Here is a 115,343-nt window from a genome sequence, read left to right as displayed (position 1 = left end):
ACACAGCTTGGCCGCGGCATGGTTGCGACGGTGGACAAAGACCGGCCGAGACAGATCGGTGACACTTGTCTTCTGAGTGTGGACGGAAAACCGGCGGTGGAGCTTTACGAGCGGTATCTCGGCGTAAAAAATACGCCGGATTTCCTGCTGAATATCAATGAATTTCCGCTGGTGCTGGAGCGCGGTGACACCACGATTGTCCGCGTACCGTTCTACAACGGGCCGGAGGGAGAACTTTATTTCTTCGGCGATATCTACGACGGGGAGATTCTCCGGCTCGGCTACGGAAGCAGTTCGGCGCTCCTTCATGAGGCTGACCGCGGAAGCAAAGCCGTCGATGAATTCTGTCCGGAAGCGCTGCTTCTTTACCGCTGCGCGAGCCGCGCGGGACTTCTCGGCGTCCGGGAATCGGAGGAGATCAAATGTTATCTCCGGGCGAACATCCGGCTGATGTCGGGCACCAGTTCGGGGGAGATCTACGCCTGGCACGGCGTGTGCGGCGTGTTCAGCGGTGCGGTGGTGGCAGTGGCGATGCGGGAAGGCGACCGGAAAGACCACGATTCCGAGGCAATGTTCCAGATGCTTTCTTTTAAAGAGGCGGAGGCCGGACTGACCCTGGCGGATCGTCTCACGAACTATCTGACCACCACCACTTCCGAACTGAATGAGATGGCGCGTCACGCGCAGGCGGCGAGCGAGGCGAAGACGGCATTTTTGTCCAATATGTCTCATGAGATCCGCACGCCGATCAATGCGATCCTTGGAATGGATGAACTGATCCTTCGCGAGGAGAATCTGCCTCCGAAGGTCCGGGAGTATGCGAATAATATTCAGGAGGCGGGCAATACGCTTCTTTCCCTGGTCAATGACGTTCTGGATTTCTCGAAGATCGAGGCCGGAAAGATGGAGATCATCGAGGAAGAGTATGATTTCCGCACGCTGATGGACGATCTGGACGGTCTGATCCGGCACCGGATTGAGTCAAAGGGACTGAAGTTTTACAGCCAGATCGATCCCAGAATCCCACAGAACCTGATCGGTGACGTGATGCGAACCAAACAGGTTCTGATCAACCTTCTGACCAACTCGCAGAAATATACCTCGGTCGGAACGGTTCTCCTTCGCTGTGCCATGAAGGGAGGAAATGGCAAGGAACTCGCATTGAACGAAGCGATTGAGAATCCGACGGATCTGACGCTTCATTTTGCCGTGATCGATTCCGGCATGGGAGTAAAACGGGAAGATCAGGCGAAACTCTTTGAGTCCTTTGAACGCCTGGACCTCAAAAAGAACCGGAGGATTCAGGGAACGGGACTTGGACTCAGCATTGTGAAGCGTATTCTTGAAAAGATGAACAGCAGGCTGGAAGTCAAGAGCGTTTACGGCGTCGGTTCGATCTTTTATTTCGATCTTCCGGTCAGGGGATACGGAAAACCCATCGGATCGTATGCGATGAATGTGAATAAGAAACGGAAAGAGAGACATTATCAGGAAAGCTTCCATGCGACGGATGCGTCGATCCTTGTGGTGGATGATGCGATGATGAATCTGATGGTCATTAGCGATCTTCTGAAAAAGACGGGACTTCACATCGACACGGCGTCGGGCGGCGAAGAGTGTCTTCTCTGGATGAAGCGGAAGACCTATGATCTGGTGCTGCTGGATTACCGGATGCCGGATATGGACGGAATCGAGACACTTCAGCATATCCGGAAGATGGAACCGGAATACTGCCGTTCCGTGCCGGTGATCTGCCTGACGGCCAATGCCATCGAAGGAGCGAGGGAACAGTATCTGGAGGCCGGGTTTAACGACTACGTGCCGAAGCCGGTGAAGCCGGACCGTCTGGAGGAAGTGGTTCTGCAGTGGCTTCCGAAAGAAAAAGTGGAAGTGGTTCAAAGGGACATCACTGATTCCCTGAATGAGCGGACCAGAGAACTCATTGACAGTGAGAATCAGAAAATGTTTCCGCCGGTTCCGACATGGACGTTCCGTGTGGATGAGATCGATGTTATGAGCGGAATCCGGTTCTGCGGTTCGCCGGAAGGATTTTTCACTTCTCTGGAAATTCTGCTGAAGGAACTGGAAAGACTCAGAGAGAAATTTGAACTCATGATCTATCACCGGGAAGCGGATGATTTTTCAATGCAGATGCATAAGTTAAAGAGCACTGCCAGTCTGGCGGGGGCGGATCACCTGAGCCGTCTGGCGGCTCTTCTGGAGGCCTACCATGACACCGGAGATCTGAAAAGCATGTGGGAGCAGGCGCCGGCTGTTCTCGAAATGATCGATGCACTGCAGAAAGATTCCTACGATGCAAAGGTCGAGATGGGATTCATCCAGCCGGAGAATGTTCCGGATCCGCTGATCAGGGAGGAACAGGCGGATCCGGGCAATACGCCGGAGGAGGAAGGTGCCGCTCAGGCAGAGGCCGAAGCGGAGCTTCGTGAAATTACCGCTGCACTGAAGACCGCCATTGAGATCTATGATTATGACACCGCACTGAAAAACGGAGAACTGCTTGCGGAGATCGTGAGAAATCCGGAACTCAAGGAACTGTCGAAGCGGTTTATGGATGCGCTGGATGAATTTGACTGGGAACAGATGGGCCGTCTTATCCGTGCAATGGAAGAAGTGTACAACAGTCTGGAAAGGGCAGGTGACTGATGGAACAAAAAAAGAAGATAGTGATTGTAGATGACGATCTGGCCTACCTGAAAATGATGAGAGGAAGCCTTGCCCAGGATTATTCGGTTATTCCGACAACCAATGGAGCCCAGGCTTTGAATATCATCAAGGTAGCCCGACCGGATCTGGTCCTTCTGGATTATATGATGCCCGGAATGGACGGCGCCGATGTCCTTGCGAAACTCCGGTCCAACCCGAGAACCGCAGCCATCCCGGTGATGTTTCTGACCGGCAAGAACGATTCGGAGAGTGTGCACAAGGTTCTGGGAGAGAAGCCGGAAGGATATATTCTGAAATCCATGTCGATTCTGAAGATCGCACAGGTCATTGAGGATTATTTTAAGATGAAGGACCGGCAGGAAGAGATGGATCAGCTGTGACAACGGTCCCATACAGACAGATGATTGAATGAAAGAACAAACATAATCCATAAAACAGAAAAACTTCGGGGTTCTCCTCCTGTCAGAGGCGGCCCCGAAGGTTTTGTTGTATTGTCGTTTTGTTCTGTTCTTTTTTTTGGTCTGCGGGAGGTACTGTCTCGCCGGAGCCGTTCTGTTCTCGCCTGACGCGTTACTCCGCTTCGTCCACGGAAACCAGAGTGATCTCGAAATTCAGCTCTTTTCCGGCCATCTCGTGGTTGGCGTCAAAGGTGATGTCGGTTTCGGTCTTCTCGGTGACGACAACCGGGAATGCCTGACCGTAGATGTTTCTCAGGTGAATGTGGTCGCCCACGTTCAGGGTCTCGGATCCCGGGAGTTCCTCGATCTTTACGTGAATGATCGCTTCCTCATTTCTCTCGCCGTATGCCTCCTCCGGCATCAGGTGGATCGTTCTGGTCTCGCCGACCTCCATGTCGACTACGGCCTTATCGAAGCCGGCGATCATCATGCCGGTGCCGCTGACAAACTCGATGGGCTCGCCGCGGTCATAGGAAGAATCGAACTTCGTTCCGTCATTGAAGGTGCCGGTGTAGTGTGCACGGACAGTCTTTCCGGCATTTTTGCCTTCCAGAATCACCGGGCGCGGGCCGTGGCAGCCACCGCCGCATCCGCCGCAGCCATGACCGCAGCCTTCTTCCACCTCACCGTGACCGCAGCAGCCGCCATCTTCGCCTTCGGAATCGTGATGACCGCAGCAGCCGCCATCTTCGCCGCCGTGATCGTGATGACCGCAGTGGTGATCTTCGCCGTCGTGGTCGTGGTGGCCGCAGTGGTGGCCCTCCTCGTGTCCGTGTTCATGATCGTGATGATCGCAGTTGATGCCTGCGGATTTCAGATCGCCTTCCAGGAATGCGGCTACAGCGGTATCGGCAGCACCGGTGACACCGGAAATCACCTTGATGCCGGCCGATTCGAGGGCTGCACTCATGCCTCCGCCGAGTCCGCCGCAGAGAACGGTATCGACGTCATGCTCTGCGAGAAGTCCGGCGAGTGCTTCGTGGCCGGTGCTTCCGCACTCTAAAATGGATTCCGATACAACCTGACCGTTCTCCACGTCATAAATCTTGAATTCTCTGGTTTTCCCGAAATGCTGGAATACCTGACCGTTTTCGTAGTTGACTGCGATTTTCATAGAATCCTCCAACTGATATATCTGTTCTGTATGGTGTCTGTTTTTATTTGTGTTTCATGCCGGGCCGGCATTTTTGCCGACAAAGCTTTTTCATTATATCATCGGAGGCCGGAAAACGCTATGAGAAGAAGAGCGGACATTTGACCGGGTTTTCAGAGAAATTTACGGAAATCCGGAGCGAGAGTACGGGAACACTGTTCGGCGAAGGACGGATTCTTCATGAAACTTTGGAATACGGAAATAATCCGCTGCGGCATGAAAAATTGAGACTATAATGGACGGATTATATGATATATTTCATGTTTTATATACAATTTGATAAATTGATACCCAAATCCACTTCCCGGGACCGGATCATTGAGCAGAATGCCAAAGTTAAAAATAAGGGGTTTACATCGTGAAAATGAAGACTATAATGTGCACTGTGTTCGAGAGAACATCAAAATAAATCAAAAAAAGCCAGAATCCGTCAAAGTTGGAATAGTAATCCATGACGAAAACGACTGAATAAACGGAGGTAAGAGAACATGAAGTCTTTCATCAGTGCGATGGTAAGCTGTGCAATTGTTCTTGCGTGCATGTTTGCATAATCGGAAAGTAAGTTGTACCCTACACATACGATAAAAGAGCCGCGTCCGTCCGGGATTGTTTCGGGACGGATGCGGTTCTTTTATTTTTCATAGGAAATTCTTCTGCATATTTGCCTCCGTATCATGGTAAGATGATAAGAACGATCACCATACGCAGTCAGACGGAGGCGCGATTATGATAGAGAAAGAGTACTTTGATGCGATGGAGCGGCAGCTGATCGAGTGGAGAAGGGATTTTCACCGCCATCCCGAATTGTCAGACTGTGAGATAAGGACAAAGAAAACGGTGGAGCGGATTCTTGATGAACTTGGAATCGAGCACCGGACCTGTGCGGACACCGGAATTACGGCCCTCATCCGCGGAACCGGGAAATTATCCGGGGAGAGCACCGGCGAAGCGGGCGGAAAGCGGATCACGGTCGGAATTCGCGCGGATATGGATGCGCTTCCGATCGAAGAACCGAAGGACCGGCCCTATTCTTCGGAGAATCCGGGAGTCATGCATGCCTGCGGGCACGATGCGCACACGACGATTCTGCTCGCGGTTGCAAAGACCGTGGCGGAACACCGTGAGGAGTTTCCGGGAGATGTAAAGCTGTTTTTTCAGCCGGCGGAGGAGACAACCGGCGGAGCGGACCGGATGATTTCCGAGGGATGTCTTGAAGAACCTCATGTGGATTATATGCTCGGTCTTCACGTGGAACCGGCTTATCCGGCGGGACAGGTCGGCATCCGTTATGGTGCCATGTACGCGGCGGAAGATATGTTTGATCTCGATGTGAACGGGAAGAGCTGTCACGGCGCGCATCCCGAACAGGGAACCGACGCGGTATACGTCTCCGCAAAGATTGTGGATGCGGTTCAGAGTATCGTGTCCAGGGGGACAGCGGCGGCAGAGGCGGCGGTTCTCTCGATCGGAACCATTTCCGGAGGGAGAGTCCGCAATCAGATCGCCGATCACGTTCATATGGAAGGAACGATCCGTACCTTTTCCGATGAGGTCCGTGTCCGCACCCGGGAGCGGCTCAAAGAGGTGGCGGAGAAAACGGCGGAAGTCTACGGCGCGGAGGCGAAGGTCACCCTCTATGAGTCTTACCGGAGCCTGATCAACGATGACGCGGTGACGGCACTCTGCGAGGAAAATGCGAAAAAAATGCTCGGAGAAGAACAGGTAATCCGGGAGACGCTGCCGGATATGAGCTGTGAGGACTTTGCGTATTTTGCGGCAGCGAGACCGGCGTGCTTTCTGCATCTCGGCTGCCGGTGTGAGCGGCCGGACACGGTTCCGCTTCTCCATAACCCGAAATTTGATATTGACGAGAAATGTCTCCGGATCGGAGCGGAACTGCAGATCCGGAATATTCTGGCATTGATGGAATCAGGAAAACAACATGAGTAAAAATAGACAAAGAAAAAACAATACGGATCTGCTTCACGGTCCGCTTCTGGGACCGATGCTCCGGTTCACATTTCCGCTTGCGGCGAGCAGTATGCTGCAGCAGCTCTTTAATGCGGCCGATACCGCAGTCGTCGGACGGTTCTGCGGAAGTGAGGCGATGGCGGCGGTCGGGAGCAACTCGTCTGTCATCAGTCTGATCATCGCCCTTTTTCTCGGCATCTCGGTCGGAGCGAATGTTGTGATCGGACGGCTGATCGGCGGAGGACATAAAAACCGGATCTCCGATGCGGTGCATACGGTGATTACTGTGGCATTTTTCAGTGGAATTCTTCTCTTTTTCGGCGGATTTTTCTCTGCGAGATCGATTCTTGAACTGGTCGGATCACCGGAGGATGTCATTGATCTGGCGGAACTCTATCTGCGGATTTACTTTGTCGGAATGCCGTTTATTATGCTTTATAATTTCGGAGCCGCGATTCTGCGGAGCATGGGAGACAGCCGGCGGCCGTTCCTGTCTCTCGTTGCGGCCGGCGTGATCAATGTGGTGTTGAATGTTATTCTTGTGGTCGGCTTCGGCCTGTCGGTTGCCGGTGTGGCCATCGCGACCGTCATCTCGAATCTGGTCAGCGCGGCGATGATCGTCTGGTTCCTGATGCGGGAGGAGGAACCCTTCCGCCTGCATCCGCAGCGCTTTATGATCGAGAAAAATCATCTGGCGCAGATGATGGCAGTCGGCGTGCCGGCCGGAATTCAGGGTATCGTCTTTTCTCTTTCCAATACCGTGATCCAGTCGGCGGTCAACGGTCTCGGTTCTGTGGCAATGGCGGGAACAGCAGCGGCGGTAACATTTGACTATATCTGCTTTTATACCGTCAATGCGTTTAACCAGACAACGATGACCTATACCAGTCAGAACTTCGCGGCAAGGGATTTCGAACGGTGCAAAAAGATCTACCGCATCGCGCTGTGGGGCGGAATTCTCTCCTGTATGGCGATGAACATCTTCTTTACCGTCGGGAGAAAGTTCTGGATCGGCCTCTTTACCAGTGATCCGGCAGTTATGGAACTTGCGTATTCCAGACTGTTCCACGTGCTCATTTTCCAGTGGATGGTTGCGACGTATGAGATTGCCTCCTCCACGATGCGAGGAATGAATGTCTCCGTTCTTCCGGCCGTGCTGACAATCTTCGGAACCTGCGCGCTCCGCGTGGTCTGGGTTCATGCGGTCTTTCCGTATTTCGGAAGTTACGAGGCGCTGATGAGTGTCTATCCGGTCTCATGGATTGTGACCGGAACGATCGTGACCGCGGCATACTTCATCGTGCGGAACCGGCAGTTCCGGGAGCAGCCGGTACATGAGGATCTGTAAGGAAAGACCGTTAAGGGAAGCGCGGGGAACGTCAGTCCCGTGCAAAATCTGTAAGGAAAGAACGTTAAGGAAAGCGCGGGGAACGCCAGTCCCGTGCAAAATCGGCCGGAATGTGATAAGATAACGAGATGACATGCGCTTCGGGAGTTCCGGGCGTTTTGCGGCAGCCGCCGGGGCTTCGTGCAGGCACGGGTCCTGGCGGATTTGCCGCGCAAAAAAGAAAAAGGATAACAGAATCACCGGAGAACACGGTGGGGAAAGGTGAATGACATGGGAAGAATCATTATTCAGGAAGAGACGGAGAAGTTCCCGATCTCGCTGATCGGAAAAGAGGCCGGCGTCTGTTGGGGAGGCAATACCAGGGATCAGGCCAAAAACTATAAGAGAGGTCTCGGCTGCATTAAGGACGGACATGGAAGAACCATGGAATATCCGCAGATTTATATGATTCTGGACGGCTATTCCGCGAGAGTCATCCGCGAGCTGTACACGCATATCGCCGGAGGACCGACCCGTCTTCAGGCGTCCACCCGCTATATTGATTACGAGTCCGGTTTTGACTATATCACACCGCCGTCGATCTCGAAGGATCCGGAGACGGAGAAGGTATACCGTGACGCGATGGCCGGCATTCTGGAGAATCTGCAGAAGCTGGAGGCGATGGGGGTTCCGAGAGAGGACAATGCGCTGCTTCTTCCTCTTGGCATGACCACGAAGGTCGTTCTTCGCACGAATCTTCGCAACCTTGCCGACATGTCCCATCAGAGACTCTGCACGAGAGCTTACTGGGAGTACCGTGAGATGATGAAGGATATCATCGACGCGCTGGTTGCCTATGGTGAAAATGAGGGCGAAAACGAGTGGAAGAAGGCTTCCGAGCTCCTGTTCATGCCAAAGTGCGATGTGACCGGCTTCTGCACCGAGTCCAAGTGCTGCGGAAGAAGACCGAAGAAGGAAGACTGATGGGGCGAAAAAAGGAAAATGCGCTAGGCGCGGAAGCAGGGGGCGAGTTTCAGCATGACTGGCGCCGGATGCTTCCGCGGCTTCGCTATCACAACCTTTCTCATGAGATGCTGGTGAAAGCCGCGAAGGCGACAAAGCTGGCGGCTGCAGAGGCGGCGGCTTCCGACGACTGCGGTCCGGCAGCGGCTCCGGAAACGGACGACTGCGCCCGCCCGTGGGCATTTGACTGTACTGCAGGCATGGGAGAGGATTCGCTGATTCTGGCGGCGGCAGGATTCCGTGTGACCTTCTGTGAGTATAATCCCGTGGTGGCGGAACACCTTCGCGAGTGTCTGAAGAATGCTCTCGAAGACGACGAAAATCCGCAGCTGAGGGCAATCGCATCCCGGATGGAACTGATGGAGGGAGACAGCGTGGAGATCATGAAACGCCTCTTTTCGGAGGAAAATGCGCCGCGGCCCGATCTGATTCTGCTGGATCCCATGTTCCCGGAGCGGAAGAAAAGTTCGCTGGTGAAGAAGAAACTTCAGCTGATTCAGCAGCTGGAAAAGCCATGCGCAGATGAAGAGACGCTCCTTAAGACCGCGATGGCGGCCGGAGCCGGGCGGATCATCGTGAAGCGGCCGGTGAAAGGCCCGTATCTTGCGGGCGTGAAGCCGAGCTATTCGCTCTCCGGAAAAGTGATCCGGTATGACTGCATTGTGAAGACGGATGCCGTCAGATGAGCGGCCGGCGATGTATCGGAAAAACAGAATAAGCCGGGATCAGTGATGACGCGGAAACGCAGAGAAAAACAGCAGGCTTGGATGGCGAGGAATTGCGGAATGAACGGCGGCCGGCGATGATACGACATGAGGCCGGACAGACGGCATGAGATCAGACAGACGGGCAGCGTCAGAAAGGGGGAGAACATGCTTCTGGAGATTCGGGACGGAACGGTTTCCCTCGGCGGAATTCCCGTTCTGTCACATTTTTCCTTCGGCATCAAAGGAACGGAGAAAATAGCGGTCGTCGGGCGTAACGGAGCCGGGAAGACGACACTTCTGCGGCTGATCGCGGGAGAAATTCTTCCGGATCGGGATGACAGGAATCCGGGAGCGGGAATCCGGAAATCCCGCGCTTTTACAGTCGGTATGCTGGGACAGACGGCGGTGACCGATCCGGAGAAGACGATCCGGGATGCGGTTATGGATGATGTTATGGCCGGTAAGCCGGCGGAGTTTCGATACTCGGAAGAGCGGTACGCTTATGAGCAGCGCTATGACCGGATGTTTACCGGATTCGGATTCCGGAAGGAAGACAAGCAAAAGAAGATGGGAGATTTCTCGGGCGGAGAACAGACGAAGATCAGTCTGATCCGCCTTCTTCTGGCGGAACCGGACATCCTGATTCTGGATGAGCCGACCAACCATCTGGATCTCGCCTCGGTGGAATGGCTCGAGGAGTGCGTCCGCAGCTATCCGAAAGCTGTGGTGGCGGTGAGCCATGACCGTTATTTCATTGACCGGACGGCGGATGTGATCTGGGAGGTCGAATATGGCAAGACAACGCGATATTCCGGCAATTACACCGAATACCGCGCGCAGAAGGCGGCTGCTTATGATAAACAGCTCAAGGCATATGAGAGGCAGCAGGATGAAATCCGGCGCCTGAATGAACTGATCGAAAAATTCCGCCATAAACCGAATAAGGCGGCATTTGCCCGGTCAAGAAAAAAGATCCTGGAACGGATGCCGGAGGCGAAAAAGCCGGTAAAAGACACGGCCGTGATTCGGACGGAGGAGATCGTGCCGGCCCGGACGGGAAGCAAGTGGGTCTTCGAGTGCGAACATCTGAAATTCGGATATGACCGGGCACTCGCGGAGATCTCGTTTCGGATCCGCCGCGGCATGAAGATCGGAATTCTCGGCCCGAACGGAAGCGGAAAGTCGACATTTCTCAAAACGGTGACGGGAAGAATTCCCGCGCTGGGCGGACAGAAGAGGACCGGAGTCAATGTGGATGCGGCCTATTTTGATCAGATGTCGGCGGCGTGGGACAACGGGGAGAAAGAGCGGACGGTGATCGACTGGTATCACGACCGCTTTCCGCAGAAGACGATGAAGGACCTGCGGGACACGCTTGCCGGGTGGCTTTTTGACGGCGGGGATATGGGAAAGAAGATCCGGGATCTGTCCGGCGGTGAGCGGGCAAGACTGGTTCTTGCCGCGCTTCTCGAAGAAAAACCGAACTTTCTTGTTCTCGATGAGCCGACCAACAATATGGATATCCCGGCGAAGGAGACGCTGGAGTCCATTTTGCGGTGTTATCGCGGAACCATCCTCTTTGTGAGTCATGACCGGTATTTTCTGTCGAAGGTGGCGGATGCCCTCCTCATCTTTGAACCGGGAAACGAGGTCATGTTCTATCCGTTCGGCTACGCGCATTACATGGAAAAGAAACGGACGGCGGATAAAGACGCGGCGGCACTCCGGACAGCAGAAGAGCAGCGCATGATTGAGGAACTGAAGGCGGTTCCGAAGGGGGAACGTCCGCGGTTAAGGGAAATGTCCACGGCTGAAGCGCAGAAGGACTGGCAGTTTATGCTGAACCGCCGGGAGTGGACCGACGCGGTGGATATGCTGGATAACGCCCTGAAATATGTGGACAATGCCCTGCATGATGTGGATACGCCGATCACGCCGGAAGTGTATCTGGAGGCGGGCGGACTGTGGGACCGGATCCGCGGGGAAGCGGAGACGGCAGTCCGGGAGGCGGAAAGACACGTGACCAAGGCGGCAGTGGAATGGTATGAACTCTGGCTGGACACGCTTCCGGACGAGGAGGCGGAACACGGAGAGACGGAAGGCGGAGAGAATACGCAGGAGAAAGAAGACAGGACGCAGCAGGAAGCCGATGTCCCAATGGGCGAAATGCGTTCGGCCCGGCAGGAGGAAGCGGCAGCCTCCGGGGAAAAAACAGGTGCCGCGGAGAAAGAAACGGAGAGAAAGGAGGAACAGCAGGATGATGGTAAATGAGCGGTTTCTGCGATATGTGGGAATCTGGACCAGCAGTGAGCGAAACACGAACGAGATCCCTTCAGCGATGCGGGAGTTCGATCTTGCAAATGTTCTCTCCTTTGAGATGGAGGAAATCGGCCTGACCGGCGTCGATGTCAATAATTACGGCATTGTGTACGGAAAGCTTCCGGCCACTCCGGGCCATGAGGGGAACACCCCGATCGGTCTTCTGGCGCATATGGATACCTTTCCGGGGTGCAGCGGCAAGGATGTCCGCCCGCAGATCATCGAAAAATATGACGGGAAAGATGTAAAGCTCGGAAACAGCGGTCTTGTGCTCTCCTGCAGTGAATATCCGCATTTAAAAGAACTTGCGGGGCAGACGCTGATCACAACGGACGGAACCACGCTTCTCGGCGCGGATGACAAGGCGGGAATCGCGGAGATCATGACGGCGCTGGAGCGCATCCAGCGGGAAAAGATTCCGCACGGTCCGGTCAGTGTGGCATTTCTTCCGGATGAGGAGATCGGCGGAGGAACGGATTATTTTGATATCAAAAAATTCGGCGCGCGGTACGCCTACACGGTCGATGGATGGAATCCGGGCGAGATTACGTATGAGAACTTTAATGCGGCGACGATCCGGATTGATATCCGCGGCCGCGAGACCCATACCGGAAGAGGAAAAGGCTGTCTTCTGAACGCCCAGCTCGTCGCAATCGAGATCAACAGCCGGCTTCCGGCCAATGAGATTCCGGCGATGACCGAGGGGAGAGAAGGCTTTTATCATCTTCGGACATCGTCCGGTACCGTGGCGGAGGCCCATCTGGAATATGCGGTCCGTGATCATGATGATCAGCGCTATCGGGAGAGGATCGGCGTTCTCACCGATATCTGCGCGGAGATGAATGAAAAATACGGAGAGAACACGGTATCCTGGGAACTCTCCGAGGAATACCGGAACATGAAGAGCTGTATCGAGCCGTGCCGGCATCTGGTGGATCACGCCGTGGAGGCGACACGGGCGGCCGGACTTACGCCGATCATCGCGCCGGCCAGAGGCGGAACCGACGGCGCGCGCCTGAGTTTTCTGGGGCTGCCGTGCCCGAACCTTGGCATCGGTGGCTATGCCTATCACGGGCCAATGGAGCATATCACCGCAGAGGCAATGGATCAGGTGACCCGGATCCTGATCGGTATCATCAAGAGCTATGCGGATGAAACGGTATGAGTGGATGAAAACGTATGAGCGGATAAAACAGCAGACGGAATAGCCGTTTACGCCTGTGTTTTGGCCATCGTGAGAAATTCCCTCATCGCGCGCGGAATATAGCGGTTCTTCTTATAATAAAAGGAGACCTCCCGGCGGGTGAGATCCGGATCCAGTTTATAGTAGATGATTCGACCGTCCGAGGGGGCATAGCGGACCAGCGTATCGCTGATAAAAGTGGCACAGAGACCTTCACCGGCGACATTGTAGGCGGTCAGCTGCTGATCGAGCGTCAGCGCGATGTGCGGGACAAAGCCGGCATTGCGGCAGAGATCCAGCGCAAGGGCATGGAAGTCATTGTCCTGCGGGAGCAGAATGAACGGGCAGTCGCTGAACCGCTCCAGCGGTACCGACGGGAACTGCTTCAGCAGATAGCGACCGCTGATGATGTTGTCCGGACTCTGCTGCCAGCGCATGAGCTCACGGTTGATCGTCCAGTCGGCGGGAACGGCAAGGATGACGTGCTCGTCGTGAAACGGTGAGGATTCAAACTGCGGGGAAGCGATATCGCGCATACCGAGGATCAGGTCAATGTCGCCGGAAGTCAGCTGGTCCTGCAGAGCGGAGATGGTTCCCTCGACAATGTACAGCTCCACCGCCGGATGGCGGACCTTAAAGGCGGAAAGGAGCGACGGCAGCAGGTAGGAGATGTACATCGCATTGCTGCCGACGGTGATTTCGCCGGTTTTCATATTCTGTTCATCGGCGAGGAAATGGCTGAATTCCTCCTCGGCGGACATGATCTTTTCGCAGGTGTCAATGTAGCGCTTTCCGATGTCCGTCAGCTGGATCGGAGACGTGGAACGGTCGAACAGAGGCGAACCGATCCGTTCCTCGATGCGGTGGACACTGTTGCTGAGCGCCGGCTGCGAGATATAGAGGTTTTTCGCAGCGGCGGAAAAGCTGCCTGTCTTATAGATTTCATAGATATATTGTTTCCCTCGGAACATGGGTATCCCTTTCTGTTATGGAAGTGATGATTTATCACGGATAGTATAACACAAATCGAATAGTTATTCTATTTTAGTGATAGGACGTATCACAACATTGGAAATTTATGATGAACATGTCGAATGTTACAATTAAATCAAGATAAACGCGATGCTTTTCGGCACAACGTTCGAACAGGCTTTGTGGGTTCGGATGCTGCTCGTGGGATACCGGGTTTCCGGCATGCGGGAGTTCCGGCTCACCGTACGGCTGTATCACGGAATCGGAAAGTATCACGGTGACGCGTCCGGTATGGTACGGATGACTAAATAATAGGGGGAAACTTACATGACAAGCGCACTTATGCAGACTCTTCTCAAGAGTCTCGGAGCACTCGGATTTCTGCTCCTGATCGGAACCCTGCTGAGAGCAAAGGTTCCGGCGTTCCGCAAGATGCTTATTCCGGCATCGGTTCTCGGAGGATTCATCGGCCTGTTCCTCGGCCCGGAGCTTCTCGGAAGCCACGCAATCCTTCCGTTCCCGGAGGAGTGGAGAACGACATGGTCTCTCATGCCGAGTACTCTCATTGTTCCGATTTTCGCAGCGATCCCGCTGGGAAACTTTAAGAAAAAGAAAGAGAAAAAGGCAGCTTCCGAGGGTATTCATCATGCCTCCAGAATTGCAATGGTTACCGGTGTTCATGCATCTCAGATGGGATCTCAGATTGCAATCGGTGTAGCGGCAGCGGTTCTTCTCGGAAAGATTTTCCCGGATATGGGTCTTTATGAGAACTTCGGATTCGAGATGAGCCAGGGCTTCAACGGCGGACACGGTACTGCCGGTGCAGTCGGAAACGTTCTTCTTGAGGCCGGCGTAGAGAGATGGGAACTCGTTCAGGGTGTTGCGACAACCTTCGCAACCATCGGTCTTCTCGGCGGTATCCTGATGGGTATCTTCCACATCAACCGCGCACAGGCAAAGGGAAGAACTGTCCTGCTGAAGCAGGCAAGCTCTCTTCCGGATTCCACATCCAGCGGAATTCAGAAAGATATCACCAAGCAGGTATCAGTAGGACGTGAGACTACATCCAATTCCAACATTGAGTGTCTGTCCGTGCACATTGGCCTGATCTTCCTTGCATCCGCAGCGGCTTATCTGATCCGCGGTGCGGCTGTAAGCAACAACATTCCGGGCTTCAAGGAGATTCCGGTATGGCCGTATGCGCTGATCGTGATGCACTTCATCAACTTCCTTCTTCAGAAGTTCCATCTCGAGTGGCTGATCGACAGCAAGGTTAAATCTCACCTGAGCGGAATGCTCTCTGATTTCGCCATTGTAGCGGCGATCGCTTCCATGCCGGTCAAGGCTGTGGCAGCTTACATTGTCCCGATGGTACTTGTCAGCCTTGTCGGCTTCGTACTGGTTTATTTCATGACGATCCGCGCATTCCGTTTTCTGCTTCCGGATTCCTGCCCGTTTGAGCGTGGAATCTATGTATGGGGTATGGGTACCGGCGTTATGATGACCGGTATGGCTCTCCTTAAGATCTGCGATCCGGACTATGAGCTTCCGGTTCTTGAGGATTACTCGGTAGCAAATATCGTGATTTCCATGACCGACCTTGTCGCACTGCCGATCATGTACAACATTCTCTGCTACGGCACCAGCCAGCAGATGATTGTATACGGTCTGGTTTACACTGCATTCTTCATTGTTATGGCTCTTGTCGGAAAGGTCCTTTATATGCACTCCTCCGACGAAGAAAGCAAGAATTCCCGGATCGCGTCATCCGAGGTTGTGGCAGACTGATCCGATTCTGTTAACCTCTCGCGGAGTTTCTTTCTGACGGAAATTCCGCGAAATGCCGAAACCCGTTATGGGTGTTTCGGCTCGTTTCAAGTCCTTTGCCGCTGCAACAACAGATGATTGCAGCGGCATTTTTGTTGTGAGAACATGAGGCACATCGTGCCGAATGTTCATTGGCGAGAGCGGGCAGGAGAAAGACTCGCTGCCCGATTAAGGAGATCAGCGGTAATGTGTACACTGACAGAACGTTTTTTACGATATGTATCTTATGAGACTACTTCGGATGAGGATTCCGCAGCGAGTCCGTCCACGGCGGGACAGCTTGTCCTTGCAAGGGCGCTGGCTGATGAGATGCGGGAACTCGGATTGGAAGATGTGGCGGTATCGGAGTTCGGCATCGTGACCGGCACTCTGCCGGCTGTGGGAGAGGGAACCGAAACAGCACCGACACTCGGACTGATTGCGCATATGGACACGTCGCCGGCGGCGAGCGGAAGAGAGATTCATCCGAGAATCCTGAAATATGAAGGCGGCGACATTGATCTGACGGCGGACGGAAGCGTAAAGCTGACACCGGAGAATTCCCCGCAGCTCATGAACCAGATCGGGCATCAGCTGATCGTGACGGACGGAACCACCCTTCTCGGCGCTGACGATAAGGCCGGAATTGCGGAGATCATGAGTGTCTGCGAGTATTTCCTCGCGCATCCGGAAGTTCGTCACGGAAAAATCCGCGTTGCCTTTACTCCGGATGAGGAGATCGGTCACGGCGTGGACCATTTCGATGTGGAAGGTTTCGGAGCGGATATCGCTTACACGGTGGACGGCGGAAAACTCGGCGAGATCGAGTATGAAAACTTCAACGCGGCGACCGCGGTGGTGACCGTTCACGGGCTGAGCGTTCATACCGGAAGTGCGAAGAACCGGATGATCAACGCGATCCGTGTTGCCGTGGAGTATTCCGATATGCTTCCGGCCGCGGAGATTCCGGAACACACGGAGCTTCGCGAAGGTTTCTTCCATATTCGAAAGATCGAGGGCGGCGTGGAAAAATGTACCATGACCTTCAATATCCGCGATCACGGAAAAGAGGAATTTGCCGCGAGAAAAGCCTTTATGGAGCGGATTGCAGCCTATCTCAACCAGAAGTACGGCGACGGAACCGTGGAGCTGAAGATCACCGATACCTCGGGCAATATGCGCGAGATCGTCGAGCAGCACATGGAGCTGATCGATTACGCGATGGAAGCGTTCCGGAAGAACGGTATTGAGCCGGAGACCCCGCCGATCCGCGGCGGCACGGACGGCGCGAGACTGAGCTTCATGGGACTGCCGTGCCCGAATCTGTCGACCGGCGGTTACAATTACCACGGAAGACTGGAGTACGCATCACTGGATGAAATGAAGAAGATGGTGGATGTACTGCGGGATCTCGCAGTTTCCTTTGTCTGATCGTTTCTGCATTTTGAATAACCCTTTTACCCTTTGAACGGAGTCTGTCGATCCCCGCCCCATCCTCGGATCGGCAGACTCCTTGTTTTTCTTATTCTGTAAATTTTGCCAACAATTTTTTAGAATTTAACGTTTTTTCGGTAAAATGTGAGTATTGCGCAAGCGGCCGGCAGAATGCTATTCTCTAACCGAAATTGTTATTGCCGGATGAAGGATCATGTCCCGCAGGTTATGACACAGCGCGGAGCAGCAGACGGGAGAACGCTTTGTCCGGGTGGGGAAAAATGAATAGGAGAAAGACATGAACAAGAGGTTCACAGATCCGTACACCTTTGAGGGACGTATTCCGCTGAAACAGGCGATTCCGCTCGGGCTTCAGCACGTCATGGCGATGTTTGTCGGCAACCTTACGCCGCTGATCATCGTAATGGGTGTCTGTGGTATGGTTGGCAATGATTTCGAGGCACTCCGCATTTCGCTGCTGCAGAATGCCATGATCATGGCAGGTGTGGTTACGTTGATTCAGTTGTATGCCATCGGACCGGTCGGAGGAAAAGTGCCGGTTGTCATGGGAACCAGCTCCGGCTTCCTGGGCATCATGAAGTCCATTTCCACCATGATGGGCGGCGGAGTGATCGGTTATGGCGCGATCCTCGGGGTCTCTGTTCTCGGCGGTCTGATGGAAGCTGTGCTCGGCTTCTTCCTGAAACCGCTTCGTCATTTCTTTCCGCCGGTTGTCACCGGATCGGTGGTGATGGCAATCGGCCTTTCGCTGATCGGAGTCGGAATGGGATACTACGGAGGCGGAACCTCCAGCCCGGATTTCGGTTCTTCCATCAACCTGCTTCTCGGAACCTTTGTTCTGATCGTGATCATCGTCGCAAAGCACTTTGGCAGTCGGTTTGTGAGTTCAGCCAGTGTTCTGATCGGCATTATCGCCGGATATGCGCTGGCATCTGTCTTCAGCATTGTTCTTCCGACAACGGGTGTGGATGCCAATGGTGCGGAGTATACCTACTCCTGGGTTGTACAGTGGAACAAGGTGGCATCGGCAGGATGGATCGCGGTTCCGAAGGTGCTTCCGGTACAGCCGGTATTTGATATAAGAGCCATTGTTCCGATGATGATCATGTATGTCGTTACGGCGGTGGAGACCATCGGAGATATCTCAGCAGTACAGATCGGCGGCTTTGGACGGGAGGCGAGTGATAAGGAACTTTCCGGCGGCGTGATCTGTGACGGTATCGGTTCCTCTCTGGCAGCAGTCTTCGGCGTTCTTCCAAACACATCCTTCAGCCAGAATGTCGGACTGGTTTCCATGACCAAGGTGGTAAACCGGTATGCAATCTCCGCCGGTGCGGTATTCCTGATTCTCTGCGGATTCTGCCCGAAACTGGGCGCAGTGGTCAACATCATGCCTCAGTCGGTTCTCGGCGGCGCGGCCATCATGATGTTTGCTTCGATCATCGTCGGAGGCATCAGTCTGATTACCAACCATGGAGTGGACAGCCGCATTACGACGATTGTTGCGGTATCGGTCGGCCTGGGATACGGAATCGGTACCAACAGTGCCATTCTTGCAGGACTTCATCCGTATCTGAATCTGGTTTTCGGAGAGTCAGGCATCGTTCCGACCGCAGTGATCGCGATTCTTTTGAATATTGTTCTTCCGAAGGAAAAGAAGGCAGAATAACTGCTGAAAAGACAAAGCGATAAAAGACAAAGCGATAAAAGACAAAAGCGATAAAAGATAAAAGACAAAAACGAAAAGACAAAACGATAAAAGATAAATCGATAAGTGATATCGATCATAGATAGAAAACGCCCGGTGTCCCTGCCGGAGAGAATTCTCCGGAAGGCGGCATGTCCGGGCGTTTTTTATGCCGCTGAACGCTCGAAACTCACGAAGCGTGTTTCGGCTTGATATTTCTAAAAACCGAGCATCAGCCGGTCGCCGAAGAAATCTGCCCGGAGTCTCTCGCCGTAGATTTCGCGCAGATATCCGGTGAATGTTCTCCGGAAGTCTTCATTTCCCTCATCTTTTCGCAGATCGCCGATGATCTGCCCTTCCTTCATGAAGAGGAAATGTCCGGCGTATTCGTAGGCGAGCTGCGGGTCGTGGATCGAAAAGATGACGCCGGTGCTGCTCTTTCGGACATATCCGGAAAGACGCTGCATGAATTCATGCTGACGCCGGAGGTCCAGAGAGGCGACCGGCTCATCCATGAGGGAATAGCGCGCATTCTGCAGGATCGCGCGGGCAAGGTAAGCCATGCGGTTTTCGCCGCCGCTCATGCGGGAAAGATTTCGGCCGATGAGGTGCGGAACGCCCAGTTCGCGGAGAAGGGAGCGGGCGTGCTCCAGGACTTCTCTGTCCGGCCTTGAAAATGCGCCGAGGTAGGCGGAGGCACCCATGGCGACAAATTCTTCGGTTGAGAAGGAAAAGCCTCCGTCGGTTCGCTGCGGAACATAGGAGAGAAGCCGGGCACGCTCGCGCCCGGAGACGGTTCCGGACGAGCGGGAACGGTTTCCGGAGAACAAAAGCTGTCCGTCGGCAGAGACGGAGCCGGAGGACGGCGTGAGAAGTCCGAGAACCGATTTGATGAGCGTGGTTTTTCCGGAGCCGTTCAGGCCGATGAGTGCGGTGATCTCTCCGGGAGCCGCATCAAAAGAAATGGAATTCAGAATCGGCCCGGACGGATATTGAAAAGACAGATCACGAATCTGCAGCATGGTATACTCCTTTGGTTTAATGGTTTGCGGTCCGGCGGACGGAGATCAGAAACGCCGCGAGGCAGACTGCTCCGAAGGCGGTGGTCAGGATGCTGATCGGAAGTTCCGAGGAGGTCAGGTTCCGCGCGCAGGTGTCGGCGGCGAGCGTAAGGATCGCACCGAGAAGCGCGGTTTCCGCAAGATTGTGTTCAAAATCGGAGCCGAAGAGGGCGCGTGCAAGGTGCGGGACGATCAGACCGACCCAGGATACGATGCCGCTGATGCAGATCGATGCGGTCACAAGAAGGGTTGAGCACAGAATGCAGATCCGTTTTGTGGACCGAACCGGAATGCCGAGTGTCTGGGCCTCTTCCGGGCCGAGCGTCAGAACCTTGATGCGATACCGCAGAAGAAAAAGAACCGTCAGGCAGGTCAGGATAACCGGCGCACAGATCCGGAAATCGTTCCATCCGGCGAGGGAGTAGCTTCCCATCAGCCAGTAATCGATGGCGGCGAGTTCCGAGGTCGGATCTGCGAGGTATTTGAGTGCCATGATGGCGGAATTCGTAAGCGCGCTCAGGATTATGCCGGAGATGACCAGATTGAAATACCGGTTTCCGCCGATCGCGGAAGACAGAAGGACCGAACATAACACCACGGTCAGGCCGCCGGTGAATGAAAAAAGCTGTTTTTCCGCGATGCCGCCGGTTCCGAAGAGGATGGCGCAGATGGCGCCGGCCGAGGCACCGCCGCTCACGCCGAGAAGATCCGGCGATGCCAGCGGATTCCGGAAGAGTTCCTGATAGAGGAAACCGGCGGAGGCAAGCGCTGCTCCGCAGATGCCGGCCGTGAGATTGCGCGGAACACGGACTTCACGGAAGATGACGCCGTCCATGGGACTTTGCGGTGTCCCGCGGAGTACGAGAAGAATCTGTTCGGCAGTGAGCCGGTACTGTCCGGTCGTGCAGGACCAGAAAAATAACGCCGTGAGAAGCAGGAGGAGCAGAAGAAGATTCCGGCTCCGGTCCCGGCGACGGGGGAAATCGTACATGGCGCATTTCTTCCTTTCTGAATGTCATGAAGTGGTGCAATGATCCGCATCCGCTTTGGAGAAAACCGAGGGATACCGGTCATAACCGGTTCGGGATCTCCGCGGCGAATGCGGATCATACAGTTGAATGGAACATGTTGAGTTGTTACAGCTGATCTCTTGTCACGTCGATGTCAAACCAGGTCTTATAGAATTCCTGGGCTTTCTTTACATAATCGTCTTCGGAAAGGAGCTCCGGGTGAAGAACGGAGGTCATCCAGTAGATGCCGAGGATCGAAGACGGCTGCGGGTAATCCCAGGCCTCGATCCGGGACGGAACGGTGAAGAGCCGGTCTTCTTTTACCGCGCTGACTTCCGCAAGGGCTGTGTTGTTCCGGATATCGTCCGTGGTGAATTCGGAATAGCTGACATTGAAGATGTATTCTGGATTATAGGAGAGGAGCTGCTCTGCGGTGATGTCCACCCACTTCGTGTCCGGAAGATCCTTTGTGACCGGTATGCCGCCGGCGATCTCGATCATTTCATCCTGATACATTCCGCCTGCCGCCGCGCGGAGAACGGAATCGCTGCCGCACAGATAAACGGACGGGCGCTCTTTTGTGCCGGATACAAGGCTGCGGATCTCCTCAACGGAACGGTCATAGTAGGATACGAGTTCGTCTGCCTTTTCCTGTTTGCCGGTGATGTCGCCAAGAAGACGGATCATACCGTTGAAATCATCATAGGTCTCCGGATTCACCACCACGGTCGGGATGCCGAGAGATGTGAGTTTTTCTGCGGCGTCCTTCTGCTTTTTCGGAAGGATGACAACGTCCGGGGAAAGAGATGCGATCTTTTCGACATTGATCTCTTTTCCGGAACCGACGCCCGGCAGATTCAGAAGCTCCGGAGCAGCCAGCTGATAGAGGCCGCGGGTGTCCGCTTTGGTCTCAATGCCGACCAGAGAATCTTTTTCGCCCAGTGGGATGAGGGAAGCGGTCACCAGATAATAGCAGGAAACAATCTTCTCTGCGGGTTTGTCCAGGGTGACTTCACGGCCGGTCTGGTCTGTCACGGTGACTGCGCCGTCGCCGTTTACGGCCGCCTGCGCGGAGGACTGGGAAATGCTTTCGATGCCGGCAGATTCCCTACTTTCCGCTGTCTCAGCGGCAGAAACCGAACTGCCGGCCGCAGCGGACGCGCCGCAGCCTGCGACGGAGGAAACCGCGATGGAAGCGGCGATGGTGAGAAGAATGGTTTGTTTTTTCATTTGAGTCTATCCTTTCTGCATCGTTATACCGATAAAAGTATAACGCTTTTGCTTTCTTTGTAAAGGATTTTCAGTTAAAATGGGCGGAGATAACGGCGAGGCGGAACGTCGGACGGAGGTGAGTGCGTTGCATCCAAAGATTCAGGTTCAGATCTGTGAAGAAAACGGTGAGAAAATCTTCGGCCCGGGACCGGCGGAACTTCTGCGGCGCGTCCGGGATACCGGAAGCCTTCATGCCGCGTCCAAAAGCATGAATATGGCCTACTCGAAGGCGATGAGGATTATGCGAACGGCAGAGCGGAATCTTGGTTTTTCGCTTCTCTCCGGAAAGGCCGGAGGGAAAGCCGGAGGGGGAAGCGTTCTCACAAAAGAGGGCGCGGCCTTCCTTGAAAAATACGAGATATGGGAGCGGCAGGTCCGCAGCTGCGGAATGCAGTATTACCGGGATATCTTCGGGGAGAACGCGGAGGAATACGATCCGGCGGAAAATGGCTTCAAGGGGACGGAACAGAAACAAGAGACTTCGGGAGAAAACGGAGATCTTTCCGCTGTCTCCATCGTGGTCATGGCGTCCGGATACGGCCGCAGATTCGGATCCAATAAGCTCCTTGCGGATCTCGGCGGGGTGACGATGGCGGAACGCACGCTCGATGCGGTGCCCGTTCCAATGCGGAAAAACACGGTGGTTGTGACGCGTTATCCGGAGATTGCGGAGATGGCCCGGATGAGGGATATGCGGACTGTGATGAATCCGTTTCCGGATCAGAGCGATACCGTCCGCCTCGGGACGAAGGACTGTATGGAACAGTCCGCGGGAAAATGCCGTGGGATTCTCTTTCTTCCCTGCGATCAGCCCTATATCCGCCCTGCCACGCTCGAACGGCTGGCGATGGAGTTTCTGCGGCATCCGGACGATCTGACCCGGCTCGGAAAAGACGGAACCGTCGGAAGTCCGATGATTTTCCCGGAAAGCACCTTTCCGGCGCTTCTTGCGGTCACCGGGGACACCGGCGGACGGGAAGCGGCAAGAGAAAGCGGACTGCCGGTTCATGTGGTGGAGGCGCAGTTTCGCGAAGAATTAAACGATATCGACAGACCGGAGGATATAGATGTTTCGAATCAGTGAATATAAGAAAGTACAGTCCCTGCAGGAAGCATGGGAACTGAATCAGAAAAAGAGCACCCGGACGGCGGGCGGCATGACATGGCTTCGGCTCCGACACAATCCGGCGGGTACATTTGTCGATCTGTCGGGGCTGGGACTTGACCGGATCGAAGAGACGGAAGATGAGATCCGGATCGGTTGCATGGTGACGCTCCGGGAGCTGGAGAACAGTGAGGTCATGGACCGGTACACGGAGGGCGCGGCGAAGGCGGCAGTCTGTCATATCATCGGTGTACAGTTCCGGAATATGGCCACCGTCGGCGGAAGCATTTTCGGCCGGTTCGGGTTTTCCGATGTGCTGACATTGTTCCTTGCTTTCGACACCAGTGTTGAGATGTATCGAGGCAGTGGGAAAACCGAGCTCGTTCCGCTGACGGAGTTTGCCGCCGCAAAACCGGATCGCGATATTCTCACGCGGATTATTATCCGGAAGGAAAAACTCCATGCGGCCTATGAGTCGGTGCGCACGAACGCGTCGACGGATTTTCCGGCGCTGACCGCGGCGGGGGCCCTTCTGGAAGACGGATCCATCCGCCTGGTGATCGGCGCAAAGCCGCAGAGAGCGGAGCGCGTTCCGGCCGCGGAGAGCTGGAAGGCGGAGCGTCCTTTTGCGGAGCGGAGCGAAGAGACGCCGCTTCTTACGGAGGAGACGATCCGTGCTTTTGCGGAGGAGGCAAGAAAGACGGTAAAAACCGGAAGCAATATGAGGGGAAGCAGCCGCTACCGGAGCGCTCTGGTCGGTGTGGAGACCGCCCGGATTCTCCGAACGCTTGCCGGAGCAAAGAAAACCGTAAATACGGAGGGAAATGTCCGCGAAGGCGCCGCGGGATGCGCTGAGAGATCCGGCACGGGAGAGAGCGACCACGCTCAGAACAGGAACCTGCGGAAAGAAGAGAAAGGGGTACACGCATGATCGTCAGTATGTTTTTAAACGGGAAAAAGGTCGTATCCGAGATCGATCCCGGCATGACACTCCTTGATTTTGTCCGGATGCATGACTGTTATAGCGTAAAATGCGGCTGTGAGACGACATCCTGCGGCCTCTGCACCGTCTTTCTGGATGATGTGCCGGTCCTTTCCTGTTCGGTGCTTGCCGCGAGAGCGGACGGACGAACGGTCACCACGCTGGAGGGACTTCAGGAGGAGGCCGCGGAATTCGGAGGCTTTCTTGCGGATCAGGGAGCGGAACAGTGCGGATTCTGCAATCCGGGCATGGTGATGAACACCATCGCGATGCTTCGGGAGAATCCGGATCCGACCGAGGATGAGATCAAGGAATACCTTTCCGGGAATCTGTGCCGCTGTACCGGATATGAGAGTCAGCTGAGAGCGGTGAAGAACTACCTTGACTGGAAATACAGCCGCGGTCTCTATGAGGGACACGGAAAAGAAGAGGCGACAGGCGGGACGGAGTGCTCGGAAAAGGAGGTTCGGTGATGGCGGAACAGAAGAAATCAAAGGGTATCTTTGCGGATGGAGCCGTCTACGACAACGGAATTCTGAAGAGAGCGCAGTCCCGCGAGGAATGGGAAAAAAGCCGCCGGCAGATGGAGCAGGACGCGGAAGATGCGCAGAAAAAACGCGATGAACTGAAGATCGTCAATCATGCGTTCCGGAAAAAGGACGCGATGCAGCTTGTGACCGGAAAGCCGGTCTACGTGGATGATATCACGCCGAAGGACTGCCTTGCGGTAAAGATACTCCGCTCCCCGCATGCGAACGCGATTGTGGAAGAGATTCAGACCGAAGCGGCGATGAAAGTGCCGGGAATGGTCCGGATCTTCACCTGGAAGGATGTGGATCAGAACGCAAAGCGGTATACACAGGCCGGACAGACCTATCCGGAGTTCAGTCCGTATGACCGCCTTCTGATCGACCGTCATGTCCGGTTTGCGGGCGACGTGGTGGCAGTTCTCGCCGGAGAGACTCTCGAGGCGGTGGAGAAAGCCATGCGTCTGGTGAAGGTGAAATATCAGGTGCTTCCTGCGGTTCTGGACTACCGCAAGGCGAAAGACAACCCGGTTCTGGTTCATCCGGAAGAGAACTGGGAGGCTCTTGTGGCGGCCGCCAATGCGGACAACCGGAGAAATCTCTGTGCCCATGACGAGTGCGGAAAGGGTGATGTGGAGAAGGTGCTGGCCGACTGTGACGTCGTGATCGACCGCATTTACCATACACCGGCGAGTCAGCAGGCGATGATGGAGACTTTCCGCACCTACTGTGATATCGATGAATACGGAAGACTGAATATCATCAGCTCCACGCAGATTGTGTTCCATGTCCGCCGTATCGTCTCCAATGCGCTTCACATTCCGAAGTCGAAGATCCATGTGCGGAAGCCGAGGATCGGCGGCGGTTTCGGCGCAAAGCAGTCTGCGATAAGTGAAGTGTATCCGGCGATGGTCACATGGATGCTGAAGCGGCCGTCAAAACTGATCTTTACAAGGGAAGAGAGCCAGATCGCGTCCTCCCCGCGCCATGAGATGGAACTTCACGTCCGCCTTGGGGCAAACAGGGACGGACGGATCCGCGCGATAGACCTCTACACACTCAGCAACACCGGAGCCTACGGAGAGCACGGACCGACGACGGTCGGACTGTCCGGACACAAGACCATCCCGCTCTACGGGAAGGCGGAGGCTTTCCGGTTTGTCAATGACGTGGTTTACACCAATGTCATGTCAGCCGGTGCATACCGCGGCTATGGCGCGACACAGGGCTGTTTTGCCGTGGAATCCGCGGTGAATGAGCTGGCGGACCGCCTCGGCATTGATCCGTTTGAACTCCGGGTCAAGAATATCATTCATCAGGGCGATGTGATGCCGGCGTATTACGGCGAGACGGCGACGAGCTGCGCGCTGGACCGCTGCATCGAACATGTCCGCAGAATCAGCGGATGGGATGTAAAACCGCACAGGGAGGTACTTCCGGACGGAAAAATACGCTCCATGGGCTGTGCCATCACCATGCAGGGATCCGGAATTTCCGGCGTCGATGTCGGAAGCGCGTCACTGAAGCTGAATGATGACGGCTTCTATATTCTTCGCATCGCCGCCGCGGATATGGGAACCGGCTGCGATACGACTCTAGCCCAGGTTGCGGCGGAGGTGCTGGAATGCCCGCTGGACAATGTCGTGACCAGCGGCGCGGATACGGATACATCCCCGTATGATTCCGGCTCTTATGCGTCCAGTACGGCCTATGTCACCGGAAAAGCGGTGGAGAAATGCGCGCTTGAACTTCGGGGCCGCATCATCCGGATGGGGGCGGAAATGCTCGGAGCATCCGCGGAAGACTGTGATTTTGACGGATCCTGTGTCCGCTGCGGCGGACGGTCCGTGTCGATGACCGACATCGCAACCCGGTCCATGTGCAACAACACCAATGCGGTGGAGGTGACCGTGAGCAATACCTCTCCGACCTCCCCGCCGCCGTTTATGGCCAGTGTGGCGGAACTGATCACCGATCCGGAGACCGGAGAAGTCAGGACGGAGAATTTCTACGGCGTGGTTGACTGCGGAACACCGCTCAACCCGGCACTTGCGAGAGTGCAGACCGAGGGCGGCGTCCTTCAGGGCATCGGCATGGCGCTCACCGAGCGCGTCGATTATAACCGCCGCGGCCGCATGATGCAGGACAGTCTGATGCAGTACCGCATCCCGACGAGAAACGACATCGGACACCTGAATATCGAGTTTGAGAGCAGTTATGAGGGATCCGGCCCATTCGGCGCGAAGTCGATCGGCGAGGTTGTCATCAACACGCCGGGACCGTCGATCGCCGAGGCGGTTTATCAGGCAACGGGAAGACGGATTTTCTCGCTGCCGGTCACGCCGGAAAAGGTTCTGTTCGGAGAAGACTATACCGTGGATCAGCGGGGGATCGGGAAGTAACCCGGAATAATCGGAAAACATACGAAAAACATCTAAAATAAAGAGTGAAAAATGCCGCAGAGGCCGAAAAATCGGTTCTCTGCGGCATTTTTCACACAAAAATAATTATTATTATATAATAGAATGCCGATATTATGATGAAAGCCCTGTAACGAACGACAGGGGATAGGTTGTGATATCTCCCGGACGATGCGGACAGAAAGAATTGCCGTTGGACTGCACGTTCGGATCGGCGCGGAGGTTATTTATGAGAGATCGGGATTTTGGGATCAGAGCGCGGCTGAAGCGGGGAGCCGGAATCATGCTGACCGCGGTGCTGTTGTTCTGCACCGCCGGGTGTATGGCGGGAGAAAGCAGTTATGCGGCGAAATCGGCGGAAGACAAGAATCCCATAAAGATCACATTGTGGACTTACTACGGAGGGCAGCAGCTGGAGTGCTTTTTGTCGCTGGTGCAGGAATTCAATGATACGGTCGGAAGGGAGAAGGGAATCCATGTCGAGCCCACCAGTCAGGGATCACTGGAAGATCTGGAGAGCGCGGTATGGGCTGCTGTGGATAAGAGAGTCGGTTCGGCCGAGGTACCGGATCTTTTTCCGGTTTATCCGGACACGGCAAAAGAACTGGATGCCCGGGGAATTCTGAAGGATATGGCGCCGTTTCTGAGCGAAGCGGAGAAAAAAGAATACGTTGACCGCTATATGGAAGATGGCGTGCTGTCGGCGAAGAATGAATTGAAGATATTTCCGATTGCCAAGGCAACGGAGCTTCTGATTCTGAACCGGACAGACTGGGACCGGTTTGCCGAAGAGACCGGAGCGGATATAGAGAAACTGTCCACGATCGAGGGTGTGACGGAACTTGCAGAAGAATACTACGAATGGACCGATCGGAAAACGGCTACTCCGGATGACGGAAAAGCACTTTTCGGAAGAGACTCTCTTGCGAATTACTGTATGGTCGGCGCGGCTCAGCTCGGAACGGGAATTCTCACTCCGGATGAAGAAGGGCGCGCGGAGATCCATTTTGACCGGAAAGTGATGCGAAAACTCTGGGACAATTATTATGTTCCGTTCATCAACGGGTATTTTACCGCATCGGGGCGGTTCCGGAGTGATGATATGAAGATGGGAACCATCCTTGCGTTTGTGGGATCCAGTGCCAGTGTGACATTTGCGTCCGGGACGGTGACCCGGTCCGACAATACTAGTTATCCGGTCCGTCTGGAGATACGGAAGGCGCCGGTTTTTGCGGAAGGAGAGCAGTATTATGTAGAACAGGGCGCCGGTATGGCCGTTTCGGTGTCAAACGAAGAGAAGGAAAAAGCGGCAGTGGAATTCCTCAAATGGTTCACGAAGACGGAAAATAATCTCCGCTTTTCCCTGGCTACCAGTTATCTCCCGGTAAAGATTGCGGCCAACAATCCGGAACTTCTGAGCGGAAGCGGGGCATCGGACATTATCCGCAGTGCACTCAAAACGGCGATGACAACTGTGAACGAAAATAAAATGTACAGTACCGCGCCGATGAAAAACAGCGCAAAACTCCGGACTTATCTGGCAACGTCTCTTATAGAACAGTCGGAGATGGACCGGGAATCGGTAGAGATCCTGGTAAAACAGGGAATGCGCCGCAAAGAAGCGGCAGCGCAATATGATACGGACAAAAACTTTGACCGGTGGTATGAGAAGACAAAAAAAGAATTGGAAGAAATGCGATGATGAAGAATAATTCAAACCATGATATGCCGATCTTCCGGAGAATTCTGATTCCTCTGATGGCAATGCTTCTCATCGAGGCAGCAATTCTGTATGCAGCAGCCGCGATCTCCGGCGTAAACCGGCGGTTTGCCCAATATGCCGGCGATGTGGTTGAGGGGCGGCTGCGGGCCAGGAAGAATTACATCGAATCCATGATGCAGAATAACTGGATGAACATTTCCCTTGAGGTCGAGGAGATCAACCGTCGTATGCGTGTGAAGCTTATACGCGGCGAACTGACGCTGGAGGAACTGAACCATCCGGGAGAGCGGGTCAATATGTTTCTCGAGGAAGCGGCCGAAAAGCTGATCGGCATCATGCGCGCAAGCCGTGTGACGGGTGCTTACATCATCCTGAATACGGACGATCTGGATGAAATGGAGAAACAGGGAACTCTTCTGGACAAACAGGGAGTTTATATCCGTGATCTGGATCCGCTTTCGACGCCGACGGAACATAATACCGATCTTCTTCTGGAACGGGCACCGGCGGCGGTCATCCGGAGTACCGGCATTTCAACCGACATCAGCTGGAGTCCGTGCTTCCAGTATCATACGGACGAACAGGATCTGTATCCCTTTTTCTATATGCCCTATCAGACCGCATTCCGGAATAAGGGTCTTTACGACTGGCGGGATCTCGGTTTCTGGGGAAGTGTGACGTCACTTTCGGGGGAAGACCGGACCTTTATCACGTACTCGGTTCCGCTGATTCTGCGGGATGGAACCGTCTACGGCGTGATGGGTGTGGACCTCACGCTGGACTATATCCGCACGCTGCTTCCGGAGAACGAACTGACCGATGATGCGGAAGCCTGCTATTTTCTCGGACTGGCGCCAAACTGGGAGGAAAAACCGGAATCATTTGCCGCATTTTTCGGATCCGGCAATTTTACCTGGGCGGCGAGCGACAGAGGAATCGGGGAGGCGATCCGCAAATCTCTGACCAATCAGCGGGAGACGCTGCCGGCCGAAGCATTTCTTCACCCGGACAGTGCCGAATATTTCTGCCGCGCATTTTCGCTCAATCTCTACAGCTCCAACGTTCCGTATCCGAATGTGAACTGGGTTCTGGGCGCGGTTGTCCCGAACGACAGTATCGAGAAATATCCGAATCTGGTCCGGATGGTATTTATGATCTCTGCCGGAGCGATGATTCTGTTCGGTATCGCGGCGAGTGTGTTCATCTCGTATCATATTCAGAAGCCAATCGCACGTCTTCACGGAAAAATCCGCACAGCGGATCCCGGAAGTCAGATCTGTCTTCCGAAGACCGGAATCCGTGAAATCGATGTTCTTTCCAATGAGGTTGAGCGGCTGAGCGAGGATGTGATCGCATCCGGCCGGCGTTTTTCCAGGATCATTCAGATGTCCTCGGAGAAGCTGGGAGGATTTCAGATCGACGATGAGCAGAAGACGCTGTATGTCACCGAAGGCTTTTTTGATATCTTCGGACTGAAGACTCCGGAGAATCTCCAGTCGCTGAGCGTCATGGAATTCCGGGCGATTTTAAGCGGACTATCCGAATATATCGTGGAGCAGGAAAGCGGCATCAACGGCGAGATCTATGAGATCACGCGCGATGGAAAGAAATGTTTCATCCGCTTACGCGAATCCAGGGAAAACAATATGCATTACGGTTTTGCGAAAGATGTCACACAGTCCCTTATGCGGAACCGGATGATCATCTTTGAACGCGACCACGATGCGCTCACGAGTCTTTTGAACCGCCGTTCGTTCCGCAGACAGATCACGGAACTTCTTGAGGCGGGAGAACGGAAGTTTGGCGTCGGCGCTCTCCTGATGATGGATCTGGACAATCTGAAGAGTGTCAATGATACCTATGGCCATCAGTTCGGCGATGCCTATATCCGCACGGCGGCCAAGACGATTATGGCGTGCTCTTCCGCCAAGGCGCTTTCCGCCCGGATTTCCGGCGACGAGTTCAACGTATTCTATTACGGCGAGAGCCGGGAGGAGATTGAGACGCAGATCAGCCGCCTGAAGGATGCATTTTCCAGAGCGGTGATCGAGGTCGGAGACGGACAGCGCAGACAGGTCCGGATTTCCGCCGGAATCGCGTGGTACCCGGAAGACGCATCAAACTATGAGATGTTGATGCGCTATGCCGATTCCGCCCTCTATATTGCGAAGCGAAACCGGAAGGGCGAGTTCGTCACTTTCGATATCGAAAACTATCAGGAAGAAGATGACGTCCGCAGAAAGAAGGACGGACTGATCAAACTTCTGGAAGACAGGGAATTCCATTTTGTGTTCCAGCCGATTTACCGGGTATCTACCGGTACGATCTATGCGTATGAAGCGCTGATGCGGCCGGATCAGCCGGCATTTTCCTCTCCGGCAGAGGTGATCGAGACGGCGCGGATGGAGTCCAGAATGAATCAGATCGAGAATGTGATGGTTCCGGAATCCATCGAGGCGTTCTTCCGGCTGGCGGACAAAGGCGGCTGCAGTCCGGATGTCCGGCTGTTCTACAATTCGATTGCGGATCAGACGATCACCAGGGAAATGGTGCAGTATCTCAGCACGAATTATCACGATAAGCTTCACCGTCTGGTCATGGAGATCACCGAGGAGAAGGCTGTCTCCCAGGAAAAATGGGATCAGAAGATTCTGGCGCTCCGGGAAATGGGCATGGAAGTTGCACTGGACGATTACGGGTCGGGATACAACAGCGAGAAGGCGCTGCTGATGATTTCGCCGAAGTACATCAAGGTCGACATCGCCATCATCAAGGACAATCAGAACAACCCGGACAAAAAGGCGATCATGGAATATATCGTGAACTATGCGCATGAGAGAGGCAAGATGATCATTGCCGAGGGCGTGGAGACCCGAGAGGAAGCGGAGACCTGTATCCGTCTCGGTGCGGATCTGATTCAGGGATTTTACCTTGCCCGTCCGTCGGAGACACTGTGTGATGCCGATCCCGCCGCGAGAGAAGAGATCCGGAAAATGACCGCGCAGCATCAAGACTGAAACAGACATAATGACAGTTTTTTCAGGAAACAGAAGAAAAACAGCCGGTTTTTCCCGGAGAAGTAATCCGGAAGATACAGTGGAAACCCGGAAGAAACGCTGAAAAGCAAAGGAATGAAACCGAAAATATCGACAGAAAGCAAAAGATGACATCCGGAATATTCCGGACAGAAGCAGGCAGGGAGGCAGAGTGATGCGGGACATGAGAGACGAGAAAATCAGTGTCGCAGAGGCTGCTTCTCTGCTTTTTGTCACGCCCGCAACGGTGCGGAACTGGATTCGCAACGGAAGACTGTCCTCGGACGGCAGCACGGTTTCCCGTGCGGAAATCGAAAAAACGGCCGGAGCCATCCGGAACGGGAGTCTGGACAAACTGACCGCGCGGAGAAACAAGCGCGCGGTGCGCGGCAATGATCTGTATGAGGATTATATAGAAGATGACGGGACGAACCGGGCAGTCTGCGGGAGAATTCTGGAAGCGTTCCGGACGGATGGGGCGCAAACACGGCGTATTCCGTCCATTCTCCGGGAACAGTATACGCTTCTCAGGAGGCAGCAGACCGATCGCGGGGACCGGCAGGTCATTCTCCGGGACGGAGGTCCTTCCTTTGTGCCTTATCAGGATTATCTCGGGTTTGTCTATCTCTCCCTGATGGCAAATTCAGACCGGAAAATGTCGGGATTATACTACACTCCGCAGAAGACGGTTGCGCAGATGATGGATGAGATGGAGCGGGTCACTCCAAAGATCCGGGAGAAAAGGATGATCGATCCCTGCTGCGGTACCGGCAATTTTCTGCTCGAGGCTCTGCGGAGGGGAATTCCTTTTGAGAATCTGTACGGTATGGATATCGATGCGGATGCGGTGGAAATCGCAAGAATGAATCTCCGGCTGAACGGCGTCCGGGATGAACGGATTCTTGCGGAACACATCCGGTGCGGCGATTATCTTCGCGATGCGGTGCCGGGGACATTTGACCTGATCGTCGGGAATCCGCCGTGGGGATATGTGTACTCGGAAGCAGAAAAGAAGGCGTTTTTAGACCAGTATGAGTGTGCCACCCGTCACGGAACAGAGTCCTACGATCTCTTTCTGGAGCGGTCGATCGGGTTTGCAGGGCCGGATACCCGGATCGGTTTTGTTCTTCCCGAAGCGATCCTGAATGTGGGCCGGCACCGGACCATCCGTGAGATGCTGCGGCGAAAGACCGGTCTTCGGTTTATATGTTATATCGGAAATGCGTTTCGGGGTGTTTCCTGCCCGGTGATTCTCCTCGGGGCGGAACGACGGGAATACGAAGAGAACGGAGACTGCGGGAAAGACAGTCTCAGCTGCCGTATCACCTGCGGCGATAAGACGCGGATTCTCCGTCAGTCGCGCGATCTGGCGGAATTCTACTGGAATTTTGATGTGACGGACGAAGAAGAACGGGTGCTGCGGAAGATCCGGCCGGAATCGGGAAGGGTTTATCTGAAAGGCAATGCGGATTTTGCTCTCGGGATCGTGACCGGGTCAAACCGCGAGTTTCTGTCGGAGGAATGCGCCCCGGGAAGCGAAATGGTGCTTCGCGGCAGCGATATTGAACGATATACGTATCGTGACAGCGGAGTCTATCTCCGGTATGACAGGGCACGGCTCCAGCAGGCTGCCCGGGAGGAATTCTACCGGGCAGAGGAAAAACTGATCTACCGGTTCATCGGAACGACGCCGGCCTTTGCCTATGACGATCGCGGGCTGCTCACGCTGAACAGTGCAAATATCCTGATTCCGAGACTGAAAGGCTATTCGATCCGCTACATTCTGGCGGTGATGAATTCTGCGGTTGTCTCGTTCTGGTGCCGGAAAAAATACCGGTCGGTGAAGCTTCTCCGTTCTCATATTGAGCAGATTCCGATTCCGGAAGCGGGTGAGGAAGAACAGAAGGAGATTGTGAAACTGGTCGATGAAATTCTCCGTACAAAAAAAGAGGATACGAGCGGTATCCTCTCCCTGATTGAGCAAAAGATCGGGCGGCTGTACGGCCTCACCGATTCGGAACTGGAGCTGTGCCGCCGGTAACCGGCGCTGCATCAGGCAATCCGGTGCCGGGACGCGGCACTGTGCTCCTCCGCGTCGTCCGCGGTGAACTGCCGCACATAGCCGAGTGCATTCTGCACATTCGGGATGCTGATCAGAATGACGGTGAACAGTGCCTCCAGCCCGAGGTATGCGCCGTTATAGGCGAGTGAGTACAGAACCGCACTGCGGAAACCGTAGTCGGAGGCATAGGTGCCGAAAAAGATCCATCCCGAGAGGAAGGAAAAGAAATAGCGTCCGAGAACCGCGGCGAGGTATCCCTTCAGCAGTCCGTGCGCGGAATGACAGAAGAGACCTGAAAGTCCCAGAGCGCCGAACGCAAGGAGATAGTCGCAGATCATCTGCGGAACGCTGATGATATAAGGATTGATCAGCATCTGGAGAAGACCGTATGCGACTGCGGTCATGATCCCCGGGCGGAGTCCGTTCCAGTATCCGACCAGAGAGATAAACAGCATGCTGAACAGGGTGACGGATCCGCCCATCGGCATGTGAATGAGTTCAATCATGGAAGTGACGACGCCGAGCGCAATCGCAAGAGAAGAGACGGAAAGCTGTCTTGTGCTCAGCTTCTGCCGGTGGCCGAAAAGACCGCATCCGAGAATCAGAAGCGCAAGGATTGCGAGAACGATCGCAGTAAAACCGGCGGCAGTCGGAGTGTAGGTGATGCCGCCCCACTCATCAACGGAAGAATTGACCAAAATTGACATAAAAAAACCTCCCATACACATCATGATGCCGGGAGTTCATCTGCTTCCTTACGCCGGTATTGTCCGGTTCAAGTAATAAGGGTAATGTCGAAACATTTCTCAGCCCGAAGGCACCCCCAGCAATTATTAAACTGACACTAAGGTAGAACTTTTCGAAAAGTTTGTCAAGACCGGAAGATGTCACCTTGCGATACCTGTTTGTTGACTTTGTTGTGCAAAAGGATTGAAAAAACGGTGTTCCGGCCGGTTGTTTTGTGATATGATTTTATCCGTCTGCGACGATTCGGGGGCGTATGCTTTTGTCTCCGCGGACATCGGGCGCAGCCGGGAGAAATTCATGACGTGATGAGTTTGTGGTTCCGGCCGCGTGATACCATACGGCACAGATGATTACGAGGAAGAAAAGAAATGAACAGAGATGAATTGAAGCCGATGCTCCTCACGACGTTAAAGGGGTATACGGCACAGAAATTTGCGGCGGATGCGGTGGCCGGACTGATTGTCGCCATCATTGCACTGCCGCTTTCGATTGCCCTGGCACTGGCTTCCGGTGTCGGTCCGGAGCAGGGTATCTATACGGCGATTGTGGCAGGATTCCTGATCTCCCTGCTGGGCGGAAGTCAGGTTCAGATCGCGGGACCGACGGCGGCATTTGCCACAATCGTAGCCGGTATCGTGATGAAGAACGGAATGGACGGACTGGTTCTGGCAACCGTGATTGCCGGAATTCTCCTGATTCTGATGGGAGTGTTCCGCTTCGGCAGTCTGATCCGCTATATCCCGTATACCATTACGATGGGATTCACGGCCGGAATCGCGGTGACGATCATCATCGGCCAGCTGAAAGATTTTCTCGGAATCACGTATCCGAAGGGAACGGTAGCGATTGAGACCGTGCAGAAGCTGACGGCGCTTGCACGGAATTCCGGGACAATGAATCCGACGGCGCTTGCAGTCGGCATCGTCAGTCTCCTGATTCTGATTGTGTGGCCGAAAGTTTCCGAGAAGATCCCGGGGTCTCTGATCGCGGTCATCGCTGCGAGCGCGGCGGTGAAATGCCTTGCCCTTCCGGTCAATACAATCGGAGATCTCTATTCCATCAGCAACGCGCTTCCGGCGTTCCATATTCCGGAGGTCACCTTTGAGGGAATCCATGCGGCGGCCGGAAACGGATTTACGATTGCCATTCTGGCTGCGATCGAGTCCCTGCTGTCCTGTGTCGTTGCGGACGGAATGGTTGGCGGAAAACACCGCTCCAATATGGAACTCGTGGCGCAGGGCGTCGGCAACATCGGCTCTGCACTGTTTGGAGGAATTCCGGCTACCGGCGCGATTGCCCGGACTGCGGCAAACATCAAAAACGGAGGCCGTTCTCCGATCGCCGGCATGATACATGCGGTCATTCTGGTTCTGGTACTGGTATTTCTGATGCCGTATGCAGCTCTGATCCCGATGCCGACGATTGCGGCGATTCTGTTTATGGTTGCCTACAACATGAGCGGCTGGCGCATGGTGGTTCTTCTCACAAAGACGGCCCCGAAGAGCGACATTGCCGTTCTTCTGATCACCTTTGCGCTGACGGTGATTTTTGATCTGGTCATTGCCATCGAGATCGGCATGATTCTCGCGTGCATTCTCTTTATGAAGCGGATGAGCGATGAGTCCGGTGTCATGGGATGGAAATACTTTGATCCGGCGGACGGCGATAAGCCGGAGGATGAACAGGCTCTCCGCCACATTCCAAAGGAGATCCGCGTATTTGAAATCTTCGGACCGATGTTTTTCGGAAATGCGGATCAGCTTGCGGCAATCACACCGGAAGCGGATACCAGATGTATTGTCCTCCGGATGCGGGGCGTTCCGGCAATCGATGCGAGCGCACTCAGGTCCCTTTCCCAGTTTGTGGACCGCTGTACGGCCAACGGAACACAGATGGTGTTCTCTCATGTCAATGAACAGCCGTGGCGGGCGATGGAGAAGTTCGGTCTGATCGGACAAGTCGGCGAAGAGAATTTTGCACCGCATATCGGTGAGGCGATCAGAATGGCCGAAGCCAAAATTTCCTGAGCGAAACCGGCCCGGACATTTGCCTGCAACTCTTAATTACGGTATAATAATGATAAAATATAGCATTCATTATTGTGCTGTGAGATAAGGGGTGTGCGGATGAGAAGAAAAAACAATCACAGATTATTTCATTTCGGGGCTGCGCTCCTTCTGGCAGGCATGTTATGCCTTCAGGGCTGCGCGGGCCCGTCTTTTTTATCCGGAGGTTCTTCGGCGGAGTCTTCCGGTGAGGAGAACATTTCCACGGAGACGAAAGACCGGTATCCATCCGAAAGCCTTCTGAAGTTCCGGATCGGCAAAGATGTCATTGATATCGGGGATATGCCGCGGCAGGGCGAGGTCAATAAGAGCATCAAAAACGCATGTGGGAGAGAACTGGCGTATCTGGACCGGGACGGATCCAAGATCAAGCCTTACGGATGGGCATATACGGGATTCAAGATCGGAAAACGGTACGATACGGAGTTCACTCTGTTTAATTTCCTGAACGACACTTCACGCACCGTTTCCGGCGATAAGACCAGACTGACGCTGGCCGCCATCGCATATAAGGATGATGAGAAGTACCGGTTCGGAGATCAGATCACCTATGATTTCCTTCCGCGCAACGCGACCCCGGCCGATGCCGATGCGATCATCGACCGAGTGAAGGCGGAAGGCGGTGTCCTGACCTATTATACGTATGCGTATGACCCGAAGAAGCAAAAGGAGCCAACCTCACGGTATCCGATGGCCACAAAACAGATTGCGGGGACGAAGGGGCTTCTGTCGCTTCAGTTTAAGACCCTCTCCGATCAGGGACAGATGTTCCTGATCAAGTTCACGCTCTACGACAACGATCTTCCGGATGTGGCACTCATCAACATGGACGCGGAAACCGTGGCAAGGACGGGAGAGGCGTGGCCGACTCATACGCTGGAAGAACTTAAAGAGAAAGAGATTCACTGAGTTCTTTTCGCGCTTCATCGAATTTCCGGGCGCGGATCAGATTCGAGACGCGGATCTCGGCTGCGATCCGGCGGCGTTCGGTTTCAAAGACATCGCTGTCAAAATAATTCCGGTACACGGATTTGCGGTAACTGCGGCCGCTCATCTCGCGAATGGTGCCGTTTTCCAGAATGAGTACGCGGTCGGTGCATCCGGTCACAGCGAACAGATCGTGGGAGACCATGAGGACGGTTCCGGTATATTCCCGGATGGCTTTCTCCAGCGCAATCTGAGCGTGGATGTCCAGATGGCTGGTCGGCTCATCCAGAAGAAGGATGTCATGCGGCTCCTCACAGAGGCGGTCCAGCTGCGCAAGGCACCGCTCACCGCCGGACAGAAGGTCCCCGTCCTGCTCGGTGATGACCTGTCGGAAATAGCCGGCTTTGCCCGGTGCTTCCTTCTCGAGCATCGCGTAAATCTCGCGGAGAAGGCTGGATTTTCCGGTTCCGTTGGCACCGACGAGAGCGACCTTTTCACCGTTCCGGATGGAGAAGGAGAGATGGCTTAAAATCTCGCGGTCGTAAGAGAGCGAGAAGTCCTCCAGCTCAATGGCGGGAGCAGAGGCACTCCCGGTGCCGAGGTCCCCGCCGGCAGCGGGTGATATGCCGGATGTGCCGTCCGCCTCAGCGGATGTCAGAAAACGGAATGCGTGGTGATGATCCTCCAGAAAAGGATCCTCGCCGCGCATTTTTTTCAGGCGTTCGAGGTAGGTGGCTCTTGCTTTGACCTGGCGTCCAAGGCGCGGGATTGCCATCGCGGAGGCGAGTTCACCGACGCGTTTTACGATATCCTCCTGTTTTTCGATGAATTCGTCAAAGTCGCGGCAATGCTCAAAGAGACCGATCTTGGTCTCGAGAATCCAGGTGCTGTACTCGGCAAAGGTTCCGGGGAACTCGCGGATTCCCTTGTTTTCAATGTCGAGAATCTTGTCGAAACACTGGCTCAGAAGAAGCCGGCTGTGGGTTACGGCGAGAATGGTCCCGTCGTAGCGGTTGATCATGCGGGTCAGACTGACGAGGTTTTCGAAATCGAGGAAGACATCCGGCTCGTCCATGATCAGGAGCTGCGGTTTCATCAGCATGCTCCGGAGAATGCAGAGGAGCTTGTACTCGCCGCCGCTGATCCGGGTGACCGGAGTGTCCGCGATGTTGTCAAGACCGGCGGAAGAGAGCATTTTCCGGATGGTTGGCTCATAATTATATGCGTCAAGGCTGTCAAGTTCCGACATCAGCGAATCATACTGTGTCTGGAGCTCCGGATCCTCCCCGTCGCAAAGGCGTGCGCAGACCTCATCGAAGCGCGCAAGAAGGGACAGGAAGGGAGCGGCCAGATAATCAAACGAGGTGATCTCTTCGGAGGTGTGCTCGACAAACTGGTGGATGCAGCTGATCCGGCAGCCCGGGTCGATCCGGATGATTCCGTCGTAGGTATAATGGTCGCGGTCGGTGATCAGACGGATCAGGGAACTCTTTCCGCAGCCGTTGCTGCCGATCAGAGCGGCATGATCGCCCGCCTCGATGCTGAAACTGATATCTTCATACAGCTCCTTCTGCGGAAAGCCGAAGGAGACATTCTCAAATTTTATCATGCGGTGATTCCTTTATATTTTCTGATTTTCTGTAAGATGATGAGCCCGGTTCCGCGGGTCCTCAACAGTATATCACAGGTCCTTCATTTCTCATAATGAAAAGCGAAAATATCGCGGAACGGCACGGAAAAGATGAAATCATAAAATGCATCGGAGGGGAAAAATACGATCGTCCCGGGCGGTTGTATTTCCCCGATGTCTCGATTATAATGTTCGCAGACAAAAAGTTAAAAAAGCAGGAAAAACGTATGGGAAAAGATGGACTTGAGCTGCATGAGTATGTTCCGGGAAGCATCAATGTAGCGCCGGAGGTGATGCACTTATCCATGTATGTGCTGACCAATCCGAAGGATTATACCCGGGAATATATGGAACATATGCTTCAGGGCGTTCTGGACGTCTACACGAAGATTGAGACGGAGTCGAGCCAGACGTATCTGAGTCTCGGAATCTTCACGAAGAAGAAGATCCCGCAGGCCGCGCTGGAGGCATGGCGGGGGTTCTCGGAGGAGGACTGCGAGATTTTTCTGAATTTTATCCGGGAGAACTGGGGAAGACGCTATCTTGCTCCCTATGTCAACGATGTGGTGGACTTCTGTAATACCATGAAGATCGAAATCAATTGAACAAAACCATCTGGCGGTAGTTTCCTGACGGATGGTTCACAGAAAAAGGACCATAGAAACAGAAACGGCAGGTGAACCGGGAATCCGATTCATCTGCCGTTTTCGTCAGGATAGAGGAGTCAAAGTCCGTCTGCGGACTCTGTGATGTCCGGGCAGACGGAGGGCGGGGATTACTGCTTTCCGAATACCTTTTCCCGGAGCAGTTTTCCGGTGGGGGTCGAAGCGAGACCGCCGTTCGCAGTCTCCTTCAGATCGCTGGACATGGCGTCACCGACTTCCCGCATGGCGTCGATACACTCATCTACCGGGATTTTCAGGTCGATGCCGGAGAGAACCATATCGGCGGAAGAGCAGGCGATGGCAACGCCGGAAGCATTGCGCTTGATGCACGGAATCTCGACAAGGCCTGCCACCGGATCGCAGACAAGGCCCATCTGGTTGACAATGGCAACGCCGAGGGCATCCGCACACTGCTGCGGAGTGCCGCCCATCAGCTCCACAAGCGCGGCCGCGGCCATACCGGAAGCGCTTCCGCACTCGGCCTGACAGCCGCCCTGTGCGCCGGCGATGCAGGCATTTTTCGCGATTACCATGCCGAAGGCAGCCGCCGTGAAGATGGACATGACGATGTCTCGCTTTTCCGCCTTCTTATCGAGATACATGGGAATCAGGCATCCCGGGAGAATGCCGCAGCTTCCGGCAGTCGGTGTCGCAACGATCCGGCCCATGGCCGCGTTGGTGTTGGATACACAAAGCGCCGTCGCAACCGCGCGGGACATAAAACCGCCCATGATGCTTTTGCCGGTTCCGGCATACTGCGTCATGCTGTATCCTTCTCCGCCGGTGAGACCGGAGGTGGATACGCGTCCCGGCGCCGCCCCCCATTTGGCGGACTCCATCATGACGTCGAAGCTCTTTTCCATGGTGGCATAGACTTCGTCTTCCGTCTTTCCGAGAGTTTTGGCCTGATCGGCAAGGCAGATCTCACTGATCTTTTTGCCGGCGTCATTGGCCAGATTGACAAGTTCCAGAATTGAATCGTAATTTATCATGATTATTTTCCTATATATCAAGTTTGAATTCCGTTTGCCGGGTCCGGTGAACTTCCCTTAAATTGCCGGGATCAGCAGGGCATTGGAAATGTTGTCCATCTTTTTGATGTCGGTGATGAGCTTCTCCGGCGGAACCTGATCCAGCTCAATGGTCATCAGCGCCTCGCCTCCGCGCTCACGGCGGGAAAGGCGGAAGTTTCCGATGTTCAGGTCGCCGTAGCGCCAGTACATCAGATTGGTGACATTGGCGATGACGCCCGGGGTGTCGCGGTGGAGGATCAGAAGGGTCGTGCTCTCACCGGTGAAGTTGACGGAGAGACCGTCAATGTTGTCTACGCGGATGTTGCCGCCGCCGATGCTCGCGCCGGTGACGGAGCCGGATTTGCCGTTGGCGCACTTGTAGGTGATGCGTGCGGTGTTCGGGTGTGCTCCGGAGATGTCGTGCGGGACAAATTCATAGTGAAGTCCGCGTTCGGTTGCGATCTCCATCGCGTCGCGAAGATCCTCATCCCAGCTGTTGAAACCGAGGATTCCGGCAAGGATCGCACGGTCGGTTCCGTGACCGCGGTAGGTGCGGGCAAAGGAACCGGAAAGCTCGATGGTGACATCGGTGACCGGACTGCCGTCCGCGATCTTGTTGACTACGCTGCCGAGACGGCAGGCACCTGCGGTGTGAGAACTGGACGGTCCGATCATGATCGGGCCGATAATGTTGAATACGTTCATGGATATAGCCTCTTAAAAATGCGAGGCATTTCATTTTTAAGAATGAAATGCCTCAGGTAAAAATGGTAGGTTAGGGAAACTCAGGCTTCCTCCGGAAGCGGAGCACCCTTGAGGATAAACTTTTTGTAGATGAGATCAACCACAACGCCGATGGCATTGTCACCGGAGACGTTGCATGCGGTGCCGAAGGAATCCTGTGTGATGTACAGAGCAACCATCAGCGCGCAGATCGGGCCGTTCGGATCGCCGGCTTCCGTACCGAAGATCATGTAAAGGAACGGAAGAGCAGTCATGATGGATCCGCCCGGTGCGCCAGGAGAAGCAACCATTGCCACGCCGAGTGTTGCGATGAACGGGATTACTGTTCCGAGGCTGATCGGAAGATCATTCATCAGACAGACCGCTGTAGCGCAGGCTGTGATGGTGATCATGGAACCGCACATGTGGATGTTTGCACACAGCGGAACAACGAAGTTGCGGATCTGAGAGCATACGCCGTCCGCTTTCGCTCACTGCAGGTTAACCGGAATGGTAGCGGCGGAAGACTGTGTTCCCAGTGCGGTGGTATATCCGGAGATCTGGTTCTTCATCAGGCGGAAAGGGTTCTTGTGGCTGAGTGTTCCTGCGATGATGAACTGAATGAACAGGTATACCGCGTGCATGGCGATGACAACCAGGAATACCTTCCAGAGGATTCCGAGGATGGTAAAGGTTCTGCCGGAGTAGGTCATATCGATGAAGGTTCCGCAGATGTAGAGCGGAAGCAGCGGGATGATAACCGAGTGAAGTACTTCGTCGATGATCGCGGAGAAGTCATGCATACCGTTGTAGAGAGAGGTGCCGACGGTCTTGCCGCGAAGCTTGGAAAGGCAGAGACCGAGAATAAATGCCAGCACAACGGCGGAAAGCGTATCGATCATCGCCGGAAGGCTGATGCTGAAGTAGGTGCCGATGGACTTGTCTGCGGTGGCCTGAATCTGCTCCAGTGCGCCCTCGCTCATAAAATGCGGGAACAGGGTGCTGGAAACGATGTAGGATGCGCTTCCTGCAATCAGTGTGGAGCTGTATGCGAGCAGTACGGTAATCAGAAGAAGCTTGCCCGCGCCGCTGGACAGATCGGCGATACCCATGGTAACGTATGCCAGAATCATCAGCGGGATGACGAACTTCAGGAATGTACTGAACAGTCCGGATAATGTGGTGATAACCTTACATACCTCAAGCGGCATGTACTGGCCGATCAGGATACCGAGAATGATCGCAATGATCAGTTTCGGCACCAGACCGAGTTTTTTCTTTTTGGTTGTGTTTTCCATTTCTAAATTCCCCCCGTGGAATGTTGATCGGCTCCGGCTGCATACGGTGTGTGTTGTGAACGTTTCCGGCCGGAACTCAAGTGCAGAACAAAGCATATACGGAAACATTGGATTTGTAAAATTCATAGTTTTAAATATATCCATTAAGAATTATAATAGTCTGAGAATTCTGAACCAAGTTCAAATGAATGAATCGAAAATGTTAAAAGATAAAGTGAAATTATTTTAAACATGCGGAGGACAAAATGGAGATACGGCAGCTGATCACATTCCGGAAAGTGGCGGAATTACAGAGCTTTTCCAAAGCGGCGGAGTCGATGGGGTATTCCCAGTCGGCCGTCACCGTTCAGATCAAAGCTTTGGAGAAAGAATTTAATGTCAGATTTTTTGACCGATATGGAAAAACTGTCCGAATTACGCCGGCAGGTATACAGTTTCAAAGACGAATTGACCGGATCCTGAATGAGCTGGATTCACTCCACAGCGATCTGGGGGAAGGAAAGCTTCAGACCCATAAACTTCACATCGGAACCCTGAGCTCCCTGTGTTCTTTCATGCTCCCGGAGATGATGAAGCGGTATTACAGCGAGTTTCCGGATTATCACGTCAAGATCACCCGCGGTTCACCGACGGAACTGATCGATATGATGGAACACAATGAGCTGGACATCATTTACATTCTGGATGCCCTTCGTTTCGACACGCACTGGCGCCGTGTCGTCCAGAAAAAAGAGCCGGTGGTGTTCGTCTGCGCGCCGGAGTGCCGGCTGGCGGACCGGGGCGAAGTCGAGATGGAGGAGATTCTGGAAGAACCGCTGATGCTGACGGAGGTCAACGACAATTACCGTTTTGCGCTGGAGCAGTACCTCGCGTTTCACAACCTTTCCATCTCACCGATCCTCGAGGTCGGCGACCCGGAGGTCATTCTCCGGATTCTCAGGGACAACGGCGGCCGCGGTGTCTCCTTCCTTCCATATTATGCCGTCAGAGGAGCGCTGGAGAGGGGGGAACTCCGGGAAGTCTCGGTGCGTGACTTTCAGGTCAACATGCATCATCAGATCATTTATTATAAAGAAAAGTGGGTGACGGACGAAATGCTGGAGTTCATCCGGATTGCCCAGAATTCGCTGATGTGATAAAAGCAAAATGATATTCATTTTCACATTGACATGAAAATGAGAAACGCCTATAATTTGAAAACGGTTTTCAAATTAAAAAAGAGGGATAATTCCGATGAAAGTGAAAGCACAGTATAAGACCCATCACCGGGAGGAACTGCTGAATTATTTCCGCAAGATTCCGGGAAAACATGTGACGGCGGCGGAGATCAGCGATTTCTTCCGCGCGAACGGCTCACCGATGGGAACCGCGACGGTCTACCGGCAGCTGGAAAAACTGGTCTGCGAAGGCGTGATCAGCAAATATATGATCGATTCCCAGAGTCCGGCCTGTTTTGAATACACCGGGGAACCGGATCTGGCAAACAGTTCCGATTACCTTCACTGCAAGTGTGAAAAATGCGGTGCGCTCATGCACATTCAGTGTGATGAGCTGGAGGCACTGGCGGTTCACCTTGCCGAGCATCACCATTTTGCCATCAATCTGACGCGGACGGTTTTTTACGGCGTATGTGAGAAATGCAGTGCGGCGGACGGAAAGCCTGCGGAGAGAGAGAAGGAGGAAACGGAAGCATGAGTCTGATTCAGTGTAACAATGTCAGCTTTGCCTATGAGGGGCAGACTGCCGTTTCCGGCATCACATTTGAAGTAAATCCGGGGGACTATCTCTGCATCGTCGGCGAGAACGGTGCCGGAAAGAGCACTCTGATGAAGGGGCTTCTGCGGCTGAAAAAACCGGCGGGCGGATCCATCGAATTCGGAGACGGACTTCTCGCCAACGAGATCGGATATCTTCCGCAGCAGACGGTTGTACAGAAAGATTTCCCGGCCAGCGTCCGGGAGGTCGTCCAGTCGGGCTGCCTCAATCACCTTGGCTGGAATCCGTTCTACACCGTTGCCCATAAAAAAGAAGCACTGGAAAAAATGGAGCTTCTCGGGATCACGGACCTTGCGGACCGCTGCTACCGTGATCTCTCGGGCGGACAGCAGCAGAGAGTTCTCCTTGCGAGAGCACTCTGTGCGACGAAACGTCTTCTTCTTCTGGATGAGCCGGTGACGGGACTTGATCCGGCGATCACTGTCGATCTGTATCATGTGATCTCCGAACTCCACAAAAAGCACGGAATCACGATCGTGATGGTATCTCATGATGTGGACGGCGCGCTCCGGGAGTCCGATCACATCCTTCATATCGCCGGAACCCAGAAGTATTTCGGGACAACAGAGGAATATAAGAAAACGCCGGCATGCAAGGCGTTTCTCGGAGGTTTGGAGATATGAAAATACTGTTCGATATGATGTCCTATCCGTTTATGGTGCGGGCGCTTCTCGTCGGAGTGCTGGTTTCTCTGTGCTCCGCGCTTCTCGGCACAAGCCTTGTCTTAAAGCGCTACTCCATGATCGGCGACGGACTTTCCCACATCGGGTTTGCCGCGCTGGCTCTTGCCTACGCACTCAAGGCGTCACCGCTTTACGTGGCGATTCCGGTCTGCGTTGCGGCGGCATTTATCCTGCTGCAGATCAAGGACTCCGCCCGGATCAAGGGGGACGCGGCGACGGCGCTGATGACCAGCGGCGCGCTCGCCATCGGTGTTCTTGTGATCTCCATGACGTCCGGGATGAATACGGATGTCTACAATTATATGTTCGGAAGCATTCTCGCGATGAGCACGGAAGACGTCTATGTCTCCATCGGACTCTCCGCGGCGGTGCTGGTGCTGTTCATTCTGTTCTACAACCGGATTTTTGCCGTGACCTTTGATGAGACCTTCGCGCAGGCGACCGGAACCAATTCCAGAATGTTCAATATGATCATCGCCTTTCTGACGGCGGTGACCGTGGTGCTGGGCATGCGCATGATGGGAACGCTTCTCATCTCGAGCCTGATCGTTTTTCCGGCCATGACCGCGATGCGGGTGTGCCGCCGGTTCCAGACGACGGTGATGGTCGCGGCTCTGGTCGCTGTGATCGGTTTTATGGTCGGCCTGACCTTTTCTTATCTGTATGCTGCGCCGACCGGTGCCTGCATTGTGGTGACGGATATCATCCTTTTTGCCGCGTTCGCCATCGTCGAGGCGGTCCGCAAGTGATTTCGGCGGCGCGGTACGGATGTTTTCGGGGAAAATGATGATAAGATGAAGGAGGAATTGACAATGGATATGATATTTCACTGGGATGCATCTGTTCTTTTGTGGCTGCAGGATAATGTCCGCACGGATGCACTGACGCCGTTTATGAATGCGGTCAGCCTTCTCGCAAAGGGCGGTGCGCTCTGGGTTCTTCTGACACTGCTGTTTCTGGGAATGCGAAAGACCAGAGCGCTCGGCGCGGTCTGTTTTGTCTCGCTTCTGTCGAATGTGGTGATCCTGAATCTTCTGCTCAAGAATATCGTTGCCCGACCGCGGCCGTACACGATGATTGAAGGCCTGATTCTGGCAGGACCTGCAGAGTGGGACTGGTCGTTTCCGTCGGGACATACCGGCGCGTCCTTTGCCGTCGCGGTCTGTATGTTGCTTCTGATGAGCAGGAAGATCGGAATTCCGGCGCTGATTCTGGCGATTCTGATCAGTTTCTCCAGACTCTACATCGGCGTGCACTATCCGACGGATGTCATCTGTGGCGCGCTGATCGGAACGTCCTGCGCCCTTTTTTCGGTGAAATATGTATGGCCCCGCGCAGGAAAGAAGTTTCATTATGGCAATGACACAGGAACAGCGGTTTAATCAGATGATGAACGAGCGGATCGAGACACTGATCCCGAAGCTCGCTCTGCCGTCGATCGTTTCAATGCTGATCACCGCAATCTATAACATGGCGGATACGTTTTTCGTATCGCAGATTTCCACCTCGGCCTCGGGCGCGGTGGGAATTATCTTTTCCATGACAGCCGCGATCCAGGCGATGGCCTTCACCATCGGCATGGGATCCGGCAACATGATCTCCAGACTTCTGGGCCAGAAAAAGAAAGAAGATGCCGCGCGGTATGCGGCCGTCGGCTTCTTCACGGAGCTGATCGTCGGCGCCGTGATCGCGGCGCTCGGTCTGACCCACAACCATGCGCTGGTCCGTCTTCTCGGCGCGACGGAGACCATCGCCCCGTATGCGGAGAGCTATGCGCGCTTCATCCTTTACGGAACCCCGTTCTTTATGTGTTCTCTCGGCATGAACAATATGCTCCGGTTTCAGGGCAATTCGTTCTACTCGATGATCGGTATCGGCACAGGCGGTGTCCTGAACATGATTCTGGATCCGATTCTGATCTTCGGCTTCGGAATGGGCATCGCCGGCGCGGCCATCGCCACTGCGTTCAGCCAGTTTGTATCGTTCAGTATTCTGCTCGCGCAGTGCAACCGGATGCCGGCCTGTATCTCCATCCGGGCCCGGAATTTCCGGCCGACGCCGAAAATGTACGGAAATATCTTTTTCATTGGCTTTCCTTCACTGGCAAGGCAGGGAATCATGAGTGTTTCAACCATCATTCTGAACCACACCGCAGCGCCCTTCGGCGATGCGGCGATCGCGGCAATGGCGATTGTGACGAGAATTTCCGTGTTTATGAACTCCGCTGTGATCGGCTTCGGACAGGGATTCCAGCCGGTATGCGGTTTTAATTACGGTGCAAAGCAGTATAAACGGGTGGAGAGAGCGTATTACTTCAGCCTGAAGGTAACCTTCTGCTTTCTGCTGGCAATGGCGGCGATCGTCTTTGTGTTTGCTGAACCGGTGGTAACCGTTTTCCGAAGAGAAGACGCCGAGGTCATCCGCATCGGCACCCTGGCGCTTCGGCTGCAATGTCTGACGATGCCGCTGGCCGCGCAGATCACCATGGCCAATATGTTTTCCCAGACCGTCGGGTACGGCATTCGCGCGACTCTTGTCGCATCCCTGAAATTCGGAATCTGTCTGATTCCGGCCCTGGCGATTCTTCCGCCGTTATTCGGTATTCTCGGAATACAGATGGCGCAGCCGGCAGCAGACATCGCGGCGGCGGTGATCGCCTTCCTGATCACGAGAGGAATTCTGAACGACCTGAAAAAAATGGCCGAACAATAAAAATTACGAGAAATACAGAAAACTTACAATTTTCTGTCAGCCCGCACGGAAATGGCTCAGCCGTGCGGGCTTTATCTTTATACACAAAAAAAGGAGGTTATTTTTAGGTATTTTTTTGTAACAAAAATCCCTCGAGGTGCAATATAATGTGCTCAGTGTTCGGGCACAACACTATATGTTGCGTATTTGACGACAAAAAAACAAAATGTTCCAAATAACGTGATTGGTGGTTCAAAAATGTCTGATTGACGGGGGAGCGAAGATGAGGGAAAGACAGGTTATCAAGAGAAGCGGAAGCAAGGTGGATTTTGACAGCGCAAGAATCACGGCAGCATTGTCAAAAGCGATTTCGGCATCGAGAGACCGCGACTATGCGGTGATGGCGCCGAAGCTCTGTGCGGACATGGAGATGGAACTTGGCGGTAAGTATCCGGAAGGTGTCTATTCCGTCGAGGATATTCAGGATCTTGCGGAGAAGGCGCTGATGTCCCACGGTCTCTATGATGCGGCAAAATCCTTCATCCGCTACCGTGCGGTTCACGAGAATGTGAGAAACATCCGCTCCGCGGAAGACTTCTGCGAGCAGACCATCACCGGATATACGGGAGAGCCGGATGCCGGAGAGTTCCTGACGCCGGGTATGGAAGGCGCGGACACATCCCAGGAGAAGAACTGGCATGTCAAGCAGAACGCATCGGTCTCCTACTCCATCGGTGCGATGATTCTGAACAACTCCGAGCGCATCAGCAAGGCACACTGGCTGACCAAATTCTATGACCGGGATATTGTGGATGCCTATCGCAGCGGCGCGATCCATATCCATGATCTCGGCATGCTGAGCGGCTACTGTGCGGGCTGGGATCTGCGGAAGCTGATCCGCGAGGGACTCGGCGGCGTGGCCGGTAAGATTTCCTCTGCACCGGCAAAACATCTGAACGCACTGTGCATTCAGATGGTGAATTTCCTCGGGATCCTTCAGAATGAGTGGGCCGGCGCTCAGGCATTCAGTTCTTTTGACACCTACCTTGCACCGTTTGTCAAAGCGGATCACCTGAGTTATGACGATGTCAAGCAGTCGATCCAGAGTTTCGTCTACGGCGTAAACATGCCGTCCAGATGGGGCACACAGGCACCGTTCTCCAATATCACGCTGGACTGGAACTGCCCGGCGGATCTGAAGAATGTTCCGGCCATCGTCGGCGGAAAGGATCAGGATTTCACCTACGGCGACTGTCAGGAAGAGATGGCCATGATCAACAAGGCGTTTATCGAGATCATGGTGGAGGGCGACTGCGACGGAAGAGGTTTCGCTTATCCGATCCCGACCTACAGCATCACCTCTGATTTTGACTGGTCGGATACCGAGAACAACCGTCTTCTCTTTGAGATGGCGGCGAAGTACGGCACACCGTATTTTTCCAACTACATCAACAGCGATATGCAGCCGTCGGACGTCCGCAGCATGTGCTGCCGTCTGAGACTGGATCTGCGTGAACTCAGAAAGCAGAACGGCGGAAACTTCGGCGCCGGCGAGAATACCGGATCCATCGGCGTGGTGACGGTCAATATGCCGCGGATCGCCTATCTGGCAAAGGATGAAGAGGATTTCTTCGACCGTCTGGAAAGAATGATGGATATCGCGGCGAGATCGCTGGATATCAAGCGGAAAGTCATCTGCAAATATCTGGATATGGGTCTTTACCCGTACACCAGAAGATATCTGCCGCAGGGATTTAAGAACCATTTCTCCACCATCGGACTGGTCGGCATGAATGAGGCCTGTCTGAATGCGAAATGGATCGGAAAAGACCTTTCCCATCCGGAGTCCTCCGCATGGACCGCGAAGGTTCTCGATTTTATGAGGGAAAAGCTCTCCGATTATCAGGAGAAGTACGGCGATCTGTTCAACCTTGAGGCGACGCCGGCGGAGTCGACCGCATACCGTCTGGCCAGACACGACCGCGAGCTTTACCCGGACATCATCACGGCGGGAAAACCGGGAGAAGTGCCGTATTACACCAACTCCAGCCACCTTCCGGTGGGATTTACCAGCGACGTCTTTGAGGCGCTGGACATTCAGGACAATCTTCAGACCAAGTACACAAGCGGAACGGTATTCCACTGTTTCCTGGGAGAGAAGCTTCCGGATTACCGGGCAGCGATGCGCCTCGTGAAGACGGTGGCGGAAAACTACCGCCTGCCGTATTTCACTCTCAGCCCGGTTTACTCCGTCTGCGAGGCTCACGGATATCTTGCTGGAGAGCAGAAGATCTGTCCGGTCTGCGGAAAGCGAACCGAAGTTTACTCCAGAATCACCGGATACTATCGTCCGGTCAGCAACTGGAACGACGGAAAGATGCAGGAGTATCTGGATCGCAGGGCGTACCGGATTGATTCTGCCTATCACAGAGACAGCGGGGAAGATCTTCAGACAACGGAAAAAAATGTGACGGCCGGGAATGTGACGGATAAGACCGTGACGGAGGAGAATCCGCTGGCGATTCAGTGGACGGAGCCGGGAGAGCGAGACGAGGTTCTCTTCTTTACGACGCCGACCTGCCCGAACTGCAAGATGATCAAGGCAAAGGGGATTCTCTCCGATTACCGCGAGATTGACGCGGCAGCGCCGGAAAACCGGGAATATGTGGACCGGTTTGACATCCGCACGGCGCCGACACTGGTGGTGATCCACGGCGGAAGAGCCGAAAAATACGAGAATGCAAGTCAGATTCTCGGATACGCTCAGGGAAGACGATGATCATCCATGGGCTGAACCGCCTGACGCTTCTGGATTATCCGGAGCATACGGCGTGCACAATGTTTACAGGAGCCTGTAATTTCCGCTGTCCGTTCTGTCAGAACGGCGCTCTGGTGCTTCACCCGGAAGAGGAGCCGGTGATCCCGGAGGAGGAAATCTTCGGCTTTCTGGAAAAGAGAAGGGGCGTTCTGGACGGCGTCTGCGTCACGGGGGGAGAACCGACGCTGCAGAACGGCCTGGAAGAGTTTCTGCGCAGAATCAAGGAGATGGGATTTCTGGTGAAACTCGACACAAACGGGACCAATCCGGATCTTCTGGAGAAACTGACCGACGAACATCTTCTGGATATGGCAGCGATGGATATTAAGACGTCCCGCGCGCATTATGCGAACGCGGCGGGACTTGGCGGGGGAGCGCTGCCTGCGGAACAGCTTCTTCGGAAGGTGGAGCGATCCGCCGATTTTCTCCTGGAGAACCGGATCCCGTACGAATTTCGGACAACCATGGTACGGGGGCTCGTGACGGAAGAGGACATGAGCTCCATCGGCGAATGGCTGGCCGGTGCGGAGCGGTATTACCTGCAGAATTATGAAGATTCCGAGGGAGTTCTCGACCGCAGCATGCAGGGGTACACTCCGGACGAAATGCGGCATATGCTGGAGATTCTCCGGAGGTGGGTTCCGAACGCGAAGCTTCGGGGAGTTTCATAGATGCCCGCCATGGATGTGCCGGTAAGGCAGGTCTTTTGGACGGTAATGCCGGAATCGCCTCACGGAATCCGCACAAAAAAGAATACGGTTTTTACAAACAGGCATCCATCGGTTATAATTATCGGTTGGATGTCTGTTTGTATGATATAGGATATTTCTCCGAAATTCCTATACCGCAAAAGCACTTCCTCTCAGTACCTACGGGTATGGGAACGCCGAAGCCCGCCTGCGGACTTCGATTCGGCGGGGAAGCTGGTGGAAATAAAGAAAGGTTTCGAATATGGAGAATAAGAATTATACCGAGCAGGATCTGGACAAAATGAGCCCGATGGAGATCACCGAGCTGGGTAATCCTGCAAAGCCGGAAGGCGCGGCGGGCGCAAGAATGCTGGCCCGTATGAACGAGAGCCACCGCGAGGTGACGGAATGGGGACTTTCCCATGCGGAATTCAGACCGGAAGACACCATTCTTGATATTGGCTGCGGCGGCGGAAGAACCCTGGAGTCCATGGCAGAGAGGTCGCCTAAGGGGAAACTCTGGGGGGTGGATGTTTCCCCGGTTTCCGTGGAAGAATCCAGAAAACGGAATGAGAAACGGATCGCAGAAGGCAGAATGGAGATCCTGGAGGGATCGGCCGCGAAACTTCCCTTTGCCGATCAGACCTTCGATAAAGTGACCACCGTGGAGAGTTTTTATTTCTGGCCGGATGCGATGGAGGGGCTGAAAGAGGTTCTCCGCGTGCTGAAACCGGACGGCACTTTTCTTCTGATCGCGGACGTCTATGAGACCGGAGATCTTCCGGAGGACGTTCGGGAGAATATCGCTAAATTCCATATGCGCAATCCGACGCCGGCGGACTTCCGGCATATGTTTGTGGACGCCGGTTTCTGGAAAACCGAGATCCATCGCAAAGAGGGAACCACCTGGATCTGCGTGGAGGGCACCAAATACTGATCCGGTGGTGTCTTGCCCATCGTTGGTACACTCCGCGGCATATCGTTCATCCGGCAGCGTTGCCCCTTCCGTGAAATCGTGTGAGGAGGCCGGATTTGTTTCGGATTTGGCGGAGCTGTTTCGGGATTTTAGAAATGACTAATATTTCTTCACAAAATCGCCACATTTGCATCAAAAATGCGTCACATTTTCCGACTAATATTGGCCATATCAAGAGAAAGAGATTGCAGTAAGGTTCATTCACGAATCGAAGGAGGTCATGTTATGATGGAAAACAGAGAGAATCAGGATCGTGAAACATATATTGATACCGAAACCGTGGAGACGAACGAAAGTGAGAGCGCGGCTCCGCAGTTTTCCGGAGGGAAACGCAGCCGGAAGGGACATGCGATGGCAAAAAAGATGACGACGCTTCTTCTGAGCGGTGTTCTTTTCGGCACGGTGGCCGGAGCTACCATGTACAGTGTAAACGTGGCAGCAGGCCGGATGGCGGCAGACAGTCCGATTGCAGCGGAAAGCGCGGAGACCGCGTCTGACGCAAATGCATCCGGAACACAGATTGCGACTGCGGTTCCGCTGTCTTCTTCGTCGGGCGGTTCCGCCACCGTTGCCGATGTGGTTTCGAATGCGATGCCGACGGTTGTCGCCATCAACATCAAGGGAACCGAGACGATTCAGAGTTTCTTCGGAACACAGAAAGCAGAGGTATCCGGCGCGGGCAGCGGCATCATTATCGGAAAAAATGATTCCGAACTGCTGATCGTGACAAACAATCACGTTGTCGCATCGTCCGACTCCATTCAGGTGACATTTACCGACGGTGAGAAAGTGGACGCAGCAGTGAAGGGAACGGATTCCTCCAAAGATCTGGCCGTTGTGGCGGTTCAGCTGAAGGATATCAAGGATTCGACGATGGGAGCAATCAAGATCGCAACTCTGGGAGACTCCGACAAGCTTCAGCTCGGACAGGGAGTGATTGCCATCGGAAATGCTCTCGGCGAGGGCCAGTCGGTGACGACCGGAATCGTCAGCATGCTGAACAAGGAGATCAAGGATGAGGACGGCACAAGCAGAACGCTGATTCAGGTGGATGCTGCCATCAATCCGGGCAATTCCGGCGGTGCGCTTCTGGACATGTCGGGCAATGTGATCGGCATCAATTCCGCAAAATATGCCACGACGGCGGTGGAAGGCATGGGATTTGCCATTCCGATCTCTCAGGTGAAGGAGCTCATCCAGAATCTGTCCGAACAGAAAACCAAGATTGCGGTTGCGGCGGATGAGCAGGGATATCTCGGCATTCAGATGCAGAACATCGACTCGGCCATGAGTCAGGCGTACGGCATCCCGGAAGGCGTCTATGTCTATAAGATTCTCGACGGAACGGCAGCCGCCGGTTCCGAACTCCGGGAGAGAGACGTGATCACCGAGATTAACGGTACCAAAGTTTCCACCGGTGAGGACCTTCATAAGCAGATGTCCTACTATAAAACCGGTGACACCGTAACGCTCACCGTTCAGACGCTGGATGACGGAGCCTATAAGGAGCGGAAGATCGAGGTCAGACTCGGCTCCCGCGAGGATGCAAACAAGATGTGATTCCGGAATTCCGAAGTTCGGAAAGAGGATAGCTTATTCACCACAGAAGAGAAGACATAGCTGCAGTGCTGATCGGGACCGGTCAGCACTGTAATACTTTATAAAGTGAAAGTATTAAACAAGATAATTACCCAAAATGCCGCATTATATGTTATACTCTGACTCGTATATCAAGACACCGGCCGGTTCTTCAATGGGGAAGAAGCTGCGGCCCGGCGCACGAAAGGGGTAATGTATGAAAACAAGTGATTTTGTCATTCTTGCGGCCATCGGTTTTTACCTGATCGGTATGCTGTATATCGGGTTTTATTATTCCCGAAAAAACAATTCATCCGATGATTTCTATCTTGGCGGCAGAAAACTTGGTCCGTTCGTCGTGGCGATGAGTGCGGAGGCAAGTGATATGTCCAGCTGGCTTCTCATGGGACTTCCGGGAGTGGCGTACCTGACCGGAGTGGCGGACGCGTTCTGGACGGCGGTCGGACTGGCGGTCGGCACCTATCTGAACTGGCTGATCATGGCAAGAAGGATCCGCCGTTACAGCCAGAATATCGGCGCGATCACCATTCCGGATTTCCTGTCCAAGCGTTTCCATGACAAGAGCAATGTTTTAAACTGTATTGCGGCGGTTATGATCGTCGTATTCTTTGTTCCGTACACGGCGTCCGGATTTGCCGCCTGCGGAAAGCTGTTCCACAGCCTGTTCGGCATTGACTATATGACGGCAATGCTGATCTCGGCTGTCGTTATCTTCAGTTATACGGTTATGGGCGGCTTTATGGCGGCGTCCACCACAGACCTGATCCAGTCGGTTGTCATGACCATTGCCCTGTTTGTGGTTCTGTTCTATGGAACCCATATGGCAGGCGGCGTGGACGCGGTTATGCAGAATGCACAGGCACTGGAAGGTTATCTGAGTCTTTCCGCAACCCACAATGCAGCGACCGGCACGGCGGAGGCCTACAGTCCGCTGACAGTGGCGTCCAATGCGGCATGGGGTCTCGGCTACTTTGGAATGCCGCATATCCTTCTTCGCTTCATGGCGATCGAGGATGAGAAGAAACTGGTTCTTTCCAGAAGAATCGCTTCCATCTGGGCGGCAATCTCCATGTGTGTCGCCATTGTGATCGGAATCGTCGGATACGGAATGAGCAAAGCCGGCGCGATCGAGCTGTTTACAACCAGCGGACAGTCCGAGACCATCATTGTAAAGGTGGCGGGACTTCTCTCGCTTCACGGCGTGATCCCGGCGGCGATTGCCGGAATCATTCTCGCGGGAATTCTTGCGGCAACCATGTCCACCGCGGACAGCCAGCTTCTGGCGGCATCGTCCAGCGTGAGCCAGAACCTTGTGCAGGACTTCCTGCATGTCCCGCTGACCAACCGGCAGGGGCTTCGCATTGCGAGACTGACGGTGCTGGTGATCGCGGTGATCGCCTGCTTTCTGGCGAGAAACCCGGATTCCAGCGTATTCCAGATCGTATCCTTTGCCTGGGCCGGCTTCGGCGGCTCCTTCGGCGCGGTGATGATGCTTGCCCTGTTCTGGGAGAGAACCAACCGGGAAGGCGCGCTTGCCGGTATGATTTCCGGCGGCATCATGGTATTTATCTGGAAGTTCCTGGTGCGTCCAATGGGCGGAATTCTCGGAATCTATGAACTTCTTCCGGCCTTTGTCGTTTCGATGATCGTGGCGGTTCTGGTATCGCTGATCACACCGGCCCCGGATGCGGAGGTTATCGCCGAATTCCGTGACAGCCTGAGAAGCAGAGCGTCCGAAGAAAAATAATGCATTTCAAAAGCCTCGCGGGATCCCTGCGGGGCTTTTGCTTGCGATGCAGAAAACGATGTGCTAAAATCAGGAACGAACGTTCGAAAATGATGCATCGGAGGAACTATGATCGATTTACTGGATGGATTGAATGAGGCACAGCGCAGTGCAGTGACCGCGACGGAAGGATACGTGCGCGTGATTGCCGGCGCCGGATCCGGAAAGACCAGGGCGCTGTCCCACCGGTTTGCGTATCTGGTGAATGAACTGGGAATTCTCCCGGGCAACATTCTCTGTGTGACATTTACCAATAAATCCGCCAATGAGATGCGACAGCGGATTCACACGCTGACCGGAGACAATGACACGGGATACATCAATACATTCCACGGCTTTTGTGTCTCCATCCTCCAGGAAGACAGCCATGCGGTTTCGTATCCGAAGAATTTCATCGTGCTGGACAATTCCGACATCGATGATATGCTGAAAATCATCTATGAGGAGCGAAAACTCACGCTCCGCAGCATGACCTTCGGCCAGGCAAGAGATATGATCGAGATGCAGAAACTGGTGCAGAAGCCGGAATACTATCTTGACATGATCACGATGTCCCTCGACACGCTGCATCAGAAGTATCTGGAGGCGGAAACCGTTCAGGATATCATTTTTTACGGATATCTCTATCAGGAGAAAAAATGCTTCGGCCTTGACTACAATGATCTGATCAAGTTTTCACTCTATATCTTCCGGGAAAATGAGGAGATCCGGCTGAAATGGCAGAAGCGTCTGGAGTACATCATGATCGATGAGTTTCAGGACATCGACGCGCTGCAGTACGAGCTGATGGAGGTGCTCTGCGGCTATCACAAAAATCTCTTTGTGGTCGGTGATCCGGATCAGACGATCTACACCTGGCGCGGCGCCGATGTGCGGTTTCTTCTCGATTTTGAAAAACATTTCCCGGGGACAGAGACGATCATGATGATGCAGAATTACCGTTCGGTTCCGCAGATCCTGCATGCGGCAAATTCCCTGATCGAAAAGAACCGGGAGCGAATCAAAAAGGATCTGGAACCGGTTCTGCCGGATGGGCAGCCGGTCATCTGTCACATGGCGCAGACGTCGGAGAAAGAGGCGCAGTGGATTGCAATGCAGATGGCAAAGCTGTACGAGGAGGGAACGCCGTACCGTGATATGACGGTCCTTTACCGGGCGCATTACATTACGCGAAATATCGAGGAAGCGCTGATCAAGGCGAAGATTCCGTACACGATCTACTCCGGCGTCCAGTTTTTCGGAAGACTGGAGATCAAAGACGCGCTCTGCTATCTCCGCATGATCGCCTACCGGGACGATCTCTCCTTCCGGCGGATTGTGAATTCCCCGAAACGGAATATCGGAAACCGACGGATGACATTTCTCGAAGAATACACATCGCGTCACGGCGGAACACTCTATGAGGCGATGAAGGCAAACCTTGAGGATCCGGTGTTCCGGGGGACCGGTGCCCGCGGTTTTGTCGGGCTGATCGACCGATTCTCGGCAGAATACGGGGACAGGCCGGTATCGGATGTTCTGTCGGATATTCTGGATAAGAGCGGGTATGAGGCGATGCTCCGGACCGAGGGCAGTCAGGAGCGGCTGGACAACCTCGCGGAACTCAAGCAGTCGGTCTTTGAGTATGAGACGACATGCGGGGAAGAAGTGACGCTGGAACATTACCTGAATCACATCGCGCTTTTTACAAACCAGGACACGGCGCAGACGGGAGACAAGGTGAAACTGATGACCGTTCACACCGCGAAAGGTCTGGAATTTCCGAATGTCTTCCTCTGCGCGATGAACGAGGGCATTTTCCCGTCACGAAAGACGAGAACCTTACAGGCGATGGAAGAAGAGAGGAGACTGGTTTTTGTCGCGCTCACAAGAGCACAGAAGGGGCTTTATCTCACGGAGGCGGCCGGCCGGAATTTTGACGGAACACCGCGGTACCCGTCACGTTTTCTGATGGATATCGATCCGAGGTTTCTCCAGTTCACCGCACCGCCGGATGAAAATCTTCTGAAAGAGATGATGAACTATGTCCGGATGAACGAGCGCTTTATGACCGATGATCCGGACCAGAAACTGGTCGGAATCGGAGACCGGGTGGAACACAGCGTATTCGGCCGCGGTATCGTGAAAGAGGTGGATACCGACCGGCAGGCGTACCGGATCCTCTTTGACGGGATGGAGACGCCCCGGATGATTTCTTATCGTGTAAAACTCAAAGTGATCACAGAGGAGAGCAGGGAGCTGTCCCCCGAAGAGCAGGACAAAATGAGGTAAAGGCAGAGAAAATGAGCAGTACAACAGAAGAAAAAAACTGGAGAAAACAGTGGAAAAAAAGGCTGACAAAGCAGGAGCAGATGTCGGAGGCATTTATCCTGAGTGCGTTTCTGGCGTTCAGCGGGGGATTTCAGGATGCCTATACCTACATCGTTCGTGACGGAGTGTTTGCCAACGCCCAGACCGGAAATATCGTGCTGATGAGCACCCATCTTCTGGCAGGAGAGTGGAGACCGGCGTTCCGGTATCTCATACCGCTGCTGGCATTTGCCGGCGGCGTACTCTGCACGGAGCAGGTTCAGGGCAAATTCAAATTCGCGAAGTCTCTGCACTGGAGACAGGGGATTCTTCTCGGAGAGATGGTGCTGCTGTTGATTGCGGGACTTGTGCCGGAGAGCATGAACATGATCTCCAGTGCGATTGTTTCATTTTCCTGTGCGATGCAGGTGCAGGCATTCCGAAAAGTGGCGGGAAATGCCTATGCAAGCACGATGTGTATCGGAAATCTTCGAAGCGGAACGGCGTCGCTGTCCACTTTTATGCGCATCGGGAAAAGGGAGGATCTGAAGAAGGCACTGTGCTATTACGCGATCATCGCGATTTTCGGAATCGGAGCGGGAATCGGGGGAAATCTCAGCGCTGCTCTTGGAATCCGCTCGGTGTGGGTTTGCTGTGCGGCTCTCTTCGCCGCTTTCCTGCTGATGGAGACCGATCGTGAACGAAAACATGACGCGGGATGAGCATCGCGGACACATAATTCCTCCGTGTGATACGCGCCGCCGAGTGGTAGATGCATTTTGCGGTGATCAGCCGCGGCGCGCAAAGTGACGGTCTTTTTATCCGGAAGATATCCGGAAGAATTATCCATAATACGAGGATGCAAAAAAAGAACAAACCGGAAAAGCTGACAATTAATCACTTCCATAATGCGCGAAACTGGGCGATTAAGAGAAAAATGAGAAAAAGATTGCAAAAGGCGTCATTTTCGTGTAGCATATGTCAGGTGATGAACTGGCGCTTATTTTAAGCGCTGTTTTTGTTTCATAGGAAATTTCTCCGAAATTCCCTATGAAACAAAAACGCTCCGCGAGGATGCGCACGCCGCTGTAAGGAAGCTGTCACCTAACGGTGACCAGCGGCGGCGCGCAAAGTCCGCGGGGCTCCCCCATCCCCTCAGGACTGAGGGGATGGGGGAGCCGAAGTCCGCTTGCGGACTTTGTTCTACTAACAGCAAGCCGGAAATCGCGGTGCTTCCGCGATTGCAGATCGCGTATCCGGTTTGGGATTTATTATGGTAAGTGAGGCAACAGTATATGTGCAATCAGATTATTAGACTGAATCCTGAAGAGGTTGGTTCTTTTGTGGAGGCAGCATCCCGCTGTGATTTTGACATCGATATTTCCAATGTGAGCCGCGCTGAAAAGATCGTAGACGCAAAGTCTTATCTCGGTGTTATGGGACTGAATTTCAGAGAGAATCTGAAGGTTTCTTATAACGGTACCAACGGAAACTTCGAGGAGCTTCTTGAGGCAAAGAGAGCATAAACATTTTTGTTTTCAGGATATCGGCCCGGCAGATGGATCTGCCGGGCCGTATTTTTTGTGCGGCAACGAGCCAAAGCCCGAGTCCGCTGAATGGCAATCATGGTTACTCAATCAATCCTATATTGCGGCATACAAGAGAATGTCATATAATTTTGCTTGACTGTGCCTGTATTTCCGGGCGCAAATAAGGGTGGAAATATCGTTTTCGGTGAGAGAAATCAATGGATAAAGGAAGAGATTCACGAAGATATCGCAAAAAAAGAAATATCCGCGGGATGCAGGAACAGGCAGAGCGCGACGAGAGAAGAACAGGCGCGGAATTTCGGGAGCATCAGCTTCGAAGAAATGAGAAAAATATGCAGCGCCGCAGCGGACGACACCGTCAGACAGCGCTCCGGAAGCGCAGGCGCAGGGAGCGCCGTATACGGGAGATCCGCAGAGCCCTTCTCCTGACGGTGCTTTTGATCCTGTTCGTTGTACTCTCCGTCAACTGGATCAGCGGGATGATCAGCGGAGGCGCGAAAGAGGACACTTCCGCGGCGACGGCCGCGGTCAGCACACAGGCAGAGACGGAGTTAAGCGGTGCCGCGGCGGAAGCCTCCACAGAAGATGAGGAAGTGAATCCGGATGCGGGGGATCCGTCGGATGACGCAAAGGAAAACCCGGCAGAGAGCGTAAGCGGAGAAAACGCTTCGGCACATGCGCTGAATACCACATTTTTCAGCGGCTATAAACCGGTAAAAGACGGCAGCACCAAGGCCATCACGAATCCGGAGGTGGACAGCCACTACGGCATTCTGGTGGACCTTGAGAACGGAAATGTCGTCGCGCAGAGAGCCTCGGATGAGGTGATCAGTCCGGCGTCCATGACGAAGATTCTGACTGTCCTTGTGGCGGCGGAGCAGATAAAAAATCTCGATGATCAGGTCACGATCACACAGGAGATCACCGATTATATCTATCAGAACGACTGCAGTGCGGTCGGATTTGCCGTCGGTGAGACGGTTCCGGTCCGTGATCTTCTGTACGGCACGATTCTGCCGTCCGGCGCGGATGCGGCTCTTGGCCTTGCAAATTATGTTGCGGGCTCTCAGGAGGCATTTGTCGCGCTGATGAATCAGAAAGTGCAGGAACTCGGTCTTTCCGACACGGCGCATTTTGCCAATGTCATCGGAATCTACGACGAGCAGAACCACTGCACGGTTACGGATATGGCGATGATTCTGAAGGCGGCAGTGGAAAATGATCTGGCCCGTGAGGTGCTGAGTGCGCATACCTACACCACGGCGAAGACGGAGCAGCATCCGGAGGGAATCAAGATTTCCAACTGGTTTCTGCGCCGGATCGAGGATAAGGATTCCGGCGGCACGGTACAGTGCGCAAAGACCGGATATGTGGTGCAGAGCGGAAACTGTGCGGCAAGTTATATGGAGTCGGCCTCCGGAAAACACTATATCTGCGTGACCGGAACCGCGCACAGCGCGTGGAGATGCATTTACGATCACGTGGCGATCTATAAGGACTTTACTGCCTGATACAGAGCGTGAAGGAACGGTGGGGATCAGCTGATAAGAACCGGGCAGAATTGCACTGTTTTGTGCAGACCAGAAAATGCGAGAGATTCATGCCGCACAGCGATGCCGGTAAGATGATATATGAGAATCCGCTCCGGACCTTTTGAGAATTTTACAGGGATAGCGGACGATGAGGAAGATCGATGGAAGAGAAACAGAAAAAACAAAGAACATGGAAGAACACCGCGAAAACAGCAAAAACCACAAAGACAGCAAAAAATACAAAGACTGAGAAATCCATAAAGACTACGAACACAGCAAAAGCCACAAAGACCGAGAACGCTATAAAGAACGAGAAAAACATAAAGACCGCGAAAACCACAAAGAATAAGCTCTGCCCTGTCTGTGACAAATGCGGCGGTTGTCAGTATCTGGACATTTCCTATGAGGAACAGCTTGCCAAAAAGCAGAAATATGTGGAGGGACTCTTGAACGGAGTCTGTCCGGTGGAGAGCATCGTCGGTATGCATTATCCGTATCACTACCGCAATAAAGTTCACGCGGTCTTCGGCATTGACCGGAAGAAAAACGTGATTTCCGGCACGTATCAGGAGGGAACACATTATATCGTCCCGGTGGAGGAGTGTCTGATCGAGGACAAGAAGGCGGATGAGATCATCCGCACCATCCGTGGGATGCTGAAATCCTTTAAGATTAAGACCTATGACGAGGACAGCCATTACGGACTTCTTCGCCACGTGCTGGTGCGCCGCGGTTTCACGAGCGATCAGATCATGGTGGTTCTGGTGACCGCATCGCCGGTTTTTCCGTCCAAAAATAATTTTGTGAAGGCGCTTCGCGAAAAACATCCGGAGATCACCACCGTCGTGCAGAATATCAACGAACGTCAGACCAGCATGGTTTTAGGGACAAAAGAGAATGTCCTTTACGGGAAAGGTTATATTGAGGATGAACTCTGCGGTCTTCATTTCCGCATTTCCTCGCGGTCCTTTTATCAGGTTAATTCTCTGCAGACGGAGAAACTCTACGGAGCGGCCATTGAGATGGCGGCCCTTACGGGAAATGAAACCGTCGTGGATGCCTACTGCGGTATCGGAACCATGACACTGATCGCGGCTTCTCATGCGAAAAAGGTGATCGGTGTGGAGCTGAATAAGGATGCCGTGAAGGATGCCATCCGGAACGCAAAGGAAAACAAGATCCGCAATGCGGATTTCTACTGCAATGACGCCGGCGTTTTCCTGCGGGAGATGGCGGAGCAGAAAGAGAAGGTGGATGTCGTTCTGATGGATCCGCCGCGTTCGGGCTCCACGGAAGAGTTTATCCGTTCGGTGGCGGAGATCGGTCCGTCCCGCGTGATCTATGTCTCCTGCGGACCGGATACGCTCGCAAGAGATCTGAAGCTGTTCCAGAGGCTTGGATATAAGGCGGAAAAAGCAAGACCCTATGACATGTTCCCGATGACGCAGCATGTGGAGACTGTGTGCCTCTTGAGCAACACCCGAAGCAAGAAGAAAGAGTCCTATATTACGCTTGATGTGGAGATGGCAGATTACTATCGCATCAAGAACGAAGGGAAGAATTCTACCACCTTTCCGGTATAAATCAGTTCAAAGAATGGGGGAAGTTTGAAAGTAAACTTTCAAACTTTGATTGACAGCTCAATAGACAAGCAAGCTTGTCTGCTTGAGCCTGGAGGACAAAAATATGAAAAGGAAAACTATCATGGCGGTGCCCGCCGCCTGTTTTTTGGGCGTCATGGCTACCTGTCTGCTTGGAATAATCATCGGTTCGTTTTATGACTTCAGGATCAACGAGATGCTTGCCAATAAGACTGAACTCGGCGCATTCTTCGCCACATATGGATCATACTTTTCCTACTGCCTGTACCCTGCGGCAGGATCATGCTTATTTGTGGGCCTCAAGAAAAAGGGGGATCGTTACCGCGCACTGGCATATACTTTGCTTTCTTTGAGCCTGTTTATGGCTGTGTATTATTCCAACAGCTATAACGGCAAAAGCGTCCGCGCACTGTTCGGCTACGTTCCCGGGGAGGCTTCTCCGATGCTGTCAGTCTTAAGCTGGCTTTTCTGGGCGGTACTTTATTTATGGGTCCCGTTTGTGATGATACGCCTGCTCGACGACAGCGACCCCGACAGACTCATTGCCGTCGGAGCGGCGATCCTTATCGCCGGAATAACGGCAGACAATGTGAACGCCTGGCTCAAGCAGCTCGCTTCGCGCCCCCGTTATAAATACCTGATCACTTTGGACGATCCGATTAGCCAGTTCCGCAGCTGGTGGCAGATGGTCCCCAACCTCGCGGGCAGCGATGACAGCTTCAAATCTTGGCCGAGCGGCAACATGACCATCGCCAGCATGATGTTTTCGCTTCCCATGCTTTCTGATGTAGCGAGAGGAAAGAGCAGCAGAAGGAATCACATATGCTTTTTCGTAGCCTGCATCTTCGTGCTGATCTATGCCTATAACCGCATCCACATGACCAATCACTTTTTATCCGATGTATGCTTCGGAACGCTCATCACATATATTATCTATGCCGTCATAAGCGAAGCGTTTTTGTCGGCAGCCAGAGCAAATTGAAATAAATAGGAGATACCAAGATCGATCAGGGGTGCGCGTGGGCGATACGCTTTATTGCAGAAAAAGTATTTGATAATCGAACAACAGGCATGTGGAGACGGTGGTTCTCTTAGGTAAAAATGTTACAAGGTCGAAATCTCATGTAGATCTGGGCTTGGATGTAGAGGATTACTATAGAATCAAGGATTCGGAGAAAAATGATAGATAAATAATGGATAAGATTTGAAAAAACAATTCTATTTAATCACGCCTGCGGGCATTGGGAGAAATCCTGATGTTCGCAGGCTTTTTTAGCACAGAAAAAAACTTGACTGACTAATGAACGTTAGCTATAATAAGGCTAATGCTTATTAGCGGAATGGAGGATACAATGTCTACCAAAGAGAAAATACTGGATGCGGCATTAACGTTATTTGCAGAGAATGGATATGATGGAACAAGCGTGGAGCAGATTGCAAATAATGTCGGGATCAAAGCTCCATCGCTATATAAGCACTATAAGGGCAAAGAGGACATTCTGAATGCGTTGATTGATTCTGCGGAAGAGCGGTATGAGGTAATGTTTGGATCTGAGAAAAACATCGGGAAGGTGCCTGAGAGCCGGGAGGAGTTTATAAAGGTGACTATGGAAAGGATCTCATTCACAATGCGGGATCCCATAATCCGCAAGACGCGGATGCTTCTTGTGCAAGAGCAGTTCAGGAATGAAAGGATTTCCGAGGTTACAACCAGGCATCAGCTGGATGGAATACAGAGGATGTTTGCAAAGATTATCAAGGGAATGATGGATGAGGGGATAGTCGAAAAGGATGATCCGAAGCTGCTTGCAGTAGAACTTACCGCACCGGCTGTTCTGCAGATTGCAAGGTCAGACAGACAGCCGCAGTGTGAGAAAGAATGCATGGAATACATCGAGAAGCATTTGCGGCATTTTTGTAAGGTATACATGAGATAGGAGCAGAGAAAAATTGATCAGGATCGAATTATTATCAGCAGAAAACTTTAAACAGGATTCATTGGACAATTATCCAAGAAAACAGGATGTAAAAAAGTATATCGTAAACACAATGGAGAATATATTCTTGAGGACTGTGTTTATGCTGATGATGGAGAATTGGTGCTGAATGCAAAATACAGACTTTATAGATAAGGGGACGATTTATGAAAGACAAGTATTATGAACAAGCCGTAACCTGTGTAAAAGACACTGTTCTTCCTGCACAGATCAAGTTGTATAAGTCCTGTGGTGGTGATTTTGATATTATCTATGGCGAAGCAATGAATGGAAACGGATATTTTGGAAAAGTCATCGAGGCCGGACATACCTATGAACTTGGATACGAGAAATGCACTTGTCCCAAAGTACAGTCTGGCCAAGTTACTGATCCTGATCAGTGTAATTGCAGCAGACAAAGTATTTTGTATGTTTTAAACTGCTTGGAACCCAATAGCACATTTGAGGTTGAGATCCTGGAAACGATATTACGTGGAGCAGAACATTGTAGGTTTCAAATTACGAAGAATTAAAGAACCAGATTTTGGTTTGTCTTCGATAACAAATTCAAATTTTGTAGAGGATTGAGTTTTTCAGATGGAGAAACTGACGAAGAAGGGAAAAACGGAAGTTATCGTTAGCATAATCCTGGTAAAAAAGAAGGAAGACAAAAATGAAGGATATACCGGAATTAACATTTGAAATGATAAAGCGGATGGAAGATATGTCGTGGTTTACCCACGCACAGATCTTTGACGATCTGATAATAGTGGCACAGAAGGAAACAGCCTGCTACATACTGAATACAGAGGCAGGGCTTGTGGTGATCGACGGTATCTGGCCTGATAAAAAAGTCTATGACGAGATACTCTGCGCCATTGATGAAGCAGGCTGGGGTGGTAAAGGGATCAGTATGTTTTTAATGACACACGGGCATATCGATCATGTCGGATGCGGGAAGTGGCTTAAGGAAAACTCCGGAGCGAAAACCTTTTTATCCGAAGAGGATGACAGATTAAGGCTCTCCACTCCGCATGAAGACGGACAGGATGATAACTGGAAAGAGTTTGAGATCGATGAGTATATTTCTGACGGAGATACGATCGACTGCGGAGACAGGAATATATATGTAATGTCAACTCCGGGACACACAAAAGGATGTTCCAGTTTCATTTTTCCGGTGCATGAGAATGGGGAAAAACATATGGCCTGTCTTTTCGGCGGGGCAACGCCTCCCTGGGGAGATGAAGACGGCAGTGAGTTGCAAAGACAATCTATTAAGAAATTTATAAAGATTTCCGGGGAAAAGAAATGCGATGTCGCCCTGACAAATCACACTGTTTTTGACTGCGGACTTGAAAGGATAGTATACAGCAGGGCGAGAATGTCCTATCTCCCGAATATTTATATTCTCGGGACAGACGGAGTGCAGGATTTTTGCAGGGTCTTCGAAAGAATACTTTCATAGAAGCGGATGGAAAAAGGTCTTGTTATAATCAATTCCTGTTTCCACGGCGGTGCCGTCAACATTGTACAAAGAAAGCTGGCGGCAAGAGAAAAAAACGGCTGACTGAAACCGAATGGTTACGGTCAGTCGTATATTTTATCTTGATGAGCTAATGCACATTAGCTATAATGAGGCTAATATTAATTAGCGGAATGGAGGGAGCCATGTCTACCAAAGAGAAAATATTAGATGTGGCATTAACGTTATTTGCAAAGAATGGATACGATGGAACAAGCGTGGAGCAGATTGCGGGTATTGTCGGGATCAAAGCCCCATCGCTATATAAGCCCTTTATCGCAAGATAATTAGGTTGAATACAGGTTTTTATCAGTGTAAGGAGAAGAACTGTTTTTGTTTTTTGCTATTTTGGGTTCAAGGAATTATCGTTGTGACTATGGGAGAAAACAAATGAAAAAGGGATTATCACTGAAAAGCAAAGTGATAGAAGGTCAGAATATATCCTATCGCATATTTGGCGAGGGAGATATTGATCTGGTTATTGAAATGGGACTTGGTGCAGTTGCCGGTGAGTGGTGGCATATTGCAGAGCAACTGTCAAAACAATTTACCGTTCTTTTGTATGAGCGCGGCAGAAATATTTCCAAGGCTCGCTCGCCTAAAAATATAGCCGAAGAATTACATGCTTTGTTAATAAAATTACCGTGTAAAGGTAAGATCACATTTTTGGCGCATTCACAGGGAGGTCTGTATGCGCAGCAATTTGCCAGAATCTATCCGGATATGGTTTATGGAATAGTGTTTGTCGATCCTTTATCTGCAAATGACAACACATATAAATCAGTATTTTTAACAGCGAAAGAACAGAAAAAGAGCGGCTTTAATAAATCGGAAAACTTTTTGAACATGAAAAAACTGGCTTCCTGCCATTTAGGACCTGTTATAAAATTGATCATGAGAAAAGCCCCTCCATTTTATTACTACGATCAATTTTCGCCGGAAGCAAAGAAATATATTTTAGATGAATTAACAAAGGCAGAGCTACACGATGTGGCTTTAGAGGAATATTGCCTGGCGCATGAGGAAAAAGAAATCTGTCAATTAAAAGAAAAAGGGGATTTTCCAAAGATCCCCATCGTACTCATAACCCATGAAAGTGAATTTGAAATAAAAGAAATCATGGAATTTGGACAAACCACAAAGGAATTTGCAGTTAAAGTTGAAGATTTGTGGCAGTCGTTGATGCAGGAATATCTAACCTTTTCCGATCAGTCAATTCTACTGCGAGCCAATAATAGCGGACATTATATTCACCTGACGAATTTTGAAGTGATTATGCAGGCATTGCAATGGATTTCATAGTATTTTGTGTATTTTGACAAAGGAATTGGGTATCCAAGCATAGAGGAAAGGATGTAGACTGATATGGAATTAAAAGAGTATTGTATTGATATGGAAATAAACCTTGATAAAAATTATCGGATAGTAAATAAGGAAACCTACTACAGGAAGGGTGTGTTCCGCCATTTTACAGAGGACTGCAAGTGCTCGACGTCTATGACGGCGAGGGTTGATGTGACAGAGCTTGTTAAGTACTCGAAGGAGAGTAGCACGAAGTTCTATGTCAATTTCCTATATATCCTTTCCAAGGTATTGAATTCCCGGGATGATTACAAAATGGGGTATCTCTGGCAGACTGAGGAACTGATCTGTTACGATGTGATCCATCCCACGCAGTACATTTTTCATGAGGATACGGAGACCTGCACGCCGGTATATACAATCTATGATCCGGATTATGCCGTATTCTACAAAAATGCTGTCTCTGATATAGAGAAGGCAAAACAAACGAGGGATTATGGCCTTGATATGGATAAGCATCCGAATTGGTTTGATGCTTCCTACATTTCCTGGCTGTCCTATGATTCCCTGAATATAGAATTGCCGGACGGGTTCCTCTACTTCCTGCCGATCATCAATTGGGGAAAATATCGTGAGGAAAACGGGAGACTCTTGATGCCGGTGTCGGTTCGTATGAATCATGCGATAGCGGATGGGTATCTGATTGCGAATGTATTCCGCCTGATTGAAAAAGAGATGGCTGCGTTTTGCAATGGTAAAGTGAAGGATGAACAGATATGAGTAAAGAGACGGTCATGTTCCAAAGAGTTAGGTGATGGCAAATATAATAACAGGATTCAGGGTGCTGATCAGTATTGTGCTACTGTTTTGCCCGGTGTTTTCTCCGGCATTCTGTGTGCTTTATCTGATCGCAGGCTTATCAGATATGATAGACGGAACCTTTGCCCGAAGAATGAATACGGTCAGCGAGTTTGGAGCGAGATTTGATACTGCTGCGGATTTTGTGTTCGCAGCGGTATGCCTGATAAAGTTTCTCCCGGTGATAAGTATGCCGATATGGGTATGTGTATGGATCGTGATAATTGCGCTGATAAAGATTATAAACATCTTATCGGGATATATTGCACAAAGGAAGCTGGTTGCTGTTCATTCAGTGATGAATAAGGTGACAGGGGGATTGCTTTTTATACTGCCTTTGACATTTCCCATAGTCCCGCTAAAGTATTTGGCGATTCCGGTGTGCGCGGTGGCAACTTTTTCGGCAGTTCAGGAAGGACATTATATCAGAACAGTAGAAAAAAGGGCTTGACTCGACCCTAAGGGGATAGCTTAGGGTATCAGATGTGGAAAGGAGATTTGCAAGAATGATAAAAATCGGTGAGTTTTCTAAGCTTTCACATCTGACGATCAAAGCGCTGAGGTTTTACGAAAGAGAAGGCCTTCTGAAACCTGCTTCTGTTGACGAATGGAATAATTACAGGTTTTATGAAACTTCACAGCTTGAAACTGCTGCTAAGATCAAGTCATACAGACAGCTCGGTCTGTCCGTTGAAGAAATTAAAGCAGTTTTTGCCGGTGCAGATGTGAAAGGGATCCTGCAGGAGAAAATCATATCACTGAAGAAAGAAAAGAATCTGATCGAATCTCGTCTTTCCATAATCAATTCAATTATGGAGGATAAAGAAATGAAATATCAGGTAACAGAAAAAGTGATCCCGGAAACCATTGTCTATACTGCGGAAACCGTACTTAAGAGCTATTCGGACATGATGAATTGGATTCCGTCTGTGGGGCAGCAGTGCCTTGAGCTGAACCCGGGAATGAAGTGCGCAGAGCCCCCGTATGAGTTTTGCGAATATCCCGATGGAGAGTATAAAGAAACCGACATCCGTATCAGACATAATGAAGCCGTTAACGCATTTGGAAAAGAAGATGAACATATTAAGTTCAAAACGCTGCCGGAGGCCAAGGTCTTAAGTATCTATCATAAGGGTTCATACGCAAATATCGGCGAAGCATATGCTTTTCTTATGCAATATGCAGAGCAGAACGGATATAAAACAGCGGGTCTTTCCCGTGAATGTTATATTGACGGCATTTGGAATAAAGAATCGGAAGAAGACTGGCTGACGGAGATTCAGCTGCCGATTGGGTGAATATTTGTAATGAAGAAGGCATAAGATTCAAAACCTGTACCCTGGTAAGCCGGGGTACAGGAAAATAATTGGCTTACGCCAATTACACTCCGCTTGGATGCGCACTCGCACGAATGGAAGTTGTTGCTTTCGCAACCGCGCTCGGCGCAGAAAATTCCGCAAGCGGAATTTTATTATATAGAACATGACATACTGTTGTCTTGTTTGGTTTGGTAAGATATGCGAAGAGGGTGATTAAATGAAGATAGACAGACTTATCGGAATATTATCCATACTACTGCAGAAGGAGATGACAACGGCTCCGGAGCTGGCCGATCATTTTGAAGTGTCCAGAAGGACGATAAACAGGGATATCGAAGCTCTTTGTAAAGCGGGTATACCGATTCAGACATCACAGGGAGCCGGAGGAGGCATAAGCATTATGAACGGATACCGGATGGACAGGACGCTTCTGACATCCCGGGATATGCAGATGATCCTTGCGGGACTGCGAAGTTTGGACAGCGTAAGCGGGAGCAGATACTACGGACAGCTGATGGAGAAGATACAGGCAGGTTCTTCTGAATTTGTAAACGGCAGGGATTCTATCCTGATCGATCTGTCGTCATGGTATAGGGATACGCTGCCCCCGAAGATTGGACTCATCCAGGATGCCATTGAACTGCGCAGGAGGATCCGATTCGATTACTATTCACCAAGAGGCGATACGAAAAGGGAGATCGAGCCTTATTATCTGATCTTTAAATGGTCTAGCTGGTATGCATATGGGTTCTGCCTGTTAAGGGAAGACTTCCGGCTGTTCAAGTTGAACAGGATGGACAGTATCGTTCATGGTGAGGTGTTTGACAGAAGATCCGAGATTCCTTTGCCGGAGCTGTCAAATGAAAAGGTCTTTCCTGCAAAAGGAAGAGTTAAGGCGGTTTTCGATCCATCCATGAAGTGGCAGCTCGTTGAAGAATACGGGGTGGGTTCATTTGAAGAGCAACCGGATGGAACGCTTCTCTTTGAACATGAATATTCGGATGATGAAGGGCTGATATCATGGATGCTTTCCTGTAGCGATAAGGTGACTGTGATCGAGCCGGAGTCTGTCAGGGATAAGCTGTATCAGATCGCCAGTGAAATGGCCAAGAAGTATGAAAGGAAGGAAAAGTGATATGGGAAACAAGGCACTCATGGTGATCGACATTCAAAATGACATCACTAAGAACTACAAAAAGATCATTGACAGGATCAATGAGGCTATCGACTGGGCTGTGGCAGAGGATATGCGGATCATCTATATCAAGCATAATAATCTGTCGGCAGGAACCAGAACCTTTAAGCCGGACACAAAAGGGGCTGAGCTGGTTCCCGAAATGAGGGTGGTGTCCGATAATATCTTTGTGAAGACGAAGGCAAATGCGCTTACGAGCGAGGAATTTACAGAGTTCATTGAAAAGAATGGAATTAACGAGTTCTTTATTGCCGGTGCGGATGCCACAGGCTGCGTAAAGTCCACATGCTTCAATATGACAAAGGCAGGATATAGCGTTCACGTGATATCCGATTGTGTTACAAGCTATGATCTGAAAAAGATGGATGAAATGTACGCATACTATGCGAAAAAGGGCTGTGAGGTCAAAGTACTTAAGGATTATATGGAGGGACGCTGATCGTCCGGTGGACGATCGTTTAGCGCGGACCGGACTGAAAAATGGGGAAGGTACCCTTAAAAAGAACTTTATTGATAAAATGAATGATATCTGTTGGTAACTGATGTTTTTCAATCGGGGGTGCGGACAAAAAAGTGGAAGAAAGCATCGGAACTATTGGGAGTAACATTCCGACGGATGGTAAACGGAAATAACGCATTATAATTTCATCGCATAGTTTTTAAAATTTTACATAGATTTTACAAAAACATGTTCATACATTTTACTTGCGTCTTTTATTCTGATATCTGGAAAAATATCTGGTATAGAAGGAAGGAATTTGTATGAACATTTTTAATGTGCTGAATATGATAGGCGGTTTGTCGCTTTTCTTATATGGTATGAGTATTATGGGGAATGGTCTTTCCAAGATGGCAGGAGGCAAATTGGAAACTATTCTGGAAAAGCTTACAACTAAAAAAATATTAGCAGTCTTGCTTGGAGCCGGTGTTACTGCTGTGATTCAATCATCATCCGCCACAACTGTCATGGTGGTTGGCTTTGTAAATTCAGGTATTATGAAGCTGTCACAAGCGGTTGGAATTATTATGGGTGCTAATATTGGTACAACCATAACATCATGGATGCTGTCACTTACAGGAATTGAAGGAAGCACTCTTTGGCTCAAAATGCTGAAACCATCCTCTGTTTCACCGATTCTTGCTGCAATAGGAATCATTCTGGTTATGGCAAGTAAAAGTGAATCAAAGAAAAAGGATATTGGAGGAATACTTCTTGGATTTGCAATTCTTATGTTTGGAATGGAAACGATGAGCGCTGCGGTGTCGGGACTTGCAGATAATGCATCGTTTACAAGTTTGATGACTGCCTTTCGTAATCCTATCCTGGGAATGGCTATTGGAGCTATTCTCACAGCAATTATCCAGAGCTCATCGGCATCGGTAGGAATACTTCAGGCACTTTGTGTAACTGGTGCTGTTCATTATTCCGTGGCGCTGCCAATTATTATGGGGCAGAATATCGGAACCTGCGTGACGAGTATCATTTCTTCTATTGGTGCAAGTAAGAATGCAAGACGTGCAGCAATGGTTCACTTGTATTTCAACCTTATTGGAACCGTTCTTTTTATGGTATTCTTTTATGCAGTGAATTCATTTATAAACTTTGCTTTCCTTGGAAAATCGGCAAATGCAGCAGGGATAGCAGTGATACATAGTTTATTTAATATAGGTGCAACAATCGTATTATTTCCATTTTCCAACCTGCTTGTCCGACTTACGGAAATAACGATACCGGATGGAAAAAATAAAGAGGATGTTCAGGCTGAACTTGTATCGATTGATGAGAGATTCCTCAGAAAACCTGCTTTTGCTATGGAACTTTGCAGAGGTAAAGCCCGTGAGATGGCAGAGCTTACAAAAAAAGCAATGGAATTAGCGATAGAGGTTCTGCTTAAATATGATGAGGAAAAAGCGCAGGAAGTGGTAAGGCTTGAGTCGGTTGCCGATAAATATGAAGATGTACTTGGCTCGTATCTTGTAAAGCTTTCGAGTAAAAATATATCTGCTGCAGACAGCCGGAGTATGTCGATTATATTGCACAGCATTAGTGATTGGGAAAGAATATCGGATCATGCGCTGGATATTGTAAAATCATCAGAAGAACTGAATACAAAGGGATTATCCTTTACCGAACATGCGAGACAGGAAATTGAAACTCTTTGCAGGGCAGTGAATGATATTTGTAATCTGACGGTAGAGAGTTTCTGTAAAGATGATGAGATATCCGCTACCCATGTTGAACCGTTGGAAGAAGTCATTGATACTTTGTCAAAAAAAGTGAAAGAGAATCATATCAAAAGACTTCAAAACGGCAAATGTACGATTGAGATGGGGTTTATTTTAGAAGATATTCTGACAGGGCTGGAACGTGTTTCCGATCATTGTTCCAATATAGCTGTTGAGATGATTACGATATATGACAATGATTACAATACTCATGAGTATTTCAAGAATTTTTCATTGGAGGAAAGAGCCTCCTTTAATGAGGAATATGATGAATTAATAAAAAGATATCCCATGGGGAATATGGTGATATGATGACGGTATAATATTAACAGGAGTGATTTTATGGCTCTGATTTATATCATTGAGGATGATGAAAGTATAAGAGAAATTGAAGAGTTTGCTCTTCAGAATTCCGGTCACAAGGTTTTAGGCTTTTCCTGTGCAAAAGATTTTTATAAGGAGCTGGAAGAGGTAATGCCGGATTTGTGTCTTGTGGATATTATGCTTCCCGATGAAAATGGGAATGAGATCGTAAGAAGACTTAGAAGAAACACGGAGACAAAGATGCTGCCAGTTATAATGGTGACTGCGAAAACAACAGAGCTGGATCTTGTAAAAGGAATTGAAGATGGTGCAGATGACTATATCAGGAAACCATTTTCTGTGATGGAGCTTATTTCAAGAGTAAAGGCATTACTAAGACGGACGCTATCTGAGGAAATAAAAGAATTGCGTTTGGACGAAATCGTTGTGAATAATGAGAAACATGAGGTGTCTATATCGGGAAGCTCATTGGAATTAACATACAAGGAATATGAGCTGTTGTCTTTGTTCATTGCAAATAAAGGAATTGTTTTGACTCGAGATACAATAATGAACCAGGTCTGGGGAACAGATTACGAAGGAGAGTCAAGAACTTTAGATATGCATATCAAAACACTTCGTCAAAAGTTGGGAGATTATGGTACCAGAATAAAAACGATCCGGAATGTGGGTTATGTGATGGAATGAAAAAGAAAATAAATGTACGACTTGTTGGAATCGCTGTTATTGCGGTTTTGGCAACGGTTATTGGTATTACCATATTATATTATAATCTGTTTCAGAGACAAGTCCGGGCGGACTTGTCCGTTAGTGCGAAGCTTTTAAAAGATACGCTTTATTTTGAGTCGGTTAATATTGATACCGATGACATTGACCTGTCAACGGATATTGAAGAGCTTCGCGTTACATGGGTAGCAGAAGATGGAACGGTACTTTATGATAATGACGCTTCGGCAGAATTTTTGACAAATCATAATGACAGACCGGAAATACAGGAAGCGTTTACGGATGGCGTGGGAGAAGCTATTCGAAAATCAGATACTATGAACAAGAATACATTCTATTATGCTATCCGTTTAGATAATGGAACTGTACTGCGAGTAGCAACGGATGCGCAGAGTCTTCTGTCTGTTTTTGTTTCAGTGGCTCCTGTTATAACGTTGATCATTCTGATTATTATAACAGTGTGCGTAGTGATTTCGCATTTGCTTACGAAACAGCTGTTAAAGCCAATTGAGGTAATGGTTTCAAATCTGGAAAATTCTGATTATGAATCTCCATATAAGGAACTGGATCCTCTTTTTGAAATGCTAAGATCCCAGCATACAGATGTGCTTGCGGCTGCGAAGGTCAGACAGGATTTTACCGCAAATGTATCACATGAGTTAAAGACACCGCTTACAGCAATTTCCGGTTATGCAGAACTGTTAGAAGGCGGGATGGTTGGAGAAGAAAAGCGGAATCATTTCTATCAGGAAATTCGTAAAAATGCAGACCGATTGCTTGCACTTATCAATGATATCATTAAACTCTCGGAACTGGATAGGGTAGAACATGGGATGGTGTTCGAGAAAATTGATTTGTATGAGGTGGCTCATGAGTGCGTAAATGAATTATCCGTCAGTGCAAAACTTAAAGATGTTACGATAGCCATTGAGGGTAAAGAAAGTCCTGTACATGGCAATAAAGAATTGATAAAGGAACTGATTGAAAACCTGATTCAAAATGCTGTTCGATATAATAATCCAGGTGGAAAAGTCCTGGTATCCGTTAATATTATAGACAATTCGACCTGCTTGACTGTAAAGGACAACGGAATTGGAATTCCGGCAGTGGATCAACAGAGAGTTTTTGAGAGATTCTATAGGGTTGACAAAAGCAGATCCAAAGCCACCGGTGGAACAGGGCTTGGACTTGCAATTGTAAAGCATATTGTCGAAATTCATGATGCAAAAATTGAATTGGACAGCGTCCCAGGAGTAGGGACGACGATATCAGTTCTGTTTTAATAGATAGACTCATAGCGATATTCCTGGACAAATTCGGCCATCGCGCCGGCATCAATGCTGTGGTCTCTAACCACGTCGAATCAATTTTGAAACTCACTCGAGCCGGGGGGACTGTAGAAATACGATTATCACCGCATTGTCTGTGGAGAGGAGGTTGGGAAGAATGAAAAAATGGATTGCAGTTTTCTTTCTGCTTCTTACTGTTTTCTTAGCGTCATGTGACAACAATGGCGTTGATACGCTGACATATGCAGTTTTCCCATATATGCCGGATACCGGTTATTATCAGGAAATGATTGAACGGCGCTGGGCGGAGATTGAGCCGGACATCAAGTTGGTTCGGGCGGAGTGGAACTGCTATGAAGACGGTGCGCCGGACGGTATAGATGTCATTATGTATGATATTGTTATGCGGGATACGCTGATCGAGAATGGTTGGATTCAGGCGATTGATCGGAATGCAGTTCAGAAAGCCGAAGACATATTTCCTTTTGCGCTCGAAGGCTTGACCGTAGATGGCAGGCTGTATGGCATTCCTGTTCTCTTGTGCGGGAACTTCCTGATTTATGATCTGGACTGTACAGATCTTGCCGATGCGGAGCATCTCACGGATTTTGCGCATGAATCCGGGATTCTTGTGATTAATTCGGAATCTTCTATGAACCGGCCGCAGTATATCCATGAAATCCTGGCAGATACCCGGAGAGAAGCAAATCCGTCAGCAGACAGCGATGCGGATGGCTTGATGTCTCTCATGGATCAGTTGGCCATTGATGCTCACGAACGGGATGATGATACACAGGTCGCATTGGCCTATGATTCCGGAATCGGCAAAGGGTATATCGGTTTCAGTGAGAGTATTCGCCACTTGAGTAACCGCATATCCAGGACCGGAATCAAATCGATCAGCTTCAGCGATCAGGAGGATTTGCCTCGCGTGTATGTTGATGCAGTGGCTGTTAACAGCAAGGTAAAAGGGAAACGGTATGAGAAATGTATGGAACTGATGAATGTTATTGCGGAAGCAGATGTTCTTTCATCGGTATCCGTACAAAACGGAGTTCCACAGTATCTTCTGCTTGCCAGAAAATCAGCCTATGAACCTCTTGTTAAGAGGTTTCCGTTATATGCACAAATAGAAAAACTCGCTTTCAATGAAAATAACCAGGCGATTCTCGGCCCCAGGCCTTAAAATTCCGCTTTGACGATATGTTCCCTGTAACGGGAAAAACAGTAATAATGAATATACTATGTATTTCTGGAGAATAGTGAAGGATTTGCGGTCGAGAATTTCGACCGCAAATTTCGACCGTAAACAGAAATCAAAAGAACCGATCGCTTCTGCATACTTTTTTCAGAAAACCATTATTCTCATATCTTTTCTAAATCAAAGGAAATTTCCAATCCAAAATGATCCCCTTTTTTCAAACCACATACAATCCACATATCTGAGCGCTATAGTTAGCACGTAAACACAAAGAAGGTGCGTGCGATGAATAGGAAAATCCATTTGAATGTCGGCGGTATGTCCTGTATCAATTTTTATTCCTCCTCAAAGTGTGAAAGATAAATTTACGTTTTACGAAAATATCTGTCAACTGGATAGCGGGATACAGGCGCTTTTCTTTGACGGACCGGTGGGGTATATTTATATAAAAAGCTGAATTTCTCCGGAACCGATCTGCGGCCGGAGTTATTTGGGAAATGGACCCGATTTGCTGTATTGATGCTGCTGGATATCGAAAAACTGTTTTGGGCGGACATCCACATGACAGGGACCGGATTTGATTTCCGGTTGGCAGTGTATATTGCGGTGATTCCTGTATCCGGGACCATCGGCAAGGCAATCCGGGGAAAGTATGAAGATAAGGCGGCCCACGGAAAGTAACAAATGACGTTAGAGCAGATGATGGGAATTATTATGATTTGATTCAGTGAACGGTATGATGAAAATGCGGGGTGAAATATGCACGGAGAGAAGAAGTTTCGAGAGATCAGCATTGACGGATGCAGAAAAATCGGAGAGGGGGCGCATGGTGTCGTCTATCAGACTGCTCCGGATATGCTGGTGAAGGTATATCGGGAGGGGGTGCCGCTCGACAGGATCCACAAGGAACAGGCGCTGTCCCGATGGGCCTTTGTGAAAGGTGTTCCGACGGCCATTCCCTTTGACGTCGTGCGGATCGGGGAGCAGTATGGAACCGTGTTCGAGCTTATAAATGCCAGGTCGGCGTCGGAATATATTGCAGGTGCTCCGGAACGTCTGGAATGGTTCATTGAAAAGTCGGTCCGGCTGATGAAGCAGGTGCATGGGATCGAAGTGGAACCGGGAGAACTTCCGGATATGAAACAGCAGACGTATGCCTGGCTGGAAAAGATAAGACCGCAGTTTTCCGCCGCACATTATGAAACGATCCGGCGGATCCTGGATTCGGTTCCGGACCGACATACGCTGCTGCACGCGGATTTCCATTTGAAGAATATTATGATCTGCGGGGACGAGCTCATGCTGATTGACATGGAAACTCTGTGTACCGGCGATCCGGTCTTTGAGCTTGCGACGGTCTATAATTCCTACCGGGAATTCCCGTCCATCGATCCGGCTGCGGCACAGTTTCTGGGGATCGACGTAGAGACCGCGGCGCGGATCTGTGACAGGACGTTTGAATTATATACAGCATCTTCCTCCGTGCAGGAAGTGATGAACACCGCACGCCTTCTGGGCGGCATCCGAATCATCGATTTTATGGGCCGCCACGCCGAGCATCCGGCAAGCAGCCATGTCATCGAATGCTGTCTGCGGGATATGAAGATGCTGCTGGAGCAAATGAAGGGATAAGTAATCGAAGAGGCCTGTCATAAAAGATCAGGAGGAAGACAAAGCGTTCCGGAAATCCGGAACGCTTTCAAAAAATAATAAAAAAAGATAATCAGACTACAGAAAGATATAATGATTTAAGAAGTCTTACCGATAATATAGATAAGTGTGATTTAAAAGAACCGACTGTTTTTGTACATAGGAATAATGGAGACAAGTATGGAGCTTATTTCAAAGGAAGAAATCGATATCTTAGGTGAGATTGCCAATATCAGTATGGGAAATGCGGCCACAGCCCTGAGCATCATGCTGAATCAGCGCGTGGACATTACGACGCCGAGAATCAGCGTGATCAATCGAAGTGAGTCGTTGGATGACTATGAGAAAACCTGTATTTTTGTGCAGATTCACTATGTAAAGGGCCTGAGTGGCAACAATGTCCTGATTCTGAAGGAACATGACGTGCTCAGCATGACTGATATGATGATGGGCGGCGACGGCACGAGTCCGGATCCGGAAGTGAATGAGATGCATTTGAGCGCAGCATCGGAGGCCATGAACCAGATGATGGGAAAGGCGGCCACCTCCATGGCGACCCTGTATGATACCATGGTGGATATCAGCACGCCGGATGTTCACAAGATTGATGTGGAGAGTGTCAAGACGTTTGAGAAAATGTTTGAGTCCAATTCGGAAAAGTTTATCAAGATTTCGTTCCGCATTGAGGTCAGCAATGTCATCGATTCCACGATGGTACAGCTTTATCCGGTTTCCTTTGCGATGGAGATGGTAGAGAAGTTCCGCCAGCGGAAAGCGGCGGGAGCGATCGGGAAAGAGTAAAAAAAAACGGGCGCCTTCGCATTTCTGCGAGGCGTCCGCTGATTTGTTATGTGGGAATTATTCAGATTATTTCCCGGGGGGACAAGAGCGGTTCACGGGAAAGAGATTGATCGGATCATCCCGTTTCAGCGCGACTTGATCCGCCACTAAAAGCTGCAAATGGTTGAAACCCTGAGTTTCCGTTCGTCTGCAAGTTGATGGCAGCTGTTGATGTGTCGCTGTTGTCCATTAGGATTGCCTTGGCGCTGAGGCGACCATTGCGGCGGTGTGAGCTTGAGCGGCCAGTGACGGACCATTTGTTTCAGCCTGTCTCGCGGAATCCTCCGCCACGGCTGTCGCTGCAACTCCTGCTGCCGCTGTTTCTCCGCTTGTAACCGGAATGGTCTTTGCCGCGGTCGCAGATGTGCCAACATAGATCGCAATCAAATTTCCGGTAAAGATGATGCGGAGCGGCTGACCGTCTGTATTAAGGCCGTTCAACATTTCTGCAGAGATGATGAATTCACCTGCCTGGGTTCTGAGGCAGAATTCTGTGCCGCCGGATGCGATGAAGCTTCCAAGATCCTCGGAAGAAAGAACTACGCTGTTATCGCTGCCCACAGAAGCGGAAAGGATTCCTTTATCGATGGCCGTTTCCGTCGGGACAAGTTCTGCCGGAGCCTGTATCTGCGGTTCCGATTCCTGGCCATATCCCGCAGGCGGATTGCCGCCGTCATCGCTGCCATCGCCGTCGGTTTTGACGATCGGTGCCATTTTCAGACTGACCATGACGCCGCCGCCCTTCGGAACGGTGAGGAAGTACTCTCCGTATCTGTCTCTGCGAAGAGAAGTTCTCTGCGCTTCGTCGCTGTATGCAGCGACAACGTAGTATCCGTCCGGAACATTGAGCTTCACGGAGACGGTTTCGCCGGCATGCGCGACATTGTAAGTGGATGTAATGTTATCATGATCGGTGACCGATGTTGTTCGTGTGTCGACGAATTTGACAGAGCCGCCGGTATCGCGATCGAATTTGAGGATATAATCAATGGTTTTTTCAAATGCTTTCGCAGTATCGGAATACTTGAGACCATTCGCCGTTTCTTCCATAGCGATGCTCTTCTTTTTCTTCGTATCGATCTTCCATACGGTCAGGTTCAGGTTTTCTGCCGCTTCTTTTTTGAAAGCAACAGCGGGGCCCTTCGCGTTCAGCGTGCCTTCAATCACGACATTGGTCTTCCCGCTGTTTGCGGAATCCAGGTCAAGGATGCCGGCTCCGGTCGAAACGACATCACCGGCAACCCATACGGTGGCGGTTGTATCCGGTGTTTTGTCAGAAGTGGGCATACCCTCTTCGACAGGAGTGATCTTGATTCCGGCGGAGTCGTCATTACCGAGAGCAAGGATATTCTCATAGATATTGGCCTCCAGTACGGAACTCTCTCCGTTCAGAACGACAATGACACCGGTGGCGGATTTTTTATCGCTGGTGGCAGATACATTTTCCATGATATCGGCATAGGCTTTTCCGTCGCGGGCGCGTAATTCCAGGCCGGTTGCTTCTGATTCCCCGGAGGATGCGCTGACATCATCCAAAGTAAAGACTTCCACTGTGGCGCCATCTTCGGCTGACATACTGACGCCGGTTGCTTTAGAAGTGACGGAATTTGCAGATATTCCGCCATCGATGGAAATCTCGGTGGTTGGGGCTGCTTTTTCGTCGGAGCGGTAGCCGTTCACATAAGCACCGATAACGCTTCCTTCTTTGGAAGAAGCTTCTACGGCACCTCCAATTTCCGCGGTGGTTTTTCCGCCGGAGTTATCGGACCAAAAACCGATGGCGTCTCCGTCGGTGGTTTGGGCGGTTATATTATTTCCGACTTCGAGAGTGGTATTACCCGAAGAATTCTCAGAGTGAAAACCTGTAGCGTATCCCACTGTGGAATTGGCAGTTACATCATTGCTGACGACAAGGTTGGTATTGCCGCCGGAATTCTCAGAAATAATGCCGTTGGCATCGCCGTTACTGGAATCGGCGATTACATCGCCGTCCACATCAATGGTCGTTTTCCCTTTGGAGGTTGAGGTGTCAATGCCTCTGGCATATGCGTCTTCGGTTGTGGATCCGGAGATGATCGATCCGGTCCAAACGGAGACATCTCCTTTTCCATCATTATTCACGGAAACACCTGTCCCGGTGGAAGGTTCATCGTCCGGACTGTTGTTGCTGACTTCGATATCGCCGCCAACGGTTACGGTGATGTCTCCGTCTTGATCTTCCCGCTCATGGTTAACTTCCAGACCGGTGATATCGTCCCCGGCTTCCCCGCTTTCGACAGAGATCCCTCCGTCAACATTTACACTCATGTCTTCATTTCCGCCGTCGTCTGCCGTGACGGAGAGACCGGTTTTGTCTGAGGTTTCGATGTCTTTTTCGAAATACCCGTCCGTATTGACGACCTCACGCGGATTGTCATAACCCGCCATTGCGGGCGACACCGAAGAGATCGTGAGATAAGATGCCGCAAGAATACCGGCAGTGATTCGTTTTTTCATGCGTACCTCCTATTTCTTTTGATGAGAGTCCACTGTTGTGTGGGTTTGTGGCTAAAATATATAATAAGAGTTTTTTTTCTTGGATACAATAGAGATAATAACAAACATTATTAAATAAATATAAAACAATAGAGGTGACATTTTAGACAAGAGAGAGTTTTATGGTATAATTATATTAAATAATAGAAGCTATTTTATTTGCTCTGAGAGATTTTCAACGAAAATTTTATGAGGGGGTCACGGACATGAGACGTTTCATGGACAGGATGGCAGAGATTATATCGCGTTATCGTTACAGAACCGCGTTTACGGATGGCAAGGAGACGCTTACCTATCTGGAACTGGATCAGGAATCTGCAAAGATATACCGGTATCTGAAGGAAAAGGGGATCGGAAAAGAACAGTTTGTCACGATCCTGATGCCGAGAAATATCCATTTTTTCAGCTGTATGCTGGGCGTCTGGAAGGCCGGCGCCGCTTACGTCATGATGGAAGAGGGGTATCCTGCCGAACGGGTGGCGTTTGTTCAGGAAAACTGCCGGTCGGTTATGACGATCGATCAGCCGCTGGTGACCCGGATACTGGCAGACTGCGAGCCGTTATACGGGTATGAAGAGACGGATCTTCATGACGCTGCTTATGCGGTCTATACCTCCGGATCCACCGGGAATCCGAAGGGCGTTCTTCACGAATACGGAAATGTGGATCAGTGCGCCGCCGTAACGCCGGAAAAAGAGTCTTATCCGGAAACGGTGTTTGCCTACAGCGCCGCGCTGAACTTCGTTGCGGCGCAGTTATATCTGATCGATGCCACGCTGAGCGCAAAGACGGTTTTTCTGATCTCCGGTGATCTCCTTCGGGATTACGATTCTCTTCAGAGAACCCTGGAAGATCAGCGGGTGGAGAGCATCTTTTTCCCGCCGTCTTTCCTTCGCCACTACAGCAGACCGGCGCGATTCCTGAAAAAGATCTATACCGGCAGTGCACCGGCCAATGATATTTATTTTCCGGGAGGACCGGAAGTGGAGCACAATTATGCCATGTCTGAGACCGGATTTTTTGTCTTTCAGTATATCCTGGACCGGGCATATGACATTGCTCCTCTCGGAAAACCGACGCTTTCCCTGGGCATGATCCTTCTCCGGGAGGATGACACCCTTGTGGAAGCTGCGGGGGAGCAGGGGGAACTGTGTTTTATCAATGATTATATCCGCGGATACATCGATCTTCCGGAACAGACCGACCGGGCCTTCCGGCCGTCACCGCTGAATCCGGAGATCCGCCTGTTCCACACCGGCGATATGGCATACCGGGATGAGGAGGGAAGATATTATATCGCCGGACGGATCGATGACATGATGAAGATCGACGGCAACCGCATCGAACCGGCCGAGATCGAGACGGCAGTCAAGAAACTGACCGGTCTGGAGGATGTCATGGTCCGGGGATTTCAGGATAAATCCCGCGCTTATGTGGCGGCCTATGTCATCAAAAAAGAGGCGGTGGAAAAGGGACTGTGGGACGGCACCACTCTTGCCATAGACCGCGACGCGCTGGCAAAGCGGTTGCCGTATTACATGATACCGACGTATTTTATTGCCGTGGAGCAGTTTCCGAAAAATGCCAACGGAAAGTTTGTCCGCAAACAGCTTCCTGCCCCGGATATCACAAAATATTTTGCGGAATATGCCCAGCCAGAGACCGGACTTCAGAAGAAACTGTGCGCGGAGTTTGAACAGGTGCTTCAGCTCTCGAGGATCGGTATCCACGATGATTTCTATGCGCTCGGAGGAGATTCCCTTGCGACGCTGACCCTTCTCGGCCGGCTGAACCTCCCGGGGCTGTCCGCGATGGATATCTTTTACGGACGAACGCCGGAGAAGATCGCCAGGGCATACGAATCCGGCGAAGTGCAGCAGAGACCGATTGAGGAACGGGAGAGGGCGGCCCGAAAAAGAGAATATCCGCTTACGCCGTTTCAGCTGAATATGTTTGACTATCAGTTGTGCGCGCCTCAGAGCTGTATGTGGAATATTCCGATGATGTTCACGATTTCGGCGGAGTCAGTGGATGTTTCCCGGTTCCGGGATGCGGTTCGAAAAATGATGGAACATCATCCGATCTTCCGTACCATCGTCTTTTTCGATGAGGATGGAAGGGTGATGCAGCGCTATGAACCGTCGATCCGGCCGGAATCACGGTTTGAAGAGCTTTCCGAAGCGGAGTTCGGAAAACGGAGGACGGAACTGAACCATCCGATCCGTATGATGCACGCTCCGCTGATCGAGACGGCGGTCTTCCTGACGGAGGATCATCTCTATTTCTTCCTGCTGTCGCATCACATCATGATCGACGGAACCGGACTGAACCTCCTTCTGGAGGCTCTCTGGGATTATTATGACGGGGAGAAAGAACCGGCGGTGGACACTTGGTTTGCCTATCTGGATCAGGAACAGAAGAATAAGGATCAGAGTCGGTATCGGCAGGCGGAGCAGTATTTCAAACAGGAGTATGAAGACAGCAAATGGTGCTGCAACTTAAAGGCCGACCACGAATCCAGAGATCTGAACGTTCAGTCCTTTACCATACAGTCTGCACTGACGGAATCAAAACTTCAGAAGATCAAACAGAACACGCAGCTTTCGCCCAATGAACTCTGTGCGGCCATTACGCTTTTGGCGATGTCCGAGACGGAGTCGGAAGAACGTGTCATGCTGCACTGGGTATTCCAGAACCGTCTCACACCGGAGAGCGAATCGGCGGGAGGCCTCACGATACGTCTGCTTCCGGTCGGCGTTTCCGTGTCTCCGGATGAAGACCGGAAAGAAGTGCTTCGCCGGATCTCCGCGCGGATTAGGGAAGGAATCGCCAACAGCGCCAGTGACTGGTGCCTTGCCAATGAGTCTGTTTTCCAGAATGATGCGCTGTTCCTGGTGTATGAGGCGTCCATCATGGATATGGAGTGCATGAAGGCGCATCATGCAGAGGTGGAAATCCTTCCGAATCCCGACGATACAGCGGTTCGCCGAACTGCCATGCAGGTTCTTGCCGCGTCGGACGGTCTGATCTTCCGGTTCCTTTATATCGGCGCGCTGTATGACGAAGCGCACATCGCCTCGTTCCGGAAGGCGCTGGAGAAATGGATAAAATATATGAGTGACTGACTTCAGAAAAATCGGGATCAACGGAAGTCACGGCTGCAGTGGACGAGAAGAACAGTGCTTTTCAGGAGGGAAATTATGACAATCAGGGTTCTTTTGCTGTTGGCCTTCTTTGCGGTAATGCTGATCATCGGATTCGTTTACCGGAGGAATTCCTCAAGCGTCAATGGTTTTATCCTGGGCGGACGAAACGTCGGACCTTGGGTTACGGCGTTTGCCTACGGAACATCTTATTTTTCAGCGGTCATCTTTGTGGGATATGCGGGCCAGTTTGGCTGGAAATACGGGATTGCCGCTTCATGGATCGGGATCGGCAATGCCCTGATCGGTTCGCTCCTTGCCTGGAAGATTCTCGGAAGGCGGACCAGAATCATGTCGCAGCAGCTGGAATCCGCCACCATGCCGCAGTTTTTTGCGGCAAGATTCGGCGGAGAGTCTCTGAAGATCGCATCTGCCCTGATCACCTTTGTTTTTCTGATCCCGTATACCGCTTCGCTGTACAACGGCCTTTCCCGGCTTTTCGGAATGGCTTTCGATATCGATTATTCTGTCTGCGTCATCGCCATGGCGGTGCTCACCGGGATTTACGTCATCGCGGGCGGTTATATGGCAGCCGCGATCAATGATTTTATTCAGGGGATCATTATGATCGTGGGGATTGTCGCCGTCATTGCCTCGGTTTTGAACGGTCAGGGCGGTTTTATGGCAGCGATTGACCGGCTGGCGCAGGTCAGTGATGCGGGAGTGTCGACTTCACCGGGCGTATTTGCTTCCTTTTTCGGGCCGGATCCGCTGAATCTTCTCGGTGTTGTGATTCTCACTTCCCTTGGGACCTGGGGGCTTCCGCAGATGGTTCAGAAATTTTATGCAATCCAATCGGAAAAAGCCATCGAAAAAGGAACGATCGTATCTACCTTTTTCGCGTTTGTGGTGGCGGGGGGATGTTATTTCCTCGGCGGATTTGGACGACTGTTTTCTGACCGGGTCAATGTTGCCGTTGAAGGGTATGACAGCATTGTTCCGGCGATGCTGTCCGGACTTTCCGGGACACTGATCGCCGTGGTGGTTGTGCTTGTTCTCTCCGCGTCCATGTCGACCCTTTCCTCGCTGGTTCTTACCAGCTCCTCCACGCTGACTCTGGATCTTCTGAAGGGTCACGTTATCAAAGATCCGGATGAAAAACAGCAGCTGTTCCTGATGCGGTTTCTGATCGTGGTCTTTGTGGCGATCTCCGTGGTGATCGCGATCATTCAGTATAAGCGGAACGTGTCATTTATTGCACAGCTCATGGGCGTATCCTGGGGGGCTTTGGCCGGCGCGTTTCTTGCGCCGTTCCTGTACGGATTATACTGGAAGGGAACTTCAGCGGCCGGTGTATGGTGCAATTTTATCTTTTCCACCGTGGTCATGATTCTGAATATGGCCATACGTCCGGATTTTCCGCCGCTTCTTCAGTCGCCGATCAATGCGGGAGCTTTCTGTATGCTGGCAGGTTTTGTGATCGTCCCGGCGGTGTCGTTCTTTACGAAGAAGCCGGACCGCAGCCGGATCGATGCCGCATTTGCCTGCTATGACCGGGAAGTTACGGTTCATCAGATCCGATCTCTGTCCGATCTGTAATGCGGGGGACGGGAGAGAGGATGCCTGCATACGCCGATTTCCGAAGGATCACCGAAGAATTAAAAAAGAGTTAAAATGAACAGAAAATAAACTGCCTGACATGTAATCTTCCGGATGAACCGTGGTACAATGAAAAAACAGAGAGAATTGTCTTTGGAACACAGGAAAGAAGGTTTTCGTTATGCGATCGATTCGAACGAAGATTACTACGGTGACGATATGTGCAATCGTGCTGACCATGATCATTGCAACTGTTTTTGGTCTGGCCGCGATCCGGAATATCGGAATGAGCAGTTCGGAACAGATGATGCTTCTTCTCTGTGAGTCCGGACAGAAGAATATCAACTCCTATCTTGAAGACGTGGAACAGGAAGTACAGACAATCTCTGCGTATGTCGAGTCGGATCTGGACGGCCTGGAGGATGAAAAACTGCAGGCACATCTGGACCGCGTCAGCGATTTCTTTCGCAAGGTGCTGTACCGGACCAACGGCATTAAGACGTATTACTACCGGATCGATCCGGCGGTCTCGCCGGTGGTGAAGGGCTTCTGGTATGTGAGAGATGCCGGAAAGGGATTTCAGGAGCATGAAGTGACCGATATCACCAAGTATGATACGGAAGATACCACGAAACTGGTCTGGTTTTCGGTGCCGAAGGCCAACGGAAAACCGGTCTGGCTTCCGAATTATCTCACGGATACTCTGAATGAGCGGGTAATCTCCTACAATAGTCCGGTATTTTACAAAGGCCGCTTTGTGGGAGTGATCGGCATCGAGATGGATTACCGCTTTATAACGGATCAGATCGATCATATCACGCTGTTTGAAAACGGATATGCCTTTATCAATGATTCCGAGGGACATCTGGTGTATCACCCGAGGATGGATGTTTTCGAGATGGAAAACCTGCCGGCGGTTCCGACCGGGCTGGAAGGCGATTACCGGATCATTCATTACAACTATGAGAATGTTGAAAAGATTGCCGTCTCCCTTCCGCTGGTGAACGGAAACCGTCTGAACGTTTCAGCGCCGATGTCGGAGATCGACAGAACCTGGAAGCAGTGGACCAATATGATGGTTGTTGTGTTCGGTTTGCTGGTGCTTGTATTTATCACCATTTTTATGCGATATACCAGGAGAATCACAAAACCGCTGGAGGATCTTACCAAAGTTGCGGAACAGATTGATGCGGGAAATTATGATCAGAAACTGGAGTATACCGGAAAGGATGAGATCGGACAGCTGACGCAGACCATCAACCGGGTCACGGCGAATCTGAAAAAGTATATCTCGGACCTGAATGATCTGGCCTATGCGGATGCATTGACCGTTCTTCATAACAAAGGAGCTTTTGACATCTGGCTCGGAAAACTGCAGGCGCAGGCACATGAGGCTGACGGGACAACAGAATTTGCCGTCTGCATTTTTGACTGCAACAATCTCAAGATAATCAACGATCAGAACGGGCACGACAAGGGAGATATTTACCTGAAGGAAACGGCAAGGGTGATCTGCGAGGTATATCGGCACAGCCCGGTGTTCCGGATCGGAGGAGACGAGTTTGCCGCGGTTCTTGTGGGTGCCGATTACTGTAACAGGGAAGAACTTCTCCGCATTTTTGACAGCCGGTGTCAGGAAACAAGGGAGCGTGAGAACGAGGAGTGGAAGAAGGTCAATGTTGCCCGCGGCATGGCTGTCTATGATGCCGGGGAGGATGAGTCGGTTCACGATGTGGTACGCCGGGCCGACAAGAAGATGTATGAGAATAAGTGGGAGAGTAAAAAAGGGATTCCGCGATGAACGTTTTTCCGCGGATATGGAAACTGCCGATGCTCCGGAGCGTCGGCAGTTTTTTTGTTCCTCAACGGGAAAATGGATCATGAAGTGCTTAAATTCACAGGTAAAATAATGTATAATATTATTTGAATTATACTCCTTTGTGGAATCAAAAAGAATAGTTGTGGAGACAATATATGAAATTATTACATGCGGACATAGTTTACTCGAAGGATCGTGACCACCTGGCGGTTCATCCGGACAGTTATATCGCGGTGGAAGACGGGACTGTGAAAGGAATCTGGCCGGCAATCCCAGAAGAATACCGGGATGTTCCGGTGACTGATTACGGCGATGGCGTGCTGATTCCGGCATTTTCCGATCTTCATGTCCATGCGCCTCAGTATCTGAACCGCGGTCTGGAGATGGATCTTCTGCTGGAGGACTGGCTGAATCAGTGCACTTTTCCGATGGAAGTGAGATTTGCGGATCCGGATTTTGCAAAACTCGTATATGATGCGTTTCTGGACGATATGATTGCGAACGGCACGATGCATGCCTGTGTGTACGGTACGATTCACTCTGAGGCGACAGGCTATCTTCTGGAGAGTATGGACCGCAGAGGAATGAGAGGCTTCGTCGGAAAGATCAACATGGACCGGAACGCCCGGGAGGATCTTCTGGAAGCACCGGAGACCGCGATCCGTGAGACGGAGGTCTTTCTGGAACGGTACGGAAGCAACCGTTATACCAGACCGATCCTGACCCCGAGATTTGCGCCGACCTGTACCCCGGAACTGATTGCCGGAATCGGTAAGCTCGGAAAAAAGTACCGCGTCGGGGTACAGACACATCTTGTGGAATCCCGATGGGAGGCGGAACAGGCAAGGATTCTCTATCCGGAGTGTTCCTGCGACACGGAGATCTATGAGAGAGCGGGACTATTGGACAACGGACCGGTCATTGGCGGACATTTCATTTTCCCGACAGAGGACGACGTCCGGATTCTGCAGAAACACGGCGGAGATGCGGTACAGTGTCCGGATTCGACCATCAGTATCATCGCGGGGATTATGCAGACGGGCACACTGCTCGACCGGGGAGTAAAAGTCGGACTCGGAAGCGATATCTCGGCGGGACATCATATCGGCGTGTTCACGCAGGTTGCCCGTTCGGTTCAGCTGTCAAAACTGAAGCAGTTCTATGAGCCAGACGGAAATCGGAAGATTTCTTTCGCGGAAGCATTCTGGATGGCGACAAAGCAGAGCGGGGATCTCTTTGGCGGTACCGGCTCCTTCGAGCCGGGAAGCGTGTTTGACGCCCTTGTGATCGACGGGCTTTCCGACGCGGCGAGAAAACTCACGCCGGAGGAGACAGTGGAACGGTTCTGTTATATCGGAACAAAGGAGAATATCCGGGCGAGATACATGAACGGAGAGCCGTTGGAACGGTAACGGCCCGGAACGGACGATAACGCAAGACAGGAGAAGAGCAGGGGAGGCAGAAATGGAGAAAGACACATATACACCGGAAAACGGTGAGACAGAGATTCTGCTGAGACGGTACAACGATGCGTTTGCGATCTGCGGTATTGCGGTTATCGTGTTCTCTCTGTGGGATATCCTGAAGATGTTTGCCGGATATTTTTTCGGGGAAGAGACCTTCGACAAGATGATTTCGGAATTGCTCGGCAGTCTGGAGATTTCGGAAGACATTCCGGTGGAAACAATCCGTCTGATCGTGTGGGTGGTGATGATCGGAGGTCTTCTGATCCTGTCGGCGATCGTCTTTTTATTTCATTTTTACATCGGTTTGAATGCTTACCGTGAGGGCAGGGGAATCAGGAAGAAGAAATCGAAGACGTATCTTGTCATGGCCGGTCTGGTGCTGGTTGTATCCGGCACAATGCTGGCATTCAGCGTGGTCGCCTTTTTGGTGACGGAGAATCATGGCGGAGTCCGGTTTGCGTCGCTCCTTCTCGAATTCACATCCTTTTTTAATTATGCCTATCTTATGTATTCGGCATATAAGATTCATTGTCTGAAACGAGGTGTGCTATGACAATATGGCAGAGAATCCGGCAGATTGTCATCGGACTGGTCCTTCTGCCGGCTGGAATTCTTCTGATGATGTTCGGCGGAGAAGTGTATCCGCTGATTATCGGACTCTACTCTCTGGCCCTCGAAATCTATGGAGTTCGCAAGGTCTGGTATTTCTTTCGAATGGCAAGGTACATGACGGGAGGACGCAGAATCCTGTATCGCGGAATTCTGGCGTTTGATTTCGGGATATTTGCCGGATCGCTGGTGCGGGTTCCGCAGATCTATATTCTCCTGTATCTCACCGGAACGATGGCATTTTCCGGTCTGGTGGATATTCTGCGGGCAAGGGAATCCCGGGAGATTGAAGGCCCATGGAAAATGAAGACGTTCCAGGGCGCAACGGAGATCGGAGTAGCGGTTTTGTGTGTTCTCTTTTTGAGATCAACGGATTATGTGGTGGATATTTTTGCCATGGGTCTGATCTTTTCGGCGGTGATGCGGATCCTGAGTGCGTTCCGCCGGACACCGGTGATCATGATCGATTAGTATTGGGGGGATTGGAATGCAGGAAGATTTTCACTATTACGCGACATACTGCGCGGCAGCACTGGCAGGGTATGATCACAATCAGTGTCTTGAGATCTGTTATTGTGCACAGATGGTGGATCACTGTTCCAGAACCTTTCTGAAAAAAGTGGGCGGACCGGCGCAGGCTGCCACCACCCAGCTGAAACTGGAACTGATGGATGCGCGGACGGACCATCCGGGACTTTGGGATATCACGAGAATCTGGTCGTCATTCCATTTTCTTCCGAGAGATCTCCATGCGGATGTCCGGAAAGGCTCCAAAAACTATAAAGATAAATACCGTCTGATCTGCGGACCGAACGGTGATCTTCTGACGGATACGGTCACATTGGCCAGGGGAAAAGGGACACAGGCAGCAGGAGTTGCAATGCACGTGCTGGCCGACACCTGGGCCCACACCTACTTTGCGGGGACTCCGTCGCTGGTGATCAACAATACGGATGCGCATTTCTTTGAACTGTTTGAGCAGGAAGACGGAAGTTTTCTGAAAAAGAAAATCGTGTTTTCGCACAATCCCTCCGCGGCCGAGGATCCGGAGAAGGGTGTCTATGTCGGCAGCATGTATCAGTCATCGGAAAACTCCATCATGAATCTGGGACACGGAAGAGCGGGACATTTGCCTGATTACAGCTTTATCCGGTATGTCTACCAGCCCGCATGGGGGGAGTACCGGGAAATCCTGAAGGATAATCCCTCCGACTATTATCGCGCGTTTTCCCAGATGGTTTATGCGCTGAAATATCTTCGCGGGGAATATGAGTGTTTTGAAAAAGAAACCTATGCCGACGAGGCGATCCGGCCGTATGAGGAACGGATTCATGAAATCATCCGAAAAAGGCAGGTGGATGCATCGGCGGACTGGAAGGCGTTTGGAGAGAGTCTGGGGAAGGAGAACATCCCGGCGTTTGACCGGGAGACGTATTCGGAAGAGTATATGAATACGGATTCTTCGAAAAAAAAGGAGACGTTCCTGGGCGGCTTTCTGGAGGCGGCGCTGCGTCAGAAGGGAATGATCACATCCCGGATTCGGGAATCGGGAAACCGCCTGGCCGGTTTTGCGAAAGTCAGGTTGTAACGGCGGACACTCATATTATATAATAAAAGTGTGTATTTATGAGAAAAAATCGGGCTTCACAGAGTACGGATGCCGGAGGTTGAAGTATGACATTTGCCAATTTTGAAAACATTGTCTCGCTTCTCGGTACCATCGTCGGACTTTTGTATTGCGTTTTTAAGTATATTGAGACCCCGAAGCGTGGCTATCGAATCATCATCGCTTTTTTTCTTGCAAATTTTCTGAGTGAGTATTATTGGACCGTCTATCAGCTGATCATGCCCTCTTACCCGGATGTCTCCGAGTTTGTCGCATATTTCGGCTGGAATGTCAGCTACTGCCTTCTTCTTCTGGCAGTCTATTTCATGCGCCATACAAGCGCACAGCGTTACTTTCATCCGGTCATGATTCTGCCGGTTGTAACCGGAATTCCCTTATTCTGGCTCTATATTCAATACGGCGGCATTCTGAACAATACATGGGAAGTCGGAATTACAACACTTACGCTGATATTCTGCCTGCAGGATCTGATGCACTACCGGTCAAAACAGGTGCCGGGAAGGGTTTTCCCCTGGTTTTCTCTGATCGTACTGCTGTATGTCGTATCGGACCACGTGATGTGGACATCCTCCTGTTTTTCCTGGGACAGTGAGCTGTCCAATCCGTATCTGTATTTTACGGTATTCGGGGCTATTCTCCGGGTTCTTCTGGTGTTCGGAACTGCAAAATATTATGAGCCGAGAAAAAAAGACCGGACGCAGAGAAATGTATCGGAACTCGGTCTTCAGGTTGCGGTTCAGGCGATTGTCACCATTATTATTCTGGGAATCTGCACTGCGGGATTATTTCTTGCGGTCATGATCCGAGATTCCTTTTCAATACGGATTCCGACGATTTTGAACGAGGATCCGATCGTCATCTGTCTGTTTTCCATATCAGCCATTCTGATTATCCTGATTTTCGGACTGCTTTGCGTGATGGGTTCGCGCTACCGCCGTATTCTGACGAAGGGAAAGAACATGAGCGCCGGCCGGCGGAGCAGGATTAACTTTATTTTTACCATTGCTGTCACATTGATTCTGATGGTACTTGCTGTAGCGTATAACAATATGGTCCTGTACCGGGCATCGGTTGTCAGCATGTATGAGGATGGCGAGAAGGCGATCAAAGCATCGGCGACGGATCTGGAAAACTATCTGACGGTAGCGGTGACCACGGTACGGGTTGCGGCGGACAGTGTCGATCTGATGAAACAGGACGGAAGATCTGTACAGGAGATTGAACAGTATATCAAAGAACAGACCAAGAGAGTTGCGCAAGAGTTCGACGAGAACTTTACCGGACTTTACGCCAGCATCGACGGAATTTATCTGGACGGCCTCGGATGGGAGCCGCCGGCGGGGTATGATCCGGCAGAGAGAGACTGGTATCAGTCGGCACTGGCCGCAAACGGCGAAGTCGTGATCGTGTCTCCGTATGTCGATGCCCAGACCGGAGAGGTTGTCATTACCGTCGGAAAAGAGATTACGGACAGCCAGAACGCAGCCGGAGCTCCGTTCCGGAATGTCGTCTGCCTGGATGTGATTGTCGGTCATATCAAGGAAGTCACAGAGAGAGAGGACATCGCCGGAAAAGGATACGGTATGGTGGTCAACGAGGACGGTTTCATCGTGGCCCACCGGGAAGATGAGAAGAGCGGACAGAACCTTGACGCGCAGTACGATTCCAGTCTTCTCGAAAAGATCATCAATGCGAAAGAAGGAAGAATCACCGCGAAAATTCACGGCGAGGACTGTACCTTATTTGTGGCCCCGGTCATGAAACAGTGGTATTCCGTGATTGTGATCCGCGATGCGGAACTTCTGGAGGATACCTATTCCCAGCTGGCGGTCAATATCGTGGTATCCATCATCATATTCTGCTTGATTACGTTCTTCTACTATATCGCGTATAAGAATGAGCAGGCTTACGGAAAAAAAGTGGAGGAGATGAACCTTCAGGTCGTCACGGCGCTTGCAGCTGCAGTCGATGCGAAAGACAAATACACCAACGGTCATTCCGCCCGTGTGGCAGAGTATTCGAGAATGATTGCGTCGCGCAGCGGTTTCTCTGTGCCGGATCAGGATGAGATCTATATGATGGGCCTCCTTCATGATGTCGGCAAGATCGGTATTCCGGATGAGGTGATCAACAAGGCTTCCCGGCTTTCCGATGAGGAAAACGAGATTATCAAAAAACATCCGGTCATCGGAAGCAGTATTCTGGAGAGTATCAGGGAAAACCCGAATCTGGCGGTTGCGGCAAGATGGCATCACGAATGCTACGACGGAAGCGGATATCCGGACGGAATCGCCGGCGAGGCGATACCGGAAAAAGTCCGGATCATCGCTGTAGCGGATGCCTATGACGCGATGACCAGCAGACGGAGTTACCGCAATGTGATGCCGCAGAGTACAGTGCTGGAGGAGATCCGCAAGGGCATCGGGACACAGTTTGATCCGAGATATGCCCAGGTGATGATTGAACTGATTGAGGAAGACCGGGATTACCAGATGCGGGAAAAAGAGTCTCCGGCCAATGAATCGGCGGCAGGTCAGGCAGAGCGGGCAGAGAAGACCGATCAGGCAGATCAGACCGATCAGGCGGGACGGACAGATCAGACCGAGTGAGCAGATAAGGCAGACATGACAGATCGATCCGATCAGACCGATCAGGCAGATTCACGGAACATATGTGACCGGTTATGTCAGGGATGGATGCGACAGGACAGGAAATTGCAGCGCATAATATGACATAGCATTGGAAGAAGAACTTTCCTTTGAACTGCAAACAACTTATAATAAAAGACAAAAGCTGGAAGAACAGAAAAACGGATAACAGAGAGACAGAAAGAACAGATAAACAGAAAGAACAGAGGAGATGAATATGCGAATCAGGGATTATCGCCGGGAGGACTCGGCGGAGATCTGCCGTTGGGTAAGAACGAAGGATGAAATGTACCGGTGGACGGCGGAAGTATTCGATCATCTGCCGATCGGCGCGTATGAGCTGGATTCTCACTATGCTCCGCAGATACAGGAGGGACGTTTCTTCCCGCTTTCGGTGGAGAACGAAAGCGGAGAACTGGTGGGACATTTTACAGTCCGGTATCCGGATCAGGCGGATGATTCCAATGTCCGCATTGGTTATGTGATTCTCCGGCCGGATTTCCGCGGTCAGGGACTGGGGAAGAAAATGATTCAGCTTGCGCTGGAGTATGCACGGAAGCTCTCCGCACGCAGGGCGGAGCTTCTCGTTTTTGCGAACAATCCCGACGCGGTGCACTGCTATGAGGCTGTGGGGTTCACCCCGGTCAAGACTATCGATTATGAGATACCGTCCGGCGTGTGGAAATGTATAGAGATGGAGTATTATCTTTGAGTATGAGCAGAAATCCCTCCGGATGGAAGGAAATCACCCTCGGTGAGAAAGAGATGTTTGGCCGGTGTTTTCAGCTGACCCGGTGAAGATGGTGGAAAAGTATACCGTCTTTCCGGACTGACGGATCCTGAAAACGAAACGTCGGAGAAGCGAAGCGACAGGGCGGATCATGAGAACTGCAGGCCGCAGGAAAAAACGTTGGATCCGGCGGATGATACCGGTTCCATACGAAATGAATTGTTCGGATAAAAATACACAAAAAACGAGGATGAATTTAGGGCATAATAGAAGATGGACCTAAAATTGAATAGACAAATCTAATAAATTACAGTAGTAAACTTACGACATTGTGACGAAAGTATATTCTACACAGCACTTTGAAATTGACAAATCGGTTTCATAAACATATCATCAAGAAGGAAACAAAAAAGAAAAGAAAGGAGAGATCATAAACATGACGGCAAAACATGGCGGCACGAAAATCACCATCAATTATGTCGCGGAAAAGGCCGGTGTATCGAAGACGACTGTTTCGCGTTTTCTGAACGGTCGATTTGAGATGATCTCTGCCGATACAAGAGAACGAATTGCCAGTGTTGTGGAAGAACTCGACTACCGTCCGAACCGGATTGCGCAGAGCCTGAAATCACGGAGCAGCCGCACCATCGGATGTCTGGTCAGCGATATCGGCAGCCCGTTCTCCTCGATTCTGGTCAAGGGCATCAGCAGTGTTCTCAATGAACAGGGATATCGTCTGATCCTTGCGGACAGCGAGGATAATCCGGTTAACGAGAGAAATGCGATCGACAGTTTCCTGGAGAGTCAGGTGGACGGATTGATCGTGAACTCGACCGGAGCCAATGACCGGTTTCTTCTTCAGCTTCGGGACAACGGACTTCCGGTGGTCTTTGCGGACCGGTGCCTGTCCATTCCGGGAGAGATCGACACCGTCGAGACCAACAATACGGAGATGACCTGCAGCTGTATGCAGTATCTGAGCCGGATGGGGTACACGAAAGTCGGTTTCTTCGCAAACGGGATCGGCAAGAACACAACCCGGATGGCAAGACTTTCCGGTTATCTGAAAACGATGGAGGAAGTGTTCGGATACGATGGCCGGGATACCGTTTATGAGTATGTCAGCCATGGAGACGGTTCCGGATGCGCGGACAAAATCCTGAAATTCATCACGACGTATTCTCAGGAGAGAGTTGCGCTGTTTGCGGTAAACGGTGTGGCGATGCTCGACATTCTGAATGCACTTCAGAAGATGAAGCTTCAGGCCGGCGCGGATGTCGGTGTGTGCGGATTCGATAATTGGGGCTGGGCAGATCTGATCCCGCCGGGGATTACGACCATTGCGCAGGATTCCTTTGCGGTCGGCGCGGAAGCTGCGAAGATCATTCTGGACCGGCTGAGCGGTGAAGGAGACCCGGCATGCCGGAAAATTGTCCTTCCGAGCAAACTGGAGGTGCGTGGATCCACGGTCCGCTGAGAAGCGGGGGACGGGGATCCGGAAAACAATAGTTTTTCCTCGCTGATGAAACCGTTACCATAGCAGACGGGAAAACTTCTAACGGAATGGGAAACATTTCAGCAGATAGATATCGGAATTGATAAAGAAAAGTCAAAATAAATAATGGATATTATGCAAAACAACTGTAAATCGGATGGATTGTATCAGAATTAATACTTTTGCGAGTTAACAACGTATGTGAAACCGATACCATTTTAATAATCATTGTTTATTACCGCCGGAATAGGCCTGCGGTAACAATATATTAAGGGAGGAAAACAAGATGAAACGCAAAGTATTTGCAACGGCACTGACAATGAGCATGGTTATGGGGCTTGCGGCATGTGGAGGCGGATCTTCCGCACAGACCACGGCAGCTGCCGAGAACAAGACCGAGGCTGCAGGAACCACCGCGGCAGAGTCGGCTGCCGAGACGAAGGGTGCGGCTGCCGAGACCAAGGCAGACGGCGCAGTGACCGGAACAAAGCAGGGCGAGACCGTTCTGAAATGTGCATTTAACCAGTCTGCGGAGAACCCGGAGGCGGAAACCGTAAGAAGAATGAGCGATGAGCTCTATGATGCGACAAACGGCCGTTATTCCATCGAAGTATATCCGAATGAGCTTCTGGGAAATCAGGCAGATTCTCTTCAGTCGGTTGAGGTCGGTGCGATCGACATGGCACTGGTTGCAAACTCGATTGTAGAGGGTGTAAACCCGGATTTCGCCATCATCGGAACTCCGTACATTTATGACAGCGTAGAGCAGCAGGAAAAACTCTTTAAGTCCGGCGTGCTGGATGAACTGTTTGCTTCCACCGAGAGCGCAGGTTTCCGGTGTCTGGCAGCATACAGCCTTGGACCGAGAAACGTATACAGCCGCGACGGCGCGATCACCACTCCGGAGGAGCTGAGCGGAAAGAAGATTCGTGTCATGCAGTCGGATACCATGATTCAGATGATGAACGCCATGGGCGGCGTCGGCACTCCGATGAGCCAGGGCGATGTTTACTCCGCAATTCAGACCAAGACACTGGACGGCGCAGAGAACAACATCATCACCTATGTTGATCTGAAGCAGTATGAGGTTGCTCCGTATTACAACGAGACCGGTCATCTGATGATTCCGGATGAACTCGTTATCTCCGCTGACGTGATGAACGCCATGAGCCCGGAGGATCAGGAAGCACTCAAGAAGGTTGCGGCAGACTCCGTGGACACCGCATTCAAGCTCTGCGGCGAGCTTCGTGAGAAATACTACAAGCAGGCAAAAGATCTGGGCGTAACCGTAACAAAGGTTGACATCGCTCCGTTCCAGAAGAACTGCCAGACTCTGATCGACAATGTTGCAAACAGAAGTGAGACCACAAAGAACATCTATGCAAAGCTGAAAGAGATCAAGTAAGCTTCTCTGCAACAGTTTTGCCCGGATTCTTTGACAACGTATTCCGGATTTGCAGGGCAGATCGGCTGGTTGAAGGTTAAGGGAGCCCCGCATGAAAGTGCGGGGCTCTAAAAATACGAGGGAGGTTAGGACATGAAAGTATTGAATGCGATCAAATCTGTCCTGGATAAAATTATGGAGTGGGCAAACATTGTTCTGCTCGCATGCATGACGATTCTGGTCACGTATCAGGTTATCGCCCGATATTTCTTCAGTAAACCGAGCGCGGTGGCGGAGACACTGGCGCAGTATATGTTCGTCTGGACCATTATGTTTGGAAGCGCGTACGTATTCGGGAAGAGAGAGCACCTGGACATCACGGTGCTGAAAGACTCGCTGAAGCCTTTCCCGAGACTCTGCGTGGATCTTCTCATTGAGGCGGTGCTTCTGATTTTTGCCGTCACCGTCATGCTGATCGGCGGATGGGCGCAGACGACCAAACAGATGATTCAGCTGGATGCGGCTCTCCAGATTCCGATGGGCTTCATCTATGCGGCAATCCCGTTCTGCGGCGCGGCCATGCTGTTCTACAGCGTGTGGCTGGCAGCGGATGACGTGAGAAGATACAAAGAAAAAATTGAGCACAAGGAGGGAAACTAAATGACGATTGCGAGTTTATCCGGACTGGTGATGGTGGTCGGAATAGTCATCACGCTGATCCTCGGTTTTCCGATCGGTCTTTCGATCGGATTCAGTTCCGCAGCGGCCGTTATGGTCATCCTTCCATTTGATAAAGCGATGATCACTGCCGCCATGCGTATGTTCACCGGCGCAAATTCCTTTTCGCTGCTGGCCATTCCGTTCTTCATTCTTGCCGGCAATCTGATGAACAGCGGCGGCATCGCAAAGAGACTGATCGGATGCGCGCAGCTTGTCGCACATCGCCTGCCGGGATCTCTGGCACAGACAAATATCGTTGCGAATATGCTGTTCGGCGCCATTTCCGGATCCGGCGTAGCCGCTGCATCCGCGATGGGTTCAATTCTCGGACCGCTGGAGAGGGAAAAAGGATATTCCGATGAGTATTCGGCTGCGGTCAACATTGCCTCCGGCCCGACCGGAATGATGATTCCGCCGTCCAATATCATGATCGTCTACACAACGGTGGCGAGCGGTGTGTCGGTTGCGGCAATGTTTATGGCCGGCTATATTCCGGGACTCTTATGGGGTGTTGCCTGCATGGTTGTTGCGGGTGTCATGGCAAAAAAGAGAGGATATGTGGAGACTCAGCACATTTCGATGAAAGAGAGCCTGAAGATCCTCTGGGAGGGAATTCCGTCCCTGATGATGATCGTCATCGTGATCGGCGGTATCCTGAACGGCGTGTTCACTGCGACGGAAGGTTCAGCCATCGCCGTGGTCTACGCATTTGTCCTCAGTCTGATCTACAAGAACCTGGATCTGAAGATGCTTCCGAAAATGCTTTTGGATTCGGTTAAAACAACCGCGGTTGTCGAATTTCTGGTATGCGTTTCTTCGATTATGTCCTGGGTTATGTCCTATGCCAAGATTCCGCAGCTGATCTCTCAGGGACTTCTGGGAATCAGCAGCAATCCGGTTGTGATTCTCCTGATCATGAACGTGATTCTTCTGGTGGTCGGCACTTTCATGGATCCGACGCCGGCCGTTCTGATCTTTACCCCGATTTTCCTGCCGATCGTACAGACCTGGGGCATGCATCCGGTTCATTTCGGACTGATGATGGTCATGAACCTCTGTGTCGGAACCCTGACACCGCCGGTAGGCGCCATTCTGTTTGCGGGATGCCGGATCGGAAATGTGTCCATTCAGCAGGTTATCCGTCTGCTGATCCCGTTCTTTATCGCTGTTACGGTCTGCCTGCTTCTGGTGACCTTTGTTCCGGTGCTTTCCCTCGGAATTCCGCAGGCACTGGCACTGTGCTGATGACAGACCCACGGCTGGCAAATATTTCTGACGGTCCGGCATGAGGATGATGCCGGACCGGTTCTCAAGAAAGGATCTCAAACCATGGAACAGAATCCGAAGATTATCATCGTAGATTGTGACCACGACAAAGTGGATACCGAAAAGGCAGTGTTTGAGAAAGCCGGAGAGGACTTCCGGTGGCTCCACTGTCTGAATGAAGAAGAAGTCATCGAGCAGTGTCAGGGAGCTGTATGTTTTCTGAATCAGTACTGCAGGATGAACGCAAAGGTCTTTGAGGCGATTCCGACTCTGAAATTCATCGTCCGCTACGGCGTCGGCGTGGACAATGTCAATCTGGAGGATGCGACAAAATACGGCGTGCAGGTATGCAACGTGCCGGATTATGGCATGAATGAGGTGGCGGATCAGGCGCTGACGCTGATGCTGGGCGTTGTCCGGAAAGCATGGATGCTGGCGGAAAGAACCAGAAAAGGAGAGTGGAACTACGCGGATGCGATTCCGGTTCACCGTCTCTCGGAGATGACGGTCGGGATTGTCGGAACGGGACGGATCGGCCGCGAGTTTGCCGAAAGAGTCCATGCGCTGAAATGCAGTATTCTCGCCTATGATCCGCAGTATGCGGCATCCGGCGCGGAAAAACTCCCCTATATCACCTATGTGGATACGATGGATGAGCTGCTGGCTCAGTCGGATATCGTGTCGCTGCACTGCTCGCTCGATGAGACGAACCGTCACATGATGAACCGGGAGGCCTTCGCAAAGATGAAGGACGGCTCCTATCTGGTCAATGTATCCCGCGGCGGCCTTGTGGACGAGGAAGCGCTGGATGAGGCGCTCACTTCCGGAAAGATCGCCGGTGCCGGACTCGATGTCTTCAACAGAGAACCGATCGAAAAGGATAATCCGCTGTTCCGTCACGAGAATGTTCTGATCACGCCGCATGAAGCCTGGTATTCCGAGGAAGCGGCACTGGAACTGAAACGCAAGTGTGCGGAGGAAGCGGTCCGTTTCCTGAAGGGAGAACCGGTGAAATATCCGGTCAATCATATCGACAGGGCATGACAGAAAGGCGTGAATGCGATGAAAGCAATTGTTTGGAAAGGCCCGGATCAGGTGGAGACGACAGAGGTTCCGAAGCCGGAGGTTCCGGCAGGATGGGCGATGGTCCGCGTATCCCATGCGGGAATCTGCGGTACCGATAAGAGTATCTATCACGGGTTTCACCCGAGAGCGAAGGCCCCGCTGATCATGGGGCACGAATATGCCGGTGTTCTGGAGAGCGATGATGTTCCCGGCATCAAAAAGGGCGCGCGCGTTACGGTATATCCGCTGTTATCCTGCGGGCACTGCACGCCGTGTCGCGAAGGAAACGAGCATGTCTGCAATACGCTGGGACTGGTTGGAATCGACCGGGACGGCGGCTTTGCGGAGTATACCGTATGTCCGGCGGAGAGCATCGTCGAGATGCCCGACAGCCTCAGCATGAAGCTGGGCGCGTTTATTGAACCGGTGGCGGTGACCGTTCACGCATTGCGGGAGCGAAATTATCACCCGGGAGACAATGCAATCCTCTTCGGCGCGGGAGCCATCGGACTGGCGACGGCCTGCACTCTGAAAGCATACGGATGTACGGATCTTCTTCTCATGGAGACCAATCCGACCCGGAGAGCCAAAGCGCAGGAGATGGGATTTGAAACCGTGGACCCGACCACTGTCAGTGACATGGCGGAATTCTGCAGATCCCGCACCGGCGGCGACGGCTTTGACTGGGTCATCGACTGTGCCGGCGTGCAGCCGGTGGCAAATCACCTGTTTGACGCGGTGAAGGTGCACGGGACGATCTTTATTATCGCGGGATATGCGAAGCCGGCATCCCTTCCGCTCGGACAGGGAATGTTCAAAGAGTGTTCGATTCAGTTTACGAGAGTCTACCGGAGAAAGGATTTTGCAATCGCGGTAAAACTCGTGGCGGAACACGCGGACGATTATGAAAAGATTATTACCGCGGTCTATTCGCCGGATGACGCGAAAGCGGCATTTGCGGACGCGGTGGACCCGGGAAGCAGGAATCTGAAAATCATGTTCTGCTTTGAGAATGAGGAAGGAGATCACGTCTGACATGGCATACACAAAATTTGACTTAACCGGAAAGACGGCGCTGGTAACCGGCGGAACAAGAGGCCTTGGCCGCGGAATGGCGGAAGGACTGGCGCAGGCGGGCGCAAAAGTTGTGATCGCCGGTTCCTCCGAGGCGGTATTCCGCACAGCGGAGGAGATGAAGCGGGATGGACTGGACGTCGAGGCGGTTCAGGTCGACCTGAGCAGGAGAGAGCAGGTGGAACCGGCATTCCGGAAGGCGCTGGAACTTCTGGGCGGAAAGATCGATATTCTGTTAAATGATGCCGGCGTGCAGAGAAGAAACATGCCGGAGGACTTTACGGATGAGGACTGGTATTTCGTGCTGGAGGTCAATCTGAATGCGGTCTTCAAACTCTGCAAACTTGCCGGAAACGAGATGTTAAAGGCAGGGCACGGAAAGATCATCAACATGGCATCCATGCTGTCGTATTTCGGCGGACACACCGTTCCGGCGTATGCGGCGAGCAAGGGCGGTGTGGCACAGCTGACCAAAGCGCTCTCCAATGACTGGGCCGGACGGAACATTCAGGTCAATGCCATCGCGCCGGGCTATATGGCGACGGAGATGAATACCGCCCTTGTAAATGACAAAGTGAGAAACGGAGAGATCCTCGGCCGTATTCCGGCAGGACGCTGGGGCAATGCCGACGATATGAAGGGACTGGCAATCTTTCTGGCAAGCGAGGCGTCCGATTACATCACCGGTGCGGTGATTCCGATCGACGGCGGATATCTCGCAAAGTAATGATGGGAATGACCGGATCGATAAACAGGAAATACAGATTAAAGAGGATATAGAGAAGCGGCCGAGCGCGCCGGAAAAAAGGGGCGGTCGGTGAGAATGAGGTAACAGAATATGGATATTCGCTACAGCACAGGACCGGAAGATGTAAAACGCTATACCACGGAGGAACTCCGGAAGGAATTTCTGATCACGGATCTGTATCAGCCGGATCAGGTGACCGCAACCTACTCCCATGTGGACCGTATGGTGGTTGTCGGTATCATGCCGGTTCATGAGACCGTACCGGTGGAGAAGGGAATCGATATCTGGAAAAATTTCGGAACGCATTTCTTCTTTGAGAGAAGAGAAGCCGGCGTGTTCAATCTCGGCGGAAGCGGCGTGATTGCTGTCGACGGAACCGAATTCCGGATGGGATTTGAGGACTGCCTTTATATCTCCATGGGATCGAAGGAGGTTACATTCCGAAGCGACGATCCGGAGAATCCGGCAAGATTCTATATGGTTTCCGCGCCGGCTCACAAGCCGTGCAAGACAACCTTTATCAGCTTTGAACAGGCCAACAAACGCCCGTGCGGAGATGAGAAAACCGCGAATAAGCGCGTGATCAACCAGTTCATCCATCCGGACGTACTGGAGACCTGCCAGCTCTGCATGGGACTGACCCAGCTGGCGGAGGGAAGCGTCTGGAATACCATGCCGGCGCATACGCATGAGAGAAGAATGGAAGTGTACACCTATTTCAATATTCCGGAAGGCCACGCGGTGTTCCACATGATGGGACAGCCGCAGCAGACCAGACACATGGTTGTTCAGAATTATGACGCCATCATTTCCCCGTCCTGGTCGATTCACGCCGGATGCGGAACGTCGAATTACACCTTTATCTGGGCGATGGGCGGCGAAAACAAAGAATTTGACGACATGGACGAGATCGCGATTCCGGATATGCGCTGAGCGGTCCGGACAGATTTAGGAGAAACGGTTTGAAGGAAAACTTTCAGACCTTATGGGAAAAGCGGTTTGAAGAAAAGCTTTCAAACCTAATGGGAGAGTTTGCTGCGGGACCGACTCCATCCGGCCCGCGGCAGATTTCGGAGGAAAAAGATATGAGAGAAGATGTTAAGAAGTTTGATTTTGAACTGGCGCATGTCGGCATCAATCACGACAATGCGGAGGAGGCAAAGAAGACGGCACAGGTGCTTGCCGATCTCTTCGGTTTTGAACTTCGTGAGACCGACGGAGGTATTTTTGTCAACGAACAGTTCGAACTGATGAAGCGGCAGTATCTCGGAAGACTCGGCCACATCGCAATCCGCACAAGCTATATCGACGAGGCGAAAAAATATCTCGAGGACAAGGGAATTGCGTTTGATGAGGAATCCGCGGGATACGCGCCGGACGGACAGCTGAATGTGATCTATTTCCGCGATGACATTGCGGGATTCCGGTTCCATCTTACCAGAAGACAGTAAGCTGCGGGACATTACTCCGGGGAACAGCTCCGACGGAGTGATAGATCTCCGCATGAATGCGCGGACGTATCGGTGACATTTCGCGGCGAAGCCGCGGGCGTCCGGCACACAGGACTTACCGATAAGTCCTGAAAAAAGCAGCAGGGGGGAGAAAATGATGAGCAGGAAAATTCTGACACTGGGAGAGCCGATGGGACTTTTCATTGCCCAGGAAGAAGCGCTGCTGGAAAATGTGCGCCATTACAGCACATCGGTGGCCGGCGCGGAGTTCAACGTGGCGGTGGGACTGACAAGGCTCGGGCACACCGTGGGATATCTCACAAAGCTTGGAAATGATCCGTTCGGGCGCCAGATCGTTAATGTCATGCGCGACAATGGCATCGATACGTCGATGGTCCTGTTCAGTGAGGACCGTCAGACCGGCTTTATGCTGAAGAGCAAGACAAGCTGCGGCGATCCGGATATCTACTATTACCGGAAGGGATCCGCGGCATCCACGATCTCGGTGAAAGATGTGGAGAATCTGGATCTGACGGCATGGGACGCGCTTCATACATCCGGGATTCTTCCGGCGACAAGCGAGAACGCGCATGAGGCATCCCGCTATCTGATGAAGAAGGCCAAAGAAGCCGGAATTCCGGTCTTCTTTGATCCGAATCTTCGCCCGCAGCTCTGGAAAGACAGAGAGACCATGATTCAGGCGATCAACCAGATGGCGTCTCTGGCCGATTATGTGATGCCGGGAGAAAATGAGGGCGAGGTTCTGTGCGGAAGCAGAGATCCGAAAACGATTGCGGATTTTTATCTGAACCTTGGCGTGAAATGCGTTATCGTCAAGACCGGGGCATCCGGGGCGGCGGCATTTACCGCGGACAGCGGTTTCTCGGTTCCGTCCTTTCAGCACGGCCCGATCGTGGACACGGTCGGCGCGGGAGACGGCTTTGCGGTCGGCGTGGAGAGCGCGCTTCTGGAAGGTCTGAATCTCATGGATGCGGTTCGACGGGGCAATGCGATCGGAACGATTCAGATCATGAATGTCAGTGACAATGAGGGACTGCCGACCAGAGAGGAACTGGAAAAGTTCATCAAGACGACACCGGCGGCGGTCTGAGGGCGAAGCAAAATCGGGGGATCCGGCTGTCTGCCGGATTCCGATGGCCACAGAAGATCATCGTGCTCGGACAGGAGCGGTCGGTGCCGGCGGCATAAGGCGCGGGCATGAGATGAACCGCTGATAATTGGAGCAGTCTGTGCCGGCGGCGCCGGCTGCGGCATAAGGAGAACGGTGATCGGAAAGGATAAGGGATGAACGTAATCGAGAGAATCGGAGAAATCGGGATAATCCCGGTTATTAAGATTGACACGCCGGAACATGCGGTACCGCTGGCAAAGGCACTCTGTGAGGGCGGACTTCCGGCTGCGGAGGTGACATTCCGGAGTGATGCTGCGGAGGAATCCATCCGCCGGATTGCAAAGGAAGTGCCGGAGATGCTTGTGATTGCGGGAACCGTGCTGGATCCGGCGACGGCGGAAAAAGCCGTCCGGGCCGGTGCACAGGGAATCGTCAGTCCGGGGCTGAATGTGGAAACCGTGCGCTGGTGCGTGAAGCAGAATGTTCCGGTCATTCCGGGAATCGCAACACCGGGAGAACTGGAGGCGGCGGTTCGGGAAGGCCTTGCGGCGGTCAAGCTTTTCCCGGCGGAGGTTCTGGGCGGCGTCGGTATGATGAAGGCGCTGGCCGGACCGTACGCATCGGTGAAGATCATGCCGACCGGCGGCGTGAAGCCGTCCAACGTGCGGGAATATCTCGCGCAGAAGAATCTGCTCGCCTGCGGCGGAACCTGGATTGTTCCGGGAGACCTTCTCGCGAAGGAGGACTTTGACGGAATCCGGAAGCTGGCGGCGGAGGCGGCGGCAATCCGCGATGAGATGAGACAGAAATAAGGCTGAGATACGACTGAGATAAGACAATATTCCTCCATCAAAGAGACGAAACACGCTTCGCGAGTTTCGAACGTTTAGCGGCAGCGCGCCAAGGCCTCGTGCAAGCACAGGCTTTGGCGCGCTGCTCGCGTAAGCAAACAAGGCACGCCATGTCGGAATTCCGGCATGGCGTGCCTTGCTGTCAGAAAGTTGCCGATACGGAACGGACGGGAGGGAAAAACTCAGTCGGTCCGCGCGGCTTTCATTGCGGTTTTATTCTCATACATCAGGCTGTCCGCGCGCTTGAAGACACTTTGTACGTCTTCATCCTTTCCAGGGGTGAACCGCGTCCATCCGATGGCTGCCGATACCTGTTCCCACGGTGAGAGGGATTTATTTAGGCTGATGTCACGGAGCGTTTGGCGGAACTGCTCCACAAGAGTTTCTGCGTTGAGGTAGTCTTCATTTTCCAGAATGACGACGAATTCGTCGCCGCCAAGCCGGAACACCGGAGAATGGGTAAAGGTGCGGCAGGTGATTTCGCAGATCCGCTTGATGGCAAAATTGCCCTTGTCATGACCGTAGTTGTCGTTGATCCGTTTCAGGAAATTCAGGTCGATCATGGCGATTCCGAAAGCGGTAAAACCTTCGACGGTCATGCGGTATTCGATCCGGTTTACCTCATTGTCATACGCCAGCCGGTTCCGGATTCCTGTGAGAGCATCCCGCTCGGCCTGAAGGCCGAGAACCTGCATCTGCTCCCGGGTGACGCTCAGTTCTGTCCGCGCCGCGAGAAGATTCTTCATATGCGTATCCAGCTCCAGAATCATGGCGGCAATCTGACTCGAGAGAGCGGTGATCTCGTTGCGGTGCCGGATATCCCTGGTGATGGTATGTGCGATGGTTACGTCTTTGGTTTCCGCAAAAATGCCGACATTTCGCTGAAGTGAACGAAGGTTGTCGATGTAGAAGCGCTTGATGAACAAAAGGAGTGTCGTGGAGGCGAGAAGGATGATCAGACCGATTTCGCTGCCGAGCCGGATACTGTTTTTCAGAATCTTCCGGTTCACATTTTGAATTTCGATTTCGGCGCCGATGACCCCGATCTTTTTGTTGTGAATGATGAGCGGCGTATAGTAGGCATAGGTGTTTCCGTATTCGTATTCATCATCGTAGATATCATAGCCTTCCGGTGCAATTCCGGTGTTCCATGCCTCCCACATTTTTTCGTGTTTTTCCGGCGGCTCATGCACATCGAAACAGATGATCATGTCACCGCTCCCGTCTTCTTTCTCCATGCGGACACCATCGATGACATAATACATATGAAACGGCTCTTCGGCCGGCGTGATGTAGTAGGTGTAAATGACGCCGAATTCGTCTCTGGCTTTTTCAAAAACTCCCGTCCAGTAGATATAGTTATAGAGCGCAAATGAGCGCGCCGTCTCCGCATCGAGATCTTCATAGGAGAAATCGATGCCCACCGTGCGGCCGGGATAATGCTCTGCAAGCATGCTGATCATCCGGTTTTTGGCTTCGCGGTAATCAGTGGAAAAACTCACCGGAAGGGACAGTTCATCCCGGTGATGGATCAGATAGTTCTGGAATGCGATGAACTCTTCACCGTCCGCTTCCATCAGGGAAGAGAGATAACGGCCGACGTTCTGAATCCGCTCCTGACATTCGTTTTCATAGCTTCTCGTCTGTTCGCGGTAAGTCAGAATGCCGGTGATGCCCATGATCAGGATGGTAAAGAACACAAAAAGGATCGATAGTTTGAATAAAAGGCTGTCGGTTTTTTTGTTCATAATCATTCCTCCGAAAAAGGAAAACCACCGCAAGTCTGTCTATTAATATCGACGGTTTTTTCGAAGATTATTATATTAAAAGATGATTTTTTTGGCGGCGCGTAAACAAGGCGAAACACGCTCCGCGAGTGCCGCCCGATGATGCGTCAGTCGCCGGGGTCTCACCGGGGGGCGTTGGCCCGTTGTCCGCATAAATATAACCGCCCGCGGCCGGCGAAGAGCCGGACGCGGGCGGTTTAAACCTTTTATGAACTCCACCTCAGGAAGGAGGGGAGTGGAAGTCGAAGTCCGCTTGCGGACTATGATAATCTGCGCCGTTCCAGCCGCTCTGAAGAGGGCAGGCGGATCATCGGATCACATCTGCGGATACGGAACTTCAATGTCTTCTGACTGGAAGATCGCTCTCTTGTGGCGTACAAGCGCGTAGTACAGAATGCAGCCAAGGATGCCGCAGCCGAGCACTTCTCCCGCACCGACGGTCAGAGCCATGAAGGGGATCGGAAGTTCAACGCCGTATGCATATCGAAGGACAAACGGAACCACCAGCATGTTGGCAACGATCGGCGGAACGCAGCCGAGGAACGGTTTGCGGTTGCGGAGCATCCATGTTCCGTATGCGCCGACGAGTGTGGCAAGGCTTCCGCAGATGATGTCCGGAAGAACGGCACCGCCCAGCATATTGCCGAGGATGCAGCCGACGAACAGCCCCGGAATGGCTGCCGGTGTAAACATCGGAAGGATGGTCAGGGCTTCGGCAATTCGAAGCTGAACCTCACCGAAGGAGATTGCCGCAAACACGTATGTCAGGGTGACATAGAGAGCTGCAATCAGCGCTGCCTGAGTGATTCGCAGTACATTTTTGTTTCTCATTTTCTTTTGTTCTCCTTTAGTTTTGTTTTACATGAGGAAGGTTTCGAACTCATGTGTTTCTTCTGCTGAAAATCAGCGTTCCTACCATATCACAGATGGGATGATAAGGCAACCGCTCTTTCTGCGTTCTGCCTGATTCTGTGATATGTGGTATACTGTCCGTGATAAAATGGAAGAATTGCCCATATCTGCGGGGGGACTGTCCGTATCCGGGGAGAAACTGTCCGTATCTGCAGAGGAACTGTCCGTATCTGCCGGGCAGGATGCCGCATACACCGGGAAACGGGCGGAAGAATCATCTTTTCCGGAATAACGGAGTGAATGCTGAAAGGAATAACCATGAGTATGGAAAAGAAACAGGAAACAGGGAAGCTGCTGCCGGAATTATTTCTGGTTTTTGCGAAGATCGGAATGTTCACCTTCGGCGGCGGATATGCGATGATTTCCCTTATTGAGGATATCTGTGTGGAAAAGAAACGATGGATCACCCATGATGAAATGATGGATGTCACGGTGATCGCGGAATCCACGCCGGGGCCCATCGCAATCAACTGCTCAACTTTTGTGGGATATAAGCAGAAAGGGCTTCCCGGAGCGCTGGCGGCCACGTTCGGAATGGTTTTGCCGTCCTTCGTGATCATTTTTCTGATCTCCTCGTTTCTCGACCGCTTTCTGGAGATTCCGTGGATCGTAAATGCGTTTCGGGGCATCAAAACAGCAGTCGGGCTTCTGATTCTGGACGCCGGATGGAAAATGCTGCAGAAGACGCGGAAGAATCAGAAAAGCCGTAGGCCGGATCTGTTTCTGCTCTTTGCGTTTGCGGCAATGACGGCGGCCAATGTGTCCGCGGTGAAGATTTCTTCTATCGCGGTGATGCTTCTGTGCGGCTTTGTGAGTCTTGCGCTGTATCTCGCCCGGGAGCGGAAAGGGGAGGAAGAATGATTCTGGCGGATTTATTCATTGGCTTTCTGAAGGTCGGGTGTTTTGCCTTCGGCGGTGCGTATGGCGCGATTCCGCTGATCCGTGATGTGGTTCTTCATTACGGCTGGCTGGATGATGAGATGCTCGCGTATATGATCGCGGTCAGCGAGAGCACACCGGGGCCGATCATGGTCAATATGGCGACTTATGTCGGAAGAACACAGGCCGGCGCGGCCGGCGCTGCGGTGGCTACCGTTGCGGTGGTGATCCCCTCCTTTTTGATCATTCTCCTGGTGCTCGGTATCTTAAAGAGAATATGGAATCATCCGTATATGCAGGCGGTTCTCCGGGGACTCAAGCCGTGCATGACGGGGATCATCCTTGCAACCGGCGTGAATATGACCGCAAGGAATGCGTTTGTTTTGACGAACGGAGCCCCGGAAGTTTGTCCCGCGGTGATGACGGTTCTTCTCGCGGCGGTCTATTACGGAAGCCGGAGAATCCGGAAGGGCGGCATTTCCCCGATTCTGCTGATTGTAATCTCCGCGGCGGCCGGCACGGTGATCTATGGGATTCAAATTTGATTGCTCAATATTGAATGAAATTTATCTTCATAAAATATATACATAAAAGTGAAATACGATATAATTATTGATATTATGTAAGAATAATAGACCGCTTGTTGCGGACCGCCGACTTGCAGCCGGACGGATCCGGAGCGGTTAGCGGAACACGGAGAATTTTCTGCCGGAGTCCGCATTCAAATAAAAGAAAGCCCCTTATGCAGCGCGGTCCCGGCGCACAGAGTTTCCGGAAAGAGGAATTCTCTGGACAGGGAAATGATTACGAGCAGAAGGAGTAGTAGATGAAGATAGAAGGCAGAAAGAAAGCTGTTTTGTTATTCATTGTTTCACTTGCGGTAATACTCGCAGTCTTTTTCGGTGGAGTGTTTCGGACACGGGCTTACAACCGGACAAAGCATCGGATGACCACGACCGGAGAAGAACTTTTTACCACGGCGATCGATAAATCAAAGCCGGTCAGCATCAATGCCGTTCCGAGAGGCAGTACATGGTCGAAGGCCTTTGATCTGAATGACGAGGGACTGACGGAACACAACTTCCAGGCATATACGTATGATTTTACCGTGATCAATCATACACAGGATGAAGTGGCGGATTTTTCGTTTGTTCTGACCTTCAACCAAGATGTCTTTCTGTCCTCCGCATGGAACGGTGCGCTGGAAATTCACCAGCATACGAATGGCGGAGAGATCACAGCAACCGTTCCTGATCTGAGGGAATTTCATCCGGATGACTATCCGCTGAAAACGTTCGCTGTTGACGGGGAGCCGTTTATTGCCATGCACGCCGGCGATTATCTGAAATACATACCGAGCTCCACGATGAATGCGCGGGAAGTGCCGATCGCACCGAAAGAGGGAACTACTCCGGGTATCATCCTGTATGTCCGGATCGGTGAGGATATCAGCGATTCGATACTGGATCTGGAGTACAGGTTCCATCGGCAGCTGAAGAGTGAGCCGATGGTTCGGATTGCGGTCGGGTGTCTGGCGATCTGGGCCGTTGCGCTGATCATCTTTGTGATCACGTCCGCTCAGATTAAAAAGTATAAAGTTCTGCATGAGCGGGACAATATCATCATCAATGAGTCCATTGAGACCTTCACCGGCTTCATCGATGCGAAAGACCCGTATACGAACGGTCATTCGAAGCGGGTTGCCCAGTATACCAGACTTCTCGCGGAAGAGATGGGCTTTGACGGGGAAGAACTGGACCGGATTTATTACATTGCCCTTCTGCATGACTGCGGAAAGATCGGTGTTCCGGATCATATTCTCGGAAAACCGGGCAGACTGGATTTGGATGAGTACGAAGTGATCAAGACGCACACTGTTTGCGGCGGGGATATCCTGAGCCGGTTTAAGAGTCTGAAAGACGCGGGACAGGGCGCGCTCTATCATCATGAGCGTTATGACGGAAAAGGCTACCCGGAGGGAAAAGCCGGGGAGGAGATCCCGCTGATTGCCCGGATGATCTGTGTGGCCGATTCCTTTGACGCGATGAATACGGACCGTGTCTATCGAAAAAGACTGTCCAGACAGTGTATTGTCGATGAACTTGAGTCCGGAAAGGGACGTCAGTTTGATCCGAAGATCGCGGATATTATGCTGGATCTGATTCGTAGGGAAAAGATTCCGACGGAAGAACGATAATGGAAGAAGGAAACGGAGCAACGATGACGGAAGAACGATAACCGAAGAAGGAAACGGTGAACCGTTCCGGATCGGAAATGCCTTTCGTCCGAAATATTCCACGGATTATTTCGGATGAAGGGCATTTTTTTGTTAAAAAAAGGGAATAACAGGCTATATTTTTCCGCCGTATGCCGATAATAGTATAGAATGTGATAAAAAAACCGGACAAGATGAGTCTGAGAAGAGACAGGAATTCTGAGAATATCCTGTCGGAGGAGGAATTAGTAATGAAAAACACCCATAACAAATCTGCGAAAGGAAAAAGACACAGCCTGAAAATTCAGATTCCTGCAATTGTCAGCGTATGTGCGGCCGTTATCATCCTGATCATGTGTATTGCGTTCAGCACCATGTCCGGAGGACTGATAAAGACAATTTACGGCGATCAGCTGAAAACCGCATCGCAGACGAACGTCGTGACCATGGAAAAGTATATGGACGGCATGCAGATTTATGCAAAGGCGCTGGGCGAAAGTGTCATGAGCTGTCAGAAACTCGGACGGGAAGTCGGCGAAGAGACGATCATCGAATCTCTGAGCTCGGCAGTAAAGTCCGGCAGCTGCTTTTCCGCGTATTTTGCCTTTGAACCGAATGCCTTTTTTCCGGATACGGAAGATGGCCTTTCCTATTATGTGTACAGCAGCGGAAACGGTATTCAGACTGATATCCTGAATGACTACGCGACGTACAGTACCGAGGATTATTATGCGCCGACAAAACAGATGATGTCGACGCATATCACAAAGCCGTATGAATATGAACTGTCTGACGGCACCAAGACCTGGCTTATCACGCTCAGTACCCCGATCGTGTCAGACGGAAAATTCATCGGTGTTGCGAACTGCGACATGCAGCTGAGCAAACTGAATGAGCTGAGTTACAGTGACGCCGGATATAAGACTTCTTATGTGGCATTTTCCGATGAAACCAATGTCTATTACGCGCATACCGGTGACGACTCCAAGGTCGGGACCGAGGCGCCGTTCCCGCAGGCGGTTTTGGACGATGTACTCGGACAGGATCACGTTCGTCTCTCCGAGGCAAAGGATCCGCTGACCGGAGAGCCGTGTCTGGTCGTATTTACACCGGCAAAGCTGGATGGCACCGACATGCAGTGGATCAACTCCATGATCGTTCATACCAGCGAGATTTACAAAGGACTTTACGGTATCATCGCGGCGATCGTTGTGATCGGAATCCTCGGGCTGGCCGGCATCGCTCTGGTGGCATATTTCGTTGTCCGCCGTGCGCTGGCGTCCATCCAGCCTCTGATCGAGATGGCGCAGTCCGTTGGGCAGTTTGATCTGAAAGCCGCCGACCGGGACATTGATTTCCCGAAGAATGAGATGGGAGAACTTGCGGATGTATTCCGCGATATGGCGCACAAACTGAAACTGGTGCTCTCGGATGAGGATGAAGTTCTGGCGGCGATGGCGGATGGAGACTTTGTGACCACCAGCAGCCGTGAACACATGTATATCGGAGATCTGGCCGGAACCAACCAGTCCATCAATAAGATCCGCCGTATTTTAGGTGATTCTCTCCGCCAGATCAGCACGTCGTCCAATCGCATTGCGGACAGCGCGGCGCAGATTTCGGGTGGAGCACAGGCTCTCGCGCAGGGCGCGACGGAGCAGGCCGGTTCCATTCAGGAGCTGTCCTCCACCATCAGCGATGTCAACTCACAGGTTCAGAATAATGCGGACAATGCGTCCGGTGCCAGTGAAATTGCGAGAAAGACCAAAGAAGCCATCGAGATCAGCAATCAGGATATGGAAAAGCTTACCGGAGCCATGGATGAGATCGCGGATGCTTCCCAGAAGATTCAGGAAGTCATCAGCATGATTGACAACATCGCGTTCCAGACCAATATTCTTTCCCTGAATGCGGCGATCGAGGCGGCCCGCGCCGGCGAGGCCGGAAAGGGATTCGCGGTTGTTGCGGATGAAGTCGGCAACCTTGCAAACCGAAGCGGAAGAGCGGCACAGAGCACCGGCGAGCTGATCACGCAGGCGGTGGAAGCCGTGGAAAAAGGAAAAGCCCTTGCTGCGGAGACAGCGGATGCGCTCAACCGCGTAAAGGATTACGCGGAGGAGACCGACGTGATGATCACGAAGATTTCGGATGCGTCGAAGAGCCAGGCACAGGCACTGGATCAGATCACCATTGGAATCGATCAGATCTCGACGGTTGTTCAGACCAACTCTTCCACATCGGAAGAGAGTGCGGCGGCGAGCATCGAGCTTTCCGATCAGGCAGATCACCTGAAGAAACTGGTGGATCCGTTCCGCCTTTCCTGAGAGAACGGAATCATCCGTTGAAATCGGTCGTTTGGGCTGGTGATCCTGCTCATAACATATTTTTATCAGAGAACCTCTGCACCCGCTGCGGTGCGGAGGTTCTCGTTGTGCGCCTAGCGGCGCACGTTTCTAACGGGTTCAAGTCCCGAATCCACCCGGTAGTGGGAAGGATATAGCCGAAGGCAAGGGTGTCCGCCGCGAGGTGGAATCTGAAGGAAGCTGGATGTGGGGAACATACTAACCCACGGGCAAATCTCTGGTCTGACGTACAGAAATCTCATACGAGGTTATGCATGAGGGTAAGGCTGCAACACAAGTCGAAGCCCAATAACTACACGGAATCATGCATGATAAATGAGGCAGATGGATGGAGAGGAAGAAACGTGTGGTACCTAGGGAGGTCTGTGTGAAACGCTCTGAAAGGAGTA

91 protein-coding genes, 1 pseudogene and 1 riboswitch (1 of these 93 running past the window's edge) are annotated in these 115,343 nt (G+C 51.8%); of the genes and pseudogenes, 79 read left to right on the top strand and 13 right to left on the bottom strand.

Translation table 11 applies throughout. From position 1 onward, the window contains the following. Together BR86_RS15155 and BR86_RS0106340 are read left to right on the top strand one after the other, a co-directional pair. Positions 1 to 2,667 carry the 3' portion of a response regulator gene (locus tag BR86_RS15155; protein ID WP_051684633.1) on the top strand. It extends 606 nt beyond the left edge of the window, so 2,667 of the gene's 3,273 nt are visible here — the last part of the coding sequence; its start codon lies off the left edge, out of view; it ends in the stop codon at positions 2,665 to 2,667. Beyond that, positions 2,667 to 3,068, top strand: coding sequence for a response regulator (locus BR86_RS0106340; RefSeq protein ID WP_051684632.1), 402 nt, complete (start codon positions 2,667 to 2,669; stop codon positions 3,066 to 3,068). The genes BR86_RS15155 and BR86_RS0106340 overlap by 1 nt, the downstream gene beginning before the upstream one ends. Before the next feature lie 190 nt (positions 3,069 to 3,258). Here BR86_RS0106340 and BR86_RS16585 read toward each other — a convergent pair whose 3' ends face one another. Next, positions 3,259 to 4,260 (bottom strand): FKBP-type peptidyl-prolyl cis-trans isomerase, encoded by a 1,002-nt coding sequence (locus BR86_RS16585; protein ID WP_031472243.1) that lies wholly within the window; start codon positions 4,258 to 4,260, stop codon positions 3,259 to 3,261. A gap of 765 nt (positions 4,261 to 5,025) precedes the next feature. Here BR86_RS16585 and BR86_RS0106325 point away from each other — a divergent pair. From BR86_RS0106325 to pepT (BR86_RS0106300), 6 genes are all read left to right on the top strand, one after another. Beyond that, the gene (locus tag BR86_RS0106325) at positions 5,026 to 6,249 is read left to right on the top strand and encodes a M20 metallopeptidase family protein (protein WP_031472241.1); all 1,224 of its coding nucleotides are present in this window, start codon (positions 5,026 to 5,028) and stop codon (positions 6,247 to 6,249) included. Beyond that, a complete protein-coding gene (locus tag BR86_RS0106320) occupies positions 6,242 to 7,618 on the top strand; it encodes an MATE family efflux transporter (protein ID WP_031472239.1) in 1,377 nt (458 codons plus the stop codon). Before BR86_RS0106325 ends, BR86_RS0106320 begins: the two co-directional genes overlap by 8 nt. A gap of 270 nt (positions 7,619 to 7,888) precedes the next feature. Continuing rightward, complete coding sequence (locus BR86_RS0106315) at positions 7,889 to 8,581, top strand: FAD-dependent thymidylate synthase (protein ID WP_031472237.1); 693 nt, start codon at positions 7,889 to 7,891, stop codon at positions 8,579 to 8,581. Beyond that, a complete protein-coding gene (locus tag BR86_RS0106310; protein ID WP_051684631.1) occupies positions 8,581 to 9,306 on the top strand; it encodes a class I SAM-dependent methyltransferase in 726 nt (241 codons plus the stop codon). Before BR86_RS0106315 ends, BR86_RS0106310 begins: the two co-directional genes overlap by 1 nt. 186 nt (positions 9,307 to 9,492) lie before the next feature. Next, positions 9,493 to 11,598: an ABC-F family ATP-binding cassette domain-containing protein gene (locus BR86_RS0106305; RefSeq protein ID WP_081844169.1), complete on the top strand. Its 2,106-nt coding sequence runs from the start codon at positions 9,493 to 9,495 to the stop codon at positions 11,596 to 11,598. After that, entirely contained in the window at positions 11,585 to 12,811 is a 1,227-nt protein-coding gene (gene pepT, locus BR86_RS0106300) for a peptidase T (protein ID WP_031472232.1), read from the top strand. Before BR86_RS0106305 ends, pepT (BR86_RS0106300) begins: the two co-directional genes overlap by 14 nt. A 47-nt stretch (positions 12,812 to 12,858) precedes the next feature. On the opposite strand, the gene BR86_RS0106295 is transcribed toward pepT (BR86_RS0106300), so the two are convergent. Continuing rightward, the gene (locus BR86_RS0106295) at positions 12,859 to 13,800 is read right to left on the bottom strand and encodes a LysR family transcriptional regulator (protein ID WP_031472231.1); all 942 of its coding nucleotides are present in this window, start codon (positions 13,798 to 13,800) and stop codon (positions 12,859 to 12,861) included. A gap of 151 nt (positions 13,801 to 13,951) precedes the next feature. Between BR86_RS0106295 and BR86_RS16060 the strand changes: the two genes are divergently transcribed. From BR86_RS16060 to BR86_RS0106275, 4 genes are all read left to right on the top strand, one after another. Continuing rightward, positions 13,952 to 14,113, top strand: a complete 162-nt coding sequence (locus BR86_RS16060) for a hypothetical protein (protein ID WP_161767287.1) — start codon at positions 13,952 to 13,954, stop codon at positions 14,111 to 14,113. Between the two features lie 15 nt (positions 14,114 to 14,128). Next, on the top strand, positions 14,129 to 15,589 hold the full coding sequence (locus BR86_RS0106285; protein ID WP_031472230.1) for a sodium/glutamate symporter: 1,461 nt from the start codon (positions 14,129 to 14,131) through the stop codon (positions 15,587 to 15,589). A 225-nt stretch (positions 15,590 to 15,814) separates the two neighbouring features. Next, positions 15,815 to 17,038 (top strand): peptidase T, encoded by a 1,224-nt coding sequence (gene pepT / locus BR86_RS0106280; RefSeq protein WP_031472229.1) that lies wholly within the window; start codon positions 15,815 to 15,817, stop codon positions 17,036 to 17,038. Between the two features lie 301 nt (positions 17,039 to 17,339). Next, on the top strand, positions 17,340 to 18,731 hold the full coding sequence (locus tag BR86_RS0106275; protein ID WP_031472227.1) for a uracil-xanthine permease family protein: 1,392 nt from the start codon (positions 17,340 to 17,342) through the stop codon (positions 18,729 to 18,731). Positions 18,732 to 18,967: 236 nt separating this feature from the next. Here BR86_RS0106275 and BR86_RS0106270 read toward each other — a convergent pair whose 3' ends face one another. The 3 genes from BR86_RS0106270 to BR86_RS0106260 all read right to left on the bottom strand — a co-directional run bounded on the left by BR86_RS0106270 (position 18,968) and on the right by BR86_RS0106260 (position 22,050). Further along, entirely contained in the window at positions 18,968 to 19,771 is an 804-nt protein-coding gene (locus BR86_RS0106270; protein ID WP_031472225.1) for an ABC transporter ATP-binding protein, read from the bottom strand. Positions 19,772 to 19,787: 16 nt separating this feature from the next. Then, positions 19,788 to 20,801: a FecCD family ABC transporter permease gene (locus tag BR86_RS0106265; protein WP_038288045.1), complete on the bottom strand. Its 1,014-nt coding sequence runs from the start codon at positions 20,799 to 20,801 to the stop codon at positions 19,788 to 19,790. 145 nt (positions 20,802 to 20,946) lie between these two features. Beyond that, positions 20,947 to 22,050 (bottom strand): ABC transporter substrate-binding protein, encoded by a 1,104-nt coding sequence (locus BR86_RS0106260; protein ID WP_031472221.1) that lies wholly within the window; start codon positions 22,048 to 22,050, stop codon positions 20,947 to 20,949. 127 nt (positions 22,051 to 22,177) lie between these two features. On the opposite strand from BR86_RS0106260, the gene BR86_RS15615 reads away from it, so the two are divergent. The 7 genes from BR86_RS15615 to BR86_RS14595 all read left to right on the top strand — a co-directional run bounded on the left by BR86_RS15615 (position 22,178) and on the right by BR86_RS14595 (position 33,925). After that, complete coding sequence (locus BR86_RS15615) at positions 22,178 to 23,176, top strand: NTP transferase domain-containing protein (RefSeq protein ID WP_242841575.1); 999 nt, start codon at positions 22,178 to 22,180, stop codon at positions 23,174 to 23,176. After that, entirely contained in the window at positions 23,160 to 24,128 is a 969-nt protein-coding gene (locus tag BR86_RS0106245) for an FAD binding domain-containing protein (protein ID WP_075034445.1), read from the top strand. Before BR86_RS15615 ends, BR86_RS0106245 begins: the two co-directional genes overlap by 17 nt. Continuing rightward, positions 24,125 to 24,652, top strand: a complete 528-nt coding sequence (locus BR86_RS0106240; RefSeq protein WP_031472217.1) for a (2Fe-2S)-binding protein — start codon at positions 24,125 to 24,127, stop codon at positions 24,650 to 24,652. Before BR86_RS0106245 ends, BR86_RS0106240 begins: the two co-directional genes overlap by 4 nt. A gap of 152 nt (positions 24,653 to 24,804) precedes the next feature. Further along, the gene (locus BR86_RS0106235; RefSeq protein WP_031472215.1) at positions 24,805 to 27,108 is read left to right on the top strand and encodes a xanthine dehydrogenase family protein molybdopterin-binding subunit; all 2,304 of its coding nucleotides are present in this window, start codon (positions 24,805 to 24,807) and stop codon (positions 27,106 to 27,108) included. A gap of 247 nt (positions 27,109 to 27,355) precedes the next feature. After that, complete coding sequence (locus BR86_RS0106230; protein WP_051684630.1) at positions 27,356 to 28,828, top strand: extracellular solute-binding protein; 1,473 nt, start codon at positions 27,356 to 27,358, stop codon at positions 28,826 to 28,828. Further along, the gene (locus BR86_RS0106225) at positions 28,825 to 31,866 is read left to right on the top strand and encodes an EAL domain-containing protein (protein WP_031472211.1); all 3,042 of its coding nucleotides are present in this window, start codon (positions 28,825 to 28,827) and stop codon (positions 31,864 to 31,866) included. Before BR86_RS0106230 ends, BR86_RS0106225 begins: the two co-directional genes overlap by 4 nt. Positions 31,867 to 32,059: 193 nt before the next feature. Next, positions 32,060 to 33,925, top strand: a complete 1,866-nt coding sequence (locus BR86_RS14595) for a TaqI-like C-terminal specificity domain-containing protein (protein ID WP_038288040.1) — start codon at positions 32,060 to 32,062, stop codon at positions 33,923 to 33,925. A gap of 11 nt (positions 33,926 to 33,936) precedes the next feature. Here BR86_RS14595 and BR86_RS0106215 read toward each other — a convergent pair whose 3' ends face one another. Next, positions 33,937 to 34,653: an energy-coupled thiamine transporter ThiT gene (locus BR86_RS0106215; protein WP_051684629.1), complete on the bottom strand. Its 717-nt coding sequence runs from the start codon at positions 34,651 to 34,653 to the stop codon at positions 33,937 to 33,939. 28 nt (positions 34,654 to 34,681) lie between these two features. After that, positions 34,682 to 34,781, bottom strand: a riboswitch (TPP riboswitch). Positions 34,782 to 35,061: 280 nt separating this feature from the next. On the opposite strand from BR86_RS0106215, the gene BR86_RS0106205 reads away from it, so the two are divergent. Continuing rightward, positions 35,062 to 36,720, top strand: coding sequence for a SulP family inorganic anion transporter (locus BR86_RS0106205; RefSeq protein WP_031472207.1), 1,659 nt, complete (start codon positions 35,062 to 35,064; stop codon positions 36,718 to 36,720). A 99-nt stretch (positions 36,721 to 36,819) separates the two neighbouring features. Then, positions 36,820 to 37,668 carry a hypothetical protein gene (locus tag BR86_RS0106200; protein ID WP_031472206.1) on the top strand — a complete coding sequence of 283 codons (849 nt, stop codon included), beginning with the start codon at positions 36,820 to 36,822 and terminating at the stop codon, positions 37,666 to 37,668. On the opposite strand, the gene BR86_RS0106195 is transcribed toward BR86_RS0106200, so the two are convergent. Beyond that, positions 37,646 to 39,295, bottom strand: a complete 1,650-nt coding sequence (locus BR86_RS0106195) for an ATP-binding cassette domain-containing protein (protein WP_031472204.1) — start codon at positions 39,293 to 39,295, stop codon at positions 37,646 to 37,648. The genes BR86_RS0106200 and BR86_RS0106195 overlap by 23 nt on opposite strands. A 248-nt stretch (positions 39,296 to 39,543) precedes the next feature. On the opposite strand from BR86_RS0106195, the gene BR86_RS0106190 reads away from it, so the two are divergent. Further along, on the top strand, positions 39,544 to 39,921 hold the full coding sequence (locus BR86_RS0106190) for a hypothetical protein (RefSeq protein WP_143099331.1): 378 nt from the start codon (positions 39,544 to 39,546) through the stop codon (positions 39,919 to 39,921). 170 nt (positions 39,922 to 40,091) lie between these two features. Here the strand turns inward: BR86_RS0106190 and sdaAA are convergent, their stop codons facing one another. The 3 genes and pseudogenes from sdaAA to BR86_RS14590 all read right to left on the bottom strand — a co-directional run bounded on the left by sdaAA (position 40,092) and on the right by BR86_RS14590 (position 43,015). Beyond that, entirely contained in the window at positions 40,092 to 40,973 is an 882-nt protein-coding gene (sdaAA, locus tag BR86_RS0106185; protein ID WP_031472200.1) for an L-serine ammonia-lyase, iron-sulfur-dependent, subunit alpha, read from the bottom strand. Between the two features lie 57 nt (positions 40,974 to 41,030). Then, positions 41,031 to 41,699, bottom strand: a complete 669-nt coding sequence (sdaAB, locus tag BR86_RS0106180) for an L-serine ammonia-lyase, iron-sulfur-dependent subunit beta (protein ID WP_031472198.1) — start codon at positions 41,697 to 41,699, stop codon at positions 41,031 to 41,033. An 80-nt stretch (positions 41,700 to 41,779) separates the two neighbouring features. Continuing rightward, positions 41,780 to 43,015: pseudogene (locus tag BR86_RS14590) on the bottom strand (dicarboxylate/amino acid:cation symporter). Between the two features lie 245 nt (positions 43,016 to 43,260). Between BR86_RS14590 and BR86_RS0106170 the strand changes: the two are divergent. From BR86_RS0106170 to fliY, 33 genes are all read left to right on the top strand, one after another. After that, positions 43,261 to 44,151, top strand: coding sequence for a LysR family transcriptional regulator (locus BR86_RS0106170; protein ID WP_031472195.1), 891 nt, complete (start codon positions 43,261 to 43,263; stop codon positions 44,149 to 44,151). Positions 44,152 to 44,248: 97 nt separating this feature from the next. Beyond that, a complete protein-coding gene (locus tag BR86_RS0106165; protein ID WP_051684628.1) occupies positions 44,249 to 44,710 on the top strand; it encodes a Fur family transcriptional regulator in 462 nt (153 codons plus the stop codon). After that, a complete protein-coding gene (locus BR86_RS0106160; RefSeq protein WP_031472191.1) occupies positions 44,707 to 45,414 on the top strand; it encodes a metal ABC transporter ATP-binding protein in 708 nt (235 codons plus the stop codon). The genes BR86_RS0106165 and BR86_RS0106160 overlap by 4 nt, the downstream gene beginning before the upstream one ends. Then, entirely contained in the window at positions 45,411 to 46,223 is an 813-nt protein-coding gene (locus tag BR86_RS0106155) for a metal ABC transporter permease (protein ID WP_031472189.1), read from the top strand. Before BR86_RS0106160 ends, BR86_RS0106155 begins: the two co-directional genes overlap by 4 nt. 63 nt (positions 46,224 to 46,286) lie before the next feature. Next, positions 46,287 to 46,856 carry a phosphatase PAP2 family protein gene (locus BR86_RS0106150; RefSeq protein WP_075034448.1) on the top strand — a complete coding sequence of 190 codons (570 nt, stop codon included), beginning with the start codon at positions 46,287 to 46,289 and terminating at the stop codon, positions 46,854 to 46,856. Next, complete coding sequence (locus tag BR86_RS0106145) at positions 46,828 to 48,186, top strand: MATE family efflux transporter (protein ID WP_038288035.1); 1,359 nt, start codon at positions 46,828 to 46,830, stop codon at positions 48,184 to 48,186. The genes BR86_RS0106150 and BR86_RS0106145 overlap by 29 nt, the downstream gene beginning before the upstream one ends. 262 nt (positions 48,187 to 48,448) lie before the next feature. After that, positions 48,449 to 50,944: a ribonucleoside triphosphate reductase gene (locus BR86_RS0106140; protein WP_031472183.1), complete on the top strand. Its 2,496-nt coding sequence runs from the start codon at positions 48,449 to 48,451 to the stop codon at positions 50,942 to 50,944. Beyond that, complete coding sequence (locus BR86_RS0106135) at positions 50,941 to 51,654, top strand: anaerobic ribonucleoside-triphosphate reductase activating protein (protein ID WP_031472181.1); 714 nt, start codon at positions 50,941 to 50,943, stop codon at positions 51,652 to 51,654. Before BR86_RS0106140 ends, BR86_RS0106135 begins: the two co-directional genes overlap by 4 nt. Positions 51,655 to 51,934: 280 nt before the next feature. Beyond that, on the top strand, positions 51,935 to 52,609 hold the full coding sequence (locus BR86_RS0106130) for a class I SAM-dependent methyltransferase (protein WP_031472179.1): 675 nt from the start codon (positions 51,935 to 51,937) through the stop codon (positions 52,607 to 52,609). A 264-nt stretch (positions 52,610 to 52,873) separates the two neighbouring features. After that, the gene (locus BR86_RS0106125; protein WP_051684627.1) at positions 52,874 to 54,208 is read left to right on the top strand and encodes a S1C family serine protease; all 1,335 of its coding nucleotides are present in this window, start codon (positions 52,874 to 52,876) and stop codon (positions 54,206 to 54,208) included. Between the two features lie 235 nt (positions 54,209 to 54,443). Further along, positions 54,444 to 55,994, top strand: a complete 1,551-nt coding sequence (locus BR86_RS0106120; RefSeq protein ID WP_031472175.1) for a sodium/proline symporter — start codon at positions 54,444 to 54,446, stop codon at positions 55,992 to 55,994. Positions 55,995 to 56,102: 108 nt separating this feature from the next. Beyond that, on the top strand, positions 56,103 to 58,304 hold the full coding sequence (locus BR86_RS0106115; RefSeq protein ID WP_051684626.1) for an ATP-dependent helicase: 2,202 nt from the start codon (positions 56,103 to 56,105) through the stop codon (positions 58,302 to 58,304). An 80-nt stretch (positions 58,305 to 58,384) separates the two neighbouring features. Then, positions 58,385 to 59,044 (top strand): YoaK family protein, encoded by a 660-nt coding sequence (locus BR86_RS0106110; RefSeq protein ID WP_031472171.1) that lies wholly within the window; start codon positions 58,385 to 58,387, stop codon positions 59,042 to 59,044. 573 nt (positions 59,045 to 59,617) lie between these two features. Continuing rightward, positions 59,618 to 59,848: an HPr family phosphocarrier protein gene (locus BR86_RS0106105; protein ID WP_031472169.1), complete on the top strand. Its 231-nt coding sequence runs from the start codon at positions 59,618 to 59,620 to the stop codon at positions 59,846 to 59,848. 275 nt (positions 59,849 to 60,123) lie between these two features. Beyond that, a complete protein-coding gene (locus BR86_RS15150) occupies positions 60,124 to 61,383 on the top strand; it encodes a D-alanyl-D-alanine carboxypeptidase family protein (RefSeq protein WP_161767285.1) in 1,260 nt (419 codons plus the stop codon). A 182-nt stretch (positions 61,384 to 61,565) separates the two neighbouring features. Then, a complete protein-coding gene (rlmD, locus tag BR86_RS0106090; protein WP_051684624.1) occupies positions 61,566 to 62,987 on the top strand; it encodes a 23S rRNA (uracil(1939)-C(5))-methyltransferase RlmD in 1,422 nt (473 codons plus the stop codon). Positions 62,988 to 63,090: 103 nt separating this feature from the next. Next, positions 63,091 to 63,987, top strand: a complete 897-nt coding sequence (locus BR86_RS0106085; RefSeq protein WP_031472163.1) for a phosphatase PAP2 family protein — start codon at positions 63,091 to 63,093, stop codon at positions 63,985 to 63,987. A 370-nt stretch (positions 63,988 to 64,357) separates the two neighbouring features. Next, entirely contained in the window at positions 64,358 to 64,942 is a 585-nt protein-coding gene (locus BR86_RS0106080; RefSeq protein ID WP_031472161.1) for a TetR/AcrR family transcriptional regulator, read from the top strand. A 206-nt stretch (positions 64,943 to 65,148) separates the two neighbouring features. Continuing rightward, positions 65,149 to 65,514 (top strand): hypothetical protein, encoded by a 366-nt coding sequence (locus BR86_RS0106070; RefSeq protein WP_031472159.1) that lies wholly within the window; start codon positions 65,149 to 65,151, stop codon positions 65,512 to 65,514. 140 nt (positions 65,515 to 65,654) lie between these two features. Next, positions 65,655 to 66,449 (top strand): MBL fold metallo-hydrolase, encoded by a 795-nt coding sequence (locus BR86_RS0106060; RefSeq protein ID WP_031472157.1) that lies wholly within the window; start codon positions 65,655 to 65,657, stop codon positions 66,447 to 66,449. A 203-nt stretch (positions 66,450 to 66,652) separates the two neighbouring features. Then, positions 66,653 to 66,793: a TetR/AcrR family transcriptional regulator gene (locus BR86_RS15610; protein WP_081844156.1), complete on the top strand. Its 141-nt coding sequence runs from the start codon at positions 66,653 to 66,655 to the stop codon at positions 66,791 to 66,793. 103 nt (positions 66,794 to 66,896) lie between these two features. Then, positions 66,897 to 67,808 carry an alpha/beta fold hydrolase gene (locus BR86_RS0106045; RefSeq protein WP_031472155.1) on the top strand — a complete coding sequence of 304 codons (912 nt, stop codon included), beginning with the start codon at positions 66,897 to 66,899 and terminating at the stop codon, positions 67,806 to 67,808. Between the two features lie 63 nt (positions 67,809 to 67,871). Further along, positions 67,872 to 68,588 carry a CatA-like O-acetyltransferase, family 3 gene (locus BR86_RS0106040; protein WP_242841574.1) on the top strand — a complete coding sequence of 239 codons (717 nt, stop codon included), beginning with the start codon at positions 67,872 to 67,874 and terminating at the stop codon, positions 68,586 to 68,588. 34 nt (positions 68,589 to 68,622) lie between these two features. Then, a complete protein-coding gene (locus BR86_RS0106035; protein ID WP_031472151.1) occupies positions 68,623 to 69,117 on the top strand; it encodes a CDP-alcohol phosphatidyltransferase family protein in 495 nt (164 codons plus the stop codon). 55 nt (positions 69,118 to 69,172) lie between these two features. Then, positions 69,173 to 69,964: a MerR family transcriptional regulator gene (locus BR86_RS0106030; protein WP_031472149.1), complete on the top strand. Its 792-nt coding sequence runs from the start codon at positions 69,173 to 69,175 to the stop codon at positions 69,962 to 69,964. A 238-nt stretch (positions 69,965 to 70,202) separates the two neighbouring features. Next, positions 70,203 to 71,120, top strand: a complete 918-nt coding sequence (locus BR86_RS0106025; protein WP_031472148.1) for a helix-turn-helix transcriptional regulator — start codon at positions 70,203 to 70,205, stop codon at positions 71,118 to 71,120. Position 71,121: 1 nt separating this feature from the next. Beyond that, on the top strand, positions 71,122 to 71,619 hold the full coding sequence (locus tag BR86_RS0106020; RefSeq protein ID WP_031472147.1) for a cysteine hydrolase family protein: 498 nt from the start codon (positions 71,122 to 71,124) through the stop codon (positions 71,617 to 71,619). A 323-nt stretch (positions 71,620 to 71,942) separates the two neighbouring features. Continuing rightward, the gene (locus BR86_RS0106015; protein WP_031472146.1) at positions 71,943 to 73,718 is read left to right on the top strand and encodes a Na/Pi cotransporter family protein; all 1,776 of its coding nucleotides are present in this window, start codon (positions 71,943 to 71,945) and stop codon (positions 73,716 to 73,718) included. 30 nt (positions 73,719 to 73,748) lie between these two features. Further along, positions 73,749 to 74,417 carry a response regulator transcription factor gene (locus BR86_RS0106010; protein WP_031472145.1) on the top strand — a complete coding sequence of 223 codons (669 nt, stop codon included), beginning with the start codon at positions 73,749 to 73,751 and terminating at the stop codon, positions 74,415 to 74,417. Further along, on the top strand, positions 74,414 to 75,739 hold the full coding sequence (locus BR86_RS0106005) for a sensor histidine kinase (protein WP_031472143.1): 1,326 nt from the start codon (positions 74,414 to 74,416) through the stop codon (positions 75,737 to 75,739). Before BR86_RS0106010 ends, BR86_RS0106005 begins: the two co-directional genes overlap by 4 nt. A 163-nt stretch (positions 75,740 to 75,902) precedes the next feature. Beyond that, positions 75,903 to 76,931, top strand: coding sequence for a type 2 periplasmic-binding domain-containing protein (locus tag BR86_RS0106000; protein ID WP_031472141.1), 1,029 nt, complete (start codon positions 75,903 to 75,905; stop codon positions 76,929 to 76,931). A gap of 774 nt (positions 76,932 to 77,705) precedes the next feature. Next, a complete protein-coding gene (locus tag BR86_RS0105990; RefSeq protein ID WP_031472139.1) occupies positions 77,706 to 78,578 on the top strand; it encodes an aminoglycoside phosphotransferase family protein in 873 nt (290 codons plus the stop codon). A 198-nt stretch (positions 78,579 to 78,776) separates the two neighbouring features. Further along, positions 78,777 to 79,397, top strand: coding sequence for a flagellar motor switch phosphatase FliY (fliY, locus tag BR86_RS0105985; RefSeq protein ID WP_038288057.1), 621 nt, complete (start codon positions 78,777 to 78,779; stop codon positions 79,395 to 79,397). A 228-nt stretch (positions 79,398 to 79,625) separates the two neighbouring features. On the opposite strand, the gene BR86_RS0105980 is transcribed toward fliY, so the two are convergent. After that, complete coding sequence (locus tag BR86_RS0105980) at positions 79,626 to 81,932, bottom strand: hypothetical protein (protein ID WP_031472135.1); 2,307 nt, start codon at positions 81,930 to 81,932, stop codon at positions 79,626 to 79,628. Between the two features lie 245 nt (positions 81,933 to 82,177). On the opposite strand from BR86_RS0105980, the gene BR86_RS0105975 reads away from it, so the two are divergent. From BR86_RS0105975 to eda, 20 genes are all read left to right on the top strand, one after another. After that, positions 82,178 to 85,096: a non-ribosomal peptide synthetase gene (locus BR86_RS0105975; RefSeq protein ID WP_031472133.1), complete on the top strand. Its 2,919-nt coding sequence runs from the start codon at positions 82,178 to 82,180 to the stop codon at positions 85,094 to 85,096. Positions 85,097 to 85,171: 75 nt separating this feature from the next. After that, positions 85,172 to 86,713, top strand: coding sequence for a sodium:solute symporter family protein (locus BR86_RS0105970; protein ID WP_031472131.1), 1,542 nt, complete (start codon positions 85,172 to 85,174; stop codon positions 86,711 to 86,713). A 181-nt stretch (positions 86,714 to 86,894) separates the two neighbouring features. After that, positions 86,895 to 88,514, top strand: coding sequence for a diguanylate cyclase domain-containing protein (locus tag BR86_RS0105965; protein ID WP_031472129.1), 1,620 nt, complete (start codon positions 86,895 to 86,897; stop codon positions 88,512 to 88,514). A 173-nt stretch (positions 88,515 to 88,687) separates the two neighbouring features. Then, positions 88,688 to 89,944 (top strand): amidohydrolase family protein, encoded by a 1,257-nt coding sequence (locus BR86_RS0105960; protein ID WP_031472127.1) that lies wholly within the window; start codon positions 88,688 to 88,690, stop codon positions 89,942 to 89,944. A 52-nt stretch (positions 89,945 to 89,996) separates the two neighbouring features. Continuing rightward, the gene (locus tag BR86_RS0105955; protein ID WP_031472125.1) at positions 89,997 to 90,551 is read left to right on the top strand and encodes a hypothetical protein; all 555 of its coding nucleotides are present in this window, start codon (positions 89,997 to 89,999) and stop codon (positions 90,549 to 90,551) included. Beyond that, entirely contained in the window at positions 90,548 to 91,078 is a 531-nt protein-coding gene (locus tag BR86_RS0105950) for a hypothetical protein (protein WP_031472123.1), read from the top strand. The genes BR86_RS0105955 and BR86_RS0105950 overlap by 4 nt, the downstream gene beginning before the upstream one ends. A gap of 16 nt (positions 91,079 to 91,094) precedes the next feature. Continuing rightward, positions 91,095 to 92,195, top strand: coding sequence for a DUF6765 family protein (locus BR86_RS0105945; protein WP_031472121.1), 1,101 nt, complete (start codon positions 91,095 to 91,097; stop codon positions 92,193 to 92,195). Positions 92,196 to 92,281: 86 nt separating this feature from the next. Next, on the top strand, positions 92,282 to 94,843 hold the full coding sequence (locus tag BR86_RS16055; protein ID WP_075034447.1) for an HD domain-containing phosphohydrolase: 2,562 nt from the start codon (positions 92,282 to 92,284) through the stop codon (positions 94,841 to 94,843). A 256-nt stretch (positions 94,844 to 95,099) separates the two neighbouring features. After that, positions 95,100 to 95,594: a GNAT family N-acetyltransferase gene (locus BR86_RS0105935; RefSeq protein ID WP_031472117.1), complete on the top strand. Its 495-nt coding sequence runs from the start codon at positions 95,100 to 95,102 to the stop codon at positions 95,592 to 95,594. A gap of 454 nt (positions 95,595 to 96,048) precedes the next feature. Continuing rightward, positions 96,049 to 97,089 (top strand): LacI family DNA-binding transcriptional regulator, encoded by a 1,041-nt coding sequence (locus BR86_RS0105925; RefSeq protein WP_031472115.1) that lies wholly within the window; start codon positions 96,049 to 96,051, stop codon positions 97,087 to 97,089. 304 nt (positions 97,090 to 97,393) lie between these two features. Further along, positions 97,394 to 98,512, top strand: a complete 1,119-nt coding sequence (locus BR86_RS0105920) for a TRAP transporter substrate-binding protein (RefSeq protein ID WP_051684623.1) — start codon at positions 97,394 to 97,396, stop codon at positions 98,510 to 98,512. A 132-nt stretch (positions 98,513 to 98,644) separates the two neighbouring features. Further along, on the top strand, positions 98,645 to 99,151 hold the full coding sequence (locus BR86_RS0105915) for a TRAP transporter small permease (RefSeq protein WP_031472111.1): 507 nt from the start codon (positions 98,645 to 98,647) through the stop codon (positions 99,149 to 99,151). After that, positions 99,152 to 100,456, top strand: coding sequence for a TRAP transporter large permease (locus BR86_RS0105910; RefSeq protein WP_031472109.1), 1,305 nt, complete (start codon positions 99,152 to 99,154; stop codon positions 100,454 to 100,456). It begins immediately after the preceding gene. A gap of 84 nt (positions 100,457 to 100,540) precedes the next feature. After that, positions 100,541 to 101,521 carry a C-terminal binding protein gene (locus BR86_RS0105905; RefSeq protein ID WP_031472107.1) on the top strand — a complete coding sequence of 327 codons (981 nt, stop codon included), beginning with the start codon at positions 100,541 to 100,543 and terminating at the stop codon, positions 101,519 to 101,521. Between the two features lie 18 nt (positions 101,522 to 101,539). Next, entirely contained in the window at positions 101,540 to 102,577 is a 1,038-nt protein-coding gene (locus BR86_RS0105900; protein ID WP_031472105.1) for a zinc-dependent alcohol dehydrogenase, read from the top strand. Position 102,578: 1 nt separating this feature from the next. Continuing rightward, a complete protein-coding gene (locus BR86_RS0105895; RefSeq protein WP_031472103.1) occupies positions 102,579 to 103,343 on the top strand; it encodes an SDR family oxidoreductase in 765 nt (254 codons plus the stop codon). A gap of 111 nt (positions 103,344 to 103,454) precedes the next feature. Beyond that, positions 103,455 to 104,297: a 5-dehydro-4-deoxy-D-glucuronate isomerase gene (kduI, locus tag BR86_RS0105890; protein ID WP_031472101.1), complete on the top strand. Its 843-nt coding sequence runs from the start codon at positions 103,455 to 103,457 to the stop codon at positions 104,295 to 104,297. A 152-nt stretch (positions 104,298 to 104,449) separates the two neighbouring features. Then, a complete protein-coding gene (locus BR86_RS0105885) occupies positions 104,450 to 104,815 on the top strand; it encodes a VOC family protein (protein ID WP_031472099.1) in 366 nt (121 codons plus the stop codon). A gap of 157 nt (positions 104,816 to 104,972) precedes the next feature. Next, positions 104,973 to 105,926, top strand: coding sequence for a sugar kinase (locus BR86_RS0105880; RefSeq protein ID WP_031472097.1), 954 nt, complete (start codon positions 104,973 to 104,975; stop codon positions 105,924 to 105,926). 194 nt (positions 105,927 to 106,120) lie between these two features. Then, complete coding sequence (eda, locus tag BR86_RS0105875; protein ID WP_031472095.1) at positions 106,121 to 106,759, top strand: bifunctional 4-hydroxy-2-oxoglutarate aldolase/2-dehydro-3-deoxy-phosphogluconate aldolase; 639 nt, start codon at positions 106,121 to 106,123, stop codon at positions 106,757 to 106,759. Between the two features lie 221 nt (positions 106,760 to 106,980). Here the strand turns inward: eda and BR86_RS15145 are convergent, their stop codons facing one another. Both BR86_RS15145 and BR86_RS0105865 read right to left on the bottom strand, forming a co-directional pair. Beyond that, on the bottom strand, positions 106,981 to 108,546 hold the full coding sequence (locus tag BR86_RS15145; protein ID WP_031472093.1) for a GGDEF domain-containing protein: 1,566 nt from the start codon (positions 108,544 to 108,546) through the stop codon (positions 106,981 to 106,983). A gap of 354 nt (positions 108,547 to 108,900) precedes the next feature. After that, positions 108,901 to 109,416 carry a QueT transporter family protein gene (locus BR86_RS0105865; protein ID WP_031472091.1) on the bottom strand — a complete coding sequence of 172 codons (516 nt, stop codon included), beginning with the start codon at positions 109,414 to 109,416 and terminating at the stop codon, positions 108,901 to 108,903. A 345-nt stretch (positions 109,417 to 109,761) separates the two neighbouring features. On the opposite strand from BR86_RS0105865, the gene BR86_RS0105855 reads away from it, so the two are divergent. From BR86_RS0105855 to BR86_RS0105835, 4 genes are all read left to right on the top strand, one after another. After that, positions 109,762 to 110,358: a chromate transporter gene (locus tag BR86_RS0105855; RefSeq protein ID WP_031472089.1), complete on the top strand. Its 597-nt coding sequence runs from the start codon at positions 109,762 to 109,764 to the stop codon at positions 110,356 to 110,358. Then, positions 110,355 to 110,921, top strand: coding sequence for a chromate transporter (locus BR86_RS0105850; protein ID WP_031472087.1), 567 nt, complete (start codon positions 110,355 to 110,357; stop codon positions 110,919 to 110,921). The genes BR86_RS0105855 and BR86_RS0105850 overlap by 4 nt, the downstream gene beginning before the upstream one ends. 281 nt (positions 110,922 to 111,202) lie before the next feature. Next, the gene (locus tag BR86_RS15140) at positions 111,203 to 112,573 is read left to right on the top strand and encodes an HD-GYP domain-containing protein (protein WP_051684621.1); all 1,371 of its coding nucleotides are present in this window, start codon (positions 111,203 to 111,205) and stop codon (positions 112,571 to 112,573) included. A 269-nt stretch (positions 112,574 to 112,842) separates the two neighbouring features. Continuing rightward, positions 112,843 to 114,915 (top strand): methyl-accepting chemotaxis protein, encoded by a 2,073-nt coding sequence (locus BR86_RS0105835; protein WP_031472083.1) that lies wholly within the window; start codon positions 112,843 to 112,845, stop codon positions 114,913 to 114,915. Positions 114,916 to 115,343: the final 428 nt, after the last annotated feature.

The sequence above is a fragment of the [Clostridium] aminophilum DSM 10710 genome, assembly GCF_000711825.1.
In the GTDB taxonomy this organism is placed as follows: domain Bacteria; phylum Bacillota; class Clostridia; order Lachnospirales; family Lachnospiraceae; genus Clostridium_R; species Clostridium_R aminophilum.
The sequence above is the reverse complement of the archived record's forward strand: the minus strand, read 5'-3'. Positions and strand labels throughout refer to the sequence as shown.

Bases quoted from the DNA above. Each gene is read 5' to 3' on its own strand.
- BR86_RS0106340 (WP_051684632.1), top strand. From the start codon at position 2,667: ATGGAACAAAAAAAGAAGATAGTGATTGTAGATGACGATCTGGCCTAC.
- BR86_RS16585 (WP_031472243.1), bottom strand. From the start codon at position 4,260: ATGAAAATCGCAGTCAACTACGAAAACGGTCAGGTATTCCAGCATTTC.
- BR86_RS0106325 (WP_031472241.1), top strand. From the start codon at position 5,026: ATGATAGAGAAAGAGTACTTTGATGCGATGGAGCGGCAGCTGATCGAG.
- BR86_RS0106320 (WP_031472239.1), top strand. From the start codon at position 6,242: ATGAGTAAAAATAGACAAAGAAAAAACAATACGGATCTGCTTCACGGT.
- BR86_RS0106315 (WP_031472237.1), top strand. From the start codon at position 7,889: ATGGGAAGAATCATTATTCAGGAAGAGACGGAGAAGTTCCCGATCTCG.
- BR86_RS0106310 (WP_051684631.1), top strand. From the start codon at position 8,581: ATGGGGCGAAAAAAGGAAAATGCGCTAGGCGCGGAAGCAGGGGGCGAG.
- BR86_RS0106305 (WP_081844169.1), top strand. From the start codon at position 9,493: ATGCTTCTGGAGATTCGGGACGGAACGGTTTCCCTCGGCGGAATTCCC.
- pepT (WP_031472232.1), top strand. From the start codon at position 11,585: ATGATGGTAAATGAGCGGTTTCTGCGATATGTGGGAATCTGGACCAGC.
- BR86_RS0106295 (WP_031472231.1), bottom strand. From the start codon at position 13,800: ATGTTCCGAGGGAAACAATATATCTATGAAATCTATAAGACAGGCAGC.
- BR86_RS16060 (WP_161767287.1), top strand. From the start codon at position 13,952: ATGCTTTTCGGCACAACGTTCGAACAGGCTTTGTGGGTTCGGATGCTG.
- BR86_RS0106285 (WP_031472230.1), top strand. From the start codon at position 14,129: ATGACAAGCGCACTTATGCAGACTCTTCTCAAGAGTCTCGGAGCACTC.
- pepT (WP_031472229.1), top strand. From the start codon at position 15,815: ATGTGTACACTGACAGAACGTTTTTTACGATATGTATCTTATGAGACT.
- BR86_RS0106275 (WP_031472227.1), top strand. From the start codon at position 17,340: ATGAACAAGAGGTTCACAGATCCGTACACCTTTGAGGGACGTATTCCG.
- BR86_RS0106270 (WP_031472225.1), bottom strand. From the start codon at position 19,771: ATGCTGCAGATTCGTGATCTGTCTTTTCAATATCCGTCCGGGCCGATT.
- BR86_RS0106265 (WP_038288045.1), bottom strand. From the start codon at position 20,801: ATGTACGATTTCCCCCGTCGCCGGGACCGGAGCCGGAATCTTCTTCTG.
- BR86_RS0106260 (WP_031472221.1), bottom strand. From the start codon at position 22,050: ATGAAAAAACAAACCATTCTTCTCACCATCGCCGCTTCCATCGCGGTT.
- BR86_RS0106245 (WP_075034445.1), top strand. From the start codon at position 23,160: ATGTTTCGAATCAGTGAATATAAGAAAGTACAGTCCCTGCAGGAAGCA.
- BR86_RS0106240 (WP_031472217.1), top strand. From the start codon at position 24,125: ATGATCGTCAGTATGTTTTTAAACGGGAAAAAGGTCGTATCCGAGATC.
- BR86_RS0106230 (WP_051684630.1), top strand. From the start codon at position 27,356: ATGAGAGATCGGGATTTTGGGATCAGAGCGCGGCTGAAGCGGGGAGCC.
- BR86_RS0106225 (WP_031472211.1), top strand. From the start codon at position 28,825: ATGATGAAGAATAATTCAAACCATGATATGCCGATCTTCCGGAGAATT.
- BR86_RS14595 (WP_038288040.1), top strand. From the start codon at position 32,060: ATGCGGGACATGAGAGACGAGAAAATCAGTGTCGCAGAGGCTGCTTCT.
- BR86_RS0106215 (WP_051684629.1), bottom strand. From the start codon at position 34,653: ATGTCAATTTTGGTCAATTCTTCCGTTGATGAGTGGGGCGGCATCACC.
- BR86_RS0106205 (WP_031472207.1), top strand. From the start codon at position 35,062: ATGAACAGAGATGAATTGAAGCCGATGCTCCTCACGACGTTAAAGGGG.
- BR86_RS0106200 (WP_031472206.1), top strand. From the start codon at position 36,820: ATGAGAAGAAAAAACAATCACAGATTATTTCATTTCGGGGCTGCGCTC.
- BR86_RS0106195 (WP_031472204.1), bottom strand. From the start codon at position 39,295: ATGATAAAATTTGAGAATGTCTCCTTCGGCTTTCCGCAGAAGGAGCTG.
- BR86_RS0106190 (WP_143099331.1), top strand. From the start codon at position 39,544: ATGGGAAAAGATGGACTTGAGCTGCATGAGTATGTTCCGGGAAGCATC.
- sdaAA (WP_031472200.1), bottom strand. From the start codon at position 40,973: ATGATAAATTACGATTCAATTCTGGAACTTGTCAATCTGGCCAATGAC.
- sdaAB (WP_031472198.1), bottom strand. From the start codon at position 41,699: ATGAACGTATTCAACATTATCGGCCCGATCATGATCGGACCGTCCAGT.
- BR86_RS0106170 (WP_031472195.1), top strand. From the start codon at position 43,261: ATGGAGATACGGCAGCTGATCACATTCCGGAAAGTGGCGGAATTACAG.
- BR86_RS0106165 (WP_051684628.1), top strand. From the start codon at position 44,249: ATGAAAGTGAAAGCACAGTATAAGACCCATCACCGGGAGGAACTGCTG.
- BR86_RS0106160 (WP_031472191.1), top strand. From the start codon at position 44,707: ATGAGTCTGATTCAGTGTAACAATGTCAGCTTTGCCTATGAGGGGCAG.
- BR86_RS0106155 (WP_031472189.1), top strand. From the start codon at position 45,411: ATGAAAATACTGTTCGATATGATGTCCTATCCGTTTATGGTGCGGGCG.
- BR86_RS0106150 (WP_075034448.1), top strand. From the start codon at position 46,287: ATGGATATGATATTTCACTGGGATGCATCTGTTCTTTTGTGGCTGCAG.
- BR86_RS0106145 (WP_038288035.1), top strand. From the start codon at position 46,828: ATGGCAATGACACAGGAACAGCGGTTTAATCAGATGATGAACGAGCGG.
- BR86_RS0106140 (WP_031472183.1), top strand. From the start codon at position 48,449: ATGAGGGAAAGACAGGTTATCAAGAGAAGCGGAAGCAAGGTGGATTTT.
- BR86_RS0106135 (WP_031472181.1), top strand. From the start codon at position 50,941: ATGATCATCCATGGGCTGAACCGCCTGACGCTTCTGGATTATCCGGAG.
- BR86_RS0106130 (WP_031472179.1), top strand. From the start codon at position 51,935: ATGGAGAATAAGAATTATACCGAGCAGGATCTGGACAAAATGAGCCCG.
- BR86_RS0106125 (WP_051684627.1), top strand. From the start codon at position 52,874: ATGATGGAAAACAGAGAGAATCAGGATCGTGAAACATATATTGATACC.
- BR86_RS0106120 (WP_031472175.1), top strand. From the start codon at position 54,444: ATGAAAACAAGTGATTTTGTCATTCTTGCGGCCATCGGTTTTTACCTG.
- BR86_RS0106115 (WP_051684626.1), top strand. From the start codon at position 56,103: ATGATCGATTTACTGGATGGATTGAATGAGGCACAGCGCAGTGCAGTG.
- BR86_RS0106110 (WP_031472171.1), top strand. From the start codon at position 58,385: ATGTCGGAGGCATTTATCCTGAGTGCGTTTCTGGCGTTCAGCGGGGGA.
- BR86_RS0106105 (WP_031472169.1), top strand. From the start codon at position 59,618: ATGTGCAATCAGATTATTAGACTGAATCCTGAAGAGGTTGGTTCTTTT.
- BR86_RS15150 (WP_161767285.1), top strand. From the start codon at position 60,124: ATGCAGGAACAGGCAGAGCGCGACGAGAGAAGAACAGGCGCGGAATTT.
- rlmD (WP_051684624.1), top strand. From the start codon at position 61,566: ATGGAAGAGAAACAGAAAAAACAAAGAACATGGAAGAACACCGCGAAA.
- BR86_RS0106085 (WP_031472163.1), top strand. From the start codon at position 63,091: ATGAAAAGGAAAACTATCATGGCGGTGCCCGCCGCCTGTTTTTTGGGC.
- BR86_RS0106080 (WP_031472161.1), top strand. From the start codon at position 64,358: ATGTCTACCAAAGAGAAAATACTGGATGCGGCATTAACGTTATTTGCA.
- BR86_RS0106070 (WP_031472159.1), top strand. From the start codon at position 65,149: ATGAAAGACAAGTATTATGAACAAGCCGTAACCTGTGTAAAAGACACT.
- BR86_RS0106060 (WP_031472157.1), top strand. From the start codon at position 65,655: ATGAAGGATATACCGGAATTAACATTTGAAATGATAAAGCGGATGGAA.
- BR86_RS15610 (WP_081844156.1), top strand. From the start codon at position 66,653: ATGTCTACCAAAGAGAAAATATTAGATGTGGCATTAACGTTATTTGCA.
- BR86_RS0106045 (WP_031472155.1), top strand. From the start codon at position 66,897: ATGAAAAAGGGATTATCACTGAAAAGCAAAGTGATAGAAGGTCAGAAT.
- BR86_RS0106040 (WP_242841574.1), top strand. From the start codon at position 67,872: ATGGAATTAAAAGAGTATTGTATTGATATGGAAATAAACCTTGATAAA.
- BR86_RS0106035 (WP_031472151.1), top strand. From the start codon at position 68,623: ATGGCAAATATAATAACAGGATTCAGGGTGCTGATCAGTATTGTGCTA.
- BR86_RS0106030 (WP_031472149.1), top strand. From the start codon at position 69,173: ATGATAAAAATCGGTGAGTTTTCTAAGCTTTCACATCTGACGATCAAA.
- BR86_RS0106025 (WP_031472148.1), top strand. From the start codon at position 70,203: ATGAAGATAGACAGACTTATCGGAATATTATCCATACTACTGCAGAAG.
- BR86_RS0106020 (WP_031472147.1), top strand. From the start codon at position 71,122: ATGGGAAACAAGGCACTCATGGTGATCGACATTCAAAATGACATCACT.
- BR86_RS0106015 (WP_031472146.1), top strand. From the start codon at position 71,943: ATGAACATTTTTAATGTGCTGAATATGATAGGCGGTTTGTCGCTTTTC.
- BR86_RS0106010 (WP_031472145.1), top strand. From the start codon at position 73,749: ATGGCTCTGATTTATATCATTGAGGATGATGAAAGTATAAGAGAAATT.
- BR86_RS0106005 (WP_031472143.1), top strand. From the start codon at position 74,414: ATGAAAAAGAAAATAAATGTACGACTTGTTGGAATCGCTGTTATTGCG.
- BR86_RS0106000 (WP_031472141.1), top strand. From the start codon at position 75,903: ATGAAAAAATGGATTGCAGTTTTCTTTCTGCTTCTTACTGTTTTCTTA.
- BR86_RS0105990 (WP_031472139.1), top strand. From the start codon at position 77,706: ATGCACGGAGAGAAGAAGTTTCGAGAGATCAGCATTGACGGATGCAGA.
- fliY (WP_038288057.1), top strand. From the start codon at position 78,777: ATGGAGCTTATTTCAAAGGAAGAAATCGATATCTTAGGTGAGATTGCC.
- BR86_RS0105980 (WP_031472135.1), bottom strand. From the start codon at position 81,932: ATGAAAAAACGAATCACTGCCGGTATTCTTGCGGCATCTTATCTCACG.
- BR86_RS0105975 (WP_031472133.1), top strand. From the start codon at position 82,178: ATGAGACGTTTCATGGACAGGATGGCAGAGATTATATCGCGTTATCGT.
- BR86_RS0105970 (WP_031472131.1), top strand. From the start codon at position 85,172: ATGACAATCAGGGTTCTTTTGCTGTTGGCCTTCTTTGCGGTAATGCTG.
- BR86_RS0105965 (WP_031472129.1), top strand. From the start codon at position 86,895: ATGCGATCGATTCGAACGAAGATTACTACGGTGACGATATGTGCAATC.
- BR86_RS0105960 (WP_031472127.1), top strand. From the start codon at position 88,688: ATGAAATTATTACATGCGGACATAGTTTACTCGAAGGATCGTGACCAC.
- BR86_RS0105955 (WP_031472125.1), top strand. From the start codon at position 89,997: ATGGAGAAAGACACATATACACCGGAAAACGGTGAGACAGAGATTCTG.
- BR86_RS0105950 (WP_031472123.1), top strand. From the start codon at position 90,548: ATGACAATATGGCAGAGAATCCGGCAGATTGTCATCGGACTGGTCCTT.
- BR86_RS0105945 (WP_031472121.1), top strand. From the start codon at position 91,095: ATGCAGGAAGATTTTCACTATTACGCGACATACTGCGCGGCAGCACTG.
- BR86_RS16055 (WP_075034447.1), top strand. From the start codon at position 92,282: ATGACATTTGCCAATTTTGAAAACATTGTCTCGCTTCTCGGTACCATC.
- BR86_RS0105935 (WP_031472117.1), top strand. From the start codon at position 95,100: ATGCGAATCAGGGATTATCGCCGGGAGGACTCGGCGGAGATCTGCCGT.
- BR86_RS0105925 (WP_031472115.1), top strand. From the start codon at position 96,049: ATGACGGCAAAACATGGCGGCACGAAAATCACCATCAATTATGTCGCG.
- BR86_RS0105920 (WP_051684623.1), top strand. From the start codon at position 97,394: ATGAAACGCAAAGTATTTGCAACGGCACTGACAATGAGCATGGTTATG.
- BR86_RS0105915 (WP_031472111.1), top strand. From the start codon at position 98,645: ATGAAAGTATTGAATGCGATCAAATCTGTCCTGGATAAAATTATGGAG.
- BR86_RS0105910 (WP_031472109.1), top strand. From the start codon at position 99,152: ATGACGATTGCGAGTTTATCCGGACTGGTGATGGTGGTCGGAATAGTC.
- BR86_RS0105905 (WP_031472107.1), top strand. From the start codon at position 100,541: ATGGAACAGAATCCGAAGATTATCATCGTAGATTGTGACCACGACAAA.
- BR86_RS0105900 (WP_031472105.1), top strand. From the start codon at position 101,540: ATGAAAGCAATTGTTTGGAAAGGCCCGGATCAGGTGGAGACGACAGAG.
- BR86_RS0105895 (WP_031472103.1), top strand. From the start codon at position 102,579: ATGGCATACACAAAATTTGACTTAACCGGAAAGACGGCGCTGGTAACC.
- kduI (WP_031472101.1), top strand. From the start codon at position 103,455: ATGGATATTCGCTACAGCACAGGACCGGAAGATGTAAAACGCTATACC.
- BR86_RS0105885 (WP_031472099.1), top strand. From the start codon at position 104,450: ATGAGAGAAGATGTTAAGAAGTTTGATTTTGAACTGGCGCATGTCGGC.
- BR86_RS0105880 (WP_031472097.1), top strand. From the start codon at position 104,973: ATGAGCAGGAAAATTCTGACACTGGGAGAGCCGATGGGACTTTTCATT.
- eda (WP_031472095.1), top strand. From the start codon at position 106,121: ATGAACGTAATCGAGAGAATCGGAGAAATCGGGATAATCCCGGTTATT.
- BR86_RS15145 (WP_031472093.1), bottom strand. From the start codon at position 108,546: ATGAACAAAAAAACCGACAGCCTTTTATTCAAACTATCGATCCTTTTT.
- BR86_RS0105865 (WP_031472091.1), bottom strand. From the start codon at position 109,416: ATGAGAAACAAAAATGTACTGCGAATCACTCAGGCAGCGCTGATTGCA.
- BR86_RS0105855 (WP_031472089.1), top strand. From the start codon at position 109,762: ATGGAAAAGAAACAGGAAACAGGGAAGCTGCTGCCGGAATTATTTCTG.
- BR86_RS0105850 (WP_031472087.1), top strand. From the start codon at position 110,355: ATGATTCTGGCGGATTTATTCATTGGCTTTCTGAAGGTCGGGTGTTTT.
- BR86_RS15140 (WP_051684621.1), top strand. From the start codon at position 111,203: ATGAAGATAGAAGGCAGAAAGAAAGCTGTTTTGTTATTCATTGTTTCA.
- BR86_RS0105835 (WP_031472083.1), top strand. From the start codon at position 112,843: ATGAAAAACACCCATAACAAATCTGCGAAAGGAAAAAGACACAGCCTG.